Annotated in this window: 96 protein-coding genes, 1 tRNA gene and 1 riboswitch (2 of these 98 cut by a window edge); of the genes, 39 read left to right on the forward strand and 58 right to left on the reverse strand. The window is 70.1% G+C overall.

Going from position 1 to position 115,343, the window contains the following annotated elements; genetic code table 11:
- The 8 genes from U9J66_RS20810 to U9J66_RS20845 form a co-directional block, all read right to left on the reverse strand.
- Positions 1-1,469, reverse strand: the 5' portion of a protein-coding gene (locus U9J66_RS20810; RefSeq protein ID WP_161111360.1) for an L-lactate permease. 355 nt of this gene lie to the left of the window's left edge; only the first 1,469 of its 1,824 coding nucleotides appear in the window; the start codon lies at positions 1,467-1,469; its stop codon lies beyond the left edge, outside the window.
- Between the two features lie 223 nt (positions 1,470-1,692).
- Complete coding sequence (gene rho / locus U9J66_RS20815; protein WP_042282701.1) at positions 1,693-3,675, reverse strand: transcription termination factor Rho; 1,983 nt, start codon at positions 3,673-3,675, stop codon at positions 1,693-1,695.
- Between the two features lie 438 nt (positions 3,676-4,113).
- The gene (gene thrB, locus U9J66_RS20820) at positions 4,114-5,076 is read right to left on the reverse strand and encodes a homoserine kinase (RefSeq protein WP_014911164.1); all 963 of its coding nucleotides are present in this window, start codon (positions 5,074-5,076) and stop codon (positions 4,114-4,116) included.
- Between the two features lie 79 nt (positions 5,077-5,155).
- Positions 5,156-6,214 (reverse strand): threonine synthase, encoded by a 1,059-nt coding sequence (thrC, locus tag U9J66_RS20825; RefSeq protein WP_014909610.1) that lies wholly within the window; start codon positions 6,212-6,214, stop codon positions 5,156-5,158.
- Positions 6,215-6,436: 222 nt separating this feature from the next.
- Positions 6,437-7,723 carry a homoserine dehydrogenase gene (locus U9J66_RS20830; RefSeq protein WP_017536388.1) on the reverse strand — a complete coding sequence of 429 codons (1,287 nt, stop codon included), beginning with the start codon at positions 7,721-7,723 and terminating at the stop codon, positions 6,437-6,439.
- 70 nt (positions 7,724-7,793) lie between these two features.
- Entirely contained in the window at positions 7,794-9,179 is a 1,386-nt protein-coding gene (gene lysA, locus U9J66_RS20835) for a diaminopimelate decarboxylase (protein ID WP_326338445.1), read from the reverse strand.
- A gap of 174 nt (positions 9,180-9,353) precedes the next feature.
- Positions 9,354-10,487: a DALR anticodon-binding domain-containing protein gene (locus U9J66_RS20840; RefSeq protein ID WP_014910591.1), complete on the reverse strand. Its 1,134-nt coding sequence runs from the start codon at positions 10,485-10,487 to the stop codon at positions 9,354-9,356.
- Positions 10,484-10,882 (reverse strand): response regulator transcription factor, encoded by a 399-nt coding sequence (locus U9J66_RS20845; RefSeq protein ID WP_014912329.1) that lies wholly within the window; start codon positions 10,880-10,882, stop codon positions 10,484-10,486. The genes U9J66_RS20840 and U9J66_RS20845 overlap by 4 nt, the downstream gene beginning before the upstream one ends.
- Before the next feature lie 130 nt (positions 10,883-11,012).
- Between U9J66_RS20845 and U9J66_RS20850 the strand changes: the two genes are divergently transcribed.
- Positions 11,013-11,084: transfer RNA gene (locus tag U9J66_RS20850), tRNA-Arg, on the forward strand.
- A gap of 141 nt (positions 11,085-11,225) precedes the next feature.
- Here the strand turns inward: U9J66_RS20850 and U9J66_RS20855 are convergent.
- Both U9J66_RS20855 and U9J66_RS20860 read right to left on the reverse strand, forming a co-directional pair.
- A complete protein-coding gene (locus tag U9J66_RS20855; RefSeq protein ID WP_026125181.1) occupies positions 11,226-11,936 on the reverse strand; it encodes an exonuclease domain-containing protein in 711 nt (236 codons plus the stop codon).
- The gene (locus tag U9J66_RS20860; RefSeq protein ID WP_042282709.1) at positions 11,933-12,946 is read right to left on the reverse strand and encodes a LysR family transcriptional regulator; all 1,014 of its coding nucleotides are present in this window, start codon (positions 12,944-12,946) and stop codon (positions 11,933-11,935) included. The genes U9J66_RS20855 and U9J66_RS20860 overlap by 4 nt, the downstream gene beginning before the upstream one ends.
- A gap of 73 nt (positions 12,947-13,019) precedes the next feature.
- On the opposite strand from U9J66_RS20860, the gene U9J66_RS20865 reads away from it, so the two are divergent.
- The 4 genes from U9J66_RS20865 (at position 13,020) to U9J66_RS20880 (ending at position 16,483) form a co-directional block, all read left to right on the forward strand.
- Positions 13,020-13,982 carry a DMT family transporter gene (locus tag U9J66_RS20865; RefSeq protein ID WP_161111358.1) on the forward strand — a complete coding sequence of 321 codons (963 nt, stop codon included), beginning with the start codon at positions 13,020-13,022 and terminating at the stop codon, positions 13,980-13,982.
- A gap of 57 nt (positions 13,983-14,039) precedes the next feature.
- Positions 14,040-14,546: an LURP-one-related/scramblase family protein gene (locus tag U9J66_RS20870; protein ID WP_014908267.1), complete on the forward strand. Its 507-nt coding sequence runs from the start codon at positions 14,040-14,042 to the stop codon at positions 14,544-14,546.
- Positions 14,547-14,633: 87 nt separating this feature from the next.
- Positions 14,634-15,851, forward strand: coding sequence for a sensor histidine kinase (locus tag U9J66_RS20875; RefSeq protein ID WP_161111356.1), 1,218 nt, complete (start codon positions 14,634-14,636; stop codon positions 15,849-15,851).
- Positions 15,839-16,483, forward strand: coding sequence for a LuxR C-terminal-related transcriptional regulator (locus tag U9J66_RS20880; protein WP_042282714.1), 645 nt, complete (start codon positions 15,839-15,841; stop codon positions 16,481-16,483). Before U9J66_RS20875 ends, U9J66_RS20880 begins: the two co-directional genes overlap by 13 nt.
- On the opposite strand, the gene U9J66_RS20885 is transcribed toward U9J66_RS20880, so the two are convergent.
- The 4 genes from U9J66_RS20885 to U9J66_RS20900 all read right to left on the reverse strand — a co-directional run bounded on the left by U9J66_RS20885 (position 16,480) and on the right by U9J66_RS20900 (position 20,476).
- On the reverse strand, positions 16,480-17,391 hold the full coding sequence (locus U9J66_RS20885) for a bile acid:sodium symporter family protein (RefSeq protein WP_014908827.1): 912 nt from the start codon (positions 17,389-17,391) through the stop codon (positions 16,480-16,482). The genes U9J66_RS20880 and U9J66_RS20885 overlap by 4 nt on opposite strands.
- A 200-nt stretch (positions 17,392-17,591) precedes the next feature.
- On the reverse strand, positions 17,592-18,143 hold the full coding sequence (locus tag U9J66_RS20890; RefSeq protein WP_014909940.1) for an ATP-binding protein: 552 nt from the start codon (positions 18,141-18,143) through the stop codon (positions 17,592-17,594).
- Positions 18,144-18,353: 210 nt separating this feature from the next.
- Positions 18,354-19,880: a glycerol-3-phosphate dehydrogenase/oxidase gene (locus U9J66_RS20895; protein WP_161111355.1), complete on the reverse strand. Its 1,527-nt coding sequence runs from the start codon at positions 19,878-19,880 to the stop codon at positions 18,354-18,356.
- Between the two features lie 11 nt (positions 19,881-19,891).
- The gene (locus U9J66_RS20900) at positions 19,892-20,476 is read right to left on the reverse strand and encodes a TetR/AcrR family transcriptional regulator (protein WP_161111354.1); all 585 of its coding nucleotides are present in this window, start codon (positions 20,474-20,476) and stop codon (positions 19,892-19,894) included.
- A 17-nt stretch (positions 20,477-20,493) separates the two neighbouring features.
- On the opposite strand from U9J66_RS20900, the gene U9J66_RS20905 reads away from it, so the two are divergent.
- A complete protein-coding gene (locus tag U9J66_RS20905; protein WP_326338448.1) occupies positions 20,494-22,113 on the forward strand; it encodes an FAD-binding oxidoreductase in 1,620 nt (539 codons plus the stop codon).
- Positions 22,114-22,170: 57 nt separating this feature from the next.
- On the opposite strand, the gene U9J66_RS20910 is transcribed toward U9J66_RS20905, so the two are convergent.
- Positions 22,171-23,109 carry a hypothetical protein gene (locus U9J66_RS20910; protein ID WP_237449983.1) on the reverse strand — a complete coding sequence of 313 codons (939 nt, stop codon included), beginning with the start codon at positions 23,107-23,109 and terminating at the stop codon, positions 22,171-22,173.
- A gap of 263 nt (positions 23,110-23,372) precedes the next feature.
- Between U9J66_RS20910 and U9J66_RS20915 the strand changes: the two genes are divergently transcribed.
- Together U9J66_RS20915 and U9J66_RS20920 are read left to right on the forward strand one after the other, a co-directional pair.
- Positions 23,373-25,916: an ATP-binding protein gene (locus U9J66_RS20915; protein ID WP_042282725.1), complete on the forward strand. Its 2,544-nt coding sequence runs from the start codon at positions 23,373-23,375 to the stop codon at positions 25,914-25,916.
- The gene (locus U9J66_RS20920; protein WP_326338449.1) at positions 25,897-26,595 is read left to right on the forward strand and encodes a response regulator transcription factor; all 699 of its coding nucleotides are present in this window, start codon (positions 25,897-25,899) and stop codon (positions 26,593-26,595) included. The genes U9J66_RS20915 and U9J66_RS20920 overlap by 20 nt, the downstream gene beginning before the upstream one ends.
- A gap of 38 nt (positions 26,596-26,633) precedes the next feature.
- On the opposite strand, the gene U9J66_RS20925 is transcribed toward U9J66_RS20920, so the two are convergent.
- Both U9J66_RS20925 and U9J66_RS20930 read right to left on the reverse strand, forming a co-directional pair.
- On the reverse strand, positions 26,634-27,551 hold the full coding sequence (locus U9J66_RS20925) for an aminoglycoside phosphotransferase family protein (RefSeq protein WP_017535560.1): 918 nt from the start codon (positions 27,549-27,551) through the stop codon (positions 26,634-26,636).
- A gap of 139 nt (positions 27,552-27,690) precedes the next feature.
- Positions 27,691-28,368 (reverse strand): sirohydrochlorin chelatase, encoded by a 678-nt coding sequence (locus tag U9J66_RS20930; RefSeq protein WP_014912395.1) that lies wholly within the window; start codon positions 28,366-28,368, stop codon positions 27,691-27,693.
- A 776-nt stretch (positions 28,369-29,144) separates the two neighbouring features.
- On the opposite strand from U9J66_RS20930, the gene U9J66_RS20935 reads away from it, so the two are divergent.
- The 3 genes from U9J66_RS20935 (at position 29,145) to U9J66_RS20945 (ending at position 31,828) form a co-directional block, all read left to right on the forward strand.
- The gene (locus U9J66_RS20935) at positions 29,145-29,957 is read left to right on the forward strand and encodes a nucleotidyltransferase domain-containing protein (protein WP_014913598.1); all 813 of its coding nucleotides are present in this window, start codon (positions 29,145-29,147) and stop codon (positions 29,955-29,957) included.
- A gap of 65 nt (positions 29,958-30,022) precedes the next feature.
- Positions 30,023-30,580, forward strand: coding sequence for a peptide deformylase (gene def, locus U9J66_RS20940; protein ID WP_326338451.1), 558 nt, complete (start codon positions 30,023-30,025; stop codon positions 30,578-30,580).
- Between the two features lie 258 nt (positions 30,581-30,838).
- Entirely contained in the window at positions 30,839-31,828 is a 990-nt protein-coding gene (locus tag U9J66_RS20945; RefSeq protein ID WP_014912997.1) for a coiled-coil domain-containing protein, read from the forward strand.
- Here U9J66_RS20945 and U9J66_RS20950 read toward each other — a convergent pair whose 3' ends face one another.
- The 3 genes from U9J66_RS20950 to U9J66_RS20960 form a co-directional block, all read right to left on the reverse strand.
- Complete coding sequence (locus U9J66_RS20950) at positions 31,829-33,073, reverse strand: MFS transporter (protein ID WP_161111352.1); 1,245 nt, start codon at positions 33,071-33,073, stop codon at positions 31,829-31,831. It lies immediately after the preceding gene.
- A 63-nt stretch (positions 33,074-33,136) separates the two neighbouring features.
- The gene (locus U9J66_RS20955; protein WP_161111351.1) at positions 33,137-33,934 is read right to left on the reverse strand and encodes an alpha/beta fold hydrolase; all 798 of its coding nucleotides are present in this window, start codon (positions 33,932-33,934) and stop codon (positions 33,137-33,139) included.
- 17 nt (positions 33,935-33,951) lie between these two features.
- Positions 33,952-35,274 carry a CPBP family intramembrane glutamic endopeptidase gene (locus tag U9J66_RS20960; protein ID WP_326338452.1) on the reverse strand — a complete coding sequence of 441 codons (1,323 nt, stop codon included), beginning with the start codon at positions 35,272-35,274 and terminating at the stop codon, positions 33,952-33,954.
- A gap of 192 nt (positions 35,275-35,466) precedes the next feature.
- Here U9J66_RS20960 and U9J66_RS20965 point away from each other — a divergent pair, with 192 nt between their 5' ends.
- Positions 35,467-37,611, forward strand: coding sequence for an elongation factor G-like protein EF-G2 (locus U9J66_RS20965; protein ID WP_326338453.1), 2,145 nt, complete (start codon positions 35,467-35,469; stop codon positions 37,609-37,611).
- Between the two features lie 18 nt (positions 37,612-37,629).
- Here the strand turns inward: U9J66_RS20965 and U9J66_RS20970 are convergent, their stop codons facing one another.
- Together U9J66_RS20970 and U9J66_RS20975 are read right to left on the reverse strand one after the other, a co-directional pair.
- Positions 37,630-38,433: a M48 family metallopeptidase gene (locus U9J66_RS20970; protein ID WP_187294461.1), complete on the reverse strand. Its 804-nt coding sequence runs from the start codon at positions 38,431-38,433 to the stop codon at positions 37,630-37,632.
- Positions 38,434-38,439: 6 nt separating this feature from the next.
- Positions 38,440-40,485 (reverse strand): amidohydrolase, encoded by a 2,046-nt coding sequence (locus tag U9J66_RS20975; RefSeq protein WP_161111348.1) that lies wholly within the window; start codon positions 40,483-40,485, stop codon positions 38,440-38,442.
- A gap of 481 nt (positions 40,486-40,966) precedes the next feature.
- Between U9J66_RS20975 and U9J66_RS20980 the strand changes: the two genes are divergently transcribed.
- Complete coding sequence (locus U9J66_RS20980) at positions 40,967-42,112, forward strand: acyltransferase family protein (protein ID WP_442789864.1); 1,146 nt, start codon at positions 40,967-40,969, stop codon at positions 42,110-42,112.
- Between the two features lie 36 nt (positions 42,113-42,148).
- Here the strand turns inward: U9J66_RS20980 and U9J66_RS20985 are convergent, their stop codons facing one another.
- Positions 42,149-43,081, reverse strand: coding sequence for a CDP-alcohol phosphatidyltransferase family protein (locus U9J66_RS20985; protein WP_014908529.1), 933 nt, complete (start codon positions 43,079-43,081; stop codon positions 42,149-42,151).
- Between the two features lie 244 nt (positions 43,082-43,325).
- On the opposite strand from U9J66_RS20985, the gene U9J66_RS20990 reads away from it, so the two are divergent.
- Positions 43,326-44,765: a GuaB1 family IMP dehydrogenase-related protein gene (locus U9J66_RS20990; RefSeq protein ID WP_014909822.1), complete on the forward strand. Its 1,440-nt coding sequence runs from the start codon at positions 43,326-43,328 to the stop codon at positions 44,763-44,765.
- Positions 44,766-44,836: 71 nt separating this feature from the next.
- Here the strand turns inward: U9J66_RS20990 and U9J66_RS20995 are convergent, their stop codons facing one another.
- Both U9J66_RS20995 and U9J66_RS21000 read right to left on the reverse strand, forming a co-directional pair.
- The gene (locus U9J66_RS20995; RefSeq protein ID WP_014909109.1) at positions 44,837-45,607 is read right to left on the reverse strand and encodes an endonuclease V; all 771 of its coding nucleotides are present in this window, start codon (positions 45,605-45,607) and stop codon (positions 44,837-44,839) included.
- A 70-nt stretch (positions 45,608-45,677) separates the two neighbouring features.
- On the reverse strand, positions 45,678-46,535 hold the full coding sequence (locus tag U9J66_RS21000; protein ID WP_326338456.1) for a M23 family metallopeptidase: 858 nt from the start codon (positions 46,533-46,535) through the stop codon (positions 45,678-45,680).
- Positions 46,536-46,784: 249 nt separating this feature from the next.
- On the opposite strand from U9J66_RS21000, the gene U9J66_RS21005 reads away from it, so the two are divergent.
- From U9J66_RS21005 to U9J66_RS21020, 4 genes are all read left to right on the forward strand, one after another.
- Positions 46,785-47,573, forward strand: a complete 789-nt coding sequence (locus tag U9J66_RS21005; protein WP_017535550.1) for an ATP-binding cassette domain-containing protein — start codon at positions 46,785-46,787, stop codon at positions 47,571-47,573.
- A 52-nt stretch (positions 47,574-47,625) separates the two neighbouring features.
- Positions 47,626-49,668, forward strand: coding sequence for a YhgE/Pip domain-containing protein (locus tag U9J66_RS21010; RefSeq protein WP_017535549.1), 2,043 nt, complete (start codon positions 47,626-47,628; stop codon positions 49,666-49,668).
- Between the two features lie 95 nt (positions 49,669-49,763).
- Entirely contained in the window at positions 49,764-50,408 is a 645-nt protein-coding gene (locus tag U9J66_RS21015; protein WP_014911829.1) for a TetR/AcrR family transcriptional regulator, read from the forward strand.
- A 43-nt stretch (positions 50,409-50,451) separates the two neighbouring features.
- Positions 50,452-50,901, forward strand: coding sequence for a DUF3592 domain-containing protein (locus U9J66_RS21020; RefSeq protein WP_017535548.1), 450 nt, complete (start codon positions 50,452-50,454; stop codon positions 50,899-50,901).
- A 63-nt stretch (positions 50,902-50,964) separates the two neighbouring features.
- Here the strand turns inward: U9J66_RS21020 and U9J66_RS21025 are convergent, their stop codons facing one another.
- Complete coding sequence (locus U9J66_RS21025; protein ID WP_326338457.1) at positions 50,965-52,044, reverse strand: antibiotic resistance protein VanZ; 1,080 nt, start codon at positions 52,042-52,044, stop codon at positions 50,965-50,967.
- A 454-nt stretch (positions 52,045-52,498) separates the two neighbouring features.
- Here U9J66_RS21025 and U9J66_RS21030 point away from each other — a divergent pair, with 454 nt between their 5' ends.
- The 7 genes from U9J66_RS21030 to U9J66_RS21060 all read left to right on the forward strand — a co-directional run bounded on the left by U9J66_RS21030 (position 52,499) and on the right by U9J66_RS21060 (position 60,311).
- A complete protein-coding gene (locus tag U9J66_RS21030) occupies positions 52,499-55,120 on the forward strand; it encodes a nitrate- and nitrite sensing domain-containing protein (protein ID WP_326338458.1) in 2,622 nt (873 codons plus the stop codon).
- Between the two features lie 2 nt (positions 55,121-55,122).
- The gene (locus U9J66_RS21035; protein ID WP_014908573.1) at positions 55,123-55,566 is read left to right on the forward strand and encodes a roadblock/LC7 domain-containing protein; all 444 of its coding nucleotides are present in this window, start codon (positions 55,123-55,125) and stop codon (positions 55,564-55,566) included.
- Between the two features lie 8 nt (positions 55,567-55,574).
- Positions 55,575-56,012: a DUF742 domain-containing protein gene (locus tag U9J66_RS21040; protein WP_017535545.1), complete on the forward strand. Its 438-nt coding sequence runs from the start codon at positions 55,575-55,577 to the stop codon at positions 56,010-56,012.
- Positions 55,993-56,577 (forward strand): GTP-binding protein, encoded by a 585-nt coding sequence (locus U9J66_RS21045; protein WP_014911992.1) that lies wholly within the window; start codon positions 55,993-55,995, stop codon positions 56,575-56,577. Before U9J66_RS21040 ends, U9J66_RS21045 begins: the two co-directional genes overlap by 20 nt.
- A gap of 268 nt (positions 56,578-56,845) precedes the next feature.
- On the forward strand, positions 56,846-57,826 hold the full coding sequence (locus U9J66_RS21050; protein ID WP_326338459.1) for an oxygenase MpaB family protein: 981 nt from the start codon (positions 56,846-56,848) through the stop codon (positions 57,824-57,826).
- 107 nt (positions 57,827-57,933) lie between these two features.
- Positions 57,934-58,923 carry an oxygenase MpaB family protein gene (locus U9J66_RS21055; RefSeq protein WP_042282741.1) on the forward strand — a complete coding sequence of 330 codons (990 nt, stop codon included), beginning with the start codon at positions 57,934-57,936 and terminating at the stop codon, positions 58,921-58,923.
- On the forward strand, positions 58,920-60,311 hold the full coding sequence (locus U9J66_RS21060) for an MFS transporter (protein WP_014909633.1): 1,392 nt from the start codon (positions 58,920-58,922) through the stop codon (positions 60,309-60,311). Before U9J66_RS21055 ends, U9J66_RS21060 begins: the two co-directional genes overlap by 4 nt.
- Before the next feature lie 52 nt (positions 60,312-60,363).
- On the opposite strand, the gene U9J66_RS21065 is transcribed toward U9J66_RS21060, so the two are convergent.
- The 4 genes from U9J66_RS21065 to U9J66_RS21080 form a co-directional block, all read right to left on the reverse strand.
- The gene (locus U9J66_RS21065) at positions 60,364-61,116 is read right to left on the reverse strand and encodes an SDR family NAD(P)-dependent oxidoreductase (protein WP_017535542.1); all 753 of its coding nucleotides are present in this window, start codon (positions 61,114-61,116) and stop codon (positions 60,364-60,366) included.
- A 36-nt stretch (positions 61,117-61,152) separates the two neighbouring features.
- Complete coding sequence (locus U9J66_RS21070; protein WP_161111342.1) at positions 61,153-62,511, reverse strand: FAD-binding protein; 1,359 nt, start codon at positions 62,509-62,511, stop codon at positions 61,153-61,155.
- Positions 62,508-63,461: a decaprenyl-phosphate phosphoribosyltransferase gene (locus U9J66_RS21075; protein ID WP_326338460.1), complete on the reverse strand. Its 954-nt coding sequence runs from the start codon at positions 63,459-63,461 to the stop codon at positions 62,508-62,510. The genes U9J66_RS21070 and U9J66_RS21075 overlap by 4 nt, the downstream gene beginning before the upstream one ends.
- A gap of 135 nt (positions 63,462-63,596) precedes the next feature.
- Entirely contained in the window at positions 63,597-64,517 is a 921-nt protein-coding gene (locus tag U9J66_RS21080; protein ID WP_014913621.1) for a DUF3068 domain-containing protein, read from the reverse strand.
- A 156-nt stretch (positions 64,518-64,673) separates the two neighbouring features.
- Between U9J66_RS21080 and U9J66_RS21085 the strand changes: the two genes are divergently transcribed.
- Positions 64,674-66,047: an acyltransferase family protein gene (locus U9J66_RS21085; RefSeq protein ID WP_017535539.1), complete on the forward strand. Its 1,374-nt coding sequence runs from the start codon at positions 64,674-64,676 to the stop codon at positions 66,045-66,047.
- Between the two features lie 5 nt (positions 66,048-66,052).
- Here the strand turns inward: U9J66_RS21085 and U9J66_RS21090 are convergent, their stop codons facing one another.
- Complete coding sequence (locus U9J66_RS21090) at positions 66,053-68,143, reverse strand: hypothetical protein (RefSeq protein ID WP_326338462.1); 2,091 nt, start codon at positions 68,141-68,143, stop codon at positions 66,053-66,055.
- 173 nt (positions 68,144-68,316) lie between these two features.
- Here U9J66_RS21090 and U9J66_RS21095 point away from each other — a divergent pair, with 173 nt between their 5' ends.
- The 5 genes from U9J66_RS21095 (at position 68,317) to U9J66_RS21115 (ending at position 72,474) form a co-directional block, all read left to right on the forward strand.
- Entirely contained in the window at positions 68,317-69,057 is a 741-nt protein-coding gene (locus U9J66_RS21095) for a class I SAM-dependent methyltransferase (protein WP_326338464.1), read from the forward strand.
- On the forward strand, positions 69,054-69,809 hold the full coding sequence (locus tag U9J66_RS21100) for a class I SAM-dependent methyltransferase (protein WP_326338465.1): 756 nt from the start codon (positions 69,054-69,056) through the stop codon (positions 69,807-69,809). Before U9J66_RS21095 ends, U9J66_RS21100 begins: the two co-directional genes overlap by 4 nt.
- A gap of 104 nt (positions 69,810-69,913) precedes the next feature.
- Complete coding sequence (locus U9J66_RS21105) at positions 69,914-70,240, forward strand: hypothetical protein (protein WP_014909406.1); 327 nt, start codon at positions 69,914-69,916, stop codon at positions 70,238-70,240.
- A 46-nt stretch (positions 70,241-70,286) separates the two neighbouring features.
- Complete coding sequence (locus U9J66_RS21110; protein WP_326338467.1) at positions 70,287-71,966, forward strand: alpha/beta hydrolase; 1,680 nt, start codon at positions 70,287-70,289, stop codon at positions 71,964-71,966.
- Between the two features lie 7 nt (positions 71,967-71,973).
- Positions 71,974-72,474 carry a hypothetical protein gene (locus U9J66_RS21115; protein ID WP_326338468.1) on the forward strand — a complete coding sequence of 167 codons (501 nt, stop codon included), beginning with the start codon at positions 71,974-71,976 and terminating at the stop codon, positions 72,472-72,474.
- 8 nt (positions 72,475-72,482) lie between these two features.
- On the opposite strand, the gene U9J66_RS21120 is transcribed toward U9J66_RS21115, so the two are convergent.
- The 10 genes from U9J66_RS21120 to U9J66_RS21165 form a co-directional block, all read right to left on the reverse strand.
- Positions 72,483-73,745 (reverse strand): hemolysin family protein, encoded by a 1,263-nt coding sequence (locus U9J66_RS21120; RefSeq protein WP_014912493.1) that lies wholly within the window; start codon positions 73,743-73,745, stop codon positions 72,483-72,485.
- Between the two features lie 58 nt (positions 73,746-73,803).
- Entirely contained in the window at positions 73,804-74,718 is a 915-nt protein-coding gene (gene ligD / locus U9J66_RS21125; RefSeq protein ID WP_017535534.1) for a non-homologous end-joining DNA ligase, read from the reverse strand.
- A gap of 197 nt (positions 74,719-74,915) precedes the next feature.
- Positions 74,916-75,860, reverse strand: coding sequence for an electron transfer flavoprotein subunit alpha/FixB family protein (locus U9J66_RS21130; protein WP_014910905.1), 945 nt, complete (start codon positions 75,858-75,860; stop codon positions 74,916-74,918).
- A gap of 32 nt (positions 75,861-75,892) precedes the next feature.
- Positions 75,893-76,672 (reverse strand): electron transfer flavoprotein subunit beta/FixA family protein, encoded by a 780-nt coding sequence (locus tag U9J66_RS21135; RefSeq protein ID WP_014908698.1) that lies wholly within the window; start codon positions 76,670-76,672, stop codon positions 75,893-75,895.
- Between the two features lie 424 nt (positions 76,673-77,096).
- On the reverse strand, positions 77,097-79,397 hold the full coding sequence (locus tag U9J66_RS21140) for a protein kinase domain-containing protein (RefSeq protein WP_237449978.1): 2,301 nt from the start codon (positions 79,395-79,397) through the stop codon (positions 77,097-77,099).
- Between the two features lie 417 nt (positions 79,398-79,814).
- Positions 79,815-80,615: an enoyl-CoA hydratase/isomerase family protein gene (locus U9J66_RS21145; protein WP_017535533.1), complete on the reverse strand. Its 801-nt coding sequence runs from the start codon at positions 80,613-80,615 to the stop codon at positions 79,815-79,817.
- Between the two features lie 45 nt (positions 80,616-80,660).
- Complete coding sequence (locus U9J66_RS21150; protein WP_026125174.1) at positions 80,661-81,425, reverse strand: energy-coupling factor transporter transmembrane component T family protein; 765 nt, start codon at positions 81,423-81,425, stop codon at positions 80,661-80,663.
- A 35-nt stretch (positions 81,426-81,460) separates the two neighbouring features.
- A complete protein-coding gene (locus U9J66_RS21155) occupies positions 81,461-82,987 on the reverse strand; it encodes an ABC transporter ATP-binding protein (RefSeq protein WP_042282753.1) in 1,527 nt (508 codons plus the stop codon).
- 3 nt (positions 82,988-82,990) lie between these two features.
- Positions 82,991-83,632 carry an ECF transporter S component gene (locus U9J66_RS21160; RefSeq protein WP_017535530.1) on the reverse strand — a complete coding sequence of 214 codons (642 nt, stop codon included), beginning with the start codon at positions 83,630-83,632 and terminating at the stop codon, positions 82,991-82,993.
- A 77-nt stretch (positions 83,633-83,709) separates the two neighbouring features.
- A riboswitch (TPP riboswitch) is annotated at positions 83,710-83,817 on the reverse strand.
- Between the two features lie 119 nt (positions 83,818-83,936).
- Positions 83,937-86,402, reverse strand: a complete 2,466-nt coding sequence (locus U9J66_RS21165) for a transglycosylase domain-containing protein (RefSeq protein ID WP_326338470.1) — start codon at positions 86,400-86,402, stop codon at positions 83,937-83,939.
- 630 nt (positions 86,403-87,032) lie between these two features.
- On the opposite strand from U9J66_RS21165, the gene U9J66_RS21170 reads away from it, so the two are divergent.
- The 4 genes from U9J66_RS21170 to glgB all read left to right on the forward strand — a co-directional run bounded on the left by U9J66_RS21170 (position 87,033) and on the right by glgB (position 94,804).
- Positions 87,033-89,000 carry an alpha-1,4-glucan--maltose-1-phosphate maltosyltransferase gene (locus U9J66_RS21170; RefSeq protein ID WP_326338471.1) on the forward strand — a complete coding sequence of 656 codons (1,968 nt, stop codon included), beginning with the start codon at positions 87,033-87,035 and terminating at the stop codon, positions 88,998-89,000.
- An 89-nt stretch (positions 89,001-89,089) separates the two neighbouring features.
- The gene (gene treS, locus U9J66_RS21175) at positions 89,090-91,006 is read left to right on the forward strand and encodes a maltose alpha-D-glucosyltransferase (protein WP_042282760.1); all 1,917 of its coding nucleotides are present in this window, start codon (positions 89,090-89,092) and stop codon (positions 91,004-91,006) included.
- A gap of 1 nt (position 91,007) precedes the next feature.
- Positions 91,008-92,387, forward strand: a complete 1,380-nt coding sequence (locus U9J66_RS21180; RefSeq protein WP_017535526.1) for a maltokinase N-terminal cap-like domain-containing protein — start codon at positions 91,008-91,010, stop codon at positions 92,385-92,387.
- Between the two features lie 83 nt (positions 92,388-92,470).
- A complete protein-coding gene (glgB, locus tag U9J66_RS21185; protein WP_326338474.1) occupies positions 92,471-94,804 on the forward strand; it encodes a 1,4-alpha-glucan branching protein GlgB in 2,334 nt (777 codons plus the stop codon).
- A gap of 78 nt (positions 94,805-94,882) precedes the next feature.
- Here the strand turns inward: glgB and U9J66_RS21190 are convergent, their stop codons facing one another.
- On the reverse strand, positions 94,883-95,491 hold the full coding sequence (locus U9J66_RS21190; protein ID WP_326338475.1) for a TetR/AcrR family transcriptional regulator: 609 nt from the start codon (positions 95,489-95,491) through the stop codon (positions 94,883-94,885).
- A gap of 72 nt (positions 95,492-95,563) precedes the next feature.
- On the opposite strand from U9J66_RS21190, the gene U9J66_RS21195 reads away from it, so the two are divergent.
- Positions 95,564-96,748, forward strand: a complete 1,185-nt coding sequence (locus U9J66_RS21195) for an alpha/beta hydrolase (protein ID WP_326338476.1) — start codon at positions 95,564-95,566, stop codon at positions 96,746-96,748.
- A gap of 32 nt (positions 96,749-96,780) precedes the next feature.
- Here U9J66_RS21195 and U9J66_RS21200 read toward each other — a convergent pair whose 3' ends face one another.
- The 6 genes from U9J66_RS21200 to rpsB form a co-directional block, all read right to left on the reverse strand.
- Positions 96,781-97,962, reverse strand: a complete 1,182-nt coding sequence (locus tag U9J66_RS21200; protein WP_017535522.1) for a pyridoxal phosphate-dependent aminotransferase — start codon at positions 97,960-97,962, stop codon at positions 96,781-96,783.
- Positions 97,963-98,101: 139 nt separating this feature from the next.
- Positions 98,102-99,037, reverse strand: coding sequence for a phosphatidate cytidylyltransferase (locus U9J66_RS21205; RefSeq protein WP_014913189.1), 936 nt, complete (start codon positions 99,035-99,037; stop codon positions 98,102-98,104).
- A 3-nt stretch (positions 99,038-99,040) separates the two neighbouring features.
- Positions 99,041-99,598 carry a ribosome recycling factor gene (frr, locus tag U9J66_RS21210; protein WP_014909708.1) on the reverse strand — a complete coding sequence of 186 codons (558 nt, stop codon included), beginning with the start codon at positions 99,596-99,598 and terminating at the stop codon, positions 99,041-99,043.
- Positions 99,599-99,682: 84 nt separating this feature from the next.
- A complete protein-coding gene (gene pyrH / locus U9J66_RS21215) occupies positions 99,683-100,429 on the reverse strand; it encodes a UMP kinase (protein ID WP_014910714.1) in 747 nt (248 codons plus the stop codon).
- Between the two features lie 174 nt (positions 100,430-100,603).
- Positions 100,604-101,440: a translation elongation factor Ts gene (gene tsf / locus U9J66_RS21220; protein WP_014908220.1), complete on the reverse strand. Its 837-nt coding sequence runs from the start codon at positions 101,438-101,440 to the stop codon at positions 100,604-100,606.
- 143 nt (positions 101,441-101,583) lie between these two features.
- Positions 101,584-102,516, reverse strand: coding sequence for a 30S ribosomal protein S2 (gene rpsB, locus U9J66_RS21225; RefSeq protein WP_014910120.1), 933 nt, complete (start codon positions 102,514-102,516; stop codon positions 101,584-101,586).
- A gap of 339 nt (positions 102,517-102,855) precedes the next feature.
- Between rpsB and U9J66_RS21230 the strand changes: the two genes are divergently transcribed.
- Positions 102,856-103,617, forward strand: a complete 762-nt coding sequence (locus U9J66_RS21230; RefSeq protein WP_326338479.1) for a M23 family metallopeptidase — start codon at positions 102,856-102,858, stop codon at positions 103,615-103,617.
- A gap of 126 nt (positions 103,618-103,743) precedes the next feature.
- On the opposite strand, the gene U9J66_RS21235 is transcribed toward U9J66_RS21230, so the two are convergent.
- The 6 genes from U9J66_RS21235 to U9J66_RS21260 form a co-directional block, all read right to left on the reverse strand.
- A complete protein-coding gene (locus tag U9J66_RS21235; protein WP_014911445.1) occupies positions 103,744-104,628 on the reverse strand; it encodes a tyrosine recombinase XerC in 885 nt (294 codons plus the stop codon).
- On the reverse strand, positions 104,625-104,984 hold the full coding sequence (locus U9J66_RS21240; protein WP_326338481.1) for a RidA family protein: 360 nt from the start codon (positions 104,982-104,984) through the stop codon (positions 104,625-104,627). The genes U9J66_RS21235 and U9J66_RS21240 overlap by 4 nt, the downstream gene beginning before the upstream one ends.
- A 60-nt stretch (positions 104,985-105,044) precedes the next feature.
- Complete coding sequence (dprA, locus tag U9J66_RS21245) at positions 105,045-106,196, reverse strand: DNA-processing protein DprA (protein WP_161111332.1); 1,152 nt, start codon at positions 106,194-106,196, stop codon at positions 105,045-105,047.
- A gap of 11 nt (positions 106,197-106,207) precedes the next feature.
- Complete coding sequence (locus U9J66_RS21250; RefSeq protein WP_017535519.1) at positions 106,208-107,728, reverse strand: YifB family Mg chelatase-like AAA ATPase; 1,521 nt, start codon at positions 107,726-107,728, stop codon at positions 106,208-106,210.
- Complete coding sequence (locus U9J66_RS21255) at positions 107,728-108,123, reverse strand: YraN family protein (RefSeq protein ID WP_017535518.1); 396 nt, start codon at positions 108,121-108,123, stop codon at positions 107,728-107,730. Before U9J66_RS21255 ends, U9J66_RS21250 begins: the two co-directional genes overlap by 1 nt.
- A 145-nt stretch (positions 108,124-108,268) precedes the next feature.
- Positions 108,269-108,991 carry an AfsR/SARP family transcriptional regulator gene (locus tag U9J66_RS21260; protein WP_161111331.1) on the reverse strand — a complete coding sequence of 241 codons (723 nt, stop codon included), beginning with the start codon at positions 108,989-108,991 and terminating at the stop codon, positions 108,269-108,271.
- Positions 108,992-109,291: 300 nt separating this feature from the next.
- Here U9J66_RS21260 and U9J66_RS21265 point away from each other — a divergent pair, with 300 nt between their 5' ends.
- Both U9J66_RS21265 and U9J66_RS21270 read left to right on the forward strand, forming a co-directional pair.
- Entirely contained in the window at positions 109,292-110,629 is a 1,338-nt protein-coding gene (locus tag U9J66_RS21265) for an aminotransferase family protein (protein WP_234305806.1), read from the forward strand.
- Positions 110,626-111,804, forward strand: coding sequence for an iron-containing alcohol dehydrogenase (locus U9J66_RS21270; RefSeq protein ID WP_017535515.1), 1,179 nt, complete (start codon positions 110,626-110,628; stop codon positions 111,802-111,804). Before U9J66_RS21265 ends, U9J66_RS21270 begins: the two co-directional genes overlap by 4 nt.
- Before the next feature lie 57 nt (positions 111,805-111,861).
- Here the strand turns inward: U9J66_RS21270 and U9J66_RS21275 are convergent, their stop codons facing one another.
- The 4 genes in view from U9J66_RS21275 to U9J66_RS21290 are tightly spaced (each overlapping or abutting the next) and all read right to left on the reverse strand, a layout consistent with a single transcriptional unit that may run on beyond the window.
- Positions 111,862-113,220, reverse strand: a complete 1,359-nt coding sequence (locus U9J66_RS21275) for a SagB/ThcOx family dehydrogenase (RefSeq protein ID WP_014913393.1) — start codon at positions 113,218-113,220, stop codon at positions 111,862-111,864.
- The gene (locus U9J66_RS21280; RefSeq protein ID WP_326338483.1) at positions 113,217-114,305 is read right to left on the reverse strand and encodes a thiopeptide maturation pyridine synthase; all 1,089 of its coding nucleotides are present in this window, start codon (positions 114,303-114,305) and stop codon (positions 113,217-113,219) included. Before U9J66_RS21280 ends, U9J66_RS21275 begins: the two co-directional genes overlap by 4 nt.
- The gene (locus tag U9J66_RS21285) at positions 114,302-115,225 is read right to left on the reverse strand and encodes a thiopeptide-type bacteriocin biosynthesis protein (protein WP_017535513.1); all 924 of its coding nucleotides are present in this window, start codon (positions 115,223-115,225) and stop codon (positions 114,302-114,304) included. Before U9J66_RS21285 ends, U9J66_RS21280 begins: the two co-directional genes overlap by 4 nt.
- Positions 115,222-115,343, reverse strand: partial view of a lantibiotic dehydratase gene (locus U9J66_RS21290; RefSeq protein ID WP_326338485.1) — the 3' end only. The gene runs 2,395 nt beyond the window's last position; 122 of the gene's 2,517 nt are visible here — the last part of the coding sequence; the start codon falls outside the window, past its right edge; the stop codon is at positions 115,222-115,224. Before U9J66_RS21290 ends, U9J66_RS21285 begins: the two co-directional genes overlap by 4 nt.

Genomic DNA, 115,343 nt, shown 5'->3' on the forward strand with positions numbered 1-115,343 from the left:
TCGGCGGTGGAGAACTGGAAGAGGGAGAACATCAGGTTGGAGACGGTGTTGCTGCCCGCGACGAACGCTCCCAGCGCCCCGATCCACGGGGCCAGGAGCGGCCAGTTCGCGCCGCCCAGTTCGGCCGCTCCGACGGCGAGGGTCAGCGGCATGCTCTCCAGGGAGGTGTCGCCGAACCCGGGGCCGGTGTTGATGAAGACCCGGACCAGGGGGACCGCGAACAACAGGGCCACGGCGGCCCCCGCCAGCTGGGAGCCCGCGACCTTCCAGGAGGCGAGGATCTCCCGGCGCCGCATCCGATGCAGACCGTAGGTGATCAGACAGACGAGGATGAAGGCGCCGCCGGGCGAGTAGAGGGGTTCGACGGTCTGGCCGACGGAGGTCCCGAAGATGTCGGTGGCACCCACCTTCACGCCGGTCAACCACTCCTCCAGCGGGGTGATCATGCGGGTGGAGACCAGTACGACGACGATGAGCAGATAGGGCGCCCAGGCGCGGAACAGTCCCATCCCGCGCCCGGCGGTCTCCTCCACGCCCGTGCCGGATTCGAGCCGTCCGGTCCAGCGGTCGAGCCAACGCTCGCGCGGCGGGAAGTCCCAGGTCCGCTTCGGCATGAGGAAACCCCTGCGAGCGGCGAACACCACGATGACCAGTCCGGTGAGTCCGCCCAGGAGGCTGGTGAACTCGACGCCGAGGAAGTGGTTGTACAGGACCGAGGGGATCGTCATGGCGAAGGCGCTGAAGAGGGCGAACCTCCAGACGCCGAGCCCGTCGGAGAAGCGCCGTTCCCCTCCGTAGAAGCCACAGAGCATGCAGCAGATGAAGAGCGGGACGAGCGTTCCGGGCACGGCGTGCAACAGCACCGTCTGGAGGCCGATGACGTCCACGTACCCGGGCAGGGTGAGGCCGAGGACGGAGGCCCGTTCGGCGACCGCCTCCGACCCCTCCAGTCCTCCGGAGACGCCGACCAGGACGGGGGTCCCCACGGCTCCGAAGCTGACCGGGGTGCTCTGGATGACCAGCCCCACCATCACGGCGGCCATGGCGGGGAAGCCGAGGGCCAGCATCAGCGGGGCGACGACGGCGGCGGGGGTACCGAAGCCGGAGGCCCCTTCGATGAAGCTCCCGAAGAGCCAGCCGATGATGATCGCCTGGATGCGACGGTCGGGGGTGATGTCGGTGAAGGTCGCCCGGATGGTGGCGATGGCGCCGCTCCCGCTGAGGGTGGCGAGCAGGAGCAGGGCGCCGAAGATGATGTAGAGCAGGCCCGCGGCGAGGATCAGGCCTTGGACGGTGGAGGCCGCGACGGCCCTCCATTCGGTCCCCCAGAACAGGACCGCGATCCCGACCACGACGACGTACCCGGCGGGCATGGCGTACATGGCGGGCAGGCGGAACCCGACGAGGAGGACACCGACCACGAGGATCGGGGTGAGCGCGAGGAGGCTGAGCAGGGCGAGGTTGTCCATTCCAGACGGCTCCCTGGTACGGGTGGTGCACTCGGGTGGCGCGACCCTAAATCGCCGGGGGCCGCCCCACCATCCCCTTTATGTGATCCGCAACACATTGGTGATATCCGCTCGAAACCCCGCCGCCTCCGAAGCCCCCGCATACGGAACGGCCCCCTCCCGTTCCCGGGAAGGGGCCGTCGCGTTCGTTCACACCGCCGTCACGGCGGGGCCGCGGCGCCGATCAGCGCTCGGGGCCCACCGTGGTCTTCTGGATCTGCATCAGGAACTCGGCGTTGCTCTTGGACTCCTTCATCTTGTCCAGGAGCAGCTCGATCGCCTGCTGGGTGTCCAGGGCGTGCAGCACCCGGCGGAGCTTCCAGACGACGTTCAGCTCCTCGGCCGACATCAGGATCTCCTCCTTACGGGTGCTGGAGGCGTCCACGTCCACGGCCGGGAAGATCCGCTTGTCCGCCAGGGACCGGTTGAGCTTGAGCTCCATGTTGCCGGTGCCCTTGAACTCCTCGAAGATCACCTCGTCGGCGCGCGAACCGGTCTCGACCAGCGCGGTGGCCAGGATGGTCAGCGAGCCGCCGCCCTCGATGTTGCGGGCCGCGCCGAAGAAGCGCTTGGGCGGGTAGAGGGCCGTGGAGTCCACACCACCGGACATGATGCGTCCGCTGGCCGGGGCCGCCAGGTTGTAGGCGCGCCCCAGACGGGTGATGGAGTCGAGCAGGACGACCACGTCCATACCCATCTCCACGAGCCGCTTGGCCCGCTCGATGGCCAGATCGGCGACGACCGTGTGGTCCTCGGCCGGACGGTCGAAGGTCGAGTGGATGACCTCGCCCTTGACCGTGCGCTGCATGTCGGTGACCTCCTCGGGACGTTCGTCCACGAGGATCACCATCAGGTAGCACTCCGGGTTGTTCTCGGTGATGGCGTTGGCGATCGCCTGCATCACCATCGTCTTGCCCGCCTTGGGCGGGGAGACAATGAGCCCGCGCTGACCCTTACCGATCGGTGCGACCAGGTCGATGATGCGGGTGGTGAGGATGTTCGGCTCGGTCTCCAGCCGCAGGCGCTCCTGCGGGTAGAGCGGAACGAGCTTGGAGAACTCCTGACGCCCCCTCGCCTGGTCCGGGGACATACCGTTCACCGAGTCCAGACGCACCAGGGCGTTGAACTTCTCGCGGCGCTCGCCCTCACGGGGCTGACGGACCGCACCGATGATGTGGTCGCCCTTGCGCAGACCGTGCTTGCGGACCTGGGCCAGGGAGACGTAGACGTCGCTCTGACCGGGCAGGTAGCCGGTGGTACGGACGAAGGCGTAGTTGTCCAGGATGTCGAGGATTCCCGCGACCGGCAGCAGGACGTCGTCCTCGCCGATCACCGGCTCGGCCTCCTGGCCGCCACCGCGCCCGCGACGGTCGCGACGATCCCTGCGCCGACCCCGACGGCGGCCACCGCCGCCGAAATCGTCGTCGTCACCGGAGTTACGACCCTGGTTCTGGCCGCCACCACCCTGCTGGCGGTCGGAGTTGTTGTTCGCGTTCTGGTCGTCACCGCCACGGTTGCGGTTACGGCGGTTACGCTGGCGCTCGCGACCCTGCCCGGACCTGTTCTCACGGTCCTCGGAGTCGGGGCCGTTCTTCTGGGGGGTGCTGGATGTCTTCGTCACGCTGCTCGCGGAGGTTGAGGAGTCGGTGCCGTCCACCGAACGGGGCTGGTCACCGGACTCGTCGCCGCGCCTGCGGGACGAGCGACGGCTACGGGAGGGCTTCTCACCCTTCCCACCCTGGGACTCGGTCACGGCCTGGTCCGACGACCGCTCTCCCGCGCTCTTGCGCGGGGCCTCGTCCGTGCCCGACTTGGCGGGAGACTGGGCTTCGGTCGGGCCGTCATTGTTCTCGACCTTACCGGCCTTGGGAGCGCTGTCGGCTTTCTTTGCGGATTTGGCCTTCGCGGGGGCGACGGGGCCGCCCTGCTTGGCCTCGATGGCCGCGATGACGTCGCTCTTGCGCATGCGCCCCGTACCGGTGATGCCCATGCTCGACGCGAGCTTCTGGAGCTCGGGGAGTTTCTGGGCGGCGAGTCCGGTACCGCGCGAGGCCGCGCGGGACCGGGACGCACCCGACGGCGCGGCTTCGCCGGTCTCCGCGGAGGCGTCGGCGCTCTTCTTGCTGTCGACCGCCGCGTCCGTTCGGAGTTCGGTGGTGTCGCTCACTAAGGGTCCTTCCCAAGGAGCGGGCTTCGGCCGTCGGCTTTGTGCTCGATCGGCCGGCCCGATGGTGCGAACCGGCAGGGGCCGGGTAGGGCGTGCCCCACGTGGATGTCGGAAACCGGCGTAGTCGGTCCCCTACCCAATCGCGGCGGGCTCTGGGTACAGCCAGACGTCGGGGCGGATGGCTCGGAGGTGATGCCTGTCGACCATGACGAAACGCTCATCCGAGGAGGAGCGGACTTCGAAGACGTGGGCACAGTCGCGGAGATTCCGCGGACTCGACACTTTGGCCACCGCTTCCGGTTGATCGCATGATCGGACCGCCGGAGTATGGGACGCGGAAGCCGCTGTGGCGGATGAGCACACGCCCCGCAACGGGGCATCTGGTGCTTCACCAAGCCTAACATCACCAGAGGCCACGGCTATTCCTCGACACAGATGCTACGGATGGGGAGATGGGGTCCGCACCCCCGCCGGCTCGATGTGCAGGGGGCGTATGTCCCAATCATTACCCGCCCATCGAGCGATCGAATCAATCTGCCCGATGATTTCCGGCGATTCCGTCCCCGCGTGTCCCTCGGGGATCGCGCACAGGACCAGAACGGTGGGTCCCGCACCCGAGACCACGGCCGCGAGTCCCTCCTGTTCACGCAGGTCACGCACGAGATCGAGGGTACGGGGCATGGCCGGGGCCCGATAGGACTCGTGCAACCGGTCCTCGGTCGCCGCGAACAGGGATTCCGGTTGGCCACAAACGGCCGCCGTCATCAGCGCGGCGCGTCCCGCGTTGAAGGCCGCGTCCGCGTGCGAGACGGTCTCCGGCAACAGGCCGCGGGCCCGTTCGGTGGACAATCGCCACCCCGGAACGCACAGCACCGGCAGGATCCGCTCGTCCGGCAGGGAACGGGAGACCCCCCAGGAGGCGCCGTCCCGATAGGCGATCGTGTATCCGCCGTAGACGCAGGGGGCCACGTTGTCGGGGTGCCCCTCCAGGTCCGCGGAGACCTGATAGATCCAGTCCCGGTCGGGACCGCCGTCGGGCCCCCGACGTCCGAGCAGGGCCGCGGCCGCCGTGACACCGCCGACGATCGCCGAGGAGGACGAGCCGAGACCACGCGAGTGCGGGATGCGGTTCTCACAGCGCAGGTCCAGACCGGGGAGCTTCTCCCCCGCCCGGTCGAAGGCCTCGGCCATCGCCCGGACCACGAGGTGGCGTCGACCGAGCGGGACCTCGCCCGCCCCCTCGCCCTCCACCGTGACATGGAGCTCGTCGTCCGTACGAAGCGCGACGTCGAAGCGGTTGTACAGGCGTACGGCCAGCCCTAGGGCGTCGAAGCCGGGCCCGAGGTTGGCGCTGGTCGCCGGGGCGTCGACGGACACCCGTTCGGGGCGTGCTGAGGTCACTCGACTCTCCAAGTGGTCGTTCCCGCGGCCCGGACCGCCGTGGACGCGGTTCGGGCCGACGGGACGAAGGAGCTGCTGATCAGGCGAGGTCCAGGGCCTTGGCGGCGGCCTGGGCGTCGACGGGAACGGTGGTGGCGGAGGAGGCTCCCGCCAGCGCCCAGTCCGGGTCCTTGAGGCCGTTACCGGTGACCGTGCAGACGATACGGCTGCCCTTGGGCACCTGTCCGGCCGCGGAGGCCTGGAGGAGACCGGCGACGCTCGCGGCGGAGGCGAGTTCGACGAAGACGCCCTCCTCCGCGGCCAGGAGCTTGTAGGCGGCCATGATCTGGCGGTCGGTGACCTTGTCGATGGCCCCGCCGGACTCGTCCCTGGCCTGCTCGGCGAGCTTCCAGGAGGCCGGGTTGCCGATCCGGATGGCGGTGGCGATGGTGCTGGGGCTGGTCACCGGGGCGCCGTCGACGATGGGGGCCGAGCCGCTGGCCTGGAAGCCGAGCATGCGCGGGGACCCGGTGGAGATACCGTCCCTGGCGTACTCGGTGTAGCCCATCCAGTAGGCGGTGATGTTGCCGGCGTTGCCGACGGGGATGCAGTGGATGTCGGGAGCGTCGCCGAGGGCGTCCACGATCTCGAAGGCGGCCGTCTTCTGCCCCTGGAGACGGTAGGGGTTGACCGAGTTCACCAGGGCGACGGGGTAGTCGACGCTGAGCTTGCGGGCGAGTTCCAGACAGTCGTCGAAATTGCCGTCGACCTGGAGCAGACGGGCGCCGTGCACGAGCGCCTGGGCGAGCTTGCCCATGGCGATCTTGCCCTGGGGCACCAGGACGGCGCAGGTCATGCCGGCGCGAATGGCGTAGGCGGCCGCACTGGCGCTGGTGTTGCCGGTGGAGGCGCAGATGACGGCCTTCGCGCCGTCCTCGGCCGCCTTGGAGATGGCCATGGTCATCCCGCGGTCCTTGAAGGAACCGGTGGGGTTGAGCCCCTCGACCTTGAGGAAGACCTCGCAGCCCGTGAGCTCGGACACACGCGTGGCGGGCAGCAGGGGGGTGCCGCCCTCCTGGAGGGTGACGACGGGGGTGTTCTCGTTGACGGGAAGGCGGTCTCGGTACTCCTCGACGATGCCTCGCCACGCCCGTGCCATGCTCACGACGGTGTCCCTTTCGGGTGGATGCGGTTTCGCTGGACGCGCCGCCTCGTACGGCGCGCGCGGGAATGCGGGTGAGGTGTCACGGAGACGCTCCGGCCCCCACCTGCCACGAGTCTATGACCCGCCCCGGGTGTCTTGTATCCCGGGCACTGTGATCTCACGATGTGGACGCACCGGGGCCGCCCCCGACCCTGTCGGAGGCGGTCCCGTGTCCGGTCAGTCCTGGAAGGTCTCCACGCGCATGACGCTGGCCACCTCACGGACCATCGGATGCGCGCTGAGCAGCTCGACCGTCGCGCTGAGGGCCGAGTCCGGAGCCGGGTGACTCACCAGCACGAGCTGGGCGTCGTCTCCGCTGCCCTCCTGGCGCACGTTCTTGATGGACACCCCGTGGTCGGCGAAGATCTCGGCGACCTTGGAGAGCACGCCCGGACGGTCGGCCACGTCCAGCGCCACGTGGTAGCTGGTGATGGTCCGACCCATGTCGTGCACCGGCAACCCGGTGTCGTGCGCGCCCTCGGCCACCGAGGTGTGGGCGAGCCGGTTCCGGCACACCGCCACGATGTCGCCCAGGACCGCGGAGGCGGTGGGCGTGCCCCCGGCGCCGGCCCCGTAGAACATCAGGCGCCCGGCCGACTCGGCCTCCACGAAGACCGCGTTGTAGGCCTCCTTGACCCCGGCCAGGGGGTGCTCCACGGGAAGCATCACCGGGTGGACGCGCACGCCCACGGACTCGCCGTCCTCCGACCGCTGGCAGATCGCCAACAGTTTGACGACGCAGCCCATCGCCCGGGCGCTGGCGATGTCCCCGGAGGAGACCCCGGTGATGCCCTCGCGGTGGACGTCGGCGGCGGTCACCCTCTGGGTGTGGAAGGCCAGACGGGCCAGGATCGCGGCCTTGGCGGCCGCGTCGAAGCCCTCCACGTCCGCGGTGGGATCGGCCTCCGCGTACCCGAGGGCCTGGGCCTCCTCCAAGGCCTCGGTGAACCCCGAGCCCAGGGAGTCCATCCGGTCCAGGACGTAGTTGGTGGTGCCGTTGACGATGCCCAGGACCCGGTTGACCCGGTCCCCGGCCAGAGAGTCGCGCAGCGGACGCAGCAACGGGATGGCCCCGGCCACGGAGGCCTCGTAGTACAGATCCACCCCGGCGGTGCGCGCCGCCGTGTGCAGGGTCTGGCCGTCCTCGGCGAGCAGCGCCTTGTTGGCCGTGACCACCGACTTGCCCGACTTGATCGCGTCGAGGATCAGCGAACGCGCCGGTTCGATCCCGCCGATGACCTCCACCACGACATCGATGTCGGGACGTGTGACCAGCGCCGTGGCGTCGGTGGTCAGCAGCGACGGGTCGACCCCGCGGTCACGGTCCAGGCGGCGTACCGCGATGCCGCCGATCTCGATCGACGTGCCGATCCGCGCGGCCAGTTCCTCGGACTGCTCGTTGACCAGGCGGACGACTTCCGAACCCACAACGCCGCATCCGAGCAGCGCCACCTTCATCGCCATTTGGGCGTGACTCCCACTTCTCTCGTGTCCGACCTCGTGGACGCCGGACGGCGCCCGAGGGGCGAACTGTTCAGCCTACGTCGAGGCGGAGGAGGTCCTCCTCGTTCTCCCTGCGCACGATGACCCGTGCGTTCTCGTCCCGGACCGCCACCATGGCGGGACGGGGCAGGTGGTTGTAGTTGCTCGCCATGGAGTAGCAGTAGGCGCCCGTGGCGGCCACCGCCACCAGGTCGCCCGGCCGCAGGTCGGCGGGCAGGTACAGGTCGTGCACGATGATGTCACCGCTCTCGCAGTGCTTGCCGACCAATCGGGAGAGCATCGGTGCGGCTCCGCTCTCCCGGGAGACCAGTTGCCCGGTGTACTCGGCCCCGTACAGGGCTGTACGGATGTTGTCGCTCATGCCGCCGTCGACGCTGACGTAGGTGCGGATGCCCTCCACGTCCTTGACGGTGCCGACCTCGTAGACGGTGATCCCCGCCGGTCCGGCGATGGCACGGCCCGGTTCGACCGCGACGCGGGGCGTCGGCAGGCCCGCCTCCTCGCATTCGCGGCGCACGATCTCGGTGAGGCTCTCGGCGATGGTCTGAGGGTCGAGCGGGGTGTCCACGGAGGTGTAGGCGATGCCCAGACCGCCGCCCAGGTCCAGCTCGGCGAGGGTGACGTCGAGTTCCTCGTGGATCCGGGTGAGGAATCGGGTCACCCGACGCGCGGCGACCTCGAACCCGGAGGTGTCGAAGATCTGCGAGCCGATGTGCGAGTGCAGACCCACCAGATCGAGGTGGTCGGCGCCCAGGACCCGACGGACCGCCTCCGCCGCGGCGCCGGTGCTCAGCGCGAAACCGAACTTCTGGTCGTCGTGCGCGGTGGCGACGAACTCGTGGGTGTGCGCCTCCACTCCGGTGGTCACACGGATGAGGACCTTGGGGCGGGCTCCGGCCTCGCGGGCGATGCCCTCCAGGCGTTCGATCTCGTCGAGGGAGTCCACGATGATCCGGCCGACGCCGACCTCCACCGCGCGACGCAGTTCGGCCACCGACTTGTTGTTGCCGTGCATGCCGATGCGTTCGGTCGGCACCCCCGCCGCCAGGGCGACGGCCAGTTCGCCGCCGGAGCAGACGTCGAGCTTGAGCCCCTCCTCGACCACCCAACGGGCGACGGCCTTGGTCAGCAGGGCCTTGCCCGCGTAGTAGACGTCGGCGTCCGTGAAGGCGGTGGAGTAGGCACGGGCCCGGGAACGGAAGTCCTCCTCGTCCATCACGAAGAGCGGGGTGCCGTATTCGGCGGCGAGGGAGCGCACCCCGACGCCGCCGACGGTGAGCTCGCCGTCCTCGCGTCGCGCGGTGGCGGGCCACACGCGCGGGTCCAGGGCGTTGAGGTCTTCGGGCGGCAGCGGCGGGTTGTCCTCCGGCAGGACCTCCGCGTGGCGGGATCCGGCGGGGTGGGCGTAGCGGCTCATGGCGGTCTTTCGGCTGGGACTTCGTACGTCTTGTGGTGATGCTGTGCCCGCGACGGGGTGAGGTCGCACGACGACACCCCCGGTGGCGGCGAGGGGACCCCTCACCATTGTCCACTAAGCCGATCGGAACACAGGGGTCGGGATCGTCCCACGGGATCCATGCGATCGGGGGGTCTACAGCCTTGTGGGCGCCGATACCCCGAGCAGGAAGAGTCCGGTGTCGAGCACCCCCGCGACGGCCGCGGGCAGGGCCGGGTCGAGAGCGGCCCGCGCGGGTTCTCCCCCGTCGGCCCCTCCGGCCCCGGCGGTGGAACCCGTTCGCCACTCATCGTAGGCACTGGTCAACGCTTCCAGGTATCGGACCAGGATATGGGGTTCCTCTCGGCGCGCGGCCGTCTCCAGGACACCGGGGCCGTCGAAGAGCAGCCCGCGCACCGCCGCGTTCTCCCGATGCCGGCACCCGGCGCCGACGTCCTCGCATCGCCCGCTCTCCCGACCCTCGCGGGCCCAGCGCAGACTGCTCAGAGCGTGAGCGTGCGCGTAACGCATCCGAAAGGCCGGGTTGGCGTCGGTGAACCGGACCCAGGCCCCGGGATGTTCGGCCGAGGGGAGCGCGGGCAGGTCACGGCCGGTGGTCTCGTTCTCCCGGGGGCGTTCGGGGATGGAGCGGCAGAAGGCCACCCGGGCGCTGTCCTCGCCGATCCGCCCCAACGCGCGGCCGGCCGGGGTGTACAGATCCAGGCGATCGGCGTCCAGGTAGCGATCGCGCCAGGAGACCTCCCCCTCGGGCCCCGGCGGCGGAGGCGTGGCGCCCACCGCCATCGCGATGCGGGCCCGCGCGTCGGCGCGGGCGTAGCGACGGGCCTGGGCGACGGGTCCGGCCTCGTGCAGTTCCGTCCGGGGCCACTCCCCCGTCCCGGTCCAGGCGCGGCCGGTGAGGAAGCGTGGGCCGTCGGCGGCGGCCCGCAGCAGGTTCTCGCGTTGAAGACAGGTGAAGGTGACGTCGACGAACCCGCGGGCGTCGGCGACCACCTCGGCGAAACCGGCGTCGGTGTCGCCCTCCTCGGCCATCGTGTCGACCTGGGCGACGATGCGTCCGGAGACCAGGAGACGAGGATCGCCGTCCCCCTTCTCGGGCAGTCGATCGCGGACCCGCCCCACCAGGCGGAGCGGCAGGGCGATGGAGGCGTCGGCCCGGCCTCCGGCCTGATCGGCGCGCGGCCAGACGAAGGGGACGTCGGCGTCGTCGATGTCGAAGGCGCGTCTCGCGGCGCGACGGACGACCGCCTCCAGAGAGCGAGGGGTCACGCGGCTCCCCCCACGCCGCCGTCGCCGTCGCCGAGCAGGGCCCGAATGAGGTCGACCAGCTCGTCGGGGTCGAAGGGCTTGGTCAGGTAGTCGTCGACTCCGATGCGTTCACCACGTCTTCGGTCGTCGGCCTGGGCCCGGGCGGTCACCATGACGATGCACCGGTCGTACCCGTCCGAACGCAGACGCTCGACGGCCGCCCAGCCGTCGAGTCGGGGCATCATCACGTCCATGGTGATGACGTCGGGTCGGATGTGGCCGACCCGTTCGAGGCAGTCCTGCCCGTCCATGGCGGTGAACACCTCGAACCCCTCCAGTTCGAGGTTGAGGCGGATGAGTTCGCGGATCACCTCGTCGTCCTCGACGACGAGAACCCGGGCGGGAAGGGCGTTCACGGCCGTGACACTACCGTCGCCGGGCGCGGCGGCACCACTGGAACCCGGTATCGACCACCTCCCCGGCCCGGTCTCGAAAGCGATGGGACGAACGGCCCCCGACCCCTGCTACAGTTGTTCTCGCAGCAGCGCCCCCTTAGCTCAGGGGATAGAGCACCGGCCTCCGGAGCCGGGTGCGGAGGTTCGAATCCTCCAGGGGGCACGGAACGAACGGGAACATCCATCGGATGTTCCCGTTCTCGCGTTTCCACCCCCGTGACGTCCGTGTTCGCCCTCGGCGTGAGGATCATCCGTCGACGCGGCCCGAGGCGGGCGCGGGGGCCGGCCTCGGGCGGGGTCCGGATCAGACGGTCGCGGGGGTGTAGGGCCAGGCGCCGTCGACGACGGCCTCGGGGTCGCGACGGCGCAGGTACTCCTGGAAGCTCGCGGCCTGCTCCGCCTTCCAGGCGATCTGGGCGGTGTGCAGTTCGGCGGCGGACATCTCGGCGATCTCCGGGTGGGTCGCGGCGATCCGCCAGGCCAGCCGTGCCGCCGCCAGGGCGTCGGCGGCCGCGCCATGGGCCTCCTCCGCCGCCAGGGGCACCTCGTAGTGGGCGCACACGTCGACGAGCTTGCGCGATCCGCGCCGGTAGGTGTCGACCCTCTTGTCCAGGACGAGCGGGTCCACGACCAGCGGTTGCGCGGGCAGAGGGCGACCCGGGCGGTGACGGGCGATCTCCCGGTCGAGCAGGGTCAGGTCGTAGGGGGCGTTGTAGACCACCACGGGCAGCCCCTCGGCGACGACGGCCTCCAAGGCGTCGGCGATCTCCGCCACGACCTCGGCTGCGGGCCGACCCTGTTCACGGGCCCGTTCCGTGGTGATGCCGTGGATCTCCGCGGCGTCGGCGGGGATCTCGACACCGGGGTCGGCCAGCCAGGAGAGGACCTCCTTGCTCCGACGTTCGGGGTCGATGCGCCACAGGGCGGCGGTGACGATCCGGTCGCCCTCGACGTCCAGTCCGGTGCTCTCGATGTCGAAGGCGGCCATGGGACGTGTGTGCCATGCAGTGTTCACTGGGTTCCTCGCGGTTCCGGTTCGTCGATGCTGTCGGGCTGTGCGGTCGGGACCGCGTGGTGTCGGCCGGGACCGTCCGAAGACGTTCCCGAGGGTTCGAAAGGGGTGTCCGTACCGAGGAGGGCTCCGACACACGCCCGGACGGCGGGCGTCTCGGTGTCGGATCGCCAGACCGCCCGGACCACCCGGCTCAGGGGAGGATCGGTGGGGAGGAAGCGCACCCCCGCGGGGGCCGTGCGCCGTCCCAGGTCGGGTACCAGGGCGACGGCCAGGCCCGCGGCCACCAGCTCGAGCTGGGAGGGGATCTCGGCGAGTGTGTACCTGATGTCGGGTTCCACCCCGCGGGAGCGCAGGGCCTGGAGGATCGCCTCGTAGGGTTCGGTCCCCTCCGGGCAGCTCGCCCACAGGACACCGTTCGTCCCGTCGCCGTCCCCGAGTTCGGCGAGGTCGACGGAGTCGCGTCCTCCCAGGGGGTGCTCGGGCGGAAGCGCCAGGTAGACCCTCTCGTCCACGAGGTCGGCGGTGCGGACCCCGGCGGGCAGCGCCACCGGTCGGCTGGACCAGCTCTCGGCCAGTACGAGGTCCAGGTCGCCGCGCAGGAGATCGGGCAGCAGGGACACCACCTCTCCGTCGCGCAGGGTGGGGGCCAGCCGAGGGTGCCGGGCGAGCAGGTCGGAGAGGGCTCCGGGCAACAGGCTGCGGACCGCGCTCCCCACCCCGCCCAGCCTCAGCGGTCCGAGGATCTGCCGGTCGAGGGCGGCCAGATCGGTCTGGGCCGCGTTCACCTGTTCGAGGACGCGGGAGGCGTGCCCCGCCAGGACCCTGCCCGCGTGGGTGAGTCGCACACTCCTGCCCTGGGGTTCCAGCAGGCGCTGGCCCGCCTCTCGCTCCAACTTGGTGAGCTGCTGGGACATCCCCGACGGTGTCACGTGCAGAGCCCGCGCCGCGCTCGCGATGGAACCGTGCGTCTGCACGGCCACCAGCGCTCTCAGTCGTTCGATACTGAACACATAAGGAACACTACCGAGTATCGACGACAAAACATTGCTTTTGTTTTCCAGTCGCTCCCGACAAGCTGTTCCCATGGCACGACAGGAGAAGAGCCGGGAAGAGCGGGAGACGTCACGTTCGTCCCCGGGTGGACTGGGAGCCCTGCTGGAGCGGGCCGAACCGACGACGCTCGCGGTGATCGGTTCCGGCTGCACCTCGGCGACCGGGGTCTTCGTGAAGCTGTCCGGGGCGAACGCGGGGACCGCCGCCTTCCTTCGCTGCGCTCTCGCGCTGGTCGTCCTTGTGCCGATGGCCCTGTCCGAACTGCGCCGCGTCGGGCCCCGTCCCGGGCGTCTCCTGGGCCTGGACGCGGCCGCCGGGCTGCTCCTGGGCGTGGACTACGTGTTCTGGGCCGCGAGCATCCACCACGTGGGGGCCGGGATCGCGACCGTACTGCTCAACGTCCAGGTGGTGGTCTTCCCGCTGTTGGCCTGGATCCTGTTGGGCGACCGGATCTCGCGGAGTTTCCTCGCCGCGCTGCCGGTCATGCTCATGGGGCTGGCCCTGGCGGCCGGCGCCGTGGGAGCGGGAGGCGTCGGCGTCGAGGACGGCGAGGGGAACCCGTGGCTGGGACTGGCCTACGGCGTGGCCGCCGGTGTCACCTACGCCGGCTACCTGTTCCTGTCCCGACTCGCCGGAGGCCGGGGCCACACGGTCACCCCGGTGTGCGTCTCCACCCTGACCGCCGCCGTCGCGGCCGGGACCCTGGGCGCCCTGTGGAGCGGGATCGATCTGGTGTCACTGGACGCCATGGCCTGGCTCTGGCTGTCCCTGCTGGCGCTGACCGGACAGGTTCTGACCTGGCTGCTGGTCGGCTCGGCCCTGCCCCGCCTTTCGGCCACCACCGGCGCCGCGGTCCTGGTCCTGCCTCCCGTGATGGCGGTGCTCTTGGGCGCCATCGTGCTGGGCGAGAGGGCGACCCCGCTTCAACTGGTCGGCTGCGCGCTGGTGGTCCTGGCGATCTGGCTGTCCCAGCGGCGCGCCCGCGCCTCGTGAGCGAACACGTGCCCCTCCGGCTATCGGTGAGTCGGTCGGGTGGACTAGCTTCGGGGCATGAAATTCCTGGTACGCGAACGCGTCTTCGACATCGGCGACGACTTCTGGGTGACCGACGAGCAGGGCTCCAAGGTGTTCTGGGTGGACGGCAAGGCCCTGCGGCTGCGCACCACCTTCGAGCTCAAGGACCCCCGGGGGAACGTCCTCATGGTGATCCGCAAGAAGCTCTTCAAGGTCCGTGACCAGATGCGGGTGGAGCACGACGGCAAGACCGTCGCCACCGTCCGCAAGCGGCTCTTCAACCCCATCCGGGACAAACTCGAGGTGGAGATCGAGGGCGGCCCCGACTGGGAGGTCGTGGGGAGCTTCTTCGACAAGGAGTACACGATCGGCGATAAGGAGGGCACCGTCGCCGTCGTGTCCCGCAAGTGGTTCCGGATGCGCGACACCTACGCGGTCGACGTCAACACCCACCGCCACGACCTCGGCGGGGACCCCGCCCTGGTGCTCGCCGTCGCGGTCGCCGTGGACGCGCTCACCGGTGACGACGGCGACGACGACTGAGCCGGATACGGTGGCCCGCTGTAGTGCTCGAGGCGGCCCGGCTCGGCCAGACTGACGGCACGTCGTCGAGAAGAGCGGGGATACGGAATGCGGTACGCGTGGGGCCGGGCGTGGAGAGCCTGTGGGTATCTCCTCCTGGCCGGGGCCTCGGGTCTGGCCACTCTGGTGATGATGCCCTTGGGCGTGGCCGTCGTTCTACTGATCGTGGTCGGCGGGGTGGGCCTGCTCCTCCTCCCCCGCTGCCTGGTCCTGTCGGTGCGCTGGACCGACCTGCACCGGCGAAGGGCCGCCCGCTTCCTGGGCGAGGAGGTTCCGGAGCTGCCGGTCCCCGCCGCCACGTACCTGCGGGAGATGTGGCGCGAACCCTCCGTGCGCCGTTCTCTGCGCTGGATGCCGGTGTTCACCCTGGTGAGCGTGGTTCTGGGGATGCTGGCGGTGTTCCTGCCCGGGATGGTGCTCAACACCGTCCAGACCCTGATGTGGTGGGCCCTCCCCGTCGCTCTGCGCCCGGAGCCCTACGGAATCGCGATCGACGGTTGGGGCATCGCCCTGGTCACGGTCGCCGGCCAGGTGCTGTCCTTCGTCGTGCTCGCGTTGTGGGTGGTCCCCGCGTCGGCCAGGGCGCACGCCCGCCTGTGCCTGCTTCTGTCCGCCCCGACCGAGGCGGAGCTGTTGACGGAGAGGGTGGACCGGTTGAGCCGGACCCGGGCCGAGGTGGTGGACTCCCATGGTGCCGAGCTCCGGCGGATCGAACGCGACCTGCACGACGGCACTCAGGCCCGGCTGGTGGCGATCGCCATGCAGCTCGGGGTCGCCCGTGAGGCGGTGTCGGATCCGGCCGTCGCCGCTCTCCTGGAGCGGGCCCATCAAGGGGCCGAGGAGGCGATGACCGAGCTGCGCGAGGTGATCAGGGGCGTCTACCCGCCGATCCTCGCCGACCGCGGGCTGGTGGGGGCGTTGACCGCGTTGGCCGCCCGAAGCGCGGTACCGGTGCGGCTGGACCTCGATGATCCGGGAGAGCTGCCGGTCTCGGTGGAGACCGCCGCCTACTACGTGGTCACCGAGGCGGTCTCCAACGCCTCCCGGCACGCGGACGCGGAGACGATCTCGGTGGCCCTGTCCCGAAGCCCGGGACTGCTACGGGTGGAGGTCCACGACGACGGCCGGGGCGGGGCCGACGAGAACTCGGGGAGCGGGCTCCCCGGACTGCGACGCCGGGTCGCGGCCCTGGACGGACGGGTGTCGGTGCACAGCCCCGCGGGCGGGCCGACCGTGATCGAGGCGGAGCTGCCGTGCGCATCGTGATCGCCGAGGACAACGTGCTGTTGTCCGAAGGGTTGAGGTTGCTGTTGGGAACCAGGGGCCACGAGGTGGTGGCGGTGGCCGAGGACGCGCCCTCCTTCGCCGAGGCCGTGCGTCGACACTCCCCCGACCTGGCCGTGGTCGACGTACGGCTGCCGCCGGACTTCCGGGACGAGGGGATCCGCGCCGCCATCGCGGCCCGGGTCGAACGTCCCGGGCTTCCCGTCCTGGTGCTGTCGCAGTACGTGGAGCAGGACTACGCGGGCGAACTGCTCTCCGACGGTCGTGGCGGTGTGGGCTACCTGCTCAAGGACCGGGTGGGTCGGGTGAGCGAGTTCGTCGACGCGCTGGACCGGGTGGCCGCGGGCGGCACCGTGATGGACCCGGAGGTGGTGTCGCAGCTGCTGACCCGCCGGCCCCGGGATCCGTTGGAGTCGTTGACCGCGCGAGAGCGCGAGGTGTTGGCCCTGATGGCCGAGGGACGCGACAACGCAGGGATCGCCGAGCGCCTGGTGGTGACCACCAACGCGGTGCACAAGCACATCGGCAACATCTTCGCCAAGCTGGGTCTGGCGCCCACCGACAGCGGTCACCGTCGGGTCCGCGCCGTCCTCGCCTACCTGGAACATCGCTAGTTCGTGCTTCTGTGGACCGTTCCTCCCACGCCGGCCGCACGATCCCGTGTCTCACGGCGGGCGAGCAGGAGTCCGGCCCCCGCCGCGGTGAAGAACATCAGTACCCCGTAGACGGCGGAGGGGACGGCGATCTCGGTGCTGCCCAGGACCGTCACCGCGATGGTGAGCGACAGCGTGGTGTTGTGCAGGCCGATCTCCATACAGGAGGCGACGGCCTCGGGGCGGCGGGTGCCGATCATACGGGGCGCCCAGTAGCCGACGGTGAGGCTGACCAGGTTGAAGATCAGCACCATGAGCCCGACCGCGACGATGTACCTCGGCAGATTCGCCCACTCGGCGGCGATCGCTCCGACGATCACCGCGACCAGCACGAGGACGGAACCGATCTTGACGGGCCGTTCCATCCGATCGGCGAAGGCGGTCGCCCTGGCCCGGACGGCCATTCCGATCACGACGGGGATCAGGACGACCGCGAAGACCTGGAGCAGCTTCCCGGTCTGGAGACCGATGGAGCCGCCGTCGGTGAAGTACCGGAGCGAGAGTCCGGTGACGATCGGCAGGGTCACCATGGCGGTGAGCGAGTTGATGGCGGTCAGGGAGATGTTGAGGGCGACGTTGCCCTTGAACAGGTGGCTGTACAGGCTCGCCGTGGTACCGCCCGGCGAGGCCGCCACCATCATCATGCCGACGGCGAGCATGGGCGAGAGGTCGAAGCGGGAGACGAAGAGCAGGACCAGCCCGAAGCAGACGATCGGCAGGAGGACGATCTGGCACCCCAGGACGAGGACGATCGTCCAGGGCATCGAGAGCAGGCGGGTGAAGTCCCGCGTGGTGAGGCCCAGACCGAGGCCGAGCATGATGACGCCGAGGGCGATCGGCAGGCCGATCGTCGTGAGGACCGAGTCCATGGGGGCACCTTGGGGGGAGGGCCGACGGGGCGGCGGGACGGTCGAGGCGTCGACGGACCGTACCCGGGACGCAGAGCGCGTGATCCATGCCACATCTCGCCTTCAGGCTGAGAATGGTGGCACGTGGCGCGGCCTCTGACAAGCCCCCTCATCGGCTCGACCGGGGCCGCGCGGACCGGGCCCTCTCCCTCGGGAGACCCTCAGGCGGCGGGCCAGGAACTGCCGGTCAGGTCGTAGGCCAGGTGGAACCACACCTTGCGGATGCTGGGGTGCCCGTTGTCCCCCCAGGTGGTGGCGAAGCTGTCGATCAGGGCCAGGCCCCGCCCGTCCTCGGCGGTGAGTCGTTCCTCGGGCGCCGCCGCGAACAGACGCCCCCCGCCTTCCTCCAGGGCGCTGGACGGCATCCCGTTGTCCCGACAGGTCACCGTCATCCCGTTGGGTCCCCGGTCGACGCGGATCACGAAGGTCTGGCCGGGCTCCCCCGAACGACTGTGCCGGATCGCGTTGGTGGCCAGCTCGGCCCCGAGCAGGGTGAGCACGTACCGGTAGTCGGCGTCACGGCCGGCCGCGCAGGTCTCCAGGAAGGCCCGCACCAGCGGCACGCTCACCGGTTCCCCGGAGAACTCCCATCGCCGTTTGGTGAACGGCACCGGCACCCGCCCGTTGAAGTAGTGCCGGTACTCGCCCGGAACCCTCGCGAGGACGTTGTCCTCGGTGCTGGTGAGGGTCGGCACGGCGACGAGCATGGGCATGGGAATGGCTCCTTCGGCGGGCGATTCGGTGGACGGGCGAGCCGAGGCGGGGGCGGCCGCGAGGGGTCCGAGGGGAGGGGGAGGCTCGAACCGGTATGACCTTACGCGATCCCACCGCCGCCGAACAGGGGCCTCGGGTGTGGTGAGTTCCCCGGAACGGCGTGTCGTCTCCGCGCCGCGGGCGGCCCCGGTCTCCCCGCGCCGCCCGTACTACCGCCCCACCTCGGACAACGCCCGCTCGGCCGCGGCCGCGGCCCGTTCCCCGTCGGCCGGGACCAATCCGATCCTGGTCCTGCGTTCCAGCAGGTCGGACACGTCCAGAGCCCCCTCATGGCGCACGCCGAAACGTAGTTCGGCCGGGGTGATCCCGCGGACGACCGGGGTCAGCGACGCCGGGTCGTCGCCCGCCTCGGCCACCACGTCGAGCGCCTCCATGCCGTACCTGGCCACCAGGTGACGCGGAGCGTCCAGTGAGTCGAGTTCCTCGTGCGAGGCGGCGCCCACCAACGGGATCTCGCGGGTCCGGCAGGGAGCGGCCGCGAGCCGGTGTTCCGCGACCACGGCGTCCACCGTCTCCTCCGCCATCGCCCGATAGGTGGTGAGTTTGCCCCCGACCACCGTGACCGTCCCCTGGGGGGACACCGTCACCGAGTGCTCGCGGGACAGGTTCGCGCTGTCCCCGTCCCCGTCCAGCAGAGGGCGCAGACCGGCGAAGGAGCCGATGACGTCGTCCTTGGTCAGTGCGGTGGCCAACGCGCCGTTGAACCGTTCCAGAAGGAAGTCGACGTCCTCCTCGGGGACCTCCGGGACCCGGGGGGTCGGACCGTCCAGGGGTTCGTCGGTGAGACCGGCGAAGACACGGCCGTCGGGTTGCGGCATGGCGAAGACGAAACGGTCGACGCTGCCGGGAAGCGGCACCGTCAACGCGGCGCGAGGGTGGCCGAGCGCGGCCCCCTCCAGGACCAGGTGGGTGCCGCGGCTGGGCCTGAGACGGATCCGGGGGTCGAGGGCGTCGGCGTGCACCCCGGCGGCGTTGACGACCGCCCGAGGCCGGACCGGGATGATCCGTCCATCGATCTCGTCGCGCAGGACGGCCCCGTCGGCGGAGACGCTCTGGGCCGAACAACGGGTGATGATCGAGGCCCCCTCGCCCGCCGCGGTACGGGCGATCCCGATGACCAGGCGGGCGTCGTCGATCAGTTGGCCGTCGAAGGACAGGATCCCGGCGAGCAGGCCCTCCCTCCGTACGCCGGGAAGCAGACGCAGGGTCTGGCGCGCGCTGAGCACTCTCGGGCCGCGCAGGACGGAGGAGGGGGTCCCCGCCAGCACGCGGAGGAGGTCGCCGGCCCCCATTCCCGCGCGGACGATCAGGGCGCGCATCGGCGCGTCGCCCCGGTACACGGGGACCACCATGGGCAGGGGGCGGACGAGGTGGGGCGCGGTGACGCGCATGAGGACATCGCGTTCGCGGGCGCTCTCGTAGGCGATACCGATCTGTCCCTTGGCGAGGTAGCGCAACCCGCCATGGACCAGTTTGGAGCTCCACCTGCTGGTGCCGAAGGCGAGGTCGTCGCGTTCGACGAGGACGGTGCGCAGACCGCGCGAGGCGGCGTCCAGCGCCACCCCGGCCCCGGTGACCCCGCCCCCGACCACCAGCACGTCGATGTCGGGTCGGGCTTCCAGTGCGGCGAGTTCGGTCTCGCGGCGGGCCGCGTTCAGGGAGGTGGACCGGCTCATGGGGCGTCCTTTCAGGGGCGCAGGTAACCGTCCAGAAGGGTGGCCAGTTCGGTGACCAGGCCCTCGGGGTCGAGTACGTCGGCGAACAGGCGGTGAGAGGTGACGGTGTTCTGCACGGTGACCATGACCAGATGGGCCAGGACCGCGGGGTCGCCCTTCCTGATCGAGCCGTCGGCCTGGCCCTCGACGATGGCCGGTTCGACCAGTTCGAGGGCGGCCCGATGACTGCTTCCGAGGCGTTGGAAGGTGTAGGTGGCCAGGAGTTCGGGTTCGGTGTCGACGATGCGCCCGACCAGTGGGTGGGCGAGCATCGCGCGGGCGACGCCGGCGGCGTGCCGCACCAGACGTGGACGGACGTCCTCGCCGTGGTCGCGTTCGGCGTCCACCTCCTCGGCGATGAGGATGCGGCGGAGTTCGCGGGTGAGCAGATCGGCGACCAGGGCGGTCACGTCGGGCCAGCGTCGGTAGACCGTGGGGCGGCTGACCCCGGCCCTGCGCGCCACGTCGGTCAAGGTGGTGCGACGCACCCCGAAGGCCTCGACACAGCTTCGGGCCGCGTCCAGGATCTCGTCCTCTACGTTACGCTTTGACGCCATATGTAAAACTGTAGAGCATGAACCACGATGCGCAAGCCTCCCCCGCCGACACCGCTCCGGAGATGAGCTGGTTCGCCTGGGGCGACCCCGACAAGGCGACCGAACTCGATCCCGGACTGCGCGACCTCATCGCCCGGGTACTGCGGACCGACCCTCGGGCGATGCCGCCCGTCCCCGAGGAACGGGTGGAACTTCCCGCGTCCCGTCTGGACGAACGTCTGCGCGCGGAGTTCGCCGGGATCGTCGGCACCGAGCACGTGCGCACCGACGACCCCACGCGACTCCGGCACAGCGGCGGCAAGAGCACGCCGGACCTGCTCGCCCGCCGAGCCGGCGAGGCCGTGCCCGCGCCCGACGCCGTGCTCTTCCCCGCCGACCACGACCAGGTGGAGCGGTTGCTCGCGCTCTGCTCGGACGAAGGGGTGGCCGTGGTGCCCTTCGGAGGCGGGACCAGCGTGGTCGGCGGGCTCACCCCGCTCGACGGAGGTCTGGCCGCCGTGGTCACGATGGACCTGCGCCGGCTGAACCGACTGATCTCCCTGGACCGCACCTCGCTGACCGCGGTCCTGGAGGCGGGCGTGCGCACCCCGCACGCCGAGGCGATGCTGGCCGAACACGGTCTCACCCTCGGGCACATGCCGCAGAGCTACGAGTACGCCACCATCGGCGGTTACGCCGCCACCCGCTCCAGCGGACAGGCCTCCGCCGGCTACGGTCGCTTCGAGGACATGGTGGTGGGCATGAAGGCCGCCACCCCGCGCGGCACCCTGGAGGCGGGCGGTCATCCGGCCTCCGCCGCCGGCCCGGACCTGCGCGGCCTACTGGTGGGTTCGGAGGGCACCCTGGGCGTGATCACCGAGGTGGCCGTCCGTGTCCGTCCCCGCCCGGAGAAGGTCGTGGACGAAGCGTGGTCCTTCCCCGATCACGCCACCGGGGTGGACGCGCTGCGAACGTTGGCCCAGTCGGACGTGCGACCCACCATGGCGCGTCTGTCCGATGAGACCGAGACCTTCGTGAACGCGGCCCTCGGCGGACGTGAGGCCGTCCCCGGCTGCCAGGCGGTGCTCGGCTTCGAGGGGACCGAGGAGGAGGTCGAGGCCCGCGCGAGGACGGTCCGGGCGACCATGGAGGCGGCCGGCGGCACCCTGGTGGGGCCGGATCCGGTGGCGCACTGGCGCGAGAACCGGTTCAACGCGCCCTATCTGCGCGACACCCTGCTGTCCGCGGGCATCCTCGCCGAGACCTTGGAGACCGCCGCCTCCTGGAGCGATCTGCTGCCGCTGTACCGGGCCGTGGTCGCCGCGCTGACCGAGGCCTTGGACGACGACGAGAGCGGGGTCCTCGTCCAGTGCCACGTCTCCCACACCTACGCCACCGGGGCCTCCCTGTACTTCACGGTGGCCACCGGCGCGGGCGACGATCCGACCGGGCGGTGGGGTCGGGCCAAGCGTGCCGCCTCCGACGCCATCGTCGCCAACGGCGGAACCATCACCCACCACCACGCCGTCGGCACCGACCATCGGCCGTGGATGATCCGGGAGCTGGGCCCGCTGGGGGCCGAAGTACTGCGTGCGGCGAAGGCCGCCCTGGACCCGCGGGGGGTGCTCAACCCCGGCAAGCTCCTGCCGGACGCCTGACCGTTCGAAGGGCCGGCTCCCCGGTCCGGTGGAGTGGGCCCACCGGACCGGGACCGCTCACTTCTCGGCCACTCGGGAGATCTGACGCTCCAGGTCCGAGGCGGCGCTCTCGGCCATGGCGTAGACCTCCTCGATGCTCTTGTCACCGCCCTGCTCGGCCACGACGACGCCGCTGACGACGTTCCCGGAGATGAAGGCGCTCATACCCATGGTCCCGCCGTCCGTGAAGTCGCCACCGGGCATGAGGGTGGCGAAGGTCGTGCCCTGGTCGCCGATCGAGTTCTCGTCCCACAGGATCTGCTGGGGCTCACCGAAACCGAGATCGATCTCGGAGACCTCTCCCTGAGGCATGTCCTGCCCGTCGAACCGATCCTGCGAGTCGAACGCCTCGTCCAGCTCCTCCCGCATCATCTCCTCGGTGTCCGGGTGGGCCATGTCGTAGAGCCCGACGTAGAACGAGACCATCACCTCGCCCGATTCACCGTCACAGGTGAGTTCGCCGTAGACACCGTCGGAGTCGGGGTCGTCCCCCTCCTCGAAACCTCCGTCGAAGGAGGTGACCACGCCGGCGGAGGTGTCCTGTAGGGAGTTGCCCTCGAACACGGTCGCGCAGTCGTCGGGCAGGGCGACGTACTCGCCGCCGGAGGAGGCCCAGATCGCGATACCGCCGACCACACCGATCAACGCGACCGCACCGACGGCGGCGCCGACGATCAGACCGGTCTTCTTCTTGGGCTCGGGACCCTGGGGGCCGTAACCGGGCGGGGGCTGCTGCGGCGGGAACCCGGGCGGGCCCTGCGGCGGCTGCTGACCATAGCCCGGAGGCGGCGGACCCTGAGGCGGCTGTCCTTGGGGGACGTATCCGGGCGGAGGCCCCTGCGGGGGCTGTTGACCGTAACCGGGGGGCGGCCCTTGGGGACCGGGACCCTGGGGAGGCGTCCCGGGAGGCCCAGGGAAGTGACCCTGCGGGTCGTACGGGGGCGGGGGCTGTCCCATGCGGGGGTACCTCGTAGCTCATATCGATGACGAACACGGCCTTCCGAAAGGGTCGAAAGGCCTTCTCCGTTCTATCCGACGCATAAGACCTCAAAGCCGCTCCTTCTCGACGGAACACACGCCCTCCTTCTCGTGAGAGGAACGAGAGCGCCTCTCCACCGGGGGTTCCGCCACCGTCGGCGACGCCGGGCGTCGGGAAGATCACCCTCCCCACGGCCTGTCGTCACCCGACTTTCGCCCGCGGGCCCGGGAACCGACCCACAATGGGGGACGTGAAAGGAAGACTCCGCATCCACCTGGGCTCCGCCCCCGGTGTCGGCACCACACACCACGCCCTGGACGAGGCCCGCAGACGCGTCGAACGCGGGGCCGACGTGGTCGTCGGCGCGGTGCACACCCACCGCAGGGTCCACACCTCCGCCCTGCTCCAGGGCCTGGAGGTCGTGCCCGCCCACCCCTCGGGTTCGGTGGACACCGCCGCCGTGATCTCCCGCGCTCCCGAACTGGTCGTCGTCGACGACCTGGCCAGGCCCAACCCGCACGGCGCGCCCAACCCCACCCGGTGGCAGGACGTGGAGGAACTCCTCGACGCGGGGATCGATGTGCTCTCCACCGTCGGTATCCACCACTTGGAGTCGTTGTACGACGTCGTCCATCAGATCACCGGGGTCCGCCCCGAGTACACCGTCCCCGACCGGGTGGTGCACGCGGCGGCCGAGGTCGAGCTGGTCGACGTCACCCCACAGGAACTGCGCCGCCGGATGGCCCACGGCGACCTGCACCCGGCCGAGCGGGTGGACGCCGCCCTGGCCGCCTACTACCGCGAAGGCAACCTCGCCGCGTTGCGCGAACTCGCGCTGCTGTGGACCGCCGACCGGGTCGAGGAAGGGCTGTCCCGCTACCGGGGCGAGCATGAGATCCGCCAGACCTGGGAGGCCAGGGAGCGGGTCGTGGTGGCTCTGACCGGCGGCCCCGAAGGCGAGACCCTCATCCGCCGGGCGGCCCGGGTCGCGTCCCGTTCACGGGGCGGCCGCCCCCAACCCAGCGACCTGCTCGCGGTGCACGTGCTCCCCCCGAACGGGATCGGCGAACGTCCCAGCGGGGACCTGCTGCGTCAGCGCCGCCTGTTGGCCGAGCTCGGCGGCACCTACCATCAGGTGGTCGGGACGGACGTGCCCTCGTCGCTGCTGGAGTTCGCCCGCGGCGCCCACGCCACCCAGATCGTCCTGGGCTCCTCCCGCAGACGTGCCTGGCAGTACGTGTTCGGGCCGGGTGTGGGCACGATAGTGGCGCGCGAGTCCGGCGACATCGACGTGCACATCGTCACCCACGAGGAGGTCGGCGGCGGACGTTGGCTCCTGCCCGCTCCCGGCCGGGGCCTGAACCACCACCGGAGGATCTGGGGCTGGACCCTCTCGCTGCTGGCGCCCCTCCTGGTCTCCCTGATCCTGACCCTGCCCTTCTTCGACGGGGTGGGACCCGCCTCGGACCCTCTGTTCCTCCTGCTCATCACGGTGGCGACCGCGGCCGTGGGCGGGTTGCGTCCGGCGCTGGTCTCGGCGCTGTGGAGCGCGGTCCTGCTCACCGTCCTGCTGTCGCCGTTGCACGGCAGACCGTCGATGTCGTCGGACAACTTCCTGGCGATGACGGTGTTCGTCCTGGTCGGCTCGCTCGTGGCGGTGATGGTGGAGATGGCCGCCCGGCGCTCGTCACAGGCGGTGCGCGGCCGGGCGGAGGCGGACGCGGTGGCCCTGTTGGCGGCGAGCGTCCTCTCCGGGAACGAACCGCTCCAGGCCCTGCTGCGGCGGATCCGCGAGACCTTCGGGCAGCGTTCGGCCACCCTGCTGGAACGGCTGGAGGACGACCGCTGGCATCCGGTGCACAGCGTGGGCGCCCCCGCCTGCGAGACACCGGAGGAGGCGGACGCCCTGGTGACGGTCTCCGACACGGTCGCCCTGGCCCTGCGCGGACGCATGCTGCCCGCCGCGGACCGGGGGGTGTTGAGCGCCTTCGCCACCCACGTGGGTATCGCGATGGAGCATCAACGGCTGGCGTGGGACGCCGCCGAGGCACGGGGCCAGGCCGCGGGCAACCGGATCCGGACCGCCCTGTTGGCGGCGGTCTCGCACGATCTGCGCACCCCGCTGACCTCCATCAAGGCGAGCGTCTCCAGCCTGCGCGCCACCGACATCGCCCTCTCGGAGGAGGATCGTTCCGAACTCCTGGAGACCGTCGAGGAGTCCACCGACCGACTCGACCGGCTCATCGGGAACCTGTTGGACATGAGCCGGGTCCAGACCGACAGCGTGGTACCCCGAATACGCTCGGTGGGGCTGGACGAGATACTCCCCTCGACCCTGTTGGGGGTTCCGAGGGAGGCCGTGGTGGTCGACGTTCCCGAGGATCTGCCCCGGGTACGAGTGGACGTGGGACTGTTGGACCGGGCCGTCGACAACGTGGTGGCCAACGCCGTGCGCTACAACCCCGACCCAGGCACGCCCGTGCTGGTCTCGGCCAGCGCGCACGGCGACAGCGTCCAGCTCCGTGTGGTGGATCGGGGCCCGGGCGTCTCCGACGAGGCCAAACAGCGGATGTTCGAGGCCTTTCAGCGCCTGGGGGACGCGCCCCAGGGGACGGGTGTGGGGCTGGGTCTGGCGGTGGCCCGTGGATTCGTCGAGGCGATGCACGGGACCCTCGATCCGGAGGACACCCCGGGGGGCGGTCTGACGATGGTGTTCACCCTGCGTGCGGTAACGCCGGAGGACGAGGAAGAGGAGAGGCGGGTCGATGCGGGTCCTGGTCGTTGACGACGATGTACAGATCATCCGGGCCATGCGGATCAACCTGAGGGCCCGGGGCTACGACGTGGTCACCGCGGGGGACGGAGAGTCGGCGCTGCGCCTGGCACGGGAGCACCCCCCCCAGGTGGTCCTGTTGGATCTGGGCCTTCCCGACATGGAGGGCGTGGAGGTCATCCAGCGGCTGCGCGGGTGGTCCCGGGTACCGATCATCGTGCTGTCGGCCCGGCACTCGGCGGGTGAGAAGGTGCGCTGTCTGGACTCGGGCGCGGACGACTACGTGACCAAGCCGTTCGGGATGGACGAGTTGTTGGCGCGGATGCGCGCGGCCGAGCGTCGGGCGGACCGGATCGAGGAGGCGCCGGTGGTCCGGACCGACACCTTCGAGGTGGACCTGGGCGCCAAGCGGGTGACGCGGGACGGCGAGGAGGTCCGGCTGACCCCCACCGAATGGCACATCCTGGAGATCCTGGCCCGTAACGCCGGTCGGTTGGTCAGCCAACGCCGGCTGCTGCACGACGTGTGGGGCCCCGCCTACCAGAACGAGACCAACTACCTGCGCGTCTACCTGGCCCAGCTACGTCGGAAGCTGGAGCCCGACCCCTCGCACCCCCGGTACCTCATCACCGAGGCGGGCCGGGGTTACCGGTTCGAATCGGCGTCCCGAGGAGACCACGCCCGACCTTGAAGGGGGCGGGCCCGGTGGAACGTGTCCCGGGCCCGACCTCAGGCGGGGATCTCGCACAGGTTCATGAGCAGGTCGAACTCGACCGTCCCGCCCTGGCCCCGGTTGGCCTTGGAGACGGCGAGGCAGGGGGCGAAGGCCCGCACCCACTCCATCATCCGGTCCCCGTCGACCCCCATCGTCCGGGAGAGCCCCTCCACCCGACGTTCCACCTCGGCCACGTCGTCGGCCTTCCACAGGGCCCAGTCGACCGCGTCCACGGCGGCGTCGCCCAGACAGGCCCGGGGGTCCAGGACCACCAGTCCGCGAGAGCCGCCGTCGATGACGTTGCCGGGGTGCAGGTCTCCGTGCAGGGGCACGATGTCGACGTCGCCGTTGGCCAGATCCCTGGCCTTGGCCGCCCCTCGGTGCATGAGGGTGGCGGGGACGATGTCGGCCGCGGGCCCCTCGATCCGTTCCCGATTCCACATGTCGAAGACGAACTGCACCCGGGCGATGAGCGGGCGCAGTTCCCGGTGGAGGGCCTCGGAGACCTTGACCCCGTGCAGGGAGGAGATCAGGCCGCCGATGACCTCGGAGGAGGGGACCACGCCCTTGGCCGCGATCGTCTCGCCGTCGACGCGTTCCATCAGGAAGGCCCCGTGTTCGCCGTCGAGCTCCCACACCTCGGGGACCCTCCGGGAGGGGCTCCACATGCGCAGCGAACCGGCCTCGGCGACGGCCAGGCCGTTGTCCGGGGAGATCTTGAGCACCCCGGCCTCCTCGGCGCGCCGAACGTAGAGGACGACGGAGGTACGGCCCTGCGGGGCCGGTCCCTCCACGGTCAGTCCCCAGCGGTCGGACAGCTCTTCGACGAGCGCGGGCAGATCCTTCAACCATTCGACGACGTGGCCACCGAAACGGTGTTCCAGTCGGCGACGGTGTCGATCGTCGACGAACCGCGCTGTGACGTCGTTCATACATCCACCTTCAGGTCCGCTCGTCTCGACGCCCACCCGGTTCCCGCCCCGTCCGTGGGCCCATACCCATCCTCGTACCTCGGGTAACGGTGGTGACGGTCCGTGACGCGTTCGTCATCGACCGGCCCCGCTCCGCGTTTCACGAAAGGCGCCCCTTGGCGGCGCGGTGCTGGGCCAGGAGGGTGTCCACCACCAGATCCGAGGGCCACAGAGGTTCGGTGATGGTGGTGACGTCGAACCCTCGGAGCAGGTCGAAGTCGGGGCCGTCCACCAGGCGCCAGGCGGCCACCGAGACCCGCTCGTGTCCGCTGCGGCGCAGCCGGTCGACGGCGTCGGAGACCGAGGGGGCCCAGGTCCGCAGGTAACCGACCTGGACCGGAGAGGAGAGGCGCCGGCTGAGCATTCGGGCCACGTCCATGACCACCTGGCGCTCCTCAGCGCCCGTGGTGCCGTCGGCGGCGAGGATCACCCCGTCGTCGTGGTCTCCGGCGACCTCGGACAGACGGGCCGCGAGGTCGGCGACGATCGAGGGGACCGCTCCCAGGGGGGAGGTCTGGCAGGAGTTCTCCAGACCGCCCAGGCCGAGGCGGGAGAGGAGGTGCGCGCTGGCCACGTCCCCGCCGGCGACGAAGGCGGGGACCACCACCTTGGGCCCGGGGACGGCGCGGATCGCGGCGCCCACCTCGTCCGGGCTCCCGAAGGCCGCCTCGACCGGCGCCTCGCCTCGTTCGGCCACCGCCTCCGCCAGGCCGTGCAGGGCCTCTCGTCGGTGGGCGTCACGGGAATCGTCGGCTACGAGGACCATGGTGGGGACCATGCACGGCTCCTTGGGCGTCGCGGCGGAATCCGTCGTCGACCGAGTATCGCGGGGTGTTGTTTCGAGGGAGCACACCCGTGTTACGCGGAGGGGAACAACGGACCATGGCTGTGTTGGTTATCTCCTGAGAAAGTCTTGGTGAACCATAACGATCCACTAAAAGACAGGAAGTGTCCACATCACGAAAAAACACACGACGGTACAAAACTTCACGGAAACCACGGAAGCACCGCCTCCACAGCCACCTCGACCTGTGACATCATCGACTCCAGCGGACATTTCAAAAAAAGCTACCCCTGGGTAGAACATGAGGGACACCACACTCCGACGAAGTAGCCGCCCCTCCGAAGCCGACCTCTCCAGAGAAATCCCCTCGACCGCGTTCGAATGCAAATGCACGGAACATCTGCACGTGCCGAGGAATACCCGTCGACTTTTCCGCCGCACTCGCGAAGACGTCGACGTGGACACCCGACGGACCACGGGACACACTCGCCTTGCACATGCGATCCCCTCTTGTCAAGGGTGCGCACTCCCCCTCCCCGCCATAGCCGCACACCACTTGACGTGGGGAGACAGGATGCGGGTCCGGCGTGATCACTTGCCATTCCCCCCCGACCACGATCACACTTGGACCAAACGGAGGAACCCACGTGGGCCCCTAACGCCCCTGAAGCCCCTCCGTTCACACGAGCATCCGACGGTGCGATCGGCCCACCACGTCCGATTCCCTCGCACCGACGCGCGACCCGAGAACCGTCCAGACTGGAGTGAGCATGGCCGTCCACCCCCGGGTGCAGACGCTGACCCAGGCCTTCCTCGCCAACGCTGATCAAGAGGCTCCCGGGCTGGTCCAGGGTCTCTACCTGACCGGTTCGGTCGCCCTCGGCGACTTCCGACCGCACGCCAGCGACGTCGACTTCGTCGTCGTCACCGAGCGCTCCCCCGAGGGCGCGGAGCTGGACTCCCTGCGCCGGATCCACGCCCGCACCCGGCACCAGGTGTCCGACCCGCAGTTCAACGGGATCCACGTCACCTGGGAGGAGCTCAACCGGGACCCCGGCGAGTGCGGCCCCGTCCCGTCGGTCATCAACGGCCGTTTCCGCCCCCGCGCCGGCGCCGACGTCAACCCGGTCACCTGGCACGTCCTGGCCGACCGGGGCGTCACCGTCCGCGGCCCCCACCCGATCGAGCTGGACGTGTGGGACGAGCCCGAGAGCCTGCGCACGTGGTCCCTCGGCTCCCTGGACGAGCACTGGCGCCGCTGGCGGGAGAAGGCCGGACGCCTGGTCACCCCGCGCGGACTGGCCGTACTGGGCTCCCTGGCCCCCTCCTGGAGCGTGCTCAGCGTCAGCCGACTGCACTTCACCCTCAAGACCGGCGAGATCACCTCCAAGTCGGGCGCCGGCGCCTACGCCCTCCACGCCTTCCCCGAGCGCTGGCAGCGCATCGTCAACGAGTGCCTGCGCGTGCGCAGGGGGGACCGCTCCCCGTCCCTGTACCAGAGCGCCCTCGCCCGCCGCCGGGCCGCTCTGGACTACATCGAGATGGTCCTGGACGAGTCACTGCGTCCGGGGTTGGCCACCTGATCGCCCTCCCGCCCGGATCCTCCCGACCCGTACACCTCGGCCGCGGCCTTGACTAACCTGGGCTCATGACCATGCGCCCCATCGTCCGCTTCGGCGATCCAGTACTCGTCACCAGGACCACCCCCGTCACCACGTTCGATCAGCGTACGGAGAAGCTGGTCCGCGACCTGCTCGACACCGTGGACGCGCCCGGACGCGCGGGTGTGGCCGCCACCCAGATCGGTGTGGGATCACGTGTGTTCAGCTATGCCGTCGAGGGGCGCGTCGGCTATGTGATCAACCCCGAGATCGTCGAGCTCTCCGAGGAGCTCCAGGACTGTGACGAGGGCTGTCTGTCCATCCCCCGCCTGTGGTACCGGACCCGGCGGGCCGAACGGGCCGTCGTCAAGGGCGTCGACCTGCGCAACGAGCCCGTGACGGTGGAGGGGGCCGGCCTGATGGCCCAGTGCCTCCAGCACGAGACCGACCATCTGGAGGGCATGCTCTACATCGATCGGCTCGACCCCGAGAACCGCAAGGCCGCGATGCGCGACATCCGCAGATCCGACTGGTTCCTGCCCTCGGACCTCCCGGCGCCCAGCACCTCCGTGCGGCTCCCCAGCGCCTTCGGCGGGGGCTCCTGACCTCGTTCCCTCCCGCGCCCCGGGGCCGCCCTCTCCCCCGGGGTGATCTCCGTCCTGCTCAGGGCGTCCGGTCCGGTCCACCACCTTGGGTATCTTCGGACAGAGCCCGCTCTCTCCCCCAGAACCTCACGAATCAACACACTGTGCACATAACACCAAGATCTCGTATGGTCGACCGAGTATCCTTCCGCCCCTCTCGTGACGGCAGGACCGTCGCCCCGGCGTAGCCGATGCGCTCAGACCATCGACGGAGCAGACATGACATCCACTCCTCGTAACGCCCCCCGCCGCGCCCGGACCCCGCTCTCCCTCGCGGCCCTCACCTCGGCCCTTCTCGTGGGCCTGTCCGGGGTGGCCCAGGCCGACCCGGACGACGACGTGGACATCGACGAGCTCACCCAGCGGGCCGAGGAGCTGGAGGAGACCTACGACGGCGAACTGCTCCAGTTCACCGAGATCAAGGACCGTGTCGAGGAGGCCGAGGAGTCCCTGGAGAAGATCGAGAAGCGGTTGGAGGACTCCCGGACCGGTGTCTCCACCATCGCCGCCGCCCGTTACAAGAACGACGGCTTCGATCCGACCCTCCAGGTCGTCTTCTCCAGCGACCCCGAGGACATGTTCGCCGACGCCGCGAACGTCGACTACCTCGGTCGTAGCCAGGCCGAACAGATCTCCGACCTCATCACCCTGCGGGACGACCAGGCCGAGACCACCCGGAACCTCAAGGAGGAGCTGGAGGAGGCCTCGGAGCTGATCGACTCGCTGGAGGAACAGCGCGAGGAGGTCGAGCAGCGCATCGCCGAGTACGAGGAGGAGCAGGTTCCCCCGGAGCCCGACACACCCGGCGGTGGCGGCGGCAGCGGCGACGGCAGCATCCCGGACAGCGCCCGAGGCGGCGGCTGGGACCAGACCCAGCCCCGTATGGCGGCCATCCGCGACGAGATCATCAGGGAGTTCGGCGCCCCCTACCCGGTCGGCTGCTGGCGCTCCAGTGCCGACGACCACGGCGAGGGTCGGGCCTGCGACTTCATGATGAGCGCCAACGGCGCCCACCCCTCAGAGGCCAACCGGGCCCTGGGACAGCAGATCGCCGACTACGGCATCGCCAACGCCGACCGGCTGGGCATCAAGTACATCATCTGGGAACAGCAGATCTGGCAGTCCACCGCCCGCCAGTGGACGTGGATGAACGACCGGGGCGACGCGACCCAGAACCACTACGACCACGTGCACATCACCTCGTACTGATCACCGACGACGGTCCAGGGCCAGAGGGACGACGGCCACCAGCGCCAAGGCCAGCAGGGCGAAGGCCGGCCCGTAGCCCGAGAGCTGGATGACCAGTCCCAGGGCGACCGCGCCGACCCCGGTACCCGCGTCGTAGCCGATGTTCCACACCGCGCTGGCCCGACCATGACCGGTCGGGCCGGCGCGGTTCAGCATCATCGTGACGGTCTCGTTCTGCACGGCTCCGAAGCCCGCTCCGAACAGGGCCGCCCCGCCCAGCACCAGGGCCGCCGTCCCCGCCCCCGGCGCCCCGTCGCCGTTGGACCACAGGGCCACCGCGATCAGGACCATGCCCAGCACCGCGGAGAGCGCTCCGGGCAACAGCAGGAGAGTGCGGCCGTACCGGTCGAACAGCATCCCGGCGCTCCAGCGTCCGATCACCAGCATCAGGGCGTAGGCGGCCAAGAGGGCGCCGACCAGCCAGGCCGCCCGCTCCAGGGGGATCGCCAGGAAGGTGACGATCGCCCCGGCTCCGGAGGCGATCAGGAGCATGACCGCCAAGGGCGCGGCCAGGGCGACCAGCAGCGGCAGGCCGCGCGGTGAATCGGTCCGGTCCGGGGTCTGTTCACCGGTCGAGCGCAGCGCCTCCCGGTTACGTCCCCCGTCGGCGACCAGGATGCCCGACGCCAGCGCCGCCGACACCACACCGGAGATCCCGGTGAGCCAGAAGGCCGTGTCGAAGCCCAGAGCGAGCGCCAAGGCCACGCCGCCGGGCAGGATGACGATCTGGGGCAGCCCCACGGCCAGACCGTAGTATCCGGTGGCCCGGCCGACCTGCTCCCTGGTGACCAGCCTGGCCGCGAGCGCGGTCCCGGCCACCGTCACCATGCCGAAACCCACACCCCGGACGGCGGAGACGACCAGGATCGGCCCCAGGTCGGTGGTCATGGCGAACAGCGGGGTGGGCACCCCCATCACCAGCGCGCCGACCGGGAAGGTCCACCTGTAGCCGCCGGCCCGATCGAGCAGCCAGGGCATGCACAACTGGGTGAGGACGGTGGTGAGCATGAAGACGGCGGTCGTGGCGCCCGCGCCGAACTCTCCCGCACCGCCCCGACTCGCCCAGAGGGGGACCAGGGGGAGCACCGCGGCGAAACCGCAGAGTCCGACCGCCGTGGCGGCGATGAGCAGGGCGAAGCCCCGCCCCTTCAGTCCCGGGGGGCCGGTGGGCGTGGTCTCGACGGAGGTGACGGGAGATCGGGTCATCCGTCCTTTCTAACGGAGCCCGGATGACCTGTCGACGCCTCCCTCACCTCCCCGTCCGTGCCCTCACTCCTCGGGTTCGACGGCGGAGAGCCGCGGCTTCAGCCAGTCCCGCACCCTGACCACGAGCTCGGGGGCGACCGCCCGTTCCGCGTGTCCCATACCGGGGACGATCCACAGGTCCTTGGGGTGCCGGGCCGCGTCGTAGACGGCGGTGGCGTGCGAGACCGGGAAGTAGGAGTCCGCGTCTCCGTGGATCACCAACAGCGGCGTCGGGGAGATCTCCCCGGCGATCTCTCGGGGCTCGGCGGGGGTCGGGTCCCAGCGTCGGTCGGTGACACGGACCTTGCGGAAACGGCGAAGGAAGGCGCGGCCCATCGATCTCCCGATACCGAGGTGGAGCAGGCGCATGGAACGGGTGCCCTGGTAGTACCAGCGGCTGGGACCGCTGATGGAGACCACGGCCGAGACGCCGCCGTAGATGGCGCCATGTCGGACCGCGACGGCGGCCCCCATGGAGAACCCGACCGTGGCGATCCGGGAGTAGCCGAGTTCGCGCAGGCGGGACACGACCGCCTCCAGGTCGTGGATCTCGGCGTTGCCGACCGTGCTCTGCCCACCGGAGCCGTGGTGGCCCCGGAAGTCGAAGGTCATGACGTCGCCGACGGACATCAGTCCCTCGGCGATGGCGCGGGTGTGCGGACTCCGGTAGGTCCCGGTGAAGCCGTTGGCGAGCACCACGGCGGTGGTACGGGGCTCGGCGCGGCGCAGCAGCACGGCGTCGATCCCCACCCCGTCCGAGGTGGTGAGCCAGAAGCGTTCCTCCTGGGGGCCGGCGATGGAGTGGTCAATGGCGTCGGACACCACTCCATCGTGCACGATCAGTTCCGGTACGGGGAGCCCGGCCCCGGTGTGTCGCCTTCGTCCCGGTACCTCGGGTCGCCCCATCCGGGAGCGTTCGAGGGCGGACCCGTGTGACGTCCGGGCGGCGGCCCTTGGGAGGGGCCGGACGGCGGGAACGGAGGAGCCTGGGCCGGCCCACCGGGTGGGAAGGGCGGCGGCGGTCCCTGCGCGGGGCCCTTGGGAGGGAAGGGCGGCGGAGGAGCCTGGGCCGGGCCGGACGGCGGGAAGGGCGGCGGCGGACCCTGCACGGGGCCGGGCGGCGGAGGCGGAGCGGGCATCGTCCGGGTCTCGTGGGAGCCGGGTTCCTCGAAGGTCGGTGCCGGGTCGAACCCCTCGGTCCGGGGGGCGTCGTGGTCGTCGTACCCGTACTCGTCGTCGTACCCGTCGCCGCGATCATCGTAGGCGTCACCGCCGTGATCGTCGTACTCGCGATCGTCGTACTCGCGGTCGTCGTACTCCTCCTCGGCGCGGGCACGCTCGACGGCCGGAGCGAAGACGAGCGAACGCAGGTTGAGCGCCACGTGCACCAGGATCGGCACGAGGAGACTGCCCGTGCCCAGGTAGAGCACGGTGAACAGGGTGCCGGAGAAACCGGCGCTGAGCAGCCCCCACCAGCCCTGGTAGACGTGGGCGACGGAGAACAGCAGCACCGAGAGCACGGCCGCGATCCACAGCGGGACACCCATGCTCGTGACCAGCACGATGAACAGACCGCGGTAGAGCAGCTCGCCGAACACACCGCCGGTGACCGCCATGCCCGCGGCCAGGGCCCGCTCGCCGCCCGTACGCGGCAACAGCAGGTGCTGTCGACGACCCGGGTCCGGCAGGGTCATCGGCTTGGCCGGGGCCCTACGGCCTCGACGCCCCTGACGGCCGGCCGACGCCTTCGCGCTCTCGGCACGGGACGACCGCTTCGACCCGCGACCGCCGATCAGTGGCAGTCGGTCCCTCGTCGGTCGGCCGTTGACCAACAGCCAGAAGGCGATCAGCGCGACCAGTCCGCCGAGCGCGCCGCCCGCGACGGGCGCCCAGGCCTCCGGGAGCCGCAGCCCGAGGTCCGCCGGGCGCAGCTCGGGAGAGGTGAGCACGACGGCGAGGACCAGGAGCCCCCACAGGAGGTGGATCGTGATCGTGACGATGTACAGCCGTCCGAGGGCGCGCTCGTCGCCTTCCTTACGGGAGAGCCAGGCGAACGCGCGCCGACCGAGGAAGGGTTCACCGAGAGCCGCGAAGAACAGCAGGAGGACCGTCAGCAGGGTCCCGGTGAGACTGAACTGGGGAAGAATCTCCGACCATGGCACGGGGACAGCCTAGAAGAACAACTCGGGTCGATAGGACACGTCATGATCCCCTGAAACCCTCTTGCCCTGATATCGACCTTCTCGCCCCTTGTGAACAGCGCTTCGAACAGCGACGGTGGGAAGTGTCGTAGGCCACACTCACGGTGGTGGCTCTGGGATCACCACCGGATCCCGAAGGGCTGGGCAGCAGGGATGGTCGATCGGACCGTAGCCGCGCCGAGGGCCGAAGAGCCCCGTGACATCCGCAACGTCGCCCTGGTCGGACCGTCCGGTTCCGGCAAGACGAGCCTGGTCGAGGCGTTGCTGGCCGAGAGCGGGGAGATCAGGCGCCCCGGCAACGTCGAAGAGGGCACCACCGTCAGCGACCACGACGGGATCGAGATCCGACGGCACCGCTCGGCGCGCCTGACCCTCGCCCCGGTGATGGTGGACGGGGTCAAGGTGAACCTGCTGGACACCCCGGGCCACCCCGACTTCCTCGGGGCCGCCCGCGCCGGGCTGCGCGGAGCCGACGCCGCTCTGTTCGTGATCTCCGCCATGGACGGGGTGGACGGGCGGACCCGGAGCCTGTGGAGGGAGTGCGCCGCCCTGGGCATGCCCAGGGCGGTCGCGGTCACCGGGATCGACCACCCGCGCGCCGACTTCGACGCCGTGGTGGCCCGCTGCCGGGAGGCCTTCGGGCCGGGGGTGCACGCCGCCTACGTACCCGCTTTCGAGGGGAGCGGGGATCGACGCTCCCTGGTGGGGCTGTGGGGACTGATCTCCGAGCGCTACTACGACTACTCCGGTGGGGAGGCCGTGCCCCGCCCCGTCCCCGCCCGGCTGCGCGAGGCCTCCGGGCCGCTCCGGGAGATCCTCGTCGAGGAGGTGATCACCGAGAGCGAGGACGAGACGCTCATGGAGCGCTACATGGAGGGCGGAGAACTCGACCCGGACCTTCTGATCGCCGACGTGCAGAGGGCGGTGGCCGCCGGCGGGTTCCACCCCGTGCTGGCCCTCGACACGATCCGGGGCGTGGGGGTGCGCGAGCTGCTCCACGAGCTGCCGCTGTCCTGCCCCGATCCGACCCGGCGGCCGCTCCCCCACGTCGAGAGGCCCGATGGGAGGGAGGTCGAGGGGATGTCCTGCGACCCGGAGGGGCCGCTGGTCGCGGAGGTGCTGAGTACGGAGAACGACCCGTACGTGGGGCGGATGAGCCTGGTCCGGGTCTTCTCCGGGACCCTGGCGCCCGAGGTCGACGTCCACTTGTCCGGAGCCGTCTCCGACGAGGAGGAGCGGGCGGGCGAACGAGAGCACTCGGGTTCGCCGTTCGTCCCCGCGGGCCCGCAGGCCCTCCCGGTGGGAGAGGTGTTCGCCGGCGACCTGTGCCTGGTGTCCAAGCTGATGTCGGCCCGTACCGGGGACACCCTCTCCTCCACCGAGAGGTCCCTGCGCGTCCGTCCCTGGGCCTTCCCCGACCCGATGATGCCGGTGGCGATCGCCGCCGCGTCCTCCGCCGACGAGGATCGGCTCTCCCGCGCGGTGGCCCGTCTGGTCTCCGAGGACCCCTCCCTCCGGGTGGAGGTCGATTCCGAGACCCGCCAGATGGTCCTTTGGAGTCTGGGCGAGGCCCACTTGGAGGCGGCCCTGGACCGGTTGGAGAGCCACCACGGTGTCCGGGTGGACACCGAGGAGCCTCGGGTACCGCTCCGGGAGACCTTCACCGTGCCCGGACAGGGGGTCGGTCGCAACGTCAAGCAGAGCGGCGGCCACGGAGAGTACGGGGTGTGCCGGATCCGGGTGGAGCCGTTGGAGTCGGGTGCCGGGCTGGAGTTCGTCGACCGGATCGTCGGTGGTGTCGTTCCGCGTCGGTACGTCCCCGCGGTGGAGAAGGGGATCCGCGCCCAGATGGCCGACGGGATCGGCGACGGGTTCCCGTTGGTCGACCTGCGCGTGACGCTGTACGACGGCAAGGCGCACGCGGTGGACTCCTCCGACATGGCCTTCCAGAAGGCCGGGAGGCTGGCGATCCGGGACGCCGCCACCACCTGCGAACCGGCGCTGTTGGAGCCTCTGGACACCGTGACCGTCGAGGTGGAGGGGTCCGATCTGGGTGCCGTCCTCAACGATCTCTCGGCGCGCCGCGGTCGCGTGGTCGGTACGGAGACCGTGGACGACGGCCGTGTGGTGGTCAGGGCCGAGGTACCGGAACTGGAGATCGTGCGTTACGCCGTCGAGTTGCGGGCCCTGTCCCACGGAACGGGGACGTTCACCCGTTCCTACCTGCGTCACGAGCGTCTTCCCGGACACCTGGAGCACCGGGTGGCCCGACCCCGTTCCGGCGACCGGGACACCTGACCTCCGGCCCCTCCCGCCTCACAGCACCCTTCCGGGTCTGGTGCGGTCGGCCAGGGCGGCGAAGCGGAACGTGTTGATCGGGTGGCTGGAGAGCAGGTTGACCAGGGTCACGAAGAACCCGGTGTCGGTCCGTGCCCGGTCGGCGATGTCGTCGAAGTCCACGTCCCGGTAGAGGTACTTGCCGGCGGCGAGGATCCGCATCCCTTGGACCCCTTCGGGACAGTACTCGTAGGCGTGGTTGTCGGCGGTGTACTCCTGGGCCCGCCCCAGAGTGCTGCCCACCCCGGGGATCACGTTGGCCACGGACACGGCGAACTGGCGCCAGAAGGAGGTGTGTCCGGCGGCGATGTGCCCCACCTCGTGGCCGATCACGAAACGCAGGGCGTCGGGGTCGGAGAGCCGACCGCCCACCTCGAACAGATCGCTGTTGATCGCCACGTAGCGACGGAACCCGTGTCCGGAGGCGAACGCGTTGAGCACACCGTTGCCGAGCACCACGTAGGCGTCGGGAACCTGACGCATCCCGAGGCGTTCCGAGGCCTCGACCACCATCCGGTACGCCTCGGGGAACTGGTGCTCGGTGATACGTACCCCGTTGACGCGTTGTCGGGCGTAGAGCTGCCCGCGCACGAAGTACACGAGCGCGGGCAGGCTCAGCAGCAGCAGGGGTTCGTTCGGGTCTCCCGATAGGGCACGACTGACCGCCCCCGCGACGGTGAACAGGGTGACCAGGACACACCCGATGAGGATGGGCGTCTCCCTCGGGTGTCGCAGAGAGCGACGCACATGGGGGTCGCCCCATCGCCATGAGACGACCCCCATGGACCCTCAGTACCGGTAGCGGGCGTCGGGCCGGTCGTCCTCCGGCCCGGGGGGCGGAGGCGCGTCGTGCGCGCTGCCGGCCGGCGGCGGCCCTCCGTAGGCGGGGCCCGCGGGCGGGGTCGCCGGAGGCCCGGGGGGAGCCGGGGGCGCGCCGACCTCGTCCATGATCGCGGCCATGTCGGCGGACAGGGTCGACTCGTCGATCTTGTCGTCGAGCCACTCGTCCTGGATCTCCTGGTCCTGCTCCCCCATGACCGAGCGGATGTCGGACTCCCGGGTGGACTCGCCGAAGGGCTCGTCGGGCGCGGGCCAGGAGGAGGCGAGGTAGGCGCTGTCGTAGGCGTCGTTGTCCGCCGTGTAGGGCTCCGGGTCCGCGGTCGGGGCCGCCGGAGCGGGGCCGACCTGCGGGGCCGAGGGAGGCTCCTCCGACGGGAAGGGCGTTTCCTGGGGCCCCGAGAGCGGGTCCTCGTAGGAGGGGACCTCCATGGATCCCGCGACGACCGGCGGCCCGACGGGCGCCGACGACGGCGGTTCGGCGTGGTTCTCCACCGGACCGGGGTCCTCCTGGGAGAACGAGGGCGTCTCCACGGGTTCGGGAACGCCCGGCGTCCCCTCGGGGACGGAGGTGTACTGCTCGCCCTCGCCCGTGGTGGCGCGCGGGTCGGCGACCCCCGTGGGGTCCGGCCCCACGAAGGCCGGTCCGACCGGGGCCACGTTCGGCCTGGACGGGTTCTTGTTGTCGCTGCCCAGGTAGGACAGGGCGGCCACCGTCAGGGCTGCGAGTCCGGCCCGCAGGGTGGGCTCGCGGGCGGGCGAGAAGAACGGGGAGTGGTTGCTCGGGACGTTGCCCATCTTCTCGTAGGGCGTGTCGCCGGGTGCGGACTCCCACACGTCGTGGGGGGTGGCGCCCACGAACCAGAAGACGTAGGGGATCGGCTGCGGGTCGTCGGGCAGACCGAAGCGGCAGAAGTCCTCGGTGGACGGGGAGGGGTCCGGCAGGTGGATGACGTACTCCTCGCCGAAGTAGGCGAGGTGTGCGCCGGCGACGTCGGCGGTGGCGGTCGGGTCGTTGTGGGTGACCCCGCTGCCCTGGAAACGCTCGACCTCGGGTTCGCGCCCGGCGCCCGAGGCGGCCGCCTCGGCGCGCACGACGCGCTCGATGGCCTTCTCCAGCTGGTCCGCGACGTTCTCGTTGAGCGCCCGGGTGCTGATCTCCAGGTAGGCCTCGTCCGGGATGATGTTGGCCTTGGTACCCGCCTGGATCCGGCCGACCGTGAGCACCGCCATCTCGCTGGGGCTGATCTCACGGGAGACCACGCCCTGGAGTCGGCTGACGATGTTGGCGGCGATGAGCACCGGGTCGACGGTGGTGTGGGGCTGGGAGGCGTGTCCGCCCTCACCGTGGATGCGCACCCGGTAGGCGTTGGCGGCGCCGAGGATGATCCCGGCGCGGTGGGAGATGAGACCGGCGGGCTGCGGTCCCAGGTGCTGCCCGAGGATGACGTCGGGCCGGCCGAAGCGGTCGAACAGACCGTCGTCGATCATCCCTTGGGCGCCGTCGAGGGTCTCCTCGCCGGGCTGGGCCACGATCATGACGGTCCCGGCCCATTCCTCGCGGGTCTCCGAGAGCAGGTCCGCGACGCCGACCAGGCACGCGGTGTGCGCGTCGTGGCCGCATGCGTGCATGACGGGCACCTCGACGCCCTCGCCGTCCACCGCCTTCGCGGTACTGGCGTAGGGGAGCCCGGTCTTCTCCTCCAGGGGAAGCGCGTCCATGTCGGCGCGCAACATCACCGTGGGACCGGGGCCGTTACGGAGGATGCCGACCACGCCGGTACCACCGATGCCCTTGTGGACCTCGTAGCCGGTCCGGTTCAGCCATTCCGCGACGACGCTGGCGGTCCGTTGTTCGGCGTGGGAGAGCTCCGGGTTCTTGTGCAGGTCGACGTAGACACCCTCCACGAGCGGGAAGATCTCGTCGAGGAGTCGCATGACCACGCTTCCGTGCTGAGCGGCACGGTTCGGGTCCACCGCGTGCGGCACGGTTTCCACCGCCTTCTTCGTTCTCGTCCTGGCAGACGCTGCAAGGGGAACAGCCGCCTCGGTCAGACTATCTTCGCGGGCCTCGCCGGTTCACACCGACGCGTTCGGTTCGACACGTCGGATGATGTGGCCCATGGGCGTCTCGCCGTGAGCTATGGGTTAGGGTCTGCACACGATAGGCGACCTTCGCTCTCCTTCGTGTGAGCCCACAGGGGCCTTCTCACGCCCTGTTTCGGGCGAGGAGATCGACTCCGCGAACTTTTGCCTGATTTGCGCGAACCACTGGCACATTCCAACATGTCTCAGTAAGGTAACGGACCATGTTCGCCGCCATCACCTCTCCGGTATCCCCCCTCGCGTGCCACGCGGCGCCGGATCGGTCGGTCCTCCGGTATCGCCCGGCGACCCGACCACGTTCCCTCGGACGACGTTCGGGAACACCGCCCACACCCCGCAACCCGTGACCTCGGAGTCCCTAGTGGCCTCATCCTTGACCAGTACGACCGCCCGATCCGCGACGGATGGACCCGAGAAGACCGTCCGTCCCGAAGCGAAAGCCCCCTCGGGAGACGCACCGGGTCGTGACGCCCGCCTGGACAACGCCAAGTTCATCCTGATCGCCCTGGTCGTCGTCGGCCACGCGATCGAACCCCTCACCGACTACGGGCCCGCCGGCGCCCTCTACTACTGGATCTACTTCTTCCACATGCCCGCGTTCATCATGATCAGCGGGTACCTGTCACGCTCCTTCGACGCCTCGTCGAACCGGGTGGAGAAGCTGGTCCTGTCGCTGGCGGTCCCCTACCTGATCTTCTGGACGATCCACCAGGCCATCTACACCGTCGATCGCGGCGGACTCCCCGACTCCCTGTCGGTCCTCAAGCCGACCTGGACGCTCTGGTTCCTGGTCGCCCTGTTCCTGTGGCGTCTGAGCGTGCCCGTATGGAACCGTCTGCGCTGGCCCGTGGCGATCGCGATCGTCATCTCGTTGTTCGCGGCCACCGCCGACCTCGGCTCCACCCTGTCGATGGGGCGCGTACTCAGCTTCCTGCCCTTCTTCGTGCTGGGTCTGAGCCTGCGCCGTGAGCACTTCGCCCACCTGGACCGACTCTGGGTGCGGATCGCCTCCGTCGTCGTCATGGTGGCCACCGCGGTTCTCGCCGTGCCGATCTCCGAGCACCTCAGCCGGGACTGGCTGTTCTGGCGGGACAGCCTCACCGACCGGGACATCGACCCCCTCCTGCCCAGCATCGGCATCCGGTTGGCCTTCATGGGCCTCGCCCTGGCCATGACCGTCGCCGTGCTCGCGCTCACCCCCAAGCGACGTACCTGGTTCACGTCGCTCGGCGCCTACACCCTGTTCATCTACCTGGGGCACTCGGTGGTCCTGATCGTCTTCAAGGCCTCCCCCTGGTACGACGTGCTCACCGGACCGGTGGCCTTGACCGCCACCATCGCCTTGGGCCTGGGACTCACCTTCCTGCTGTGCGCCCCCTGGGTACGCGCGTGCATGAAGTGGGCCGTGGAGCCCCAGCCGACCTGGTTCCTCCGCAGGGAGGACCGTGAGGTCCAGGGCAAGAGGACCCCCGAACGCGAGAAGGGGCCGGACCCGGCGAAGACCCCCTCTCAGGGGTGAACGCCGGGCCCGGCCCCGAGACCGGGACCGAGGTCGTCAGCTCCCGTCGGCGGACCCCGCCGGCGGGACGGCGGCCGCTTCACGGCGACGCGTCTCGAAGCGGCGGGTCTCCTTCCACAGGCGCAGGACCAGCACCATCTCGAAGAAGGCCAACGCCAGTACGGAGAAGACCGCCACCGGGATGATCAGGCTGTCGAGCGGTGAGACGAAGGCGATCAGCACGGTCAGCGGCGCCACCACGCACAGGAACATCTCGAACTCGATCCCGCTGAACAGGTGCGGACGCACCCGGTGACGCAGCAGGGCGTCCCGGACCCGGGGGTAGAACCCCTTGGGGGCCGGGGAGCCCGCGGCCGGGGCCGACGGGGCGTCGGGGCCCTCCTCGTCCTCGGGATCGACGGCGCCGCCGACCGCCTCCTCGCGCAGGCGTTCGGTGTCGCCGGTGGCCAGGGCCAGGGCCTGCCTCATCGACTTGCGGGTCTTGGCGACCTGGGCGCCGTTGAGGTAGCGCAGCAGGTCGAAGAAGACCACCACCGGCGCGACGATCAGGTAGGCGGCGTTACCGGTGATCAGCCACTGACCGATCAACAACGCCATCACACAGCCGAAGAACCGGATCCGGTCGAAGACGAAGTCGACCCAGGCCCCGAAGATCGAGCCGTTGCCCTTCAGACGGGCGATCTTGCCGTCCATGCAGTCGAGCACGAAGCTCAGGTGGAACAGCAGCGCTCCGGCCACCAGCCACGCCCACCCCAGGTCGCCGGCCCACACCGGGGCGATGAAGCACAGCGCCGAGAGCAGACCCAGGACTCCGGCCCCCAGCGTGAGCTGATTGGGGGTGATACCGGTGCGGTTGGCCGTCCACACCACCAGCCGGCCGGCCAACGGGTCGACCAGGAAGACCGTCCACCAGGCGTCCTTGGCCTTGTAGGTCTCTTCCTTGACTTGCGCGAGCGTGAAACGCGACATTGCGGAGTTCTCCTGGGGCGGCCCACGACCTCGCATGCCCACGGCTCACGGCGTTCGAGCGCCGGAGAAGGGCATGGGTCAGGGCCGGGTAGAGGCGGGAATCGGGTCATCATGCCAGACCGGGGTACCTCCACGGTAATCGGCCACGGCATAATTGACAGGTAAGAGGGGGATCAACAGGGTGCCGCCGGCGACCAGCCCGCGGAGTGGTCCACCCCCTTCGGTCTCGACCGAGGTAGAGGCATTGCGTTTTCTCAACGACCAGGTCCCCAGCCAGGACCTGACCTACAGCGACGTGTTCATGGTCCCCGGCCGCAGCGCCGTGGGCTCCCGGCTCAGCGTGGACCTGTCGTCGCCGGACGGCACCGGCACCACCATCCCCCTGGTCGTGGCGAACATGACCGCCGTCGCGGGGCGCCGGATGGCCGAGACGGTCTCCAGACGTGGTGGTATCACCGTCATCCCGCAGGACATCCCCATCGAGGTGGTGTCCGACGTCATCGCCTGGACCAAGCGGCGCGACCTGGTGTACGACACCGCCATCACGCTGAACCCGACGAGCACCGTCGGTGAGGCGCTCAACCTGCTGCCCAAGCGTGCGCACAACGCCCTGATCGTCGTGGACGACGAGCGTCGTCCGCTCGGTGTGGTCACCGAGGCCGACTGCGCGGGCGTGGACCGCTTCTCCCAGCTCCGCGACGTGATGTCCGCCGAACTGCTGACCATCCCGGCGGGCACCGAGCCGCGCGAGGCCTTCGGCATCCTGCACGAGTCCCGGCACCGGCTGGCACCGGTGGTGGACGGGCAGGGCGCCCTCGTCGGCGTGCTCACCCGGACCGGCGCTCTGCGCTCGACCCTGTACACGCCGGCCGTGGACTCCGAGGGGCGTCTGCGCGTGGCCGCCGCCGTCGGCATCAACGGCGACGTCGTGGGCAAGGCCTCCGAGCTGCTGGCCGCCGGTGTGGACACCCTGGTGATCGATACCGCGCACGGCCACCAGGAGAAGATGATCTCCGCGATCGAGAAGGTCCGCGGGCTCTCGCCCGACGTGCCCATCGCCGCGGGCAACATCGTGACGGCGCAGGGGACCCGCGACCTCATCGAGGCCGGGGCCGACATCGTCAAGGTCGGCGTGGGCCCGGGCGCCATGTGCACCACCCGGATGATGACCGCGGTGGGCCGTCCGCAGTTCTCCGCCGTCCTGGAGTGCGCGGCCGCGGCCCGCGAGATGGGCGGCCACGTGTGGGCCGACGGCGGCGTGCGCCACCCGCGCGACGTGGCCCTCGCTCTGGCGGCCGGCGCCTCCAACGTCATGGTGGGCTCCTGGTTCGCGGGCACCTACGAGTCGCCCGGCGACGTCATGCGCGACGCCCAGGGACGCCAGTACAAGGAGAGCTTCGGGATGGCGTCGGCGCGCGCGGTGCGGCTGCGCACCTCCGACGACTCCCCCTTCGACCGGGCGCGCAAGGCCCTGTTCGAGGAGGGCATCTCCACCGGGCGCATGTACCTGGACGCCGAGCGTCCCGGCGTGGAGGACCTCATCGACCAGATCATCGCCGGTGTGCGCAGCTCGATGACCTACGCGGGCGCCACCACCCTGGCCGAGTTCCACGAGCGGGCCGTGGTGGGCGTGCAGAGCGCCGCCGGTTACAACGAGGGCCGTCCCGTGGAGAACGGCTGGTGACCGAGGATCGCGCCACGATCGAGTGAGGGGAGGGGGCCCGGCCCCCTCCCCTCTCCGTTTCCCGCCTCTTCCTACTTCGCCGCCCCACCGGCCTCGTGCTCCTTGCGGTACAGACCGCACAGACGGTCGGCGTGCCTGATGGGCTCGGGGATCCGGTACTTGGGGGAGACCCGCATGATGAGGTCGGCGGCCCCCTCCAGATCGACCCGGTGGCCCACGGAGACGTAGACCGGGCGGGTCCGGGAACGGGTGCGCAGGGTGCGGCCGATCACCTCGGCCCCCTCCTCCGCGAGGGCGAAGGTGTCGTCCACGATCTCGGAGCGCCCGGCGACCATCGGGGTCCAGGAACCGCGCTCCTCGCCGGGCGGGGTGTTGCGGCCGTACAGCACGGACTTGGCGGAGCCGACCACCCGCGCGTCGATCAGCACGCCCAGGTGGCTGGCGACCCCGAACCGGCGGGGGTGCGCCAGGCCGAAACCGTCGCTGACGAACACGTCGGGGGTCAGTGACAGTCCCTCGATCGCCTTCAGGACCGGCGGCAGCTCACGGAAGGCGAAGAGACCCGAGACGTAGGGGAAGGAGGGTGTGTCGGTCACCAGGGAGGTCTCGACCACCTCCAGCGTGCGGGCGTCGAGGACGACGGCGGCCGCGGCGAGTTCGGTGTCGCCCACCCCGTAGCTGACGTCCAGTCCGCAGACGAGTTCGACCCCTTCGGCGTCGAGGGGCTCGGTACGCACCCGGTCGGCGAGCAGACGTTGCCGGACCACCGCCTCCTTGGGGTCCTCCGGCCAGTTCTCCGGATCGTCCAGCGCAGCGGCCGCCCGTTCGGCGATCTCCGTCATGTCCTCGGTCCCCCGTCGTCTTCCTTCGTGCGTCCAGGCGCAGTCTAGGTTTTCGCGAGACGCCCCGCCGTCAGAAGCCCGTCGCGTCGGCCCCGTTGCCGGTGGCCGGGACGGTGAAGACCTCGCCGTTCGGGGGGAGACCCACCCCGGTCCAGGTGAAGGGGAGCCCGGCGGCCCACTTCGGGTTCGCGTCGTCCATGAGTTGGAAGTGCAGGTGGGGCTCGCTGGAGTTGCCGGAGTTCCCGCACAGGCCGATCGGCGTGCCCTTCTCGACACGGTCTCCGACCCGCACGCTCGCGGAGCCCCGACGCAGGTGGGCGTACAGAGCGTGGACGCCGTCCCCCAGATCGAGGATCACGTGGTTGCCGAGGACGCGGCGCGGGCCTCCCAGGGAACGGGCGAGCCCCTCCAGCATCAGGTAGGCCAGACCGGGATAGGTGTCGCGGCCTCGGTGGTCGCGTTGTCCGTCGTCGACGTGGACGACCGTGGCGTCGGCGACGGCGAGCAGCGGCTCACCGAAGGACGGATAGGCGGTCGCGGGGCGTCCGATCGGGCTCCAAGGGGAGGCGTCCTCACGTCCCTCGACCACGAGGACGTCGATCGCGTAGGCCTGTCCGAGCCAGCGGACCCCGTGGCTGGGCACCTTGTCGGCCGGACCGTTCAACGCCTGCCACGCCCCTCGGACCGGAGGGGCCACCTCCACGGGGGTGGAGGGCTCGCGGCGCGAGGCCATCCGGTCGGCGCTCCAGGTGCACAGTACCGACGTCCCCCAGATCACGAAGCCGATCAGGGCCAGGAGGAGGGGCGAGTGATCGGGAACCGGGACATCGGTGAGCCAGGCGACGATCAGCGCCAGCAGCACGACCATGTACAGCAGGAAGAGTCTCGTCGTCGCCGATCCGATCCCGCGCAGTGTTCTCTCCCGCATGGCCGCTCCCCGCTGTCGATGTGACGTCACTCCTACACCTTCATTATTACGTGATTACGTATTTTTTCAAATTACACGAAGAACCTGGCAAGCGCCCCGTCAAATCCCGATTCGGATCCCCCCTGCCCCTGGAGCGCCTCTTTGTGCCGGAGGCCACAGGGCCCAACGCTCAGGAGCACCGACTCCGGGGAGTACCGTGGACCCGGAATTTGTACTGACCGGTCAGTTCAAAAAGGGAGGCCGCTAAGGATGCGTCGGGCCACCGGAGCACGTGTGCACGCCGAGGACGTCACACTCACCACCCGAGAGGGCCCCGTCTACACGGGGATCGACTTCACCGCGCGCCCAGGAACGCTCACCGTCTTCCAGGCCGATTCCGGCGGTGGACGCAGCGCCCTGTTGCTCACCCTCACCGGGAGGATGCGCCCCAGCCGGGGCACCCTGCACGTGGACGGCTTCTCCCTCCCGAAGCAGGCCCGCAAGGTCCGTCGAATCAGCTCTCTGGGGCTCATGAACGACGTCAACGACCTCGACGAACGCCTCCGGGTCCGCGAGCACCTCTCCGAGGCACGCCTGCTGCGCCTGCGCCCCTCCGCCCGTTCCGTGGCGGACGAGGCCATGGAGGCGGTCGGACTGGCCGACCTGGACCGCAAGACCCTGATCAAGGAACTCCCCCTGCCCGAACGCAGGCGCCTCGGCATGGCCCTGGGACTGGTCTACGAACCCCGCCTCCTGGCCGTCGACGACGTCGACGGCGGCCTGAGCGGCGAGCATCAGGCCGAGATGTGGCGCACCCTCAAGGACCTCTCCGAGGAGGGACTGACCGTCATCGCCACCTGCGCCGACGCCCGCGAACTCGGCACCGTGGCCGACGACGACACCCAGGGCCCCATCCCCATCCACCAGGGAGAGGCCCCCGAAAGCACCGAGGACGAAGGCGTGATCGGCATCTCCGACCTGCTCCACGGCGAGAAGGACGACACCGACGGCGACAAGAGGAACGGCCGTAAGGGAGGCGCCCACCGTGCCCAGAGCTGACAGAGCCCCTCGCTACCGCTTCCTCGCCGTCCCCCGCCTCGGACTGCTCACCATGCGGTCCTTCCTGCGCTCGCCGCTGCCCACCGCGGCGCTGGCCGCCCTCATGCTCATCCCCCTGCTCTACTCGGGGATGTACCTGTGGTCCTTCTGGGACCCCTTCGACCGCATGGAGCACCTGCCGGTCGCCCTGGTCAACGAGGACACGGGGGCCGAGGTCGACGGGGAGGAGGTCGACATCGGCGGGGAACTGGCCGACACCCTGTTGGAACGCGGCGACCTCGACTGGCACCTGGTCGACGCGGCCGAGGCCGCACGAGGCCTGGACGACGGCGACTACTACGTCACCCTCACCATCCCCTCGCACTTCAGCCAGGCCCTCACCTCACCCTCCCGAGACCGTGAGAACCCCACCCCCGCCCTCCTGGTCGCGAACTACAACGACTCCAACAGCTACATCGTCCGGCAGTTGGCGGGCAGCGCCTTCAAGGAGATCCGCGAGACGGCGGCGAGCACCGCCATCGGCGACTATCTGGACCAGATCTTCCTCGGCTTCAACGAGATCCACGGCAAGACCGAGGAGGCGGCCGACGGCGCCGGACAACTCGCGGACGGGGCGGGCGACGCCGAGAGCGGCTCCGGCGAGCTCTCCGAGGGCATCGGCGAGGCCCACACGGGCGCCGGTTCGCTCAGCGGCGGACTCTCCGAGCTGTACTCGGGCTCCGAGGAGCTGGCCGAGGGCGCGGGCAGCGCCTCGGACCAGGTCTCCGCGAAGGTCGAGCGACTGGACGAGCTCGCCGACGACCTCCTCCCCCGCCTGGAAGAGGACATCCCGGACATCCAGGCGCGCGCCGAGACCATCGCCGACGTCACCGACGGCGTCTCCCAGGCCCTCACTCGACTGCCGGAGGAGATCGACGTGAGCGGTATGGAGGCGGTCGACGGACGTCTCGACACGTTCTTGGAGGAGAACCCCGACCTGGAGAAGGACCAGCCCGACCTGTACGCGCTGCTGACCGACCTGGACGACGCGATGGGCACCGCCCTGTCCGTGGCGGGGTTCGTCAACGACAACCGGGACGAGATCGACTCCACCGCCGCCGAGGCCGCCGCGCTGAGCGAGAGGGCGGTCGAGGTCGCCGACGACCTGCCGAACACCGTGAGCAAGGCCGAGGACGCCCGCGACCAGATCGACGCCCTGGCCGAAGGTCTGGAGGAACTGGCCGAGGGTTCCCGGAAGATCCGGGACGGCCTCTCCGACGCCTCCAGCGGTGCGAGCGACCTCGACAGCGGACTGGGCGAGCTCAGCGGCGGCGCCGACCGTCTGCACGACGGTCTGGGCGACCTGTCCTCCGGCTCCGAGGAGCTGGCCGACGGACTCAACGACGGCGTCGACGAGATCCCCACCTACTCCGATTCCGGCCGGGCCGACGCCGCCGACATGATGAGCGAGCCGGTCCGTTTGGACAGCGAGGTGGACAACGAGGTGCCCAACTACGGCACCGGCTTCGCCCCGTTCTTCGTGCCCCTGTCCCTGTGGGTCGGCGCGATGGTGGTGTTCATGGTGCTGCCGGCCCTGTCCAACCGGGGTCTGGCCTCCTCCTCGCCGTCCTGGCGCGTGGCGCTGGCCGGCCGTATGGTCCCGATGATGCTCGGTTGGGCGCAGGTGCTGGTCATGATGGGCGTGCTGCACGTGGGCCTGGGACTGGAGTCACGGAACTGGCCACTGATGCTGGCGTTCCTGCTGCTCACGGCATCCGCCTTCGCCGCCACCGTCCAGTTCCTCACCGTGCGGTTCGGTGCGGCCGGACGGGTCATCGCCCTGGCTCTGCTGGTGCTCCAGTTGACCTCGGCGGGCGGTACCTATCCGATCGAGACCAGCCCGACCTTCTTCCAGGCGATCGCACCGTACCTGCCCCTGCACTGGGGGGTGACCGCCATGCGGCACCTCATCGGCGGCGGTGACATGAACGTGGTCGCGCAGGCCTTCGGCGTCATGGGTCTGTGGCTGGTGGTCCCGCTGCTGCTGACCTGGCTGGCCGTGGCCCGCAAACGCGTCTGGTCGATGTCCACCCTCTACCCCGCCTTGAAGGTCTAGAGAGGAACGGCGTCCTTCGGACCGTGTTCCTCCGGTGTCGGTCGCACCGGCACCGGAGGAACCGAACAAAGGACGTCCTCCGAACAAAGGGCACAATGGAGCCGATGAACATGAGGACCCCCACCCCGGAGAAGCCCGTCGGCGGCCGCCGCGAGGCGACCCGACGCAAGTTGTTCGACGCGGCCGTCACCCTGATCTCCGAACAGGGTTACGGCTCCACCACCGTGGACGAGATCGCCGAGCGGGCCGGGGTCGCCAAGGGCACGGTCTACTACAACTTCGGTGGCAAGGACGAGCTCTACGCCGCCCTCATGAAGTGGGGCGTGACCCGGCTGGCCGACACCCTGCGCGAGGCGGTCCCCGCACCCGGGATGGAGCCCCGTCGGGCACTGACCGAGGTGCTGCGCGCCGGGGTCGTGTTCATCGGCACCCACGAGGCCCTGGCCCGACTGTTGATGGCCGAGGCCTGGCGCACCAACCGCTCCTGGTACGCCACCGTCCGGCAGATCCGCACGCAGGCGATCGGGGTCATCACCGAGCGTCTGGACGTCCTGGTCGAACGCGGTCTGACCCGGCCGGACCTGGACACATCGCTTGCGGGATCGGCTCTGTTCGGCATGGTGGTGACGGTGGCCCTCGACTGGCGGACCCTGCAACCCGAACGCCCGATCGAGGAGATCCACACCACCCTGGCGCACATGGCCGACGGTCTGATCGGTTCCCCCGCCTCACCGCGTTGAGCGCCCGGCCCGTCCCGAACATCCCGGAGAGGACCCCCTTGCCATGGCCGATCTGTACCCTCTGCTCCCCCTGATCGCCGGCGCGATCCTGCTGTGGATCGTCATGCGCGACACCCGTCTGGAACTACGCCTGGTCCGGCACGGCGTGCGCGCCAAGGGAAGGGTGATCGGCTACCACGAGACGTCGGTCGCCTCCCGCATGATCGTGCAGTTCCAGACCGAGGAGGGCAAGGAGGTGCACGCCGAACACGAGAACACGGGTTGGACCGCCTCCCGGGCGGGCGAGATCGTCACCGTCTCCTACGACCCCGATCTTCCCGAGCGGGCCCGGATCGTCGCCGCCCCCTGGTTGAGTCACTGGGTGCGCGGGCTGTTCGGCGGGCTCGGTCTCGCCCTGGTGGCGGCGGGGCTGTTCCTCGGCTACCTGCACTGGAGCGACCTGGCCGCGCCGCTCTCCGAGGATCGGGGGACGACCCGTCTCCTCCCCGTGTGAACGTTCGGAAGGGCCCCGTGGACATCACGGGGCCCTTCCTCGCCCACGTGGGGCCCGCACCGTTCAGACGGAGGCCGGGGCCCGTGTCTCCGGAGGCGAATAGCGCACCAGGCGGCCGGGAAGGGCACCGTCGATGGTGGAGCGGGTGCGCACCCTGACCCCGCAGAGCAGGTCGACCAGACCGGTACCGTCCGGACGGACCACCGCGGCGGAGGCGTGCACGGCGACCACGGCCAACGCCCACCAGCCGTGGCCCGAGGCGATGAGCAGGACCACCGGCAGGGACAGCAGCACGGTCCGGGCCAGGACCAGGTGGCGCCCGGCCGGGCGGGACATGGAGCGTTCGGTCAACGCGAGGTGCACGGCGGCGCGCCCCGGCGAGCAGCGGTCACGACGGAGCATGGGCACCAGGACCCCGAGGAGCAGGGCGACGCCCGAGAGCACGGCGATCCGCGCCCGGGCCTCGAGATCCGACGGGACCGGACCGTAGACGGCGATCAGGGCGAGGACCAGCTGCGATCCGAACCACCACGCCCCCAGGTCCAGGAGAGTGCCCAGAGCCCGCCGGAGGAGGTCGGGCGCGGCCCGGTCGGGGACCGCTCCGGGCCAGGACCGGTGCGGACCGTACGGCCACAGAGTCGGGGCCCAACGGGCCAGGAGCCAACCGAGCAGGACCCCGGCCACGGCGACCCCGGTGAGTTCGGGCGCGTCCACGTTGTAGGAGCACGGGTACAGGCCGAGGACCCCGGTGGCGCGGATCGCCGTCACCGCCAGTGCCAGGGCGGTGCCCAGGGCGAGCGTGACCAGGAGCCCGCGACGGAATCGGGCCCGGGCCAGGATCCCCACCGGGAGGAAGAGCCCGAGGGTCAGGGCGATCGAACGCGGATCCGGTGGCGGGGCGGCCTCGGGGACGACCGGGCAGAGCCCGTCGATGGAGGCGGGCAACGGCCAGACCGCGTAGGCGACCAGGCCGGCGCCGACGAGGAGCGCGGCCCGTGTGAGCGTCCCCGACCAGCCCGTCGGGCGTCCATAGCGGCGATGCTGGCCGTTCAGATAGAGGGCGGCGCCGATCACCGTCAGCAGTGGTACGGCCGCGACCGCCACGTCGATGGCCGCCTGTCCGCCGCCGAACGGTTGCCCCATCACGTCTCCTCCCGATTCGGCCTGTTCCGCGCCGTAACGCTAGTACGGCCGGAACCCGTGTGTGCGGGGAACCGGGATTCGGGCCCCGATCCGTTCCCGAGACCCCGTCGTTCAGGGGCGATAAGGAAGCAAGATCCACCTATACGGTCACATGTGAAGTTCGTCCTATGGCTTTCCATAACACCGACCCCACAGGGCACAGCAAGCCCCAGAGCTGCACTTCTATGAACATTCCACCAGTTCATGGCAGACTGCCTACGCCCCCGGATAAACCGGCGTTTCCCAGCCGAGATACGATCCCCCACGCCGAAAAGACCCGCCAGTGGTCACCCCGGCGGCGAATCCGCGTCACCCCGTCCGGGAGGAACGCGGTGTCCGGGCGGGAGTCCGCGTACCCGTCCCCCGTCGCCATCGGCGACCGGGCGACCACGGATCCGGCTCCCCGTAAGACCTCATGACGCGGATCGACAGGAGCACCGTGCAGGAAGTACCGAAGAAACGTGGGCGGACGATCACCGCCCGTATCCGCGCCATGGTCACGATCCCCACGGCCGCCCTGATCGCGCTGTGGCTGATCCTCACCGTCGCGCTCGGTGGCGAAGCGGTCTTCCGACTCCTCCGTGCCAAGGCCACCCACGAACTGGTCACCCCGGCCGCGATCGGTCTGGTCGACGCGATGACGGAGCGGTCGGCGACGATCGCCTACATCGAGAACCCCGACGACGCCGACCTGACCCAGCGCCTCACCGAGGCCCGTCACTCCACCGACGAGTCCCTCGGCACGGTCGTCTCCGAGCTCATCACCTTCGTGGACATCGCCCCCGAAGAGGCGGGCATGCACATCGAGATGCTGTACGACATGTACCAGGACGTCGACGAGATCCGAGAGGCCGTCGACTCCGGGAACGCGAGCCGTGACGACGTCCTCGACTACTACAACGAGCTGGTCCTGCACGGCGCCGACAGCTTCGACAGCCAGGGGCGTCTGAGCAGCGACGGCGGCCCCTCCGTCAACCCCAGCTTCACCGCGGTCTACATGTTCCGCGCGGTGGACGCCTTCTCACGTTCCGACGCCCAGCTCTCCCGGGCCTTCGCCACCGACGAACTCTCGGTCGAGGACCAGCGCGAGTTCACCCGCCTGGTCGGCACCTACCAGGCCTTCCTGGACGCCAACGCCGGCTACCTGGGCGGCCCCGGTCAGGCCGAGCGGTTCGAAGCGGTGCTGGACGGCCCCGAGTACGCCTCGCTCCTCGAGATGCAGGAGCGGATCACGGAGCGCGAGGTCTCCTCCGAGACCATCACCGATCCGGTCACCCTGGCCCCTCAGACCGTCGACGACCTGTCCATGCCGGTGGACCGGGACGAGTGGGACGCGGCCTACGGCCACGTCCTGTCCGAGCTCACCGACATCGGCGCCGATGAGGCCCGTTACGCGGCCTCCCTGACCACCGAGGGCGCCAACCGGTCCGTGCTGATCGCTCTCGGCGGCAGCCTCGGCGTGGCCGCCGTGACCGGACTGGCCTTCTACCTGGCCCGCCGTTCCTCGCGCAACCTCACCGACCGTCTCCTGGCCCTGCGCGACCAGTCCCAGGACCTGGCCGAGAAGCGTCTTCCCGCGATCATGGAGCGCCTGCACCGCGGCGAGCGCGTCGACACCGGCTCCGAACTGCCCGAGCTCCGGGCGGAGGACGACGAGATCGGCGACGTCGCCCGCTCCTTCAACACCGCCCAGCGCGCGGCGGTCGAGGAGGCGGTCCAGCAGACGGAGCTGCGCCAGGGCGTCAACCGCGTCTTCCTGAACATCGCGCACCGGAGCCAGACCCTCGTCCACCGACAGCTCCGCCTGTTGGACCGGATGGAGCGCGAGCAGGAGGATCCCGAGCAGCTCGCACAGCTGTTCAAACTGGACCACCTGGCGACCCGTTCGCGGCGTAACGCCGAGAACCTGCTGATCCTCGGTGGCGAGGCGCCCGGACGTACCTGGCACCGCCCGATGCCGCTGATCGACGTCCTGCGCGGCGCGATCTCCGAGTCCGGCGACTACACCCGCGTCAAGCGCGAGCGCATCGCACGCGTCGACCTCAACGGTCCGGCCGTCGCCGACGTCATCCACCTGGTCGCCGAGCTGGTCGACAACGCCGCGATGTTCTCGCCCCCGCACACCAACGTGCGTCTGAGCAGCGAGTCCGTGCCCAACGGCGTGACCGTCGAGATCGAGGACCGCGGTCTGGGCATGTCCGACGCCGAGTTCGCGTCGGCCAACGCCCTGCTGTCCGAGCCGCCCGAGTTCGACGTCATGCGTCTCAACGAGAAGATGCGCCTGGGCCTCTTCGTCGTCTCGCATCTGGCCCACCGTCACGGCATCGGCGTGCACCTGCGCCCTTCCCCCTACGGCGGCGTTCTGGCCATCGTCCTGCTGCCGCAGGAGCTGATCTCCGGGGATCGTGCCCCTCTGCCCGCCTCCGACGAGACCGAAGAGGACATCTGGGAGGTCCGCGAGATCGTGGACCGCACCCCTGAGGCCGCTCTGACGGACGGCGAGCCCTCGTCCTCCGAACCGGCCGGAAAGCCGGTCCTGACCTCGGTGACCACCACTCCGAGCGCCCCCGACCAGGGGAGCGACCTCCTCGGCGGGAGCACCGAGGACCGTCCCCCGCTGCCCACCCGCACCTCCCGGATCAGCGCGGTGCCCGACCGTCCGAAGACCTCGACCCCCTCCCCCGAGCCGGCCGCGCCCGCTCCGAAGCGCCCGAGGGACTCCGAGCCCTCTCCCGAGAACACCACCCCCGAACCCGCCGCCCCGCCCGTCCAAGAGGCGGAGCGGACCGAGAGCGGCCGTCCGCCGCTGCCCAAACGACGTCCCCAGGAGAACCTCGCCCCCCAGTTGGCCGGCGACCCCGCCGGCGAGGGCGGGAGCGGGCCCGCGTCCGGTGCCCCGGGCAAGGCCTCGTCCCCGCTCGACAGCTCGGAACGGCTGGCCCGCCTACGCCGCAACATGTCCGCCTTCCAGAAGGGCACGGACCGTGGACGGCGTGAGAGCAGGCAGAAGACCAACGACACCGACAAGGACGCTTAACCGTGACCAGTACCGAAAGCGCAGGCGGGAACGCCGCGGGCCGGAAGAACATCGACTGGCTGCTCGATGAGCTGCTGGAGCGGGCCGTCGGCTCCCGGCACGCGATCGTCCTCTCCGCCGACGGCCTGTTGATCGGCCGCTCCGAGAGTCTGGAGAAGGAGGACGCCGAGCACCTGTCCGCCGTGGCCTCCGCCTTCCAGAGCCTGGCCCGCGGCACCGGCCGCCACTTCGGCGGCGGCGAGGTGCTACAGACCGTCGTCGAGATGGAGAGCGCCTACCTCTTCGTCACCGGGGCCGGGCGCGGTGCCTGTCTGGCCGTCCTCGCCGAGGAGAGCGCCGACGTCGGTCTCATCGCCTACGAGATGAACGTCCTGGTCGACCAGGTCGGCCGTTACATGGACGCCGCTCCACGACATGAGAGCGCCACCCGGGAAGCCACTCGCTAGGGGTCGATATGCAAGAGCATGACGAGTTCGATCCGAACGATCCACGGCACGGTCTCGAGCATCGTGACCCGATAGACGGGTTCGACGACGACACCGGTGCCGGAGAGGACGACCGACTGGTCCGGCCCTACGTCATCGCGCAGGGCCGCGACCACGCCGACAGCGTCCGCCTGGACATGATCAGCGTGGTGATCGCGGCCAAGCGCGCCGAGGTCGACGAGTTGGCGCTCGAACCGGAGCAGCTCCGCATCCTGGAGCTGTGTCGTCGCCCCCAGTCGGTGGCCGAGGTGTCCGCTCACCTGGACATCCCGGTCGCCGTGGTCAAGGTCCTGCTCAGTGACCTTCTCAACCGCGGTCTGGCCTTGGCCCGCGCCCCCTACACAGCAAAGAGCCCGGTGAGCCGGGACGTACTCCAGGCGGTTCTCGATGGCATCCAGAGACTTTGACCCCGTCGCCGAGGCCCCGGTCCCCTCGGCGCTGAAGATCCTGATCGCCGGTGGCTTCGGCGCCGGGAAGACGACACTCGTGGGGTCGGTCAGCGAGATCGCCCCGCTCAGCACCGAGGAGGTGATGACCGAGGCCAGCTACGGGGTCGACGACCTGTCCGGGGTGGAGTCCAAGACGACCACCACGGTGGCGTTGGACTTCGGTCGGATCACCATCAACGAGAGCCTGGTGCTGTACCTGTTCGGAACACCCGGCCAGGAGCGCTTCTGGTTCATGTGGGAGGAGCTCTCGGAGGGCGCCCTGGGCGCGGTCGTCATCGCCGACACGCGCCGGTTGGAGACCTGCTTCGCCTCGGTGGACTTCTTCGAACGCCGGGACGTGCCCTTCGTGGTGGCGGTGAACTGTTTCGAGGGCGCCCACAGGTACGCGCCGGACGAGGTCCGGGAGGCGTTGAGCCTCAGCCCGGAGACCCCGGTGGTGCTGTGCGACGCGCGGGATCGGGCATCGGCCAAGGAGGTCCTGCTGTCACTGGTGAACCGGGTCGCCGAACGCGTCGCCGCCTGAACCGCTCCGTCCGGGTCCGGGGCGTCGACCTTTCGCGTCATCGTTCCACGAGGTGTGCCGGTGAAGGACGGGCGGGGATACAGAGGACGAGAAGGAGAACATTCGGGACACGGTTCGGGATGTTCGAGGGTACGAAGCGCCTTCCTCTCCTGTACACGAAGGCCTCCCCGGTAAAGTGCGGGGCGGCGAAACGCCCATGGAGTGGTGTTTCACGTACCCGACGACCCTGGACCCGTCTCGGGCGGGTCCGGACGAAGGTGGAGTTCCCATGAAGCGTTTCGAATGGCGCGACAAGATCCGCACACTGGACGCCGAGGAGGACTACGAGGAGATCGTCCGCATCCTGTCGACCCGGGAGTTCCCCTGGGACATCGAGCAGGCCTTGGGGCTGGCCCTCTACCGCACCTACGCGGTTCCGAGCATCGGCGAACTCCTCGGCGGCACCCGTGAGTTCACCGCGCGCCCCCAACACCGCTACGACGACACCGTGCTCATCCTCAACGACATCCTGGAGCACGGCTTCGAGCCCGGCCGCGGCCGTGACGCCCTGCGCCGGATGAACCAGATGCACCGCTCCTACGACATCTCCAACGACGACTACCGATACGTGCTGAGCACCTTCGTCGTCATGCCGGTCCGCTGGCTCAACGACTACGGCTATGGCTGGCGACGACTGAGCGACCACGAGATCGCCGCCTCCACGAACTACTACCGCAAGCTCGGCAGGCACATGGGGATCAAGGACATCCCCGAGACCTACGAGGAGTTCCGCGAACTCATGGACTCCTACGAGGCCGAGCACTTCGCCTACACCGAGGGCGGACGCGCGGTCTCCGACGCCACCCTCGACCTCATGGTCGACTTCTACCCCGCGTGGCAGCGGCCGCTGGTCCGCCCCTTCACCAAGGGGCTGCTGGACGACAGCCTGATCCGGGCCTTCCGCTACCCCGAGCCGTCCGCCTTCTGGCGCAGGGCCGGGGACGTCGCGCTCAAGGCCCGCGCCAAGGTCGTGCGCCGGATGAGGCCGCGCGAGGAACCGAAGTGGGCACGTTCCAGTTCCAACGTCCGCAGCTACCCCGACGGCTATCACCCCTCCCGGATCGGGACCTTCCCGAAGGGCTGCCCGATCCCCCACGACATGCTCACCCGGGAGGTGCCCGGAACCGGCGCCCACGTCCCCGCACCCGGCCAGGCCGTCGCCCCCGCGACGTCCGACCCCTCGGGCGACGCGACCACCGACGCGCGATAGGCGCCCCCGACCCCTTTCCCGGGCCGGACCCTCATCGATACGGCCCACGCCCCCACGAGCGGTCCCCCCGTTGTCCATCGCCCCCTCTTCCCCTGAAGGACCCCAGAATGAAGCGTTTCGACTGGCGCGACGAGATCCACCGCCTCGACGCCGAGGCCGACTGCGTGCGCATCGTCCAGATCCTGACCTCCCACGAATTCCCGTGGGACATGGGCAGGGCTCTGGGGATCGCCCTCTACCGCACCTACGCGGTCCCGAGCATCGGCGAACTCCTCGGGCGGACGGACGAGTTCACCGGAAAGACCCAGAAACGCTACGACGACACGGCCCTCATCCTCGGCAACATGATGCGGTACGGGTTCGAGCCGGGTAAGGGCCGCGACGCCCTGCGCCGGATGAACCAGATGCACCGCTCCTACGACATCTCCAACGACGACTACCGATACGTGCTGAGCACCTTCGTCGTCATGCCGGTCCGCTGGCTCAACGACTACGGCTACGGCTGGCGACGACTGAGCGACCACGAGATCTCGGGGATCACCAACTACTACCGCAAGCTCGGAAAGTACATGGGGATCAAGGACATCCCCGAGACCTATGAGGAGTTCCGCGACCTTCTCGACACCTATGAGAAGGAGAACTTCGCCTACACCGAGGGCGGACGCGCGGTCTCCGACGCCACCCTCGACCTCATGGTGACGTTCTATCCGCCACGCGTGTCCGGTCTGGCCCGCAAGTTCTCGATGGCGATCCTGGACGACTCGCTCATCCGGACCTTCCGGTACGACCCGCCCGGTCGGGGCTGGCGCAAGGGCGCCGACATCGCCCTCAAGCTGCGGGCCAAGGTCGTGCGCCGGATGAAGCCGCGCGAGGAACCGCTGTGGGCGGACCTGAACCCGAACATCCGCAGCTACCCCGACGGCTACGACATCGACAAGATGGGCACCTTCCCGGCCACCTGCCCGGTCCGGCACAACGTGGACCCCGTGGCCCACGAGGAGCTGTACGGCGCGGAGGGGGACCGTCCCCGAGAGGCCGCGTCCTCGGGGGCCGACGCCGAGGCGTCCGAGGCCGCGAAGGCCGATGATCGCGCGTGAGCACCGCCCCCGACACCCCCGTCGGAGCCGCTCCGCTGCCTCGCTCGGTGCACGCCTGGTACGGCAGCGGCGCGGTGGCCACGGGGATCTTCAACACCGTCCCCGGACTGCTGCTGCTCATCTACCTGACCGACACCCTGGCCGTCGGTCCGGCGGTGGCCGGGGCGGTGATCTTCCTACCGAAGATCGCCGATCTCCTGATCAGCCCCTACATCGGCGTCCGGTCCGATCGGACACGTTCCTCCTGGGGGCCGCGTCGGCCGTGGATGCTCGCCGGAGCGGTGACCCTGCCGGTGCTCTTCGCGGCGCTGTTCTTCGGCCCCCCGCTCCAGGGGAACGCCGCCGCCGTCTACGTCGCGGTGCTGTTCGTGCTCGCGGCCCTGGCCTCCTCGATGTTCCAGGTGCCGCACGCGGCCATGCCCGGTGAGATCACCTCCGACTACCACGAACGCTCCACCTTCAACACGTGGCGGACCGCGTTCGTGGGGTTGGCGCTGATGTTGGGCGGGGCGCTGGCCCCGGTGCTGCAATCCGCCCCCGAGGACCCGGTGACGGGCTACCGTCTGATGGGCCTGGCCATGGGCGCGGTCATCCTGTTCGCCATGCTCGGCAGTGTGATCGGTACCCGTCGGGCGCCGCGCCCGGCCTTCCCCGCGCGCACCGAGAACATCCTCGGCCAGCTGCGTTCGGCCTTCTCGCACCGTCACTTCCGGGTGTTGTTCCCGGCCAACCTGCTCATGGGCGTGGCGAGCGGGACCATGGTGGCCGGGGTTCCGTACGTGACCGCCAACGTGATGGGCGAGCCCGCCTACACGAGCATCCTCATGGTGTGCGTACTGGTGCCGCTGATCGCCACGGCCCCCCTGTGGAAGCGCCTGTCGGTCCGGTCGGACAAGCGGAGCGCCGCGGGCCTCTCCGCCGTCGTGTTCGCGATGGGCGGCCTCGGCCTCCTGTTCATCCCCGTGTGGGGTGTCCCCGGGGCCGTGTTCTCCTCCGTGCTGGTGGGCATCGGGCTGTCCGGTGTCCATCTGCTCCCCTGGTCGATGCTGGCCGACTGCCTGGCCACCGACGACGGCTCCGGTCGCCGCCAGAGCGGCGTGCTGTCCGGGGTCTGGACCGCGGGCGACGCGCTGGCCCAGGCCATCGGCACCGGCCTGCTCTCGCTGTGCCTCGCGGTGAGCGGGTACGTGGAGTCCGGCGCCGGGGAGGTCGTCCGGCAGAGCGACTCGGCGCTGCGCGGCATGCTGATCGGCAGCACCCTGTTGCCGGCCCTGGTCATGCTCTCCTGCCTGATCCCACTGATGTTCTACCGGCTCACCCGGGAGCACCTCCCCGAGGCCTCCGGCCCGGAGGGTCCCTCCGAGGGGTCCGAGGTCGTGGGGGTCTGACCCTCCCCCGGTGGTCCCGACCGGGGACCACCGGGGACCGTCGGAGAGCGCCTCAGCGGCCCAGACGGCGCCAGAGAGGGCGGGGCAGCAGGCTCAGAGCGGTGAAGAGCGGGCGCAGGACGGGCGGGGCCCACACCGTGCCGGCCCCACTGCGCAGCCCTCGGACGGCGACGTCGGCGACCTGTCCGGGCGTGGCCGGGAAGGGGGCCGGCTCCACATGGGCGGACATCCGGGTGGCCACGTAGCCGGGCCGGACCACCAGGACGCGCGCACCGGACCCGTGCAGGGAGTCCGCCAGCCCCTGGGCGAAGCCGTCCAGCCCCGCCTTGGCGGAGCCGTAGACGAAGTTGGCCCTGCGTACCCGGACCCCGGCCACGGAGGACAGGACCATCAGCGTGCCGTGCCCCTGCTCTCTCAGCCGGGCGGCGACCGCCAGCCCGCTGGAGACATGACCGGTGTAGTTCACCGTCGCCGCCCGGGCCGCTTCGACCGGATCCGCCTCGTACGCGGACTGCTCTCCGAGCACCCCGAAGGCGTCCACGACCACGTCCAGGTCGCCGACCAGGTCGACGGCGGCGGCGATGGTCGCGGCGTGGGTGTCGACCGCCTCGGCGTCGAAGTCCAACGAATGGACGTTCGCCCCCGTCACCGTCAGAGTCTCGGGCGGGTCCGTGACCCCGCCGCGCGCGGCCAGCACCACCTCTCGGGCGCCTTCGAGCAGAAGCCGTTCGACCACGGCCAGACCGATCTCACTACGGCCTCCGAGCAGTAGGACACTGCGCACACCTCCCAGGGAGTCGCGCATGGGGGCCACCTTCCTTCCTCATCGGGTCGAGGGCTCTCAGACGAGTTCGAGTCGGCGGGCCAGGTCGGAGACGAGCACCCCACCGGGGTCGACCCGTTCGCGTACCTTCCGCCAGGCCGGCAGCTCCGGATACATGGCGTGCACGACCTCGGCGCTCGCCCGACCGTCCTTGGCCAGGTACAGCCGGCCTCCCGCCGCCAGCACCCGTTCGTCGAACCCGCGCAGGAGGCGGGCCAGACCGGGGTGGTCGACCGGCAGATCCATGGCGAGCGTCCACCCGGGCCGGGGGAAGGAGAGCGGACCCGGGGTCGGGTCCCCCATCCGTTTGAGGACCGCCAGGAACGAGGGGGCGCCCGTTCGCGCGAGATCCTCGACCACCGCCCGGAGCGTGTCCTCCTCGCCGAAGGGGACGACGAACTGGTACTGGGCGAACCCTCGTGGACCGTACAACCGGTTCCACCCCTCCACCGCGTCCAAGGGGTGGTGGAAGGCGTCGAGCGGTCGGATCCGTCCTCGCCGGCGGCGAGGAGCCGCATTGTAGTAGGCCGTGTTGAACGCCTGCGCCGTCCACCGGTTGAGCAGGCCGGACGGCGCCCATCGCGGGGCCGCCGGCGCGGACCTCGGTCGAACCCTCCAGGGCTCGTCCCGCAAGGGGGCGGGCAGATCGGTGCGAAGGGCGTGGCGTGCCCGGGTGACGATCCCCCGTCCGGTGTCGCCGCCCCTGGCCAGCAGGTCGATCCATCCGACCGTGTACCGGTGGCCCCGGGGGCCGTCCCCCATCAGCTCCAGGGTGGCGTCGAGGTCTCCGGTGCGATCGATGTCCACCATGACGTGGGACGTCTCGACGGGGCGCACCGCGACGGTGGCCGAGGTGATGACACCGGTGAGCCCCATACCGCCGACCGTGGCGTGGAAGAGGTCGACGTCGCCGCGGTCGGGACCGAGTTCGAGGAGCTCCCCGAGCGGGGTCGCCAGGGTCAGGGAGCGCACATGGGCTCCGAGGGAGGAGTCGACGTGGTGGTTCTTGCCGTGGACGTCGGCGGCGATCGCCCCGCCCAGGGTGACGTGCGCGGTGCCGGGCACGACCGGGAGGACCCGCCCATGACGCAGCAGGTACGTCGTGAGACGGCGCAGGTCGATCCCGGCGGGCGCGGTGATCTCGTCCCGCTCCGTGTCCAGGCGGAGCGGCCCGGTGAGCGAGGAACAGTCCAGGACGAGCCCGCCCGCGGACTGGGCGGCGTCTCCGTAGGAACGGCCCAGCCCTCGGGCGAGGGCACCGCGCGGCCCCGCCCGGGTGAGCGCCTCGGCGACCTGTTCCACGGTTCGTGGCCGCACCACGGTGGCGGCGGTGGGCGAGGTGCGCCCCCAGCCGGTGAGGAGGGTCGGTCGACTCACAGGTGGATCCCCAGTCCGATCAGGAGGACGAGGCTCAGAAGGGTGGCCTGGAGGGGTCGGTCCTTCAACGCGATCTCCTCCGGCTCCTCGCCCGAGCCCCGGTCCACGAGCAGGTTGTAGCGGAGCACGAACATGACGAACGGAACGATGCTGACCGCGTGGAACACCGATTGCGGGCCGCCGCCCTGTTCCAGCGCCCACAGGCAGTAGGTGACGATCATGGCTCCGGAGGCGACGGTGCGCATCCGCGAGAGGTAGTCGGTGGTGTAGCCGAGCAGGGCCGCCCGCGTGGGGTGCGTCCCATCCTCTTCGCCGAGGTCGGCCTCGCCCACCGGTTCCGGGGTCCCGGTCGCGCGGAGCTCCGCCTCGCGCTTGCCGACCACCACCAGCAGGGCCGCCAGAGACACCACGATCATGAACCACGAGGTGAGCACGACCCCGACCACGATCCCGCCGGCCATCGCGCGCAGCACGTGGCAGGAGGCGACGGCGACGAGATCGACGACGACCATCGTCTTGAGGAAACGCGTGTAGAGCAGGGTGAGCAGGACGTAGCCGGCGATGAGGGCGGAGAGTGCCCCGTTGCCGAGGACGAGTGAGGCGACCGGGGCGACGAGGACCGCCAGGACGCCCACGACCACGGCGATCGGCACCGGAAGCTCGCCCGAGGCGATCGGGCGATGGCGCTTACGCGGGTGGCGGCGATCGTGGCGCGCATCGCGCACGTCGTTGAGCAGGTAGGTTCCGGCCGAGGCCAGACAGAAGAGGCCGAAGGTCGCCAGGCACAGGAGCACGGCCCGAGGGTCGGCGAGCGCCCCGGCCGTGGCGGGGGCGGCGAACACCAGCAGGTTCTTGAGCCACTGGCGGGGGCGGCAGGCCCGCAGGAGGGCGAGGGCGAGTACGAGGCCCCTCCGTCCGGGTCGGTTCCGGGCCGTGGGGATCGCGGTCACGTCTTCCCCCTCGGGTCCGTCGTCGGTGTTTCGGAAGGTCCGGGCCGCCCGTGGGGGTGGCGGGCGGCCCGGAGGGGACGGGGGCGGTGGATCCGATCGTCGAACGCGGGGGTGGCGGACGGTCGGTCCATCCGGTCAGCCTCGTCGGGCGGTGCCTCGACCGGTGACGAACAGGATCACCGCGATGCCGATGAGGCCGGCGCCCGCGATCAGGGCGGCCACGGGCAGCGTGCTGTGCAGCAGGGGAAGGACCTTGCGGGCCTGTTCGGTGTTCTCGATGGACGCGGCGCGGGTGGCGTCGTCGAAGGAGAGTTCACCGCTGAGCAGGGTCAGGACCTCTTCACCGTCCACGACGACGACGCGGTGGTGGTCCTCGCTGATGTTGATGGGGGTGCCGCTGATCGGTTCGATCCAGTAGGTGCGGACCATGGAGAAGGTCTCGTCGCCGACGACGTCGCCCTCACCGTCCAGGCCGGCGACCGAGCGCGGGACCTCCCGCTCGTCGATGACGGTCGGCTCGACGGTCTGGACGAACTTGTAGGCCTCGACGCCGTCGATCTCCTCCACGCCCTCGAACTTCATCGGGACGACCTCCTGGACGGTGGTCTCGAAGAAGTCGTAGTCACGCTGTTCCGTCATGAACGGGAACTTCCAGGCCTGCCCGCTCTGGGCGACGGACTCCTCGTTGATCATGGCGTCACAGCAGTCGACGGCCTCGCCGGTGACCCGGTCGTGTCCGGCGCGACGGCTCGTGGAGCTGATCCCGAAGTCGGTGTCGGCGTCCTTGATCCAGGTGAACTGGTCCCACACGACGACGTCGTCGGTGCTGGACGCCACGTCGGCCCGGAGAGTGGAGTGCGCCTCGACGTTGGCGTCCTCGACCTGTTCGAGGTCCTCGATGTTGAAGTAGGTGACCTCTCCTGTGTTGACGGTGGCGTTGTAGTAGTCCAGTGGAGTCTTCATCAGGGAACCGGACATCCACGTACGCATCATGGGTGCCGAGACGAGACAGAAGACCCCCAGCGCGATGAGAACGACCGCAACGGTACGGCGCATGTGCCCTCCTGGGCGGATGAGAGTCAGATCTGGAACCAGGTTCAGTTCCAGGTAGAGTACTGCCCAGTAGTGAACGACGTCACCTGGGCGTGTCTGAATTTTTATAACACGTTCTAATAGAACGAGTTTCGACTCACTCCCGTTCTGGAAGGCTCCATGGCGCCCACTTCCACCGCGCCCGAGGACCCCGCCTCGGGCGGCCCCCGCACCGCCACCGTCGACCCGGCCCGCCTCCTCCCCCAGGTGAAGGGGCGTCACCACTCCCTCGACGGCGTCCGCGGTCTGGCCTGCGTCATGGTCCTCGTCGTGCACGTGTCCACCGAGACCGGGGACGCGCTCGCCCCCGGCATCGTCGGCGGACTGCTCAGCGCCGCCGCGCTCGCGGTCCCCCTGTTCTTCTGTCTGTCCGGCGTGCTGCTGTACCGCCCCTGGGCCCGCGCCACCCTGGACCTGACCCCGGGTCCCCGGATCCCCTCCTACCTGTGGCGTCGCGTCATGCGCGTCTTCCCCGCCTACTGGGTGGTGGCGGCGGTCGCCCTGTTGCTGTGGGCCGGCGAGTACCGCGACTCGGCGCGGCACTGGTTCGAGGTCATGACCCTCACCTTCCCCCTCAACACCGACCCGCACTGGGCCGGCCCCGGCCCCTACGGCCTGGGCCAGATGTGGAGCCTGTCGGTCGAGGTGGCCTTCTACCTCACCCTGCCGCTGTTCGCCCTGATCCTGCACCTGTGGGCGCGTGGAGGGAGGACCCCCGACGCCCGCGGACGCAGACTCATCGGCGGCATGGTGGTCCTGATCGTCCTGTCGTTCGCCGCGCTGATCCCGCAGTACCTGCCCGAGTACCGCGAGTACATGCACTCCTGGCTCCCCCGCTGCATGGGCATGTTCGCGGTGGGGATGGCCCTGGCCACGCTCTCGGAACTGGCCTGGCGGGAGCGGGGACCGGACGGACCGGTACGCCGCCTCTGCCGGACCCTGGCCTCCTCCCCCGGCCTGTGCTGGGCCGTGGCCGCGGCCTTCTACGCCCTGGAGGCGACCCCGGCCGCGGGCGGACGGTTCTTCGAACCCGGCAACCTGTGGATCTCGTTCGTCGAGAACGCCACCAGCATCGGCTTCGCCTTCTTCATGGTCGCGCCCGCCGCCCTGGCGCCGCCGCCCGCCGACGGCCCTCCGCCCTCCCTGCGCGCCCTGTCCACCTGGCGTGACGGCGCCTGGCTGGACGGGCTGATGCGCCATCGGGTCGTGATGTTCTTCGCCCGGATCAGCTACGGGATGTTCCTGTGGCAGTTCGTCGTGCTGTACCTGTGGCGCGACTTCACCGGCCAGGAGATCTTCACCGGTTCCTTCTGGTTGGACTTCGTCCCGGTCCTGGCCCTGAGCGCCCTGCTCGGCACGCTCACCTTCCATCTGGTGGAGGAACCCTCCCGCAAGTGGTCCCGGCGGGTTCTCGGCGGGCGGAAGGGGTCGACCGGACGCGGCGGAGGCGGGCGTCGGCGCCGCGGAACCCCGTCCACCCCGCCCCCGGCCTGAGAGCGTCAGTCCTTTCCGTCGGACCCCTCGGCCTCCCCGGAGCCGTCTCCTTCGACACCCTCACGCGGGGCGTCCTCCTCGTCCTCCAGGTCGGCGGCGGGTGAGAGCGGCCCCAGCGAGGCCCAGGTGACACAGGTCGTCTCGGCGTCGGTGAACAGGGCGAAGGTCGTGTCCCGCGCCTCGATGGGCACGTACACGTATCCGCCGTCGGGGGCGGCGGGCAGGTCCGCCCGGACCTCCTCGTCCCCGACCAGCACGCCCACCTCGGAGTCCTCCTCGGACGTGTAGCCGATCGTGGCCACCTGGTCGATGCCGCCGAACTCCCACACCGACCACGACATCAGACCGTCCCAGCCGTCCATGCAGTCCGAATCCTCGGCCGGGACGAACGCGTTGACGCGGGAGGTGGGGGCGGCCTCCACCAGAAGGCCCTCGTCGTCGAACACGTAGGCCTCGGTGGCGGGTTCCGGCGCGTACATGCGCTCGGCCACGGCGTCGTCGGCCAGCGGGGCCAGCACGTACGAACTGAGTCTGCGCTGCCCGTTCCACTCCAGGACGACATCGGTCGGCACCGCCCTGCTGTAGAGGCCGGCGTCGTCGGGGACCTCGGCCAGGGAGGCCCGCGCGTTGGCCAGGTAGGTCCGCAACCGTTCTCCGTTGAGGGTCTGCGCGTAGGCGTGGGTGGAATAGGCCGCCGAACCGGCGTAGACCAGGGTGACCACGAGCGCGGCCGCCCCCGCGACTCGACCGACCCGTACCCGGCCCGTTCCTCGACGCCGGTCGTGCCCCTCCCCCGCGTTGCCGACGTGCTCCCGGGCCCTCTCCTCCTTCACCGGAAGGAAGGCCAAGGCCAGGACCAGGGCGAACACCAGAGCCGCGTCGGCGACGTAACGGGGGTCGGCCCCGACCTCGCCGTACATGTGGCCCCGGGCGATCACCGTGGGCACCACGTCCACGAACACCAGGTGTCCGGCCAGCAGGGCCCAGGCACGCCAGGCCCGTCTGCGCAGGAGAAGGGAGGTCACCACGATCGCGACGAACACGATCCAGGCGCCGATCAGCACCGGGCCCAGAGGATCGACCAGCCCTCCGGTGGGGGTGATCGGCCGCCACACGTAGGGGCCGCCGAGCGCCCCGGTGGGGAACACCTCGACGACCATGCGCCGCATCAGGCCCGACGCGGCCTCCCAGACCGGTACCGAAGCGCCTTCGGAACCGTCGCCCGCCCTCTGTCGCAGCAGGTAGAGCGCCAGATACCCCAGGGAGAGGGCGGCCATCCCGAGCCAGTAACGCCGATCCAGCCAGAACGCGTACCGTGCCGACCGCGCGAGCCCGCCCGGATACAGGAAGGCCACCGCGAACGCGAACAGCAGCGGTGGAAGGAACAGGGCCTTGACCGAGAAGAACATCCCGAAGACGACGGCGCCGGCCGCCCACCAGGCGTACATCGTGACGCCGGTGCGCAGGTGGCGCACGGTCCACAGCAGGGCGAGGACGATCGCGAGCTGGAACGGGACCGCGTTGAGGGCCGCGGCCCACCACCCCAGGACCGGGATGGTCAGCGGTGCCGACGCGTACACGGTGAGCGGGATCAGCAGGGCCCACCGGCGGCCGAACAGCTCCCACAGCAGCCGGAGGAACGCGAGGATCGCGACGGTCTGGAGGACCAGCATCGTCCCCGCGGCCGTTCCCCAGTGATAGGGCAGGAAGGCGTTCTGGAGGTAGACCAGGAACATGGCCCCCGGCATGAAGTGGCCCTTGTGCAGGTCCAACAGGTACTCGGGGGTCAGCCCGCCGGTGTTCGCCGCGGCGAAGAAGAGGTAGTCGTCCTCCACGAAGGAGGAGGCGGAGAGCACGTACGCCTTGAGCGCCACGGCCACGGCCACGATCGCCAGGGCCGTGAGAAGGAGCCGGTCGTTCCTCGACCGCCACAGCGAGGCGAGCACCTCGCGCGGGGACGCTCCGGCGGGGCCACCCCGATCCTCCGGTCCCTCGACCGCTCCGCGTACCCTGGTGCCTCCGTCCTCCTCGGACGGCGGCGCCTCCACGGCCCCATCGTCCTGCGGCCCACGCGCCGAGGGGGAGTCAGGCGACATCGGTCCTCTCTTCCCACCATAGGTTGGCCAACCCGGAAAATGGGTGCCAGAATACAACACGTTCCACTTTTCCTTGTGGCCGTTATCGCAGGTCGTATTGGCCTGCCTCTCCAGAACAGGAACAAGCTTCAAAAGAAGCTGTCCGCTGGGCGGCCACCCGCACCGTGGGGGTGATGTCGGTGGGGCTCGAACAGGTCCGCCGCGACTGGACCCGACTCGGTTCCACCGAGCCGCTGTGGGCGGTCTGCGTGGATCCGGACAAGCGTGACGGCGGGTGGGACGACGAGGAGTTCCTCGCCTCCGGCCGCGCCGACATCGATCCGGCGATCGCACGACTGGACGAATTGGGCCTGGCCCCCGAACGCGGTCGCGTACTGGACTTCGGCTGCGGCGCCGGTCGACTCTCCAACGCCCTCGCCGCCCACTTCGATCGGGTGGTGGGCGTGGACATCTCCGCGCCGATGCTCGACGAGGCCCGACGGCTGGACCGTTCCCAGGGCCGGATCGACTTCCGACTGAACGAGCGCCCGGACCTGTCCGCGTTCGAGGACGACTCCTTCGACCTCGTCTACACCGATCTGGTCCTCCAGCACCTTCCCCCCGACCTGGCCGAGGGCTACCTGCGCGAGTTCGCCCGGGTGGTGCGCCCCGGCGGCGCCATGGTCCTGGGCGTGCCCGAGAGCGAACGCCGGACCTTCAAGGGGATGGTGTTCCGTTACGTGCCCTGGCCCCTGGTGGCCTTGGCCCAGCGGGTGATCCTGCGCTATCCGGCGCCCATGCGCATGCACACCCTGCGCACCGGGCGTCTGGCCGAGCTCCTCCCCGACGCCCGGATCGTCGCCTCCGACGAATACTGGGGCGGGGACCACTGGCGTCACCTGCGGCACTACGTCGAGGTCGGGGGTCGGGTGTGACCTCGCCCCACCCCGACGGGACCGTCCCCTTCCGCGCCACCCTCGGCCGCTCCGTGAGACTGTTCACCGCCTTTCGCAAGGAGCAGAGCGACCCCGCCTTCTTCTACGGCCTGCTCGCCCGCGACACCGTCGCACAACTGCGCTCCTACACCCCCCTCGACGGAAGACTCGTGGTGGACGTGGGCGGTGGCCCCGGCTACTTCGCCGACGCCCTGCGCTCCGAGGGCGCCCGCTGTCTGTGCGTGGACGCCGACGCGCACGAGATGACCCTGCACGGGCGGGAGGCCGATACCAACGCCGTCCAGGGCAGCGCTCTGGACCTCCCCCTGCGCACGGGGAGCGTGGACGTGTGCTTCTCGTCCAACGTTCTGGAGCACGTGCCGGACCGGTCCCGGATGGCCGACGAGATGGTGCGGGTGGCCCGCCCCGGAGGCCTCGTGTACCTGTCGTACACGCTGTGGCTCTCCCCTTGGGGCGGCCACGAGACCTCTCCCTGGCACTACCTGGGCGGTTCGTACGCGGCCGAGCGGTTCGCGCGCAAGAACGGCCGTCGACCCAAGAACGACTTCGGCCGCACGATGTACGCGGCCTACGCCAAGGAGACGCTGCGCTGGCTGCGCGGCCGCGACGACGTGGACGTGGTGGACCTGCGTCCGCGCTATCTGCCCACCTGGACACGGCCCATCGTGCACGTGCCTCTCCTGCGCGAGATCGTCACCTGGAACCTCCTCCTGGTCCTGCGCAAGCGCTGAACGTCCCCCATCGGGATGAACCACCGATTGTTCACGATTCGTTGGAAACGACCGCACGGGGATGCTGTAGCCTCCCCTCGTTCCCCAGCCCCATGGAGCCCTCCATGTACGACGAAGTCGGCGTGAACCCGATACAGGCGATGTCCAAGGCCGAACAGGCCGAGGCGCTGTCCGAGGCCATGCTCCTCCTCGGCACCGACCTGGAGGAGATCGCCTCCACCCTCGTCTCCGCCGTGTCCGAACACGTGAGCCCCGCCGTGTCCGACTACGAGGCCGACACCCTCGAACACATCGACCGGGTCTCCCGGAACGGGATGACCCTGGCACAAGAGGTGCAGGGGGCGGTGTCGACGGTCGTCACGACCGACGCCGAGAGCGCCGAGCTCTACCAGGGGAGCATGAACGCCCTCGACATCCGGATCAACTTCTGACCCCCCGTCCCCCGACCCGCACCGGCCTCCGGAGACATCACGGACCATGACCAGCATCTCCGACCTCTCCCTGGGACTGCCCTCCGACATCCAGGCCGACGTCGCCTCGATCAACGAAGGAGCCGACGACCTCGACCGGCTCTGCCGGACCATGCTCGGCGACTCCGAAACGGTCGACGCCGGTTTCCGTGCCAGCGCGGGCGAGTTCACCGACCTCATCGCCTGGGACATCGTCACGGCCGCCTCCACCGAACTGATGGCCTGGGAGGAGGCGGCGAAGTCGTTGACCTACGGCGCCGCCACGCTCCGGCTCTGGGCCGGGGACATCAAGGACTACCGGCTGGCGCGGGCCGGGATCGAACGGCGCTGGGAGGAGGCCGTGTCCAACGCCGAGGCCGCCGTGAGCCGGATCGGCTCACGCCCCGACATGCACGGTTCCCTGACCTCCGGCGCCTTCGAGACGGCCAAGGTCGAGGAGTTGGAGGCGCTGCGCGCCGATCTCCTCTCCGAGCACACCAAGCACTGGGACACCCTGATGGACCAGGCCGACCAGACCAAGAAGGATCTGCGCGACGGCCCCGGACAATCGACGTTGGAGCGTCTCCTGGGTGCCGGTCTTCTCACCGGTGCCCAGCTGAGCCGGTTCTCCGACACCGTTCCCGGCATGGTCCCCGACCTCCCGTCCGAGGGCGAGTCCCCCGCCGTCGTCGGCCTGTGGTGGTCCTCCATGACCGAGGACGAGCAGCGGCAGGCGCTGAAGGAGCACGGCGAACTCCTGCGCGCCCTCGACGGGATCCCCGTGACCGTGCGCGACGAGCTCAACCGCGGTTTCCTCCAAGAGGAGATCTCCCGCTTGGAGGAGGAGGTCGCCGAGGCGGAGGAGTGGCGCGACGCCGCCATGGGCCCCTGGCCCACCGGCGGCGCCTGGGGCACCTACCACGCGATGAAGGGGCTGGAGGACGTCCAGGGGGAGCTCGACACCCTGACCACCCTGCGTTCCAGGCTGGAGGACCCGAACGCCGATCGCTACCTGCTCTCGTTGGACACCGAGGGACGCGGACGCGCCATCGTGTCGAGCGGCAACCCCGACACCGCCGACGGCGTCGCCACCCTGGTCCCCGGGACCACGACCACCTGGCAGAGCGTCAACGGTCTGATCGGCCGGTCCGACGCCCTCCTCGAATCGGCCACCGACGCCGATGAGGACGGCGAGCACGCCGTCGTCACCTGGGTCGGTTACGACGCCCCCAACTTCGTCGAAGCGGCCTTCTCGGGCCGTGCCGAGGGCGCGGTCGACGAGCTGAGCGGCTTCCAGGAAGGGTTGCGGGTCACCCACCAGAACACGTCTCCATCGCACAACACCGTCATCGGGCACAGTTACGGCTCCACCGTGGTGGGGCACACCGCGCAAGGGGACGATGGACTCGACGCCGACGACATCGTCCTCGTGGGAAGCCCCGGCTCCAACGCCGACCACGTGAGCGAGCTGGGCTTCGCGCCCGACGACGTGCACACCTCGACCGCGGAGAACGACGGGATCAGCATGGTCACCGGGTTCACCCACGGCCCGGACCCGACCGCGCCCGGGTTCGGCGCGACGGTGTTCGATTCGGACCCCGGCAGCGAAGGGGGATCATGGCCTCTGGGAGACGCCCACTCCGAGTACTTCGACCGGAACAGCGCCTCCCTGGAGTACATGGGCGAGGTCATCGCGGGGCAGAGGTAGTCACAGCGTGAACGGAACCATCCACCGGATCGCGGCCCTCGTGGTCGCCTCGATGTTGAGCGGCTGCGGTATCGGTACCGCCGGAGAGACGGACATGAACGAGACCATCACACAGGACCGGGCCGCCGAGAAGGTCCGGGAGCACATCGAGCGGACCCTCACCGCGCTCCCCGACGAGGCGGAGCTGGAGACCCGACGGGGCACCCTCTTCGCCTCCTGCGACGACGCCACCGACGGAGGACCCGGCGACCGCGTCACGGTCAGTGAGACCTTCTGGATCAGGGGTCTCCCGGTCGAGGACAACGAGGCCGGCATCGAGCGGATGTACGAGTACTGGACCGCCAACGGCTACCGGGTGCTCAGGGACGAGCGTCCGGACTCGCTGTCGCTGACGGTCGAGCACGAGGAGGACTCGTTCCGGGTCGGTGTCCGGACCAGCGACAAGGGAAGCCTCTCCATCAGCGCAAGCTCGCCCTGTGTCTGGCCCGAGGGGACCCCCGGGGACTGAGGCGCCGGTCAGCCCGGGGTCAGCCCGATCTCGTCGATCCTGCGCCCATCGGCGGCGATGACCGTGGCGGTCCACCCGCCCAGGTCCACCCGCTCCCCCGGGCCCTCCGGGATGTGCCCGAGCGCGGCCAGGACCATCCCGGCGACCGTGACGTAGGAACCCCGCGGACGGTCGGTCGGTTCCACCCCCAGCCCCGGCAGATCGTGCACGGGAAAGCCTCCGGGGACCAGGAGCGTCCCTCCGACCGACCGCACCGCCCCCGTCGGTTCGGGGTCGGTCTCGTCGTTGATGTCCCCGACCAGCTCCTCCAGCAGGTCCTCCAGGGAAACGATGCCGACGACCTCCCCGGTCTCGCCGACCACCATCGCCAACTGGCGGCGCCCCTCGGTCATCCTCCGCAGGGCCGTGGACAACGACAGCGTGTCGGGCAACAGCGGCACGTCCCGGGCCAGGTCCGCGATGTCCCCCTCCCGGCCGATCAGGTCCGACCAGTGCACCACTCCGACCACGTCGTCCATGTCTCCGTGGCGGACCACCGGAGCCCGCGAGTGGCCGAGTTCGGCGAGCGCCTCCAGCGCGTCCTCGGCCCGGGTCCCCGCGGACAGGGCGTCGACGTCCCTGCGCGGCACCAGCACCTCGCGCAGGCGGCGTTCGCGGATCTCGAAGGCACCGACCAGGATCCGCCGCTGTTCGGGGGTGATGTGCTGATGCGAGACGATCATGTCGCGCAGTTCCTCGTCCGAGACGCCCTCCCCGCCGGCCTTGGGGTCTCCGCCGAACAGGCGCACGACCAGGTCCGTGGTGACCCCGAGCAGCCACACCACCGGCCGGGTCAGCGTGGCGAGCAGGTCCAGGGGGCGGGCCACCGCCAGGGCCCAGCGCTCGGCCCGCTGCATGGCGATCCGTTTGGGGGCGAGTTCCCCCAGCACCAGGGTGATGAAGGACAGGACGATGGTGACCAGCACGATCGCCACCGGTGAGGCGTAACGTCCGAGGAATCCGAGCGGTTCGACCAAGGGCCGGGCCAGGGAGACGGCCGCCGTCGCCGAGGCCAGGAACCCGGCGAGGGTGATGCCGATCTGGATCGTGGCGAGGAAACGGTTGGGGTCCCGCGCCAGCCGGGCCACGGCCCGCCCGCCCGGACCGCGTTCCTCCAGCCTCCGGATCTGCCCCTCTCTCAGGGTGACCAGCGCGATCTCGCTCCCCGCGAACAGCGCGTTCACCACGACCAGGACCAACACGAGACCGAGTTGGGTCCCGTAGCCCTCCATGGGCGCCCCCGTGGTCAGGTTGTACCGCCGTTCGTTTCCTTCCCTCCCATCACTCTGGTCACACGTGCCCCGCCCGGGGCTTCGGCACGACCCCGCCTTCCCCCCGGTCGAGGAGGGAGAGGGCCCTGCGCGGGGAACGGGCGTGGCGGCGCATGCCGGCGAACGGGCACTCGTCCCGTTCCAGGTCGATGGAGAACTCCTGGGAGGAGGAGATCCTCTCCAGCTCCTCCCAGGTGATCGGGGTGGCCACCGGGGCTCCGGGCCGGGCTCGGACCGCGTACGGTGCCACCGCGAGCTGTCCGGGACCGTTGCGGAGGTAGTCGACGAACATACGGCCGTGGCGGGCCGCCTTGCGCACCCGGGTGGTCCACTCCTCCGGTGCCCGGGCGGCGACGCGGTCGGCGACCGCCTTGGCCAGTCTCCGGACCTCCATGTCGTCCACCTCCGGGCGCAGGGGCGAGTGGACGTGCAGACCTCGGGAGCCGGTGGTCATCACGTAGGCGGCCAGTCCCAGTTCGGACAGCACCTCGCGCACGACCCGGGCCGCCTCACGACATCCGGCGAAGGCCTCCCGACCCGAACCGACCGGGTCGAGGTCGAGAACCATACGGTCGGGGAGTCCCAGACGAGGGGTACGGGAGGACCACGTGTGCAGGGTGATCGCGGCCTGATCGGCGCACCACACCAGGGCGGCGGCCTCCTGGCATTCCATCATCCGTCCGGAAGAGGTCCACACCGTGCGGATCCAGCGGGGGTGCGAGGGGTGTTGCACGAGGAATCCGGAGCCGTCCAGCCCTTCCGGGAAGCGTTCGAGCACGACCGGGCGCCCCTTGACCAGGGGCAGCATGAGCGGAGCGATCCTGGCGTAGTAGTCGGCGAGGTCCTCCTTGGTGGCCCCGTCCTCCCCGAAGAGGGGCTTGTCCGCGTGCCGGATCTCCACCTTGCGGCGTCCCGCTCGCACCGTCGTCCGCATCGCCCCCGCCTCCTGTCGGATCGTCGTGCGCCGGATCTACCCGACCCCCACCCCCGAAAACCACACAGAATATTTCATATAGGGCAAATCACATGCGAGTTCCCGGAGCAACGTCGCCGAGGCCGTCCATGGGAAAGCCGACGCCCGGCCGGGTCTCCCCCGGCCGGGCGTCGGCTTGGATCCGCGAAGCGCTCGTCCTACTTGCGCTTGTTGATCTCCTCGGTGAGCTGCGGAGCGACCGTGTGCAGGTCTCCCACGACGCCGAAGTCGGCGAGCTCGAAGATCGGGGCCTCGGGGTCCTTGTTGACCGCGATGATGTTCTTCGAGGTCTGCATGCCCGCCCGGTGCTGGATCGCGCCGGAGATGCCCAGGGCGATGTACAGGTTCGGGCTGACCGTCTTACCGGTCTGGCCGACCTGGAACTGGTTCGGGTACCAGCCCGAGTCGACGACGGCGCGGGAGGCGCCGACGGCGGCACCCAGCGAGTCGGCCAGGTTCTCGACGACGCTGAAGTCGTCGGAGCCCACGCCGCGTCCACCGGAGACCACGATGGCGGCCTCGGTCAGCTCGGGACGCTCGCCCTTGGCCTGGACGACGCGCTCGACGACCTTGGCGGTCTTGGCGGCGTCGGAGATGTCGACCGAGACGGCCTCCTCGGCGGCGGCGCCGGCGGCGGCCTCCGGGGTGACGGAGTTCGGACGGACCGCGATGACCGGCACACCGGTCTTGACGCGGGCGTGGGTGACGGTGGCGCCACCGAAGATGCTGTGCTCGGTGACCAGCTCGGCGTTGACGTCGACGACGTCGGTGAGCACACCGGAGCCCAGCTTCACGGCGGTACGACCGGCGATCTCCTTGTTCTCGGCGGTGGCCGAGACCAGGATCGCGGCGGCGCCCTTGTCCTGGGCGAGCTTGGCGAGCAGCTCGGCCTTCGGGGCGACGACGTAGTCGTTCACCTCGGCGGGAGCCACGTAGACCTTCTCGGCGCCGAACTCGGCCAGGGTGGCCTTGCCCGACTCCACACCGTCGCCGATCCAGACCGCGACGGGCTCGCCGACGCGGCGAGCGGCGGTCAGCAGCTCGGTGGTGACCTTCTTGACCTGTCCGTCGACGTGGTCGACGAGGACGAGGACCTCAGCCATAATCCTTGAACCTTCCTGAGTCTCTCGTCTACCTACACGAACTTCTTGTCTGCGAGGAAGTCGGCGGCCTTGACGCCGCCGTCGCCCTCGTCCTTGACGATCGTGCCCGCGGCGCGCGGCGGCGCGGCGGCGAAGTCGACGGTCTCGGTGGTGGCGTTGGCCAGGCCGACCTTGCCGGTGTCGATGCCCGCGTCGGCCGCGGACTTCTTGTCGACCGGCTTCTTCTTCGCCTGCATGATCAGCTTGAAGGACGGGTAGCGGGGCTCGTTGATCTTCTCCACGACGGAGACGACCGCGGGCAGTCGAGCCTCGACCACGTCGTAGCCGTAGTCGGTCTGACGCTGGATCTTGATGGCGTCGCCGTCGATGTCGACCTTGCCGGCCAGCGTGAGCTGGGGCAGGCCGAGGTACTCGGCGAGCGCGGCACCGATGACACCGGTGCGGGCGTCGGTGGACTCCGAACCGAGCACGACCAGGTCGAACTCGATGGTGCCCAGGGCCTGCGCGAGGGCGTAGGCGCTCTGGATGGCGTCGGAGCCGTGCAGCGCGTCGTCGTTGACGAAGACGGCCTTGTCGGCGCCCATGGACAGGGCCTTGCGGATCGAGTCCGTGGCCTGGTCCGGCCCCATCGTCAGGATGGTGACCTCGCCGCCGTGCTTCTCCTTGAGGAGGAGCGCCTCTTCGATGGCGTATTCGTCGAGCTCGTTGATGACACCGTCGGACGCCGCGCGGTCCAACGTCTTGTCATCGGCGTTGAGCTTCCGTTCGGTCGCCGTGTCCGGGACCTGCTTGACCAAAACGACAATATTCATGGCCGGTGGCCGACCTCCCTGCACTCCCATGTCCGCCGTCTGGCGGGCGGGCGCTGGCGCGCCCCGTGACTGCCAACAATGCCGAATGCCGATCGGTCATCCGACGGCGGGTCCCGCTGTTCACGTTCACAGCCGGTCCCGCTCATGTGCTCATACACCATATGTTACTGGCTAGTAGCTTGCAGGCCAACCCGTGGCCCGGGTTCGACTCGGAAAACCCGGAATCCCTCCCCGCGGCCCTCACTCGGAACACGTCGGAACGACGCCCGCCGGTGACGACGACGCCCGGGGAACGGTGACCGCTCCCCACTCTATTGACCGCTCCCCCGTCCGGGGGCGAGGGGGACGCCCCGCTCCCCTCTCCGAACACGGGAACGCCCCTCCTCCTGTGGGAGAAGGGGCGTTCGAAGTGCGAGGGTCGCCTCTATCCGAACCAGTCGGCCGGGCCGGTGAGCGGCCCCATGGTCCAGATCGGGGCCGAACCCAGGCCGATCGACAGGATCAGCATGGTGAGCAGGACGATGGCGACGACCACGCCGATGTACAGGTACAGGTTGTGGAAACGCACCCGTTCCACCAGCCAGACCGCCTGGTGACGGGCCTCGCGCCCGCTCGGCATGATGTAGCTGAGCAGGATCATCACGAAGACCGCGAAGGCGCCCGTGTAGTTGGCCCCGTCGTTGCCGGTCTCCAACATCGTGGAGTAGACCAGCCCGACCAGGATGCCCGCCACCAGATAGATCAGCCCGAAGCCGACGGTGCGCAGTGTCATACGACCGAACGCCCAGGGGAAGCTGAGCGCCACCACCATGCCGTCGGAGTTGCGGCGACCACGCGTCTGGAGACGTCGCGCGTGCTCGGCCTTGACCACGTCCAACGCGCTCAGGCCGGAGATGAGGACGACGCCCAGGAAGATGCCGAACCAGGGGAACCACAGGGCCGTCCCGGCCAGCGAGAGCATGATCGGGATGAGGACCAGCGGATGCATCCGCCAGGTCTCGTCGTAGTACTCGTCCTCGTCCTCGTCGTATTCGTCGCCCTCGCGGTCACCGCGGAAGTAGTCGCCGACTCGGTCGCCGCCCCCACGGCGGAAACGGCCCAGCAGGCCGCCCCGTTCCCGGTACTCCTCCTCGTCGAACTCCTGGGTCGTCTCACGCCGCCCCTCGGCCCCGACGGGCGTCAGGATGTCCTGGAAGGCCTTCGGGTCCAGCGGCGAGTTGAAGAACCGGGTCTGAGGGGCACCGTCGGGGTCCTCGTCCTGGACCTGAGCGTGCCGGGAGATCTCGTCCTGACCCATCATCATGGTGCCCTGGGGGTCCTCCCGAGGGGCGAGGGCGGACGGGTCGATCCGCTGCGTGCCCTGGACGTCGTCCCGGACCGGATCGATCCGCTGGGTGCCCTGGGTGTCGTACCCCTGAGCGCCCGTGCCCGGGACGATCCGTTCGGTCCCGGCCCCGGACAGGTCGTCGGTGGCCTCGTCGTCCCACCCGGACGAGTGGGCGTGATGCGTCCGGTCGTCTCCGGAGGAACGGGCGCCGCTCAGGTCGTCGGTGGCCTCCGGGTCCTCGCTCCATCCGTTGGAACGGGCCGCGCCGAGGTCGTCGGTGGCCTCGAGGTCGCTCTCCCGGCCCCCGAGGCGCTCGTTGGAGGGCGTGGACCACGCGCTGTCGGTCGTTCCGGGGGCGCTCCTGGTGTGCGCGCTCCCCCAGCCCTCTCCGGCGCCTCCGCCCAGCAGGTGCCCGGCGGCCGCGCCGCCCATGGCGCCGCCGAGGATCGCTCCTCCCACGCCGCCGTGTCCGGAGCCGTGGCCCCCGGTGTCGGGCACGCCCGGAGCGGGGCTGTGCACGGTGTGGCCGCCGGTCTGGTCCGGCAGCCCGCGCTGCGGTTCGCTCCACGGCAGGTCGAGGTTGAGGCGGCCGGTCTCGGTCACGAGTTCGGCCGCGGTGGGCCGGGCGCTCATGTCACGGGAGACCGCGCGGTTGACGAGGGGGCGCAGCGCCTCGTGCATCCCGTCCATGTCGATCTCGCCGTTGAGGATCCGGAAGAAGATCACCTCGAACGAACCGGCGCCGTAGGGCGGACGGCCGGTGGAGGCGAAGGCCACGGTGCCGCCCCAGGCGTGCACGTCGGTGGCCGGACCCAGGTCCGTCCCCTCGATGACCTCGGGCGACAGGTAGCTGGGGGTGCCGACGAACGTGCCGGTCTGGGTCAGCTTGGCCCCGTCGACGGCGTGGGCGATACCGAAGTCGATGACGATCGGTTCGCCGTTGGAGATGATCACGTTGCCGGGCTTGAGGTCACGGTGGATGACGTCCACCGCGTGGATGTCCTTGATGGCCCTGGCCATACCGGTGACGAAACGGGTCAGAGCGCGCCCGCGGAGGGGGCCGTGGTCGGTGACCGTGGCGTCCAGCGTGGGCCCGGGGATGTACTCGGTGACCACCCACGGCAGTTCCGCCTGGGTGTCCGCGTCGATGACCTCGGCCACGTTGGGGCTCTGCACACGACGCATCGTCTCGACCTCGCGGGCGAGCCGGGCGCGTGCGATGTGGTCTCCGGCGACCTCGGGCTTGAGGACCTTCACCGCCACGAACCGGTCGGTGTGGGGATCCTCGGCCTGGTACACCACTCCCATGCCGCCGGCGCCGATGCGACGGCGGATCACGTAGTGACCGATGCGCTCCGGCAGCTCCTCACCCGTGGGGAAACCTGCCGACATTGCCATCGAGAACTCATCCCCTCAAAAGACCACATACCGCCACGCCCAGTTTATCGGCCGGGGGGATGGGTCAAGCTTGGCTTGTGCGGCCCCGCCCAGGGGCCCGTGTGGTCCGCGGATCCCACCCGGGATCGGGCGCGGAACGCGCCCCGGGGCTCCGGGCGAACCGTCCGTCCTGTGACGACCACTGACGAGTATGACGGAAAAACCGGGTGAGCGGTTCCCCCGTTCCCTTCCCGTATGGCCGGATCCGGTCTTCCACCCCAGGTCCCACCAGGACACTCAACGCGACAAAAAGCAAAAGCAACGACAAGTCACTACAAAGACCTGGGAAGAGAGCGGGGCGGGCGGCGAGGAAAACGCCCGACACCACCCGCCCCGCCCCACAGCGATACCCGTCCCAGGGGCCGGGAACGCCCGAGGTCAGCGCCCTTCGAAGGTCGCCTTGCCCGGTCCCTGCTCGATGAAGCTGCGCATGCCCGCCTTCTGGTCCTCGGTCGCGAAGAGGCCCGAGAACTGGAGTCGCTCGATCTCCAGGCCGGTGTCCAGGTCGGTCTCCAACCCGCGGTCGATGGCCTCCTTGGCCGCGGCCAGGGCCACCGCGGGGCCGTCCGCGTAACGGGCGACCAGCTCCACGGCGGCCGAGTAGACCTCGTCGTCCTCGACGACCCGGTCGGCCAGGCCGATCTCCAGTGCCTCCTCCGCCTTCACGTGACGCCCGGTGAACACCAGGTCCTTGGCCTTGGCCGGACCGATCAGACGCGGCAGACGCTGGGTCCCGCCCGCACCCGGGATGACGCCCAGCAGGATCTCGGGCTGTCCGAGCCTGGCCTTGGCCCCCACGACCCGGAAGTCGGCGCACAGCGCCAGCTCGCATCCACCGCCCAGCGCGTACCCGCTGATGGCGGCGACCACCGGCTTGGGGATCCGGGCCACCGCGGTCAGAGCGTTCTGTAGGGCGCGCGAGTACTCCAGCATCTTCGCGTGGGTGAGCTCGGCCATCTCCTTGATGTCGGCCCCGGCCACGAAGGCCCGCTCACCGCCGTAGAGCACGACGGCGCGCACGGAGTCGTCCGACGACACCCGCGCGGCCGCCTCGGCGATCTCCTCGGTGACCCGACCGTTCAACGCGTTCAGCGCCTTGGGTCGATCGATCCGGATGACGGCCACCGCGGGGTTGTCCGGGTCGACCTCCACGCGAACGAACTCGCCCACGTTCTCCACCTCTTCACTTCGGCGTCAGTGTCGGTTGCCACCTAACCACTCGGGTCAGGAGAAGAGCAGCACCAGGGTGCCCAAGCGCGCGGAGAGGGCGTACGCGCCGATCAGGAGCGCCCCGGTCCCCACCAGCAGAAGGGTGTCCGCCCTCCTCCAGTGACTGATCCGGGCGTGGGTGCGCGGCCCCGTGCCGAAGGCCCGCGCGTCCATCGCGGTGGCCAACAGCGTCCCTGTCCTGATCGAGCGGACCAGCAAAGCGAAGAGTCGACCGAAGAACAGCCGCACCACGTTGAACGGGTTGTACCCGGCCTCCAGACCGCGCGCCCGGCGGGCCAGGGTGATGGTCCGCCACTGGTCGGCCAGGAGCGGGATCAGGCGCAGCGCGGCGAGGACGCCCATGGCGGGGCGCTCGGGCACCTTGAGCCGTTGCACGAGCCCGTCCGACATCTCCGTGGGGTCGCTGGTGATCGCGGCCAACAGTCCGGGCAGCGCGATGGCCAGCAGGCGCACCGCGGCGCCGACGGCCCCTTCCAGCCCCTGTTCGCCGTACAGGTAGTTGACCGTCCCGCTGCTGAGGCCCATCAGCAGAAAGGGCCCGCCCAGGAGCATCAGAGTCCTACGGTCCACACCGCTGAAGGGGACCGTCAGCAGGACCACGAACAGGACCAGGCCTCCGGTGACGGCGTCCACGGCGGGGATCAGGCCGATGGCGATCGCCAGGGCCGCCAGCAGTTTCGCGGCCGGGTTGAGCCCGGTCATCCAGTAGCGGGCCCCGCCCTCGGCGGGAACATCGAGGGTGAGGGTGTCCCCTCCCATCGTCTCCGCGGTACGGGTGCCGGATCGGGCGGTGCTCACACGTCCTCCTTCGACGAGACGGTGGCTCGACCGTCGGCGACCCCGATACGGGAGTCCACCAGATGTTCCAGGAGCAGCCGGTCGTGGGTGGCCATGACGATGGCCCGCCCCTCCGACCTCAGGGAGCCCAGCAGCTCCACCAGCTCCGTCCAGGTACGGGTGTCCTGCCCGAAGGTGGGCTCGTCCAGGACGAGGACGTCGGGGGCGTGCGAGGGCCCGGAACTGAGCGCGGTGGCCACCGAGAGCCGCCGTTTCTCTCCTCCGGAGAGCGTGTACGGGTGGACGTCGGCCAGCCGGGTCAGGCGCAGTCTCTCCATGAGTTCGCCCACCCAGGCCTCGATCTCGACCTCGCCCATCCCCGCGCGCGAGGGCGCGAAACGCAGCTCGTCCAGCACGGTGGAGGTGACGAACTGGTCCTCCGCGTGTTGGAAGACCGTTCCCACGTGTCGGGCCAGACGTCGGGCCGGCCACTTCACCAGGGGGCGTCGGTCGGCCTCGGCCAATGGCCCGCGAGGCTCGACGCTCCCCCGGTAGGGACCGGAGAGCCCGGCCAGCAGGGTGAGGAGGGTCGACTTTCCCGCTCCGTTGGGTCCGGTCAGGGCGGTCGCCGTCCCGGCCTCGGGGGCGACGCGCACCCCCTCCAGGACCGTGCGGCGAGGGCCGACGCGGACCCCCACCTGGAAGGGGGTCCGCGCCGTCACGTCCACGGCCTCGATCAACGGTGCCCCTCCCGGGGCCGCCGTGAGCGAGGGGGCGGGTTCGTTCCCGGGGATCCACACGCCCTGGGCGGCCAGGGAACGCCCGTGTTCGGCGAAGATCTCGGCGGGGGCGCCGTCTGCGATCACCCCGCCGCCCGGTTCCACCACCACGACCCGGTCGACCAGGTCCACGACCTCGGCGACCCGGTGTTCGACCAGGACGAGGGTGGCCTCGGTCTCGGCCAGTAGACGGGCGAGCAGGGACCGGACCAGCTCGGCCCCGGCCGGGTCGAGGTTGGCGGTGGGCTCGTCCAGCAGCAGCAGGCGAGGGCGCATGGCCAGCGCTCCGGCGATCACCAGTCGCTGCTTCTCTCCGCCGGACAGGGCACCGGTGGAATGCCGCAGACCGTAGGGGAAGCCCACGTCCGCCAGGGCCCCCTCCACCCGGGGCCGGATCGCCTCTCGTTCGATACCGAGGTTCTCCAGACCGAACGCGACGTCGTCTCCGGCCCGGGCCATCACGAGCTGGGTCTCGGGGTCCTGGGCGACCAGGCCGACCCGACCCCTACCGCGGGCGGCGGGCTCTCCGTCCACACGGAGCAGGCCCTCCTCCTCGCCGCTGATGGCGCTGTCGGGGCCGGTGAGCCCGGCCAGGGAGTGGAGCAGGGTGCTCTTGCCCGCGCCGGAGGCGCCCAGCAGCAGGATCCGCTCCCCGGGTTCGACGACCAGGTCCACGCCGCGCAGGGCGTGGGTGTCGCGGCCCGCGTGCCGCCATCCCCAACCGGAGAGCTCCACACGCGCGCCGCCCACGTTCCTCGCTCCCATGGGTCAGCCCTTGGCCGAGGGGAAGGGGGCCAGGGCGCCGGCGCGCGCCAGGGCGGTGGTGAGGAGCCTGGCTCCCACACCCGCGATGAGGGCCGCGCTGATCACCACGATCACCCCATAGGTGATCTGGTAGTGGAGCGGCCAGGTGACGTTGTAGGCGATGTTGTCCCGGATGGCCGGGGACAGGCCCGCGAACGCCGCGGCGAGCACGGCCACGCCCATGTTCCAACGCCGGTAGGCGAACGCCAGGAAGACCAGTTCGGGCAGCAGCCCCTGGAGGGTGCCGTCGAGGATGACCGCGAGCCCCCACTGGGTTCCCAGGACCGCGGAGACCGAGGCCGCCGCGATCGAGGTGAGCACGGCGGCGCCGGGCTTGCGGACGATCAGACCACCGAGCACGCCGGAGATCAGCCACATGCCGTAGACGACGGCCTGACCGGGCGGGAAGAACACGAACAGCGGCGTCGTGATCGACCAGACGATGTTCCACAGCCAGAAGACGACACCGACCGCCACACCGATCACGGCGGCGACGACGATGTCGACGGTGCGCCAGCTCTTGAGACCGGCCCGTACCTCTTGGAGGAATCCGGCACGCGCGACCTCGCGGCCATCGGTCGTGCCGGTCCTGTCTTCGGTACTCATTACCCGAGGGTTCCCTTCGTCGGAGCGACGGAGGGGAATGCGGCCAAGAGCGCCATCACGCGTTCTCACGCGCACGATGGCGGGTTCTCACGACTTCCTTCGCCGGCATGATCCGGATCAGGTGTCTAAGGGTCTGCGGCCCGGTGCCGCACTCTCAGCGCTTCCGCGCTCCCCTGTCGGTTCGGCTCCATTATGCGCCATGAGGCAAATATCGGAGCTCTTGACCCTCCATACCCCTTTCACCACGACATATAGGCCTCTGCCCACCTCGGGACCATGGACCGCGCGCGAGCGGGTCCGGTGGTCAGGTGCCGGCCCCCTCCCCGGTGTCGGAGCCCTCGGTACCGCCGGAACCTTCGGTGCCTTCGGTGCTGTCCGTGCCGCCGGTGCCTTCGGTGCCGCCCGTGCCTCCGGTACCGTCCGAGCCCTCGGTACCGCCCGTGCCGCCGGTGCCGTCCGAACCTTCGGCGCCGCCGGTACCTTCGGAGTCCGCGGAACCCTCCGTGCTCTCCGTGCTCTCCGTACCTTCGGAGTCCGCGGAGCCGGCGGCGTCCTCGGGGCCGTCCGCTCCGCCCCCGTCATCGGAGTCGTCGTCCTTCTCCCGTCCGGGCGGCTCCGCCGTCGGGTCCCCGAAGGAACCGGGAGAACCGGCGAAACTCTCGGAGGGCAGCCCCTCCGTCGCCCCGCGCATGGACTCCTGCCAGATCGGTCCGGGCAGGGTCCCTCCGTAGACGACGCCGAAGTACTGTCCGCCGATGGTCACCCCGCGCAGCGGGTTCTGCTCACCACCGCGCACGTCGCCGACGACGACCGCGGAGGCCAGGTTCGGGGTGTGCCCGGCGAACCAGGCGTAGGCGGATCCGTCGGTGGTACCGGTCTTGCCCGCCGCGGGCCGCCCGATGTCCAGGCCCTTGGCCGTACCTCCGTCGAAGGTCTGTTGGAGCAGGTGGTTGACCCCGTCGGCGGCCTGTTGCTTCACCACCCGCTCACAGTCGGAGTCGGCGGTGACCCGCTCCTCCGTGCCGTCCTCGGTCAGAGAGCGCACCGGCCGCGGCTCACAACGGATGCCGCGGGCCGCGAAGGTCGCGTAGGAGTTGGCGACGGTCAGCGGGGACACCTCCTGATCCCCGAGGGTGAAGGAGCTCCACACTCCGAGATCCTCACCATCGGCGCGGTGCACGCCGGCCTTCACCGCCATCTCGGAGGTCTCACACAGACCGACCTTCTCCTGCAACTGGGCGAAGTAGGTGTTCACCGAGCCCTTGGTCGCGCTGATCATGTTGTGTTCGCCGTCGTCGCTCTCGCCGGCGTTGCTCACGCTCCACGACGACATCCGGTCGCCGCCGCAGTTGGTCATCCCACCGACGGACATGCTCTTGGGCGAGTTGAACCTGGTCCCGTACCCCATCCCCTGTTCCAGGGCCGCCGCCAGGGTGAAGGTCTTGAAGGTCGATCCCGCCTGATAGCCGCCGGAGCCGCCCTCGTCCCGATCCACGGCGAGGTTGATCGAGGTGGTTCCGGAGGTGTCGTCGTCGAACCCGTAGCGCAGGTTCTGGACCAGGCCCCGGATCCGACCGGTTCCGGGTTCGACCAGCGCTTGGGCGGCGAACTTGGTGGAGTCCTCATGCGGGACCCGCTTGTCCACGGCGTCCTGGGCCGCGTCCTGGGCCGCGCGATCCATCGTGGTGCGCACGGTGAGACCGCCCTGGGCGATGCGCTGCTCCCGCTCGGCGGCGGTCTTCCCCAGCATCTCCGAGTCGGCCAGCCAGCGCATGACGTAGTCGCAGAAGAACGGGTAGTCGCTCTCCATGCAACTGCCGCCCCTGGGGGTGTGATCGATGCCCAGGTCCTCGGCCTTGTGGGCGGCGGCCTCCTCCGCTTCCAGGTGACCGGTGTCGACCATGCGGTCCAGGACCAGGTCGCGACGTTCCTTCGCCCCCTCGGGGTTGTTGAGGGGGTCGTAGAACGAGGGCCCCCGGACCAGGCCGACCAGCATCGCCGCCTGACCGGCGTCCAGATTCTCCGCCGAGGTCGAGAAGTAGCGTTGGGCCGCGACCTCGATGCCGTGCGCGCCGGCCCCGAAGTAGGCCAGGTTGAGGTAGCCCTCCAGGATCTCGTCCTTGGTGTACCGGTCCTCGATGTCGATGGCGTAGCGCAGCTCGGTCAGTTTGCGGCCGAGTGTCCGTTCGCTGGCGCCGTCGACGTCCCCCTCCGAATCGGCGGTCTCGATGAGGAGGTTCTTGACGTACTGCTGGGTGATGGTGGAGCCGCCCTGCATGTCTCCCTGGGCCGTACGCAGCGCGGCCCGCAGGACGCCCTTCATGTCGAGCCCGTTGTGCTCATAGAAACGGTCGTCCTCGACCGCCATGAGGGCCGAGGGGACCCAGGGGCTGATCGCGTCGAGGGAGACCACGTTCCGTTCGCGTTCGGAGACCTCGGCGAAGGGCTCCCCGGCGTCGTCGGTGAGCAGGACGCCCGACGACAGGTTCGGGACCTCCAGGTGCCCGGGGAGGGCCATGAAGCCCGCGGCGGTGTCCCTGGCCACCAGGCCCGCGCTTCCCGCCCAGGGCAGCACGAGGACGGCACAGAGCAGACCCGCGACGGCGCCCAGACCCGACAGTCGCAGATACGCGTCGCGTCGTCCCCGATTCGCGTCCTTCTCGAACTCCGCGATCCTCTCCTGGAACAGGGCGCGGGCCCGCTCGACCCTCTCCTGGAACAGAGCGCGGGCCCGCTCGATGAACCCACCGCCCCCGTCGACCTCCGTCACGTCGCCCCCTAGAGCCGTGTGCCGCCCCTCCGCCTCGCGACGGTGGGCATCGCGTCGACCACCCTCGCAGGAAGGGCCTCAAGGGAACTCCGTTAAATCGGGTGTGTCACTGAAAAGCTTCCTCAATACCTTGCAAACCACACAGAGCAACAGAAGATTACACAGAGTAGACACATCGGACATGATCGAGTGTCCGGAATAGACCCTCGACCACGCGGGGCGCATTAGACGAGCCCTACCCAGTTCACTCCCACCGGCAACCAGTGGGACAGATCTTCGGACTTTTCGTGATGGAGAATCGAAAAGCAACCGGGGAGAACACAGAATCCACTGCGAATTTATGCCTGCTTCGTCGTTTTTCGAGCGATGAAAACCGACAAATACCCGACCTCGACCACGGGCAAGAGTGTGATGAGGATCACATGTGCGACTCGGCCTCGACACTCCGTCAAAGCCAGGGCCAGGGCGGACGATGGACATCGGAGACCACCGAAGCCGCAATCCGGACAGTTTCCATTCGGTTCTTCGTCGACTCCATCCTGCCTTTGATCGGAACCCGGTCATTCTTCGCGCGTGCGTCGTCACGCGCCTCCTCATGACGCCCTGACAACGATGATTACGGTGTAGCCAGTGATCGGACGCCTGCCCATAATCGACATATCTCCGGACAACGACCTCGGGCCGGTGAAGGCCGTTCCGGGAGAACGCTTCACCGTCGGCGCGACCGTGATCCGCGAAGGGCACGATTCCCTCGCCGCGGGCGTCGTCCTCCATTCCCCCCGTGGTCGCCGCGAGGCTCTCGTCCCCATGCGCGAGAAGGCCCCCGGGACCGACCGGTACGAGGCCGAGATCAGCCTGCCCTCCGAGGGCGACTGGTCCTTCTCCATCGAATCCTGGACCGACCCCTTCGCCACATGGCTGCACGTCGCCCGCGTGAAACTTCCCCTCGGCGTCGACACCGACCTCGTCCTCGAGGAGGGCGCCCGCCTGCTCGCGCGCGCCGCCCGTCGCACCCCGCGAGACCCCGCCCTCTCCGAGGCGGCCACGCTCCTGCGCGACACCTCGACCGATCCGATGGAACGCTTCACGACGGCCGTCACCGACGAGGTCGTCACCGCCATGGACCGCAAACCCCTGCGGGAACTCGTCACCAGGTCCAGGCGGACCAAGGTCGTCGTCCACCGCGAACGGGCCCTGTTCGGTTCCTGGTACGAGTTCTTCCCCCGCTCGGAGGGCGCCCGGGTCGACGTGGCCCCGGGCGAGGAGGCCTCCGGAACCCTCTCCGACGCGGCCAAGCGCCTGCCCGCCATCGCCGACATGGGGTTCGACGTGGTGTACCTGCCGCCGATCCACCCCGTCGGTACGGCCCATCGCAAAGGTCGCGACAACACGCTGACCGCGGGGCCGGGGGACCCCGGCTCGGTGTGGGCCATCGGTTCGTCCGAGGGAGGACACGACGCCGTCCACCCCGACCTGGGCACCCTGGAGGACTTCGACGCCTTCGTCGCCGTGGCCTCCGACCACGGACTGGAGATCGCCCTGGACCTGGCGCTCCAGTGCTCGCCCGACCACCCCTGGGTCTCCGAGCACCCGGAGTGGTTCACCACGCGCGCGGACGGCTCCATCGCCTACGCCGAGAACCCGCCGAAGAAGTACCAGGACATCTACCCGCTCTGCTTCGACAACGACTTCGAGGGTCTGTACGCCGAGGTCCTGCGGGTCGTGCGGCACTGGATCGACCACGGGGTGCGCATCTTCCGGGTGGACAACCCGCACACCAAACCGGTCGCCTTCTGGGAGCGCCTGCTCGCCGAGGTCGCCGAACGCGACCCCGACGTCCTCTTCCTCGCCGAGGCCTTCACCCGGCCGGCGATGATGCGCACCCTGGCCAAGATCGGCTTCCATCAGTCCTACACCTACTTCACCTGGCGCAACGACAAGGACGAGCTCACCGAGTACCTCACCGAGCTCAGCCGGGAGACCGCGCACTACCTTCGACCCAACCTGTTCGCCAACACCCCGGACATCCTGCACGCCTACCTCCAACGAGGCGGTCGACCGGCCTTCGAGGCGCGCGCGGTCCTGGCGGCCCTGCTCTCCCCGACCTGGGGGATCTACTCGGGCTTCGAGCTGTGCGAGAACACCCCGGCCCACCCCGGCAGCGAGGAGTACCTGCACTCGGAGAAGTACGAGTACCGCCCCAGGGACTGGGCCGGGGCCGACGCCTCCGGAACGACCATCGCTCCGCTCATCACCAGGCTCAACGAGCTGCGACGAGCCCATCCCGCCCTGCGCGAGCTGCGCAACCTGCGGTTCCACCACGTGGACCGGCCGGAGTTGATCTGCTTCTCCAAGCATCGCCCCGGCGCCCCCGGTGAGCCCGACGACGTCGTTCTCGTCGTCGTCAACCTCGACCCGCACCACGCCCGCGAGGCCACGGTGCATCTGGACCTGCCGTCGATCGGCCGCACGTGGGAGGAGGACCTCAAGGTGACCGACGAGCTGACCGGACGCTCCTACACGTGGCGGGCGAGCAACTACGTCCGGCTCGACCCGGCGACCGGACCGGCGCACGTGTTCACCGTCAACGGCAGATGACGCCCGGGACCCGGCGGCGGGACGGAGCCGCCGCCCGGGCCCGGACGCCCGTTGATCCGATGTCGAACATTCTTGGTGGGGAGCAGTAGATGAGCAAAGACGAGTCCGGACCCGGCGCACACGAGCACGCCGAACACGGTCCGCTCGCCCCGGCCACGGGGGCCGCCACCGGCCCCCTCATGTCCTCCGGTGGAGCCCGGGACCCCCATTGGTACAAACACGCCGTCTTCTACGAGGTGCTCGCCCGCGGGTTCTTCGACTCCAACGGCGACGGCACCGGCGACCTCACCGGCCTGGTCCGGAAACTGGACTACCTCCAGTGGCTCGGCATCGACTGCCTCTGGCTGCTGCCGATGTACGAGTCCCCGCTCCGCGACGGCGGGTACGACATCTCGGACTACTTCAAGATCCTCCCGGAGTTCGGTGACACCGCCGACTTCGTGGAGCTCCTCGACGAGGCGCACCGGCGCGGGATCCGCGTCATCACCGACCTGGTCATGAACCACACCAGCGACCAGCACCCCTGGTTCAAGGCCTCCCGTGAGGACCCCGACGGACCCTACGGCGACTTCTACGTGTGGTCGGACACCGACGACCGCTACGACGAGGCCCGCATCATCTTCGTCGACACCGAGACCTCCAACTGGACCTACGACGAGGTGCGCGGCCAGTACTACTGGCACCGCTTCTTCTCGCACCAGCCGGACCTGAACTTCGAGAACCCGGCGGTGCAGGAGGCGATCCTGGAGGTCCTGCGGTACTGGCTGGACCTGGGGATCGACGGCTTCCGCCTGGACGCCGTGCCCTACCTGTACGAGCGTGAGGGCACCAACTGCGAGAACCTCAAGGAGACGCACGAGTTCCTCAAGCGGGTCCGTGCCGAGGTCGACCGCCTCTACCCGGACCGGGTGCTGTTGAGCGAGGCCAACCAGTGGCCCTCGGACGTGGTCGACTACTTCGGCGACTTCGAGTCCGGCGGCGACGAGTGCCACATGAACTTCCACTTCCCGCTGATGCCGCGCATGTTCATGGCGGTACGGCAGGAACAGCGCTTCCCGATCTCGGAGATCCTCGCCCAGACCCCGCCGATCCCCCGCAACTGCCAGTGGGCGATCTTCCTGCGCAACCACGACGAGCTGACCCTGGAGATGGTCACCGACGAGGAGCGCGACTACATGTACTCCGAGTACGCCAAGGAACCCCGCATGCGCGCGAACGTGGGGATCCGTCGGCGACTCGCGCCCCTGTTGGACAACGACCGCGACCAGATCGAACTGTTCACCGCGCTGTTGCTCTCGCTCCCGGGCTCTCCCGTGCTGTACTACGGCGACGAGATCGGCATGGGCGACAACATCTGGCTGGGCGACCGCGACGCCGTACGGACCCCCATGCAGTGGAGCGCCGACCGCAACGCCGGTTTCTCCAAGGGCGACCCCGCGCGCCTGTACCTGCCGCTGATCATGGACCCGGTCTACGGCTACCAGGCGCTCAACGTGGAGTCCCAGCGGGAGAACCCCGGTTCCCTGCTGAACTGGACCCGCCGCATGATCCAGATCCGCAAGCGGCACCCCGTGTTCGGCACCGGCGAGTTCACCGAGCTGAACGCCACCAACCCGAGCGTGTTGGCGTTCATCCGGGAGCACGGCGACGACCGCATGCTCTGCGTCAACAACCTGTCCCGGTTCCCGCAACCCGTGGAGCTGGACCTGTCCCGCTACGCGGGCGTGCGACCGGTGGAGTGCGTGGGAGGGGTCCGTTTCCCGGAGATCGGCGACTCCGCCTACCCGCTCACCCTGCCCGGTCACGGCTTCTACTGGTTCCAGCTGCCGGTGGAACGGACCACGGAGGGGACCGGAGCCGACCGCGGGGAACTGCCCTCGTACGGGCTGCCGGCCGCGGGCCTGAACAGCCCCGACGATCTGGAGGTCCACCGGCCCGTCACCGCATCGTGCCGTTCCGGATCCTCGGAGCCGGACGACGGTGAGCTGGGAAGCGGGCCCGCCTGACATGTCTCAGCTCGAAGAACTCCTCGCGGTCTGGCTTCCTCGACAACGCTGGTTCTCCGGTAAGGGGATCCCGATCCGCCGGGTCCGGATCGAGAGCAGGTACACCCTGGTCTCGGCCGGCCCCGGCGGGCCCGACCTGAACGTGCTCGTCGTGCAGGCGGGGCAGCGCGGGCTCAGTTCCCGCTACCAGGTGATGCTGGGTTCCCGGCCGCCCCGGTCCCTGCCCCCGCGTCTGGCCCGCGCCGCCATAGGCGTCTGCCCGGTCGCCGGCGGCCGTCCCAGGGTGGTGTACGACGCCGCGCACGATCCCGTGCTCACGGAGATGCTGTTGGAACGCTTCGCCGCGGAGGAGGACCCCGAGCGGCGGGGCAGGGTGCGGTTCCGTACCCTGCCCGGCACCGAGGTCCGCCCCTGCGGGGCCGGGCGGCTCCTGACCGGCGAACAGTCCAACACGTCGTTGGTCTACGGGCGCGACTACGTCCTGAAGACCTTTCGCAGGCTCTGGCCCGGCCGCAATCCGGACCTGGAGCTGAACATGGCGTTGTCCGGTTCGCCCTACGTGGCGCGCCCCTGCGGATGGATCGAGGCCGATCTGTCCGGGCACACCTCGCCGACGACGTTGGCCCTGCTCCAGACCTTCGTCCCGGACGCCACCGACGGCTGGGTGTTGGCCACCGAGAACGTGCGCACCCTGGTGGAGGGCATGGACGCGGACTTCGGCGAGGAGGCCGCGAGCCTGGGGCGCACCACCGCCCAGGTGCACAGCTCCCTGGCCCGGACTCTGCCCACGGACGTGCTCTCGCCGTCCGCGGCCGCCGAGTTGGCCGACGCCATGGTGGAGCGACTGGCGATGGCCGGAGGCGAGGTCCCCGAGCTGGCCGAGCACGCTCCCCGGGTGATGGAGGCCTACTCCGACCTCGCCCGATTGGACGAGCCGCTGCCGATCCAGCGGATCCACGGCGACTATCACCTGGGGCAGGTCATCCGAACATCGGAGGGGTGGGTACTGCTCGACTTCGAGGGCGAGCCGACCGTTCCGGTGCGCGAGCGGCAACGCCTGTCCAGCCCGTTGCGGGACGTCGCCGGGATGCTGCGCTCCTTCGACTACGCGGCCGGCTACCTGATGGTCGGCCATCCGGGCCGGCCCGAACTGGCCTGGGCCGCGCGTGATTGGGCCCGCCGCAACCGGGAGGCGTTCTGCCGGGGCTACGCCGACGGCGGCGGAGCCGACCCGGACAAGCACCTGACGGTGCTGCGCGCCTTCGAGTTCGACAAGGCCGTCTACGAGGTCCTGTACGAGGCCCGCAACCGGCCCGACTGGCTGCGTGTCCCGCTGGACTCCATCGCCACGGCGGCCGGAGCCCCACCGGTTCCCCGCTGATCCTTCGGCGGCCCTTCTCCGGGAGGGCCGCCCCACAGACCGTCCTCATGTCACCCGTTCATCACGAGTCACACGGAGTCGCATTGCCACCGCGCTCGACCCATACGTCAGCGTCCGAGAGCGCCGCGAAGAAGCCGACCGAGAGGAAGGCGGGCGCCGAGAAGACGGCCAAGACCACCCGGAGGAGGAGCGAGACCGGATCCAAGGGTTCGAAGGGCTCGGGTTCGAAGACCCCGGCCCGACGGCCTCGGGCGACGGCCCCTCTGGCCGACGCCCTGGTGGCCGAGCTCGACCGGATCGTCGACGGCCACCACCACGACCCGCACTCCGTCCTCGGCCTGCACGGCCGCGACCTGCGGGTCCTGCGTCCGGGGGCCGTGGAGGTCCACGCCGTCCTGCCCGACGACACCCGGGTCGCGCTCCCGCACCGACACCGAGGGGTGTTCGCGGCGCGCCTGCCCCGGAAGATCGACGACTACCGTCTGGCCGTCCGCTACGAGGAGGGCCCGGAGTTCCTGGAGGCCGACTCCTACCGATACGCCCCGGCCCTGGGCGAACTCGACCTGCACCTGATCGGCGAGGGACGTCACGAGGAGTTGTGGCGGGCCCTGGGCGCCCACGTCATCGAGCGCGAGGGAACCCTGGGCGAGGTGTCGGGGACCCGATTCGCGGTCTGGGCCCCCGACGCGCGCGGGGTCCGGGTGATCGGCGACTTCAACTACTGGAGCGGGATCGCCCACCCGATGCGCAGCCTCGGTTCCAGCGGCGTCTGGGAACTGTTCGTTCCCGGCCTGGGCGACGGCGACCTGTACAAATTCCAGCTGCTGGGGTCCGACGGTCACTGGCGCGACAAGGCGGACCCGATGGCCCGGCGGACCCAGATGCCGCCGGCCACCGCCTCGGTCGTCACCGTCTCCGAGCACGTGTGGACCGACGAGCGGTGGATGGCCGACCGCAAGGGGGTGGAGATCCACAAGGCCCCGATGAGCGTCTACGAGGTGCATCTGGGCTCCTGGTGCCCCGGCCTTTCCTACACCGAGCTCGCCGAGCGTCTGGTCTCCTACGTCGTCGAGATGGGCTTCACCCACGTGGAGTTCCTGCCGGTGGCGGGGCACCCGTTCGACGGCTCCTGGGGCTACCAGGTCACCTCCTACTACGCGCCCACGCCGCGTTTCGGGTCGCCGGACGAGTTCCGTCACCTGGTGAACGCGCTGCACGAGGCCGGGATCGGGGTGCTCCTGGACTGGGTTCCGGCGCACTTCCCCAAGGACGAGTGGGCGCTGGCCCGGTTCGACGGGACCGCTCTGTACGAGCACCCGGACCCGCGCCGCGGCGAGCACCCGGACTGGGGCACGCTCATCTTCAACTACGGGCGGACCGAGGTGCGCAACTTCCTCGTCGCCAACGCCCTGTACTGGTTGGAGGAGTTCCACATCGACGGGCTGCGCGTGGACGCGGTCGCCTCGATGATCTACCTCGACTACTCGCGGGACTCCGGCGAATGGGAGCCGAACGTGTTCGGCGGGCGGGAGAACCTGGAGGCGATCGATTTCCTCAAGGAGCTCAACACCACGGTGTACCGCCGCAACCCCAGCGTGGCGATGATCGCGGAGGAGTCGACCGCGTACACGGGGGTGACGAGGCCGGTCGACCACGGCGGTCTCGGGTTTGGCCTCAAGTGGAACATGGGGTGGATGCACGACTCCCTGGAGTACGTGAAGAAGGAGCCGATCCACCGCAAGTACCACCACGACGACATCACGTTCTCGATGGTCTACGCCTACAGCGAGAACTACGTGCTGCCCCTCTCACACGACGAGGTGGTGCACGGCAAGCGATCGCTGTTCAACAAGGCGCCCGGCGACGAGTGGCAGCGGGCGGCGACCCTGCGGGCACTGCTGTCGTTCATGTGGTCGCACCCGGGCAAGCAGCTGCTGTTCATGGGCGGGGAGATCGCCCAGGGCGACGAGTGGTCCCACCCCGAGGGTGTGCCGTGGTGGCTGCTGGAGTTCGAGCACCACGCGGGCGCTCAGCGTCTGGTGAAGGCGCTCAACGACGCCTACCGGCCCCGGCCCGCGCTGTGGTCGCTGGACACCGATCCGGCGGGGTTCCGCTGGTTGGACGGCGGTGACCGCGAGGGCAACACGCTCTCCTACCTGCGTCATGGGGAGGACGGATCCGTGCTGGCCTGCGCGGTGAACTTCTCACCGGTCCCCCGCCCACAGCGGCGGATCGGCCTTCCCGAGGCCGGGACCTGGGGCCTCGTGCTCAACTCCGACGACCCGAGGTTCGGCGGCTCCGGCCACGAGGCCCCCACCACGGTGGAGGCCGAGGAGCGGGAGTGGAACGGACAGCCGTTCTCGGCGGAGATCACCCTTCCGCCGCTCGGCGCGGTCTGGTTCGAACCGCGCCGCTGAGGCCTACCGGCCGTCTTCGAGACCGGGCCCTGGACGTTCCCCCGGAACGCCCAGGGCCCTTCCGGTTCACCTTCCGCGTTATCGCGTCCTCGTGGTGATGAGGGCGACCGCCGCGTCCACGGCGGAATGGAGATGGTCCGGTGGGGCCCCTTCGGGCAGACGGGCGCAGGAGAGCCAGAGCCCGTCGATGACCACAAGGAGCAGTTCGGCCACGGCCGTGGGGTCCCGGTCCACGGCGAGTTCCCCCTGGTCGCGGGCGTAGCCGAGCGCGAGCGCCAGGTTCGCGCGGGCGCGGGCGTCCAGTTCGGAGAGCACCTTCGCGAAGGTCGGGTCCACGGCCGCGCGGGCGTAGAAGGCCGCCCAGATCCGGGCCTGGGCGCGGCGGCGCTCGTCGGTGGGCAACAGGTCGGTGAGGACGGCGCGCAACCCCTCGGCGAAGGTCAGGGCATCGGGGCCGATCCGGATGCGGGAGAAGCGGGCGGCGACCTCGTCCACGGAGGTCTCCAGGGCGAAGAGGAGCAGGTCGTCCTTGGTGGGGAATTCGCGTTGGACGGCACCGGCGGACAGGCCGGCCTCGGCGGCGACCACCCTGACACTGACCCCTTCGAGCCCCTCGCGGGCCGCGATCCGATGGATCGCCTCGGCCACGCTCCGACGACGGCTCTCTCTGTCCACGACCTTCGGCACCCGCTCATTCTGGCATACCGGACCCTTCTGATACGTTCGTATCGATACATACGTATCAGAAAGGACGTCGTCATGCCCGACACACCCCCTCCCCACCCCCGCCTCCGGCGCGCGGCCCTGATCTCGTCCGGGCTCCTCACCCTGCCCGGGGTCGCCGCCCTCGCCCTGGTCCTGGCTCCCCCGCTCTCCTGGGAGGGCTGGCAGTACGCCCTCCTCACCCTGGAGTTCTCCCTCTTCCTCACACTGCCCGCGCTGCTCGGTCTCCTCCTCGCGCTCTCGGCCGGACGGGGAGGGCGCACCCGTGTCACCACCGGGTTCGCCACGGTCAACGCCCTACTGCTGATTACGGCCCTGGTGCCCTCCGCCTCGCTGTGGAACACCGCGCGCGCCGAAGGGGCGCCGCTCTCCCTCGGCGAGTACACCGCGGGCCTGGCCACCTCGACCGACCGGGAGCCCACGACCCTGACCTACCACCGGGTGGACGGGGAGGAACTGCTCATGGACGTGTGGGAACCCGCCTCTCCCGGTACCGAACCCCTGCCCGTGGTCGTCAACGTCCACGGCGGCGCCGACGACCTCCCCCAGAGTCTGCTGCCGCGCTGGGACACCTGGCTGGCCGACGGAGACCGGGTGGTGTTCGACGTCGACTACCGCTTCTTCCCCGACGGTGCCTGGGAGGAATCGGTCGCGGACGTGCGCTGCGCCCTCGGCCGGGTTCGAGAACAGGCCGCGGAACACGGCGGGGACCCGGAACGGATCGCCGTCACCGGCCAGTCGGCCGGCGGCCTTCTGGCCCTGCTCGCGACCTACGACGACCGGATCCCGCCCTCCTGTGACACCGAGGTCCCCGAGGCGACCGCCGTCGTGGCCTGGTACTCGGCCACGGACGGCACCGCCGACGCCCCCGAGGTCCCCTGGCGCCAGCGCCGCTCCCCCCTCGGCGACGAGTTGCTGGAGTCGAGCGAACGAATGGTCGGCGGTCCGGTGATGGAGTTCCCCGAGGAGTACGAGGCCATGTCCCCGATCCTCGACGTCACCGGAGACTCCCCCGCGACCCTGGTCGTCACGGCCGGCCATGACCTGTTCGTCGACCCCGAGGACAACCGTCGGTTCGTCGCCCGCCTCGCCGAGGCCGGCGTGCCCCACCGGCATCTGGAGCTGCCGTGGACCGAGCACATGTTCGACCTCAACTGGGGCGGCCTCGCCTCCCAGATCACCCGGCACACGATCGACGACTTCCTCACCGAACACCTCTGAGAGGAGCGGCGGGACGGGCCGCCCCGCAGGGTTCAGCCCGCGTCGCGGTGCCAGCGCCTCAGCCGGGCGACGGCCTCGTCCAACACCTCGTCCTTCTTGCAGAAGGCGAAGCGCAGCAGGTGTCGCCCCTCGTCCTGGTGGTCGTAGAAGACCTTGGCCGGTACGGCGGCGACCCCGGCCGCGGCGGGCAGGGCCCGCGCGAGGTCCTCACCGTCCCGATAGCCCAGCGGCCGGATGTCGGCCATCAGGAAGTAGGTGCCCTCGCACACGTTCACATCGAACCCGGCGTCGCCCAGCCCCTCGGCCAACCGGTCGCGTTTGCCCTGGAGGGACAGACGTTGGGCCTCGATCCACTCCCCTTCGCCCTCGATCGCGTCCGCGATCGCGAGTTGGAGGGCACCGTTCGCGGAGAAGGTGAGGAACTGGTTGACCGTGCGCACGGCCCGCACCAACGGCTCGGGGCCGGTCACCCACCCCGTCTTCCAGGCGGTGACGGCGAACATCTTGCCGACCGAGGAGATCGACAGGGTCCGTTCACGCATACCGGGCAGGGACGCGAGGGGCACATGGCGACGGTCGTCGAAGGTGAGGAACTCGTACACCTCGTCGGTGACCGCGATCAGGTCGTGCTCACGGCACACGGCCGCGATCTCCTCCAGCTCGGCGGAGGTGAAGACCGTTCCGGTCGGGTTGTGCGGGGTGTTGACCATGACGAGCCGGGTCCGCGGGGTGACGGCGGCCCGCAGTTCGGCCGGGTCGAAGGTGAAGCGTCCGCTCTCGGGATCCCGACGCAGCGCCACCGGCCGACGCTCCCCGCCGGCCAGGGAGATCATCGCCGCGTAGGAGTCGTACATGGGCTCGAAGACGATCACCTCGTCGCCGCGCTCCACCAGGGCCAGCAACGAGGCCGCGATACCGGCGGTCGCCCCGACGGTCACGTACACCTCGGAGTCCGGGTCGAAGTCCAACCCGTAGTGACGGGAGCGGTAACGACTCACGGCCCGACGCAGTTCGGGGCGCCCCGGCCCCGGAGGGTACTGGTTCACCCCCTCGAGGATGTGACGCGAGGCGTTCTCCAGCAGGCTTCGAGGCCCGTCGGTGTCGGGGAACCCCTGCCCCAGGTTGACGGATTCGGTCTCGACGGCCAGGCGCGTCATCTCGGCGAAGATGGTCTCGCCGTACGCGCGCATTCGTTCGATCAGCGGTTCTTCCACCCGTCGAGGGTAACCACCCGCTCCGGACCCCCGCCCGCGCGCCCCGGCCGATCCGTACGGAACGACGAGGGCCCCGGTCCGCGCGGCCCCGCCCTACGGGGGGTCACGCGGGCCGAGGCCCTCGTCGTAAGGCCCTGTCCTAGAGCAGCAGGCTGAGCACGATCCAGACCACGGGACCCGCGATGAGCAGCGAGTCGATGCGGTCCATCAGACCGCCGTGGCCCGGCATGAAACGGCCCATGTCCTTGACGCCCAGATCACGCTTGAACAGGGATTCGATGAGATCGCCGACCGTGGCCGCCAGCACCACGGCCAGTCCCAGGATCACGCCGACCCACCAGGGGCCGTCCAACAGCAGGGTCACGCACAACGCGCCCGCCACCGCACAACCCACGACCGAGCCGCCGAAACCCTCCCAGGTCTTGTTCGGGCTGATCACCGGGGCCATCTTGTGCCGGCCCAACAGGATCCCGGCGAAGTAACCACCGATATCGCTGGAGATCGTCACCACGATGAACACCACCAGTCGCTGCTGGCCGTCCTCCGGATGCGCGATCAGCAGCATCCACGTGGCCAACAGGAACGGCAGATAGACCAGGGTGAACAGGTTCGCCGCCGCGTCGGCGACGAACCCCTCGGCCCCGCCCCTCAACCGCCAGGCCAGACAGATGATCGCGGTCAGTGCCGTGATGCCGACCAGCCAGTCGGCCCCACCGAAGTAGGCTCCGGCCTGCATCGCCACACCGCCCACGGCCAACGGGATCACGGCGAGGGTCATGCCCTTGCCCCCGAAGGCGCGGTTGAGTTCACGCAGACCGATCAACACCCCGAGCGAGGTGATGATCGTGAACAGCTGTGGCTTGGGAAAGATCGAGAAGAAGACGAGCGCGCCGAGGACGCACCCGCTGGCGATGGCCACCGGGAGGTTGCGACCGGTCTTGACCGGCTCACCCCCCGGCTTGTGCAGCACGAAGCGCTGCCCGGCGGCCGTGTCCGTCTCGGAAGTAGGACTGTCGTCGGGTCTGTGCTCCGGCGAGGGGTCATCGCCTCCGGAGCCGTGGGAAGGGTGGGTCACCGGCTAAACCTCGAGAAGTTCCGCTTCCTTGTGCTTGAGCAGCTCGTCGATGGAGGCGACGTACTTCTGCGCGAGCTCGTCCAGTTCGGTCTGGGCACGGTGCGCCTCGTCCTCGCCCAGCTCACCGGCCTTGACCGCCTTTTCGAAGGCGTCCTTGGCCCGACGGCGGACGTTGCGGATGGAGACCTTGCCGTCCTCGCCCTTGGTCCGCGCGACCTTCACGTACTCCTTGCGACGCTCCTCGGACAGCTCCGGGAAGATGACCCGGATGACCTGTCCGTCGTCGGACGGGTTGACGCCCAGGTCGCTGTTGCGGATCGCGTTGATGATCTCGGTACGCGAGTTGACGTCGAACGGCGAGATGACGACCATGCGCGGCTCGGGGACCGAGAAGGAGGCCAGCTGGTTGATCGGCGTACGGGCACCGTAGTAGTCGACGGTGATCTTGTTGAAGGTGGCCGGGGTGGGGCGACCGGTGCGGATCGTCGCGAAGTCCTCCTTCGCCACGGTCACGGCCTTCTCCATCTTCTCCTCGGCCTCAAGGAGGGTTTCTTCGATCATTGTGGGCGCTCCCGGATTCTCGACTGGGTGTTCGTGGCTTGGGTACGTGGTCCGAGGTACCTCCGCGCGGGCGGAACGACCGCCTCAGGCCTCGGAGGCCGGACCGACGATGGTTCCGATCTTCTCACCACGGACGGCGCGCAGGATGTTCCCCTGGCTCATCAGGTCGAAGACGACGATCGGCAGGCCGTTGTCCATGCACAGGCTGACGGCGGTGGCGTCCATCACCTTGAGGCCGCGGGTGAGGACCTCGTTGTAGTTGAGCTTGTCGAACTTGACCGCGTCCGGGTTGCGCTGCGGGTCGGAGTCGTAGACGCCGTCGACCTGGGTTCCCTTGAGGACCGCCTGGGCGCCGATCTCCAGCGCGCGCTGGGCGGCGGTGGTGTCCGTGGAGAAGAAGGGCGCGCCGAGACCGGCGCCGAAGATGACCACACGGCCCTTCTCCAGGTGGCGGACGGCCCGTCGCGGAATGTAGGCCTCGGCGACCTGGCTCATGTGGATCGCGGTCTGGACGCGGGTGTCCACGCCGAGGCGCTCGAGGAAGTCCTGGAGGGCGAGGCAGTTGATGACGGTGCCGAGCATGCCCATGTAGTCCGCGCGGCCGCGCTCGATGCCGCCCTCGGTGAGCTGCGCGCCGCGGAACATGTTGCCGCCGCCGACCACCACGGCGACCTGGATGCCCTCGGAGACCGCCTCGGCGATGGACTCCGCCACGTACTGGACGACCTCGGGTTCGATGCCCAGACCGCCGCCTCCGGCGAACGCCTCCCCGGAGAGCTTGAGCATGACACGTTTCCATCCGGAATCGTGCATGGCGGGTGCGGTGGTCATGGCTTCGTTCTCCGACACGGCCTGCGGCCTCCCTTGTTGTCCCCGAGCGGCACAGGGTCCCCCGAGTGCTCCTGCTGTGGAGGGTTCGGGGCGCACAGCACGCCGAACCCGCCCCTATCCACCGAAAGTGCCGGGGAGAATGGTCTCCCCGGCACTTCCATCATGTCAAAACCCCTAGGCCTGGCCGACCTTGAAGCGGACGAAGCGCTTGACGGTCACGCCGGCCTCGTCGACGACCTTCTGGACCGTCTTCTTGTTCTCCTTGACGAACGGCTGTCCGAGGAGGGTGACCTCCTTGAAGTAACCGTTGAGACGGCCTTCCACGATCTTGGGGATCGCCTGCTCGGGCTTGCCCTCCTCGCGGGTGGTCTCCTCGGCGATGCGACGCTCGTTGGCGACGACGTCCTCGGGGACGTCGTTCTTGTCGATGTACTTCGGAGCCAGAGCCGCGATCTGCTGGGCGAGGTCCTTGCCGGTGGCCTCGTCGACCTTGTCCAGCTCGACCAGGACGCCCATGGTCGGGGGCAGGTCCGGGTCGGACTTGTGCAGGTAGTCGGCGACGTAGACGCCGTCGAACTTGGCCAGACGACGGAACTCGAGCTTCTCGCCGATGATGGCGCTCTTGCCCTCGATGTAGGCCTGGAGGCTCTTGCCCGGCTCGATCTCGGCGGCGGCGACCGTGGCCAGGTCCTCGCTGTCCTGGGCGGCGACGAAGTCGGCGACCTGCTCGGCCAGCTCGATGAACTGGGCGTTCTTGGCGACGAAGTCGGTCTCGCAGTTGAGCTCGATCAGGGTGGCCTTGCCCTCGCTCTGACGGCGAAGGACGACGGTGCCCTGGGCGGCGGTGCGGTCCGCGCGCTTGTCGACGGACTTGGCGCCCTTGATGCGCAGAGCCTCGACGGCCTGGTCGAAGTCGCCGTCGGCCTCGGTCAGAGCCTTCTTGCAGTCCATCATGCCGGCGCCGGTCATGTCGCGCAGCTTCTTGACGTCCGCGGCGGTGAAGTTCGCCATGACTGTTCTCGGATTCCCTCGAAAGTGAAGTCTGTTCTGGAAGGTGGAGCGTCCCGGGCGAAGGCCGAGCGGGCCGCCCCGCCCATCAGGGGCGAGGCGGCGCTCGAACATCGAGTCACCGGGGAGCGGCGACGGGCCGCCTGCTACTCGGCGGCCTTCGGGGCCTGCTCGGGGGCGTCCGCGGGGGAGTCCTCCGAGGTGACCTCGGCCGGAGCCTCGGCGGCGACCTCGTCGGCCGGGGCCACGGTGGGGGTCTCGGCCGGGGCCTGCTCGGCGGCGGCCTCGGTGGCCTCGACACCCTCGGTCTTGCCCTCGAGGAGCTCGCGCTCCCACTCGGCCAGGGGCTCCTCGGCGGCCTTCTCCTCGGTCGCGCCGGAGGCACCGGAACGGACCATCAGACCGTCGGCGACGGCGTCGGCGACGACGCGGGTGAGCAGGCTGACGCTGCGGATGGCGTCGTCGTTACCCGGGATCGGGTAGTCGACCTCGTCCGGGTCACAGTTGGTGTCGAGGATGGCGACGACCGGGATGTTCAGCTTGCGAGCCTCGCTGATCGCGATGTGCTCCTTCTTGGTGTCCACGATCCACACGGCGCTGGGCACGCGGGACATGTCGCGGATACCACCGAGGGTGCGCTCCAGCTTGTCCTTCTCACGGCGAAGGTTCAGCAGTTCCTTCTTGGTGAGGGAGGAACCGGCGACGTCGTCGAAGTCGATCTCCTCCAGCTCCTTGAGGCGCTGGAGCCGCTTGTGAACGGTGGAGAAGTTGGTGAGCATGCCGCCCAGCCAGCGCTGGTTGACGAAGGGCATCCCGACACGGCGGGCCTGCTCGTCGATGGCCTCCTGCGCCTGCTTCTTCGTGCCGACGAACAGGATGGTGCCACCGTGGGCGACCGTCTGCTTGACGAACTCGTAGGCGCGGTCGATGTACGCCAGCGACTTCTGAAGGTCGATGATGTAGATGCCGTTGCGCTCGGTGAAGATGAAGCGCTTCATCTTCGGGTTCCAGCGACGGGTCTGGTGCCCGAAGTGGACGCCGCTCTCGAGGAGCTGGCGGATCGTCACGACTGTGGCCATGACCTGGTCCTCCTTGCGGTGGCGGGAGCGAGTCCCGCCTTCGGTTGTTCCTGACGCCCCGTCCATGCCGCCACACCACACGAGGTGGCGCGGACCGTAGGCACGGACCCTCCCGAGGGAGGCGGGTGGGCGCGCGTATTGTGGGTCGACCCGACAGGGCCGGAAAAGATTCTATCCTCCGCGGAGCACGACCGGGAACGTGCGCCTTCGCGGGGAGATCAAGCGGCGACCTGGGGCGCGAGGGGAGAGGCGCGGACGCTCCTCGGCGGTGGCCGTCGGGTTTTCCACAGGCGCCGGGAGGCTCTGGCGGAACCCGACCGGCGAACGCACTCTGGATGCATGAGCCACCCCCGCTTCTGGGCACTTCCGCTGTTCCTCTCGCTCCTGCTCTTCCCCTTTTTCCCCACTCGAACCGCCCTGGCCTCCCCGGTCGACGAGACGGGTCGGCGTTGGCCCTTGAAGGAGCCGGTGTCGGTACTGCGCGGCTTCGACCCGCCCGAACAACGTTGGCTGCCGGGGCATCTGGGGGTGGACCTGGCCGCCGAGCCCGGTCAGGAGGTGTACGCGGCCGCGCCCGGGAGGGTCCACTTCGCCGGCCCGGTGGCCGGGGTCGGCGTGGTCAGCGTCGCCCACGGCGACGTGCGCACCACCTATCTGCCGGTGGACGCGTCCGTGGCCCGTGGTGATCCGGTCGGCCCCGATCCGATCGGCACCCTGTCCGAAGAGCCGTTCCACTGCCACGACCGCCCCTGTCTGCACTGGGGCCTGCTCCGGGGCGACACCTACCTGGACCCGCTCTCCCTCCTGGGCCGCGGAGAGATCCGTCTCCTCCCGCTCGGTCCACCGGGTCGGGGCCCCGGGGCGCCCTCCGGGGAGGGCACCGCCCTCGGCCGTGGCCGGAGGACCGAGAACCGTGGGGGAACTCGTGACCGGGTCCGTGAGCGGATCTCCGTGGCCCCCCGATCGCCGTGGGCTCGGCGATCCTCACCGTCGTCTTCCGGATCCGCCTCCGCTTCCTCTTTCCATTCCGGAGAAGAAGTCGGAAGTCGAAGAATCCCGAGATGCTCAAATGAGCAACCCACCCGAGCCCCGCTCACATGAGCAAGAAAGGCGCGAAAGCGAAATCGAAGGCGAACACCATTCGGTATCGAGAAGGTCCACGAGTTCCCGAAAGCCGTTCGGTCTCTCCCGCCGGATAAATGGGATCCATGTCACCCCATCGTTCGCCTAGGCGCGGGGGTGGGCCTGACTGTAAGCGTCGCGTAGACGGTCCACGGACACATGTGTGTAGATCTGGGTACTGCGCGGGCTGGCGTGTCCCAGGAACTCCTGCACACTGCGCAGATCTGCTCCCCCGTTCAACAGGTGGGTGGCCGCGCTGTGCCGCAGACCGTGCGGGGCACCGTCCAGACCGGCCTCACGCAGGTGCGTGTGCACGTCCTCACGCGCCTGACGGACGCCGAGCCTTCCGCCGCGGGCTCCGAGGAAGAGGGCGTTCGCGCTTCCGTGGCCGACGAGGTGCGGGCGCCCACGTCGGGTCCAGGCCTCGACCGCGTCCAGGGCCGGGCCGCCGACCGGCACGGTGCGCTCCTTGTCTCCTTTTCCCAGGACCCGGACGGTGTCGCGGGTGCGGTCCAGATCGGCCAGATCCAGGGCGCACAGCTCGGCCACCCGGATACCGGTGGCGTAGAGCAGCTCGACGATCGCGTGCCGACGCAGCTCCACCGGGGTCTCCGGGTCCACGGCCGCGAGGGCCTCGGCCGCCTGCTCCTCGTCCAGGACGGTCGGCAGGGATCGCCGTTGGGTCGGGGTGGCCAGACGGGGCCCGGGATCGACCGGCAGGATCCCCTCACGATGCAGGTAACGGGTGAGGGCACGGACGGCCGCCACCCGGCGGGCGATCGTGGACCGGCTCGCCCCCGAGGCGCGCGCTCGGGAGAGCCAGGCGCGGATCAGGGGGACGTCGAGGTCGGCGAGTTCGTGACCGTGCTCGTCCAGATGCGCGACGAGGGAGCGCAGGTCGGCGAGGTAGCCGCGGACCGTATGGGGAGATCGGCCCAGCTCACCGGACAGATGAGCGGCCAGGCGCTCCAGCGCTTCGGGACCCTTCACCCCCGGTCCCGAGACAGAGAGGCGATGGCGTCGATCTCCACCAGGTAGGTGGGGTCGACCAGACCTCCGACCTCCACCAACGTGGCGGCGGGCAGATGGCCCTCCGGAAGGCATGCCAAGAGAGCCTCCCTGAACTCCTCCAGGTCGCTGATGTGCCTCAGGTAGTAGGTCATCTTGACGACATGGGAGAGGTCGACCCCGTGTTCGGCCAGGACGGCCTCCATGTTGCGGAACACCTGGCGGGTCTGCTCACCGATGCCCCCGGGAGCCTCGCCTCCGGGGCCGGCCGGGACCTGGCCCGAGACGAAGAGCAGGGGGCCGTCGGCCGTAAGGGCGTCGCTGTACGGTTTGGCCATAGCGGAACCGTACCCGAACGGTCCCGTCGGTATCCGCCCTGATCGGCATGCCCTCCCACGTCAGGACCGCCCCGAGGGGGGACGACGCCAGCCGGTGGGACACCGTTCCACCAATCCGGCGGCGGCCAGCAGCCCCAGGGAACGCATCGTCTGTTCCAGCCCCTCCCCACTGGCCCGGGCGACACCCGCGGTCCCCGCTCCCCTGGTCCCGACCACGGCCAGGACACGCGCGGTCTCGACGGACAGATCGGCGTGGACAGGGAGCGGCCCGCCCATCGTCGAGAGCTCGTCCAGCGGCGCGATCTGTTCCACCACGTCGTCGACGCCGGTGACGCAGACGGCCCGGCCCTCCTTGAGGAGCCGGTGACAGCCCACCGAGGTCGCGGAGGTCACCGGCCCGGGCACCGCCATCAGTACCCGGTGCAGTTCGTCGGCGTGCGCGGCGGTGTTGAGGGCTCCGCTGCGCCGTCCCGCCTCCACCACCACGGTGCCCGAGGTGAGCGCGGCGATGAGCCGGTTGCGGATCAGGAAATCGGGGGCGCGCGGTGTCCGGCCGACCGGTCGTTCACTGACCAGGGCCCCGTGCCGGGTCACCTCGGTGAACAGGCCCGCGTGCCCGCGCGGATAGTCCACGTCGAGTCCGCAGGCCAGGACCGCGACGGTCCGTCCGGTGGCCATGGCCGCCCGATGCGCCGCCCCGTCGATCCCGTAGGCGCCTCCGGAGACCACCGTGAAGGAGCGTTCCGCCAATCCGTGGGCGAGTTCGGAGGCGACGTACTCGCCGTAGGGGCTGGCCGCGCGTGCGCCCACGATCCCCACCGAGCGCAGACACAGATTGCGCAGGTCACCGTGGCCGCGTACCCACAGGCCGTGGCAGTCGCGGCCACCGGGACGCTCGTCGAGCCGGCCCGGCCATTCGGGGTCTCCCGGAGCGACGAACCGCACCCCGGCCTCGGCCGACCGGGCCAGGAGGGCGTCGGCGTCCACGGTGAGGGATTTGTGCGCCCATCCTCGCCATCGTTGGAGAGCCCGTTCCTCGTCGGTCGGATCCTCCTCGGTCTCCAGGGGTGGTGGCGCCTCCCTCGCCCGTAGGGCCGCCCACACGCGGGCGGCCCCGTGTTCGGCCAGGAGCGCGCCCAACCAGGGGTCCCCGGGGCGTACCACCGCGGTCAGACAGGCTCGGGCCCGGGCCTCCTCCTCGTGTCCTCCCATACCCACCCTCCTCACCAGGCCCGGCCCGACCAGAGGGCGTAGGCGTAGGCGGTCTCCTCCGGCCCGGGGCGTTCCCTACCGGACAGATCGGCCAGCGTCCAGGCGACCCGGAGTGCCCGATCCACGCCTCGAGCGCTGATCTGGCCTCGGTCCATGGCCTGGCCGAGCACCCTGAGGGCCATGGGTTCCAGCGGGAAGTCGCGGCGCAGCCGTGCCCCGGGGATGGCGGCGTTGGTGCTCCACGGGGTGTCCGCCAACCGGGACCGGGCCCGTTCCCGGGCCTGGAGGACCCGTTCCGCGACCACCTCGGAGGATTCGGCGAAGGCCCGGTCGGCGAGGAGTTCGGAACGGGACACCGGTTGGAGTTCGACCTTGAGGTCGATCCGGTCCAGAAGCGGCCCGGACAGGCGGGAGAAGTAGCGTCGCCGCTCCCCCGCCGGACAGGTGCACAGATTGCCCGGCTTGGCGCAGGGGCAGGGGTTGGCCGCCATGACGAGCTGGAAGCGGGCGGGGAAGGTGACGGTGGCCGAGGCCCTGGCGATGACGACCTCGCCGCGTTCCAGGGGTTCGCGCAGGGAGTCGAGCACCCCGCGGCCGAACTGGGGCGCCTCGTCCACGAACAGGATCCCGTGGTGGGCCTTGGAGACCCAGCCCGGTCCGGGGTTGCCGACGCCTCCGCCGATGATCGAGGCCCGGCTGGAGGTGTGGTGCGGGGACGCGAAGGGCGGGAGGGTGACCAGGGGGCTACCGGGCGGGAGCAGTCCGGCCACCGAATGGATGGCGGTGGCCTCCAGGGCCTCGGCCCGGTTCAGCCGGGGCAGGACGGAGGGCAGGCGCTCGGCCAAGAGACTCTTCCCCGTTCCCGGCGGTCCGAGCATCATCAGGTTGTGCCCTCCGGCGGCCGCGATCTCGACGGCCCTGCGGGCCACCGGTTGTCCGAGGACGTCGGCGAGGTCGGGGCCGTGCTCGCCCGGTTCCCGCGGCCGTTCCCCGTGTTCCTCCTCCGGGGCCGGGCAGGGTTCCCCTCGCAGCCAGAGGCACAGCCCGGACAGGTCCTCGACGACGGCGACGTCCACGTCCGGCACCAGACGGGCCTCCGCGGCGTTGCCCGTCGCGACCACGAACCTGGTGAACCCCTGTTCGGCCGCGGAGACCACGGCGGGCAGCACCCCGCGGACCGGTCGGGTCCGACCGTCGAGGCCGAGTTCGGCGATGAGCACGGTGTCGGCGAGACGTTCCAACGGCACCTCTCCGGCCGCGGCCAGGACGGCTCCGGCGATGGCCAGGTCGAAGAGGCTGCCGGACTTGGGCAGACTGGCCGGGGAGAGACTGATGGTGATCTGGCCGCTGGGCCAGTTCTCCCCGCTGTTGACGACGGCGGCGCGTATCCGGTCGCGGGCCTCGCGCAGGGCGGCGTCGGGCAGACCGACCAGGGTGATGCCGGGGTCGCCCCCGCCCAGGTGGACCTCGACCTCGACCATGTGGCCCTGGACGCCCAGCAGGGTGACACAGTGGGTGCGGGAGAGCGACATCAGCGCAGCCCCCGTTCGTGGAACAGCAGCACGCGCCCGTCGAGCAGCAGGACACCGACCCCGTCGACCCGTGACGGGTACGGAGGGAGACGGTGCTCTCGGGCCCAGGCCCGACCCAGGGCGCGCAGACGGCGCCGTTTGCGCGGGGTGACGGCCTCCGTCGGATGGCCGAAGCGCAGTGAGCCTCGTGTCTTGACCTCGACGACGACCAGGACGGACCCGTCCCTGGCCACCAGGTCGAGTTCGCCGGCACCGTGCGGGGCCCGCCAGTTGCGGGCGAGCACCCGCATGCCGTTCCGTTCGAGGTAGCGCGCGGCGAGCTCCTCGCCGCGCCGTCCGAGGATGTTCCGATATCCCGGGCTCCGGTGTCGGGTCGACCGTTCCAAGGCGACCACCTCCCGTTACCACGTTCGGTGATCGCGCCCTCTCACACCAGAGGCTCCTTCCCGCCTGTGGACAACCCCGGATCCGGCGGGGTCGTCGGATCCGGGGCGGTGGGACGTCGACGGCGGTCGGTTCGGGGTCGGGGTCGGGGTCGGACTACACGGAGCTCGCCGCGCAGAGGCCGTCGAGCCGATCGGCCTCGATCAGCAGGAGTCGGCCGTCGCCCCTCAGGATCGCCTCGTGGAGTCGTTGCAGCAGCCTGGTGGGTTCCACGCCCAGTTCCTGGGAGAGCCGGAGCCGGGTTCTTCGGAAGACCTCCAGCGCGTCGGCCTGGCGACCGGAACGGTAGAGGGCGAGCATGAGCAGGGCGAGCAGTCGTTCCCTGTAAGGGTGGCCGTCGGCGAGGTCGGTGAGTTCCGGCACCACTTGGGCGTGGCGGCCGCGATCCAGGGCGATCTCGAGTCGTTCCTGATCGGCCAGCAGCCTCAGCTCCTCCAGTCTTCGGATCTCTCCGGCGATGATGCCGGTGCCCGCGATGTCCGCGTAGGGGCGCCCCCGCCACAGGGCCGTGGCCTCGCCGAGCAGTCCACCGGCCCGTTCCAGTTCACCTCGGCCGCGGGCCGCTCGGGCCCGGGCGATGGCGGCCTCGAAGCGCATCGCGTCGACGTCGGCCGCCTCCACGACGATCCGGTAGCCCGCCCCGTTGTGCACCACGCGACCGCTGTCGCCCAGCACCTTTCGGAGCCGGTGGACGTAGACCTGGAGGGTGCTGCGCGCCCCGTCCGGCGGGGAGTCCTCCCACAGCGCCTCGGCCAACTCGTCCAAGGAGAGCGGTCGTCCGCTTCGGCACAACAGGACGGCGAGCAGACGGCGAAGCATGGGGGCGCGAAGTGTGACCGGAACTCCGTCCCGATTTATCGTGAGCGGGCCCAGAGTCCCGAACTCGATAACGTCGCCTCCTGTCGGAAAAGGCCTCATGCGTCTCCATCCTTTTCGGAACGGGATCATCTTGTCACTAATAACCGTCTTATGACCAGATATCGCAGTCGGAGACGTTCAAGGTTCATCCGAAGGTGGATCCATCGAAAGATCTCGCGCAACCGAGAAGTAATCAGGATGTAAGTGGCACCCATCATGATCGGACGAGCGCCGGCACGCAGTGATGGGGAAGAGGGCGAGATGAACGCTACCGACCGGCCCACCGTTTCCACGGGGTCGGCGCCATCGCCGTTGTGGCTGCCGATGACCTCGATGGGCATGTTCGAACGGGGCGGGACCACCTTCGTCTCCGGTGACGGGGTCCGGGTGAGCGACTCGGAGGGGCGGAGCTATCTGTCCGCGACCGCCGGCCTGTGGAACGTCATCTGCGGCTGGAACCACCCGGTGATCATCGACGCCATCACCGACCAGTTGCGACGCCTGTCCTACGGGACCCTTTTCCGATTCGACCACGATGTCGCGCGCGAGCTCGCCGGACGGCTGCTGACGATCGCCCCCGGCCACTTCGAACGGGTGTACTTCTCCACTTCGGGGTCGGCCGCCAACGAGGCCGCGGTCAAAATCCTGCGCCGCTATCGGAGCATCATCGGAGAAACCGAACGACGTTTGGTCGTGTCCTTCGACACCCATTCCTGGCATGGCACCGGAATCGGTTCCATGGCTCTCACCGGTGAGGACGTCGACCAAGAGGCCTACGGGGTCGATCGGCGGTGGCATCGGAAGCTGCCGTTCCCCGAGACCTTCGCCGCCGAACGGGGGCTGGGCCCCGACGAACGGACCTGTCGCGAGGCCCTCGCCGAGCTGGAACGTACCGAGGGCGACCGGGTCGCCGCGGTCATCGTCGAACCGATCCTCTGCTCCGGCGGGGTTCTCATGCCTCCGGAGGGGTTCCTGAAGGAGGTGGCCGAGGCCACCGCCCGCATGGGGGCCCACCTGATCGTCGACGAGGTCGCGACCGGCTTCGGGCGGACCGGTTCGATGTTCGCGATCGAACGCACCGGGATCCGTCCCGACGTGGTCACCATGTCGAAGGGGATCACCGGCGGCTACCTCCCGCTCGCCGCCACCCTCTTCCCGTCGGAGGTCTATCGGGCCTACGAGGAGGCGGGTGCCTACCTGTCGCACGGGGAGACCCAGTCCGGCAACCCGGCCGCCTGCGCCGCCGCCCTGGCCACGTTGGAGGTCATGGAGCGGGAGAGGCTGGTGGAGCGGTCCGCCGAGGCCGGGGCCCGCTTGCGACGACACCTCGACTCCCTGCTCGACCTGGAGATCGTCGGGGAGGTCCGCGGCGAGGGTCTGGCGCTGGCCGTGGAGCTGGTGCGGGACTCGGAGAGCCGGGCGCCGCTCTCACCGATGGACGTCGGCATGATCGCCCACCTGTGTCAGCGGAACGGCCTCCTGGTGCATCCGAGCCGGCGTTCCCTTCTGTTGTTCCCACCTCTGACCGTCACCGACGACGAGGTGGACGAGATCGCGACCCGATTGGGCCAGGCGTTGAGGGCGGTGCGGACACGATGACCACGACCGACGGCGGAGCCGACCCCAACCCCCACTGGTGGGTCCCCACCCGTGTCGTCTTCGGCGCGGGCCGGGTGAACGACGTGCCCTTGGAGATCGAACGGATCGGCCGCCCCTTGGCGGTCGTCGTGGACGAGCACGCGCTGGAGGCCGTGCCCGCGCTCGCGGCACTGGTGGAGCGTCTCTCCCCCGAGGTGCTCGTCCGTCGCGCCGCCACCACACCGACCCGCGGGGAGGCCGAACTCCTCTCGGGCCGCCTGCGCGAGGCCGGCGTCCGCGCGGTCTGCGCCATCGGCGGCGGAACCGTGCTGGACCTGGCCAAGGCGGCGGCCGCGGCCGTCATGCTGCCGAGACTGCTCACCGGTTGGGAGCCCGGCGGCGGGTTCGTCCTCCCCGAACCCGCGCCCCGCCCCGGTCTGCCGGTGGTGGCGGTGCCGACCACCGCGGCGACCGGCAGCGAGGTCAACGCCAAGGCCAGTCTGGCCGACGGCCCCGATCGCCGGTTCCTGGTCCACTGGTCGCTCTTCCCCCGGGTGGCGGTGGTCGACCCGACGCTGCACACCTCTCTGCCGCCCGCGTTGACCGCCGAAGGGGCGGTCGAGACCCTCGCCCGGCTCCTGGTGCCGATGGTCTCGGACCCGCCCGTCTCGCCCCTGACGGACGAGGTGGCGATCGGCCAGATCAGGGCCGTGCTCCCCGCGGCGGAGCGGGCCGTCGCGGACGGCGACGATCTGGAGGCGCGCGGAACGATCGCGTTGGCCGCCTCCGTCAGCACCTTCACGGTGCACCAGATCGGACGCCACATGCACTCGTTCTGGGTCTGGTATCCGATCAACACCCTGACGGCGCTGGGTCTGCGCAAGGGTCCGGCCCTGGGGGTCCTGTTGACCCGTTGGGCGCGACTGGTCGTGGACGGCGACAAGCTCGCCGGGGACGCGGGGAGGCTGGCCGACCTGGGCGGTCGTGCGCTGGGCCTCGTGGGGTCGCCGACCCCGACCGAGGTCGCCGACGCCCTGGTGGAACTGTTGCGCGGTTGGGGCTTCCCGACCGACATCGAGGAGCTCGACCTGGACCTCGACGCCGACGAACTGACCGAACGGACGTGGCGGGCCTGGTCGGAGCCGCTGCGGCCGCGCACCCGGGCACAGGTCGCCGCCCTCTTCCGGGGAGCCTGATACGACGAACGTCGAAGGCCCGGCCGGACCTCTCGTCCGGCCGGGCCTTCACGATTCCTACAGCGGCACCTCCAGGCCCGCGCCGACGTGGGCGGCCACCCCGATCGGGGCCACGCACATCGTCGAGGAGGCCGGCAGGTCCAACGCCTCCTCTATACCCGGACCGTCGTAGGCGCAGAGCGGGAAGGTGCCCAGGCCCCGGTCGGCCGCGACCAGGGCGCCCGCCTGCAACGACGCGCCGATGGCGACCGCGCCGACCCGGAAGGCCGCGGCCCCGTGTTCCCGTACCAGCGCGGGCAGGTCCAGGACCGGCACCACCACCCCGGCCAACGACAGGTTGAGCCGGTGTCCGGGAGCCCCCACCCGGGTGGCCACCCTCGGATCCTTGGGCGGGGCCAACAGGCAGCGTCCTCCCAACGGCGCCAGCACCGCGTCGACCGCCTCGGCCACCGGTTCCAGCGTCTCCGGGGACGGGGCCGGGGCCACGAACCCGCCGACCGGGCTACGGCGGCGCAGCATCGCCCGCGCGGGGTCGCCGGGCATGGTGATCTCGCCGAAGGCCAGTTCCTCGCCCGGCTCGGTCCGTCGGACCGCGCACAGGACGTCCTGCGGGTAGCGGTCGGGGACCGTCGGCACCCGAACCGGGGCGGGTTCGCTCGCCGGCGCCACCTCCTGGGAGGGGCCGACGGTGACGACGGCGAAGGCGGTCTCGGTCTCCTCCCCCAGCTCCAGGAGGTGCTCGATCTCGTCGTCGACGAACGCCAGACGCGGGGAGCACTCCCATCCGAGGGTCCGACCGGCGACCAGGAGCTGGGCCAGGGTGTGGCCGGTGTCGAGCAGGTGGAGCCGATGAGCGAACCTGCCGTAGCGTCCGGTGGTGCGTTCCAGGCGGGTCGTCAGCACGATCGTCAGGTCGGTGACCGGGCCGCCCAGGGCGCGGGCCAGACGCGGTCTCGGGTCCTCGGAGGTGACCTGGGTGAGGGCGTGGTGGACGGGGTTGTAGCGATGGGCCCCGGTCGGCAGCCCCGACCCTCCTCCCGAGAGCAGCCACAGGTCGACCGGGTAGGCCGCTCCCCCGCTGGCGACCAGCCGGAGCAGGGTGGTCATCACGTGCTGCTCGTCGAACCCCCATCCGGGCGCCCCGGTGGGAAGGAACGCCCGGGCCCCCGAGACGGTCAGGAAACGGTGTCGGGCCAGACCGTTGCCGGTGGCGAGCATGCGGGAGATCCGGTCGACCGGACCTTCGGGGTCCCGGACGGGCCGGGGCAGCGGATGTTCGGCGATCCCTGGACGGCCCGCCCGCGTCGGGTAGAGCTGGTAGGCCCCCGACACCTTCGGCAGTTCCCGGTCGGCCAGGTAGGCCGCCACGATCTCCCGATTCGTGTCGGTCGCGATCATGTCCTCGGCCGTGCTCATGACTGCCCTCCCACTAGATCCGTCGCGCCGGCGGCCACCATCGCCACGGCGTCGACCCCTCGGGCCTGTTCCACCGCGTCGGCGACCACGTGGCAGTACAGGAATCGGTCCACCGGGCGGACGCCGATCCGCGCCAGGTGCAGGTACAACAGGTTCAGCGCCACCCGATAGCGGAGGAACCACGAAGCCTCGCGAAGCGTGCGCTCGAAGTCTCCGGAGTCGCGCAGGGTCCGGTGGAAGGCGCTGTGCCGGGTCTGTTCCCCGGTGACGCCCTCGCCCGGACCGGCCGGGACGTCGAGGTCCAGACGGCCGTCGGCGAGCAGGGGGCCGGCCTCCTCGGCGGAGCGCACCAGTTCGCGACCGACGAGCTCGGTCACCTCGTCCAGCCGCGGCGGCGAGGTCTCGTCCGCGTGCGCCTCCACCCGACGCACCAGCGGCGCGCGCAGACGCTCGGAGCGTTCGTCGAACAGGGCGCGGACCGCGGCCGGGTCCGGAGCGCCCATGATGTGGGCCTCGGCGTGCGAGCGGTAGGAGACGAAACCGCGCTCGATGTAGCCCCCCACCCGTCCGGCGATCACCAGCATCAGGTCCACGACGTGGGAGCTGAGCGCGGGCCCCTCTCTGACGGAGACGGTCAGCGCCGCCTCCGCGGTCCTCTGAGAGAACCCCTCGAACAGGGCCACCGCGTCGGGGGTGCCGAGGACGTGCAGTCGGGGGTCGTGCGCCTCCTCCTCGACGGTGTTGTCCGGTTGGAGCGGCTCCAAGGGTCCGTGCTCCCGCTCTCGGGCGGCCAGGAGGCGGTGGGGTTCGCGCAGCGCGTCGGGGTCGAGGATCGTGGTCGACGGGTGGGCCGCCAGGGCCGGCCTCAGATGACGGTCGGCGGCCGGTCGCACGATCCGTTCCCAGGTGGGTTCGTCGGCCTCCACCACGATCCGCAGGTGCGGTCCTCGTCGCCAGTGGCGTGCCCAGAACGCGGGCAGACCGGCCTCGGCGAGCTCGGCCAGCAGTGGCCGGACCCCGGCCCGCAGCAGGGGGGCGGGGTCCGGATCGTGATAGGCGACCCGGAGTCGTCGGGCGGCCGTCATGGCGACACCGATACGGGGTCGGCCAGGGCCAGCCTGAGGAGTTCCATCAAGAGTGCCTCTCGTTCCATGTGGACGCCGAGTCGGTTGTTGTGCATGTGCAACGCGGAGAGCGTCACCATCCCCCGATCGAGCCGTTCGATGTCGTAGGGCACGATGTCCTCGGGCGGGTGGAGCCCTCCCCGTTCCTCGAGGTCGGCGAGCCGCTCTTGGAGGTGTCGGCAGGCGGTCGACCACCGATCCTCTCCACCGGTCTCCGACGTGGCCATCGCGTGGTGGACGAGCCGTCGGACCTGGTCGCCCGACCGCTGCCAGGCCTGCTCGACGAGGGCCTGCCAATGGGGTCCGATCCGCTCCCCCATCCACCGACGGACCATGTGATCGACGAACCGTCCCGCCCACTCGGCGTCGCCGAGCGTGGCCAGCCCCCGCGCCATGCACCACACCGCGCGGGCGGTGGGGTCGGTCGGGGTCCCCACGTAGTCCAGGGCGTCCAGGCTCGACGCGGTGAAGAAGTCCTCCACATGCTCCATCGCCTCGGGACCGCCGTACATGCCGGTCTCTGGACGGTACGTCTCCCAGGTCAGGGTGTTGTCCGGGAGCAGTTCACCACCGCCCTCGTCCCCCGAGGTGCCGATCAGTTCGGCCAGCCTGGCGTAGTCGGCCGGGTCCGCGGCCACCTGTGAGGGGTTCCGTTCGACCAGCGTCGCGAAGCGGTTCCGGACCTCCTCGCGGGCCCGGGCGTGGTCGTCGGGGTCGGGCAGCCACAGACGGAGACGGACGTGCGGCCCACCGGTCCAGTAGCGGAGGAAGAACCAGCGCGGCGACCGATCCCCCAACGCCTCCACGGTGGGGGCGACCACCTCGGTGACCACCACGGACGGGTCCCGGTGGTAGTAGCAGTACGCGGTCAGCCAGCTCATGGGCGGTCCCCCGGCAGCTCGACGGCGTACTCCGCCACCCGGTCGGGACCGAACACGGCGGGCGCCGCCTCTTGGAACACCAACGTCTCCCGCCCCTTGGACATCCGTGACAGCTCCT

This window comes from Nocardiopsis sp. LDBS1602, assembly GCF_035818715.1.
In the GTDB taxonomy this organism is placed as follows: domain Bacteria; phylum Actinomycetota; class Actinomycetes; order Streptosporangiales; family Streptosporangiaceae; genus Nocardiopsis; species Nocardiopsis alba.

Bases quoted from the DNA above. Each gene is read 5' to 3' on its own strand.
- U9J66_RS20970 (WP_187294461.1), bottom strand. From the start codon at position 38,433: ATGGGGGTCGTCTCATGGCGATGGGGCGACCCCCATGTGCGTCGCTCT.
- ligD (WP_017535534.1), bottom strand. From the start codon at position 74,718: ATGCGGACGACGGTGCGAGCGGGACGCCGCAAGGTGGAGATCCGGCAC.
- U9J66_RS20905 (WP_326338448.1), top strand. From the start codon at position 20,494: ATGAACCACGATGCGCAAGCCTCCCCCGCCGACACCGCTCCGGAGATG.
- U9J66_RS21280 (WP_326338483.1), bottom strand. From the start codon at position 114,305: ATGACGGCCGCCCGACGACTCCGGGTCGCCTATCACGATCCGGACCCC.
- U9J66_RS20910 (WP_237449983.1), bottom strand. From the start codon at position 23,109: ATGGGACAGCCCCCGCCCCCGTACGACCCGCAGGGTCACTTCCCTGGG.
- U9J66_RS21040 (WP_017535545.1), top strand. From the start codon at position 55,575: ATGCAAGAGCATGACGAGTTCGATCCGAACGATCCACGGCACGGTCTC.
- U9J66_RS21010 (WP_017535549.1), top strand. From the start codon at position 47,626: ATGCGGTCCTTCCTGCGCTCGCCGCTGCCCACCGCGGCGCTGGCCGCC.
- frr (WP_014909708.1), bottom strand. From the start codon at position 99,598: ATGATCGAAGAAACCCTCCTTGAGGCCGAGGAGAAGATGGAGAAGGCC.
- treS (WP_042282760.1), top strand. From the start codon at position 89,090: ATGAGCAAAGACGAGTCCGGACCCGGCGCACACGAGCACGCCGAACAC.
- U9J66_RS21195 (WP_326338476.1), top strand. From the start codon at position 95,564: ATGCCCGACACACCCCCTCCCCACCCCCGCCTCCGGCGCGCGGCCCTG.
- U9J66_RS21015 (WP_014911829.1), top strand. From the start codon at position 49,764: ATGGAGCCGATGAACATGAGGACCCCCACCCCGGAGAAGCCCGTCGGC.
- U9J66_RS20885 (WP_014908827.1), bottom strand. From the start codon at position 17,391: ATGGACTCGGTCCTCACGACGATCGGCCTGCCGATCGCCCTCGGCGTC.
- U9J66_RS21130 (WP_014910905.1), bottom strand. From the start codon at position 75,860: ATGGCTGAGGTCCTCGTCCTCGTCGACCACGTCGACGGACAGGTCAAG.
- U9J66_RS20915 (WP_042282725.1), top strand. From the start codon at position 23,373: ATGGGGGACGTGAAAGGAAGACTCCGCATCCACCTGGGCTCCGCCCCC.
- U9J66_RS20865 (WP_161111358.1), top strand. From the start codon at position 13,020: ATGGCACGACAGGAGAAGAGCCGGGAAGAGCGGGAGACGTCACGTTCG.
- U9J66_RS21055 (WP_042282741.1), top strand. From the start codon at position 57,934: ATGAAGCGTTTCGACTGGCGCGACGAGATCCACCGCCTCGACGCCGAG.
- lysA (WP_326338445.1), bottom strand. From the start codon at position 9,179: ATGAGCCGCTACGCCCACCCCGCCGGATCCCGCCACGCGGAGGTCCTG.
- U9J66_RS20925 (WP_017535560.1), bottom strand. From the start codon at position 27,551: ATGAACGACGTCACAGCGCGGTTCGTCGACGATCGACACCGTCGCCGA.
- U9J66_RS21250 (WP_017535519.1), bottom strand. From the start codon at position 107,728: ATGTCGCTCTCCCGCACCCACTGTGTCACCCTGCTGGGCGTCCAGGGC.
- thrC (WP_014909610.1), bottom strand. From the start codon at position 6,214: ATGGCACGGGCGTGGCGAGGCATCGTCGAGGAGTACCGAGACCGCCTT.
- U9J66_RS21240 (WP_326338481.1), bottom strand. From the start codon at position 104,984: ATGGCCAAACCGTACAGCGACGCCCTTACGGCCGACGGCCCCCTGCTC.
- U9J66_RS21120 (WP_014912493.1), bottom strand. From the start codon at position 73,745: ATGGAGGGCTACGGGACCCAACTCGGTCTCGTGTTGGTCCTGGTCGTG.
- U9J66_RS21025 (WP_326338457.1), bottom strand. From the start codon at position 52,044: ATGGGGCAACCGTTCGGCGGCGGACAGGCGGCCATCGACGTGGCGGTC.
- U9J66_RS20985 (WP_014908529.1), bottom strand. From the start codon at position 43,081: ATGTCGCGTTTCACGCTCGCGCAAGTCAAGGAAGAGACCTACAAGGCC.
- U9J66_RS21155 (WP_042282753.1), bottom strand. From the start codon at position 82,987: ATGGGAGCGAGGAACGTGGGCGGCGCGCGTGTGGAGCTCTCCGGTTGG.
- U9J66_RS20900 (WP_161111354.1), bottom strand. From the start codon at position 20,476: ATGGCGTCAAAGCGTAACGTAGAGGACGAGATCCTGGACGCGGCCCGA.
- U9J66_RS20830 (WP_017536388.1), bottom strand. From the start codon at position 7,723: ATGGCGATGAAGGTGGCGCTGCTCGGATGCGGCGTTGTGGGTTCGGAA.
- U9J66_RS21180 (WP_017535526.1), top strand. From the start codon at position 91,008: ATGTCTCAGCTCGAAGAACTCCTCGCGGTCTGGCTTCCTCGACAACGC.
- U9J66_RS21105 (WP_014909406.1), top strand. From the start codon at position 69,914: ATGTACGACGAAGTCGGCGTGAACCCGATACAGGCGATGTCCAAGGCC.
- U9J66_RS20935 (WP_014913598.1), top strand. From the start codon at position 29,145: ATGGCCGTCCACCCCCGGGTGCAGACGCTGACCCAGGCCTTCCTCGCC.
- U9J66_RS21030 (WP_326338458.1), top strand. From the start codon at position 52,499: ATGACGCGGATCGACAGGAGCACCGTGCAGGAAGTACCGAAGAAACGT.
- U9J66_RS20965 (WP_326338453.1), top strand. From the start codon at position 35,467: ATGGTCGATCGGACCGTAGCCGCGCCGAGGGCCGAAGAGCCCCGTGAC.
- dprA (WP_161111332.1), bottom strand. From the start codon at position 106,196: ATGGGAGGACACGAGGAGGAGGCCCGGGCCCGAGCCTGTCTGACCGCG.
- U9J66_RS21285 (WP_017535513.1), bottom strand. From the start codon at position 115,225: ATGAGCTGGCTGACCGCGTACTGCTACTACCACCGGGACCCGTCCGTG.
- U9J66_RS21090 (WP_326338462.1), bottom strand. From the start codon at position 68,143: ATGTCGCCTGACTCCCCCTCGGCGCGTGGGCCGCAGGACGATGGGGCC.
- U9J66_RS21020 (WP_017535548.1), top strand. From the start codon at position 50,452: ATGGCCGATCTGTACCCTCTGCTCCCCCTGATCGCCGGCGCGATCCTG.
- U9J66_RS21000 (WP_326338456.1), bottom strand. From the start codon at position 46,535: ATGCGGGAGAGAACACTGCGCGGGATCGGATCGGCGACGACGAGACTC.
- U9J66_RS21260 (WP_161111331.1), bottom strand. From the start codon at position 108,991: ATGCTTCGCCGTCTGCTCGCCGTCCTGTTGTGCCGAAGCGGACGACCG.
- U9J66_RS21140 (WP_237449978.1), bottom strand. From the start codon at position 79,397: ATGGCAATGTCGGCAGGTTTCCCCACGGGTGAGGAGCTGCCGGAGCGC.
- U9J66_RS21275 (WP_014913393.1), bottom strand. From the start codon at position 113,220: ATGAGCACGGCCGAGGACATGATCGCGACCGACACGAATCGGGAGATC.
- U9J66_RS21050 (WP_326338459.1), top strand. From the start codon at position 56,846: ATGAAGCGTTTCGAATGGCGCGACAAGATCCGCACACTGGACGCCGAG.
- U9J66_RS21065 (WP_017535542.1), bottom strand. From the start codon at position 61,116: ATGCGCGACTCCCTGGGAGGTGTGCGCAGTGTCCTACTGCTCGGAGGC.
- U9J66_RS20995 (WP_014909109.1), bottom strand. From the start codon at position 45,607: ATGACGGAGATCGCCGAACGGGCGGCCGCTGCGCTGGACGATCCGGAG.
- U9J66_RS20895 (WP_161111355.1), bottom strand. From the start codon at position 19,880: ATGAGCCGGTCCACCTCCCTGAACGCGGCCCGCCGCGAGACCGAACTC.
- def (WP_326338451.1), top strand. From the start codon at position 30,023: ATGACCATGCGCCCCATCGTCCGCTTCGGCGATCCAGTACTCGTCACC.
- U9J66_RS21045 (WP_014911992.1), top strand. From the start codon at position 55,993: ATGGCATCCAGAGACTTTGACCCCGTCGCCGAGGCCCCGGTCCCCTCG.
- U9J66_RS21270 (WP_017535515.1), top strand. From the start codon at position 110,626: ATGACCACGACCGACGGCGGAGCCGACCCCAACCCCCACTGGTGGGTC.
- U9J66_RS21150 (WP_026125174.1), bottom strand. From the start codon at position 81,425: ATGGGAGGGGACACCCTCACCCTCGATGTTCCCGCCGAGGGCGGGGCC.
- U9J66_RS21085 (WP_017535539.1), top strand. From the start codon at position 64,674: ATGGCGCCCACTTCCACCGCGCCCGAGGACCCCGCCTCGGGCGGCCCC.
- U9J66_RS21005 (WP_017535550.1), top strand. From the start codon at position 46,785: ATGCGTCGGGCCACCGGAGCACGTGTGCACGCCGAGGACGTCACACTC.
- U9J66_RS21080 (WP_014913621.1), bottom strand. From the start codon at position 64,517: ATGCGCCGTACCGTTGCGGTCGTTCTCATCGCGCTGGGGGTCTTCTGT.
- pyrH (WP_014910714.1), bottom strand. From the start codon at position 100,429: ATGACCACCGCACCCGCCATGCACGATTCCGGATGGAAACGTGTCATG.
- U9J66_RS20920 (WP_326338449.1), top strand. From the start codon at position 25,897: ATGCGGGTCCTGGTCGTTGACGACGATGTACAGATCATCCGGGCCATG.
- U9J66_RS20870 (WP_014908267.1), top strand. From the start codon at position 14,040: ATGAAATTCCTGGTACGCGAACGCGTCTTCGACATCGGCGACGACTTC.
- U9J66_RS20875 (WP_161111356.1), top strand. From the start codon at position 14,634: ATGCGGTACGCGTGGGGCCGGGCGTGGAGAGCCTGTGGGTATCTCCTC.
- U9J66_RS21230 (WP_326338479.1), top strand. From the start codon at position 102,856: ATGAGCCACCCCCGCTTCTGGGCACTTCCGCTGTTCCTCTCGCTCCTG.
- U9J66_RS21265 (WP_234305806.1), top strand. From the start codon at position 109,292: ATGAACGCTACCGACCGGCCCACCGTTTCCACGGGGTCGGCGCCATCG.
- U9J66_RS20945 (WP_014912997.1), top strand. From the start codon at position 30,839: ATGACATCCACTCCTCGTAACGCCCCCCGCCGCGCCCGGACCCCGCTC.
- U9J66_RS21110 (WP_326338467.1), top strand. From the start codon at position 70,287: ATGACCAGCATCTCCGACCTCTCCCTGGGACTGCCCTCCGACATCCAG.
- U9J66_RS21135 (WP_014908698.1), bottom strand. From the start codon at position 76,672: ATGAATATTGTCGTTTTGGTCAAGCAGGTCCCGGACACGGCGACCGAA.
- U9J66_RS21095 (WP_326338464.1), top strand. From the start codon at position 68,317: ATGTCGGTGGGGCTCGAACAGGTCCGCCGCGACTGGACCCGACTCGGT.
- U9J66_RS21160 (WP_017535530.1), bottom strand. From the start codon at position 83,632: ATGAGTACCGAAGACAGGACCGGCACGACCGATGGCCGCGAGGTCGCG.
- U9J66_RS20890 (WP_014909940.1), bottom strand. From the start codon at position 18,143: ATGCCCATGCTCGTCGCCGTGCCGACCCTCACCAGCACCGAGGACAAC.
- U9J66_RS20950 (WP_161111352.1), bottom strand. From the start codon at position 33,073: ATGACCCGATCTCCCGTCACCTCCGTCGAGACCACGCCCACCGGCCCC.
- tsf (WP_014908220.1), bottom strand. From the start codon at position 101,440: ATGGCGAACTTCACCGCCGCGGACGTCAAGAAGCTGCGCGACATGACC.
- rpsB (WP_014910120.1), bottom strand. From the start codon at position 102,516: ATGGCCACAGTCGTGACGATCCGCCAGCTCCTCGAGAGCGGCGTCCAC.
- U9J66_RS20930 (WP_014912395.1), bottom strand. From the start codon at position 28,368: ATGGTCCCCACCATGGTCCTCGTAGCCGACGATTCCCGTGACGCCCAC.